At 56.3% G+C, this 113,505-nt stretch carries 110 protein-coding genes (2 of these 110 running past the window's edge); 58 read left to right on the top strand and 52 right to left on the bottom strand.

Annotated elements, in window-relative coordinates; translation table 11 throughout:
• From pepQ to JAO79_RS00780, 4 genes are all read left to right on the top strand, one after another.
• Positions 1–200 carry the 3' end of a Xaa-Pro dipeptidase gene (gene pepQ / locus JAO79_RS00795; protein WP_199005269.1) on the top strand. The gene continues 1,093 nt to the left of window position 1, outside the view, so 200 of the gene's 1,293 nt are visible here — the last part of the coding sequence; its start codon lies off the left edge, out of view; it ends in the stop codon at positions 198–200.
• Between the two features lie 99 nt (positions 201–299).
• Positions 300–506: a bacterioferritin-associated ferredoxin gene (locus JAO79_RS00790; RefSeq protein ID WP_114334876.1), complete on the top strand. Its 207-nt coding sequence runs from the start codon at positions 300–302 to the stop codon at positions 504–506.
• A gap of 151 nt (positions 507–657) precedes the next feature.
• Complete coding sequence (gene bfr, locus JAO79_RS00785; RefSeq protein WP_114334875.1) at positions 658–1,134, top strand: bacterioferritin; 477 nt, start codon at positions 658–660, stop codon at positions 1,132–1,134.
• Positions 1,135–1,143: 9 nt separating this feature from the next.
• Entirely contained in the window at positions 1,144–2,496 is a 1,353-nt protein-coding gene (locus JAO79_RS00780; RefSeq protein ID WP_199005268.1) for a phosphomannomutase, read from the top strand.
• A 132-nt stretch (positions 2,497–2,628) separates the two neighbouring features.
• On the opposite strand, the gene JAO79_RS00775 is transcribed toward JAO79_RS00780, so the two are convergent.
• Together JAO79_RS00775 and JAO79_RS00770 are read right to left on the bottom strand one after the other, a co-directional pair.
• Entirely contained in the window at positions 2,629–3,738 is a 1,110-nt protein-coding gene (locus JAO79_RS00775; RefSeq protein WP_199005267.1) for a phospholipase A, read from the bottom strand.
• Between the two features lie 11 nt (positions 3,739–3,749).
• Positions 3,750–4,088 carry a hypothetical protein gene (locus tag JAO79_RS00770; RefSeq protein ID WP_199005266.1) on the bottom strand — a complete coding sequence of 113 codons (339 nt, stop codon included), beginning with the start codon at positions 4,086–4,088 and terminating at the stop codon, positions 3,750–3,752.
• Positions 4,089–4,294: 206 nt separating this feature from the next.
• On the opposite strand from JAO79_RS00770, the gene JAO79_RS00765 reads away from it, so the two are divergent.
• The gene (locus JAO79_RS00765) at positions 4,295–4,702 is read left to right on the top strand and encodes a c-type cytochrome (RefSeq protein ID WP_199005265.1); all 408 of its coding nucleotides are present in this window, start codon (positions 4,295–4,297) and stop codon (positions 4,700–4,702) included.
• 50 nt (positions 4,703–4,752) lie between these two features.
• Here JAO79_RS00765 and rep read toward each other — a convergent pair whose 3' ends face one another.
• Positions 4,753–6,771 carry a DNA helicase Rep gene (gene rep, locus JAO79_RS00760; RefSeq protein ID WP_199005264.1) on the bottom strand — a complete coding sequence of 673 codons (2,019 nt, stop codon included), beginning with the start codon at positions 6,769–6,771 and terminating at the stop codon, positions 4,753–4,755.
• A gap of 144 nt (positions 6,772–6,915) precedes the next feature.
• On the opposite strand from rep, the gene JAO79_RS00755 reads away from it, so the two are divergent.
• The 4 genes from JAO79_RS00755 to rmf all read left to right on the top strand — a co-directional run bounded on the left by JAO79_RS00755 (position 6,916) and on the right by rmf (position 12,973).
• Positions 6,916–8,649: a putative bifunctional diguanylate cyclase/phosphodiesterase gene (locus JAO79_RS00755; protein WP_199005263.1), complete on the top strand. Its 1,734-nt coding sequence runs from the start codon at positions 6,916–6,918 to the stop codon at positions 8,647–8,649.
• A 49-nt stretch (positions 8,650–8,698) separates the two neighbouring features.
• On the top strand, positions 8,699–11,020 hold the full coding sequence (locus tag JAO79_RS00750) for a Tex family protein (protein WP_199005262.1): 2,322 nt from the start codon (positions 8,699–8,701) through the stop codon (positions 11,018–11,020).
• Between the two features lie 64 nt (positions 11,021–11,084).
• Positions 11,085–12,641: a glutamate--cysteine ligase gene (gshA, locus tag JAO79_RS00745; RefSeq protein ID WP_199005261.1), complete on the top strand. Its 1,557-nt coding sequence runs from the start codon at positions 11,085–11,087 to the stop codon at positions 12,639–12,641.
• Positions 12,642–12,754: 113 nt separating this feature from the next.
• Positions 12,755–12,973 (top strand): ribosome modulation factor, encoded by a 219-nt coding sequence (rmf, locus tag JAO79_RS00740; protein ID WP_199005260.1) that lies wholly within the window; start codon positions 12,755–12,757, stop codon positions 12,971–12,973.
• A 10-nt stretch (positions 12,974–12,983) separates the two neighbouring features.
• Here the strand turns inward: rmf and fliL are convergent, their stop codons facing one another.
• The gene (gene fliL / locus JAO79_RS00735; protein ID WP_227664278.1) at positions 12,984–13,376 is read right to left on the bottom strand and encodes a flagellar basal body-associated protein FliL; all 393 of its coding nucleotides are present in this window, start codon (positions 13,374–13,376) and stop codon (positions 12,984–12,986) included.
• Between the two features lie 128 nt (positions 13,377–13,504).
• On the opposite strand from fliL, the gene JAO79_RS00730 reads away from it, so the two are divergent.
• Together JAO79_RS00730 and rsd are read left to right on the top strand one after the other, a co-directional pair.
• Entirely contained in the window at positions 13,505–14,011 is a 507-nt protein-coding gene (locus tag JAO79_RS00730) for a disulfide bond formation protein B (RefSeq protein ID WP_199005259.1), read from the top strand.
• Positions 14,012–14,120: 109 nt separating this feature from the next.
• Positions 14,121–14,600, top strand: a complete 480-nt coding sequence (gene rsd / locus JAO79_RS00725; RefSeq protein ID WP_199005258.1) for a sigma D regulator — start codon at positions 14,121–14,123, stop codon at positions 14,598–14,600.
• 86 nt (positions 14,601–14,686) lie between these two features.
• On the opposite strand, the gene JAO79_RS00720 is transcribed toward rsd, so the two are convergent.
• The 3 genes from JAO79_RS00720 to JAO79_RS00710 form a co-directional block, all read right to left on the bottom strand.
• A complete protein-coding gene (locus tag JAO79_RS00720) occupies positions 14,687–15,391 on the bottom strand; it encodes an FKBP-type peptidyl-prolyl cis-trans isomerase (RefSeq protein ID WP_199005257.1) in 705 nt (234 codons plus the stop codon).
• 123 nt (positions 15,392–15,514) lie between these two features.
• A complete protein-coding gene (locus tag JAO79_RS00715) occupies positions 15,515–15,901 on the bottom strand; it encodes a DUF4124 domain-containing protein (protein WP_199005256.1) in 387 nt (128 codons plus the stop codon).
• Entirely contained in the window at positions 15,895–16,428 is a 534-nt protein-coding gene (locus JAO79_RS00710) for a TIGR02444 family protein (protein ID WP_227664358.1), read from the bottom strand. Before JAO79_RS00710 ends, JAO79_RS00715 begins: the two co-directional genes overlap by 7 nt.
• Positions 16,429–16,479: 51 nt before the next feature.
• On the opposite strand from JAO79_RS00710, the gene JAO79_RS00705 reads away from it, so the two are divergent.
• The gene (locus JAO79_RS00705; protein WP_199005254.1) at positions 16,480–18,435 is read left to right on the top strand and encodes an ATP-binding cassette domain-containing protein; all 1,956 of its coding nucleotides are present in this window, start codon (positions 16,480–16,482) and stop codon (positions 18,433–18,435) included.
• On the opposite strand, the gene ppx is transcribed toward JAO79_RS00705, so the two are convergent.
• Positions 18,416–19,948, bottom strand: coding sequence for an exopolyphosphatase (gene ppx, locus JAO79_RS00700; protein WP_320158916.1), 1,533 nt, complete (start codon positions 19,946–19,948; stop codon positions 18,416–18,418). The two genes, JAO79_RS00705 and ppx, sit on opposite strands and share 20 nt — an antisense overlap.
• A gap of 272 nt (positions 19,949–20,220) precedes the next feature.
• On the opposite strand from ppx, the gene trxA reads away from it, so the two are divergent.
• A complete protein-coding gene (trxA, locus tag JAO79_RS00695; protein ID WP_014420340.1) occupies positions 20,221–20,547 on the top strand; it encodes a thioredoxin TrxA in 327 nt (108 codons plus the stop codon).
• Between the two features lie 63 nt (positions 20,548–20,610).
• On the opposite strand, the gene JAO79_RS00690 is transcribed toward trxA, so the two are convergent.
• Entirely contained in the window at positions 20,611–21,495 is an 885-nt protein-coding gene (locus JAO79_RS00690) for a helix-turn-helix transcriptional regulator (RefSeq protein WP_199005253.1), read from the bottom strand.
• Between the two features lie 114 nt (positions 21,496–21,609).
• Here JAO79_RS00690 and JAO79_RS00685 point away from each other — a divergent pair, with 114 nt between their 5' ends.
• From JAO79_RS00685 to JAO79_RS00655, 7 genes are all read left to right on the top strand, one after another.
• Positions 21,610–22,308, top strand: coding sequence for an ABC transporter permease (locus JAO79_RS00685; RefSeq protein ID WP_199005252.1), 699 nt, complete (start codon positions 21,610–21,612; stop codon positions 22,306–22,308).
• The gene (locus tag JAO79_RS00680; protein ID WP_199005251.1) at positions 22,305–23,054 is read left to right on the top strand and encodes an ATP-binding cassette domain-containing protein; all 750 of its coding nucleotides are present in this window, start codon (positions 22,305–22,307) and stop codon (positions 23,052–23,054) included. The genes JAO79_RS00685 and JAO79_RS00680 overlap by 4 nt, the downstream gene beginning before the upstream one ends.
• A 42-nt stretch (positions 23,055–23,096) precedes the next feature.
• Positions 23,097–23,903: a substrate-binding domain-containing protein gene (locus JAO79_RS00675; protein ID WP_199005250.1), complete on the top strand. Its 807-nt coding sequence runs from the start codon at positions 23,097–23,099 to the stop codon at positions 23,901–23,903.
• 65 nt (positions 23,904–23,968) lie between these two features.
• On the top strand, positions 23,969–24,838 hold the full coding sequence (gene fdhD, locus JAO79_RS00670; RefSeq protein ID WP_199005249.1) for a formate dehydrogenase accessory sulfurtransferase FdhD: 870 nt from the start codon (positions 23,969–23,971) through the stop codon (positions 24,836–24,838).
• A complete protein-coding gene (gene mobA, locus JAO79_RS00665) occupies positions 24,831–25,418 on the top strand; it encodes a molybdenum cofactor guanylyltransferase MobA (RefSeq protein ID WP_199005248.1) in 588 nt (195 codons plus the stop codon). The genes fdhD and mobA overlap by 8 nt, the downstream gene beginning before the upstream one ends.
• Positions 25,394–25,900 (top strand): molybdopterin-guanine dinucleotide biosynthesis protein B, encoded by a 507-nt coding sequence (mobB, locus tag JAO79_RS00660; protein WP_227664277.1) that lies wholly within the window; start codon positions 25,394–25,396, stop codon positions 25,898–25,900. The genes mobA and mobB overlap by 25 nt, the downstream gene beginning before the upstream one ends.
• A gap of 17 nt (positions 25,901–25,917) precedes the next feature.
• The gene (locus tag JAO79_RS00655) at positions 25,918–27,165 is read left to right on the top strand and encodes a molybdopterin-binding protein (RefSeq protein ID WP_199005247.1); all 1,248 of its coding nucleotides are present in this window, start codon (positions 25,918–25,920) and stop codon (positions 27,163–27,165) included.
• Here JAO79_RS00655 and JAO79_RS00650 read toward each other — a convergent pair whose 3' ends face one another.
• From JAO79_RS00650 to JAO79_RS00635, 4 genes are read right to left on the bottom strand one after another with little or no spacing between them, the layout of a single operon-like run.
• Entirely contained in the window at positions 27,166–27,642 is a 477-nt protein-coding gene (locus JAO79_RS00650; protein ID WP_199005246.1) for a DUF6505 family protein, read from the bottom strand.
• The gene (locus tag JAO79_RS00645) at positions 27,639–28,343 is read right to left on the bottom strand and encodes a biotin/lipoate--protein ligase family protein (protein ID WP_199005245.1); all 705 of its coding nucleotides are present in this window, start codon (positions 28,341–28,343) and stop codon (positions 27,639–27,641) included. The genes JAO79_RS00650 and JAO79_RS00645 overlap by 4 nt, the downstream gene beginning before the upstream one ends.
• Positions 28,340–29,185 (bottom strand): Mrp/NBP35 family ATP-binding protein, encoded by an 846-nt coding sequence (locus tag JAO79_RS00640; RefSeq protein WP_199005244.1) that lies wholly within the window; start codon positions 29,183–29,185, stop codon positions 28,340–28,342. The genes JAO79_RS00645 and JAO79_RS00640 overlap by 4 nt, the downstream gene beginning before the upstream one ends.
• Positions 29,186–29,204: 19 nt before the next feature.
• On the bottom strand, positions 29,205–31,184 hold the full coding sequence (locus JAO79_RS00635) for a 4Fe-4S binding protein (protein WP_199005243.1): 1,980 nt from the start codon (positions 31,182–31,184) through the stop codon (positions 29,205–29,207).
• 141 nt (positions 31,185–31,325) lie between these two features.
• On the opposite strand from JAO79_RS00635, the gene JAO79_RS00630 reads away from it, so the two are divergent.
• From JAO79_RS00630 to JAO79_RS00595, 9 genes are all read left to right on the top strand, one after another.
• Positions 31,326–31,904: a DUF3305 domain-containing protein gene (locus tag JAO79_RS00630; protein ID WP_199005242.1), complete on the top strand. Its 579-nt coding sequence runs from the start codon at positions 31,326–31,328 to the stop codon at positions 31,902–31,904.
• On the top strand, positions 31,904–32,503 hold the full coding sequence (locus JAO79_RS00625; protein ID WP_199005241.1) for a DUF3306 domain-containing protein: 600 nt from the start codon (positions 31,904–31,906) through the stop codon (positions 32,501–32,503). Before JAO79_RS00630 ends, JAO79_RS00625 begins: the two co-directional genes overlap by 1 nt.
• Positions 32,504–32,593: 90 nt before the next feature.
• Positions 32,594–33,205: a molecular chaperone gene (locus tag JAO79_RS00620; RefSeq protein ID WP_199005240.1), complete on the top strand. Its 612-nt coding sequence runs from the start codon at positions 32,594–32,596 to the stop codon at positions 33,203–33,205.
• 40 nt (positions 33,206–33,245) lie between these two features.
• Positions 33,246–33,437, top strand: coding sequence for a twin-arginine translocation signal domain-containing protein (locus tag JAO79_RS00615; RefSeq protein ID WP_199005239.1), 192 nt, complete (start codon positions 33,246–33,248; stop codon positions 33,435–33,437).
• A gap of 86 nt (positions 33,438–33,523) precedes the next feature.
• Positions 33,524–36,409: a molybdopterin-dependent oxidoreductase gene (locus JAO79_RS00610; protein WP_199005238.1), complete on the top strand. Its 2,886-nt coding sequence runs from the start codon at positions 33,524–33,526 to the stop codon at positions 36,407–36,409.
• Between the two features lie 15 nt (positions 36,410–36,424).
• A complete protein-coding gene (gene fdh3B, locus JAO79_RS00605) occupies positions 36,425–37,033 on the top strand; it encodes a formate dehydrogenase FDH3 subunit beta (RefSeq protein WP_133006668.1) in 609 nt (202 codons plus the stop codon).
• An 86-nt stretch (positions 37,034–37,119) separates the two neighbouring features.
• Positions 37,120–38,286 (top strand): formate dehydrogenase subunit gamma, encoded by a 1,167-nt coding sequence (locus tag JAO79_RS00600; RefSeq protein WP_199005237.1) that lies wholly within the window; start codon positions 37,120–37,122, stop codon positions 38,284–38,286.
• Positions 38,283–38,411: a hypothetical protein gene (locus JAO79_RS16350; RefSeq protein WP_265091645.1), complete on the top strand. Its 129-nt coding sequence runs from the start codon at positions 38,283–38,285 to the stop codon at positions 38,409–38,411. Before JAO79_RS00600 ends, JAO79_RS16350 begins: the two co-directional genes overlap by 4 nt.
• Positions 38,404–38,643 (top strand): sulfurtransferase TusA family protein, encoded by a 240-nt coding sequence (locus tag JAO79_RS00595; RefSeq protein ID WP_199005236.1) that lies wholly within the window; start codon positions 38,404–38,406, stop codon positions 38,641–38,643. Before JAO79_RS16350 ends, JAO79_RS00595 begins: the two co-directional genes overlap by 8 nt.
• A gap of 14 nt (positions 38,644–38,657) precedes the next feature.
• Here JAO79_RS00595 and JAO79_RS00590 read toward each other — a convergent pair whose 3' ends face one another.
• The 4 genes from JAO79_RS00590 to moaB are packed head-to-tail and all read right to left on the bottom strand — an operon-like array spanning position 38,658 to position 41,178.
• Positions 38,658–39,107 carry a molybdenum cofactor biosynthesis protein MoaE gene (locus tag JAO79_RS00590; RefSeq protein WP_199005235.1) on the bottom strand — a complete coding sequence of 150 codons (450 nt, stop codon included), beginning with the start codon at positions 39,105–39,107 and terminating at the stop codon, positions 38,658–38,660.
• A gap of 1 nt (position 39,108) precedes the next feature.
• Positions 39,109–39,369 (bottom strand): molybdopterin converting factor subunit 1, encoded by a 261-nt coding sequence (gene moaD / locus JAO79_RS00585; RefSeq protein ID WP_199005234.1) that lies wholly within the window; start codon positions 39,367–39,369, stop codon positions 39,109–39,111.
• Position 39,370: 1 nt separating this feature from the next.
• Positions 39,371–40,582 (bottom strand): gephyrin-like molybdotransferase Glp, encoded by a 1,212-nt coding sequence (gene glp, locus JAO79_RS00580; protein ID WP_199005233.1) that lies wholly within the window; start codon positions 40,580–40,582, stop codon positions 39,371–39,373.
• A 23-nt stretch (positions 40,583–40,605) separates the two neighbouring features.
• Positions 40,606–41,178, bottom strand: a complete 573-nt coding sequence (moaB, locus tag JAO79_RS00575) for a molybdenum cofactor biosynthesis protein B (RefSeq protein ID WP_199005232.1) — start codon at positions 41,176–41,178, stop codon at positions 40,606–40,608.
• A 367-nt stretch (positions 41,179–41,545) separates the two neighbouring features.
• Here moaB and rho point away from each other — a divergent pair, with 367 nt between their 5' ends.
• The 3 genes from rho to JAO79_RS00560 all read left to right on the top strand — a co-directional run bounded on the left by rho (position 41,546) and on the right by JAO79_RS00560 (position 45,516).
• Positions 41,546–42,808 carry a transcription termination factor Rho gene (gene rho / locus JAO79_RS00570; RefSeq protein WP_199005231.1) on the top strand — a complete coding sequence of 421 codons (1,263 nt, stop codon included), beginning with the start codon at positions 41,546–41,548 and terminating at the stop codon, positions 42,806–42,808.
• Between the two features lie 213 nt (positions 42,809–43,021).
• Positions 43,022–44,509 carry a 4-hydroxy-3-polyprenylbenzoate decarboxylase gene (gene ubiD, locus JAO79_RS00565; protein ID WP_199005230.1) on the top strand — a complete coding sequence of 496 codons (1,488 nt, stop codon included), beginning with the start codon at positions 43,022–43,024 and terminating at the stop codon, positions 44,507–44,509.
• 14 nt (positions 44,510–44,523) lie between these two features.
• Complete coding sequence (locus JAO79_RS00560) at positions 44,524–45,516, top strand: 2Fe-2S iron-sulfur cluster-binding protein (protein ID WP_199005229.1); 993 nt, start codon at positions 44,524–44,526, stop codon at positions 45,514–45,516.
• A gap of 4 nt (positions 45,517–45,520) precedes the next feature.
• Here JAO79_RS00560 and JAO79_RS00555 read toward each other — a convergent pair whose 3' ends face one another.
• The 6 genes from JAO79_RS00555 to JAO79_RS00530 form a co-directional block, all read right to left on the bottom strand.
• Entirely contained in the window at positions 45,521–46,762 is a 1,242-nt protein-coding gene (locus JAO79_RS00555) for a heme biosynthesis HemY N-terminal domain-containing protein (RefSeq protein ID WP_199005228.1), read from the bottom strand.
• Positions 46,759–47,847, bottom strand: a complete 1,089-nt coding sequence (locus JAO79_RS00550) for a uroporphyrinogen-III C-methyltransferase (protein WP_199005227.1) — start codon at positions 47,845–47,847, stop codon at positions 46,759–46,761. The genes JAO79_RS00555 and JAO79_RS00550 overlap by 4 nt, the downstream gene beginning before the upstream one ends.
• A gap of 23 nt (positions 47,848–47,870) precedes the next feature.
• The gene (locus tag JAO79_RS00545) at positions 47,871–48,674 is read right to left on the bottom strand and encodes a uroporphyrinogen-III synthase (protein ID WP_199005226.1); all 804 of its coding nucleotides are present in this window, start codon (positions 48,672–48,674) and stop codon (positions 47,871–47,873) included.
• Complete coding sequence (gene hemC / locus JAO79_RS00540; protein WP_199005225.1) at positions 48,655–49,596, bottom strand: hydroxymethylbilane synthase; 942 nt, start codon at positions 49,594–49,596, stop codon at positions 48,655–48,657. Before hemC ends, JAO79_RS00545 begins: the two co-directional genes overlap by 20 nt.
• A gap of 108 nt (positions 49,597–49,704) precedes the next feature.
• The gene (locus JAO79_RS00535) at positions 49,705–50,460 is read right to left on the bottom strand and encodes a LytR/AlgR family response regulator transcription factor (protein WP_199005224.1); all 756 of its coding nucleotides are present in this window, start codon (positions 50,458–50,460) and stop codon (positions 49,705–49,707) included.
• 14 nt (positions 50,461–50,474) lie between these two features.
• Positions 50,475–51,455 carry a sensor histidine kinase gene (locus tag JAO79_RS00530; RefSeq protein WP_199005223.1) on the bottom strand — a complete coding sequence of 327 codons (981 nt, stop codon included), beginning with the start codon at positions 51,453–51,455 and terminating at the stop codon, positions 50,475–50,477.
• 182 nt (positions 51,456–51,637) lie between these two features.
• Between JAO79_RS00530 and argH the strand changes: the two genes are divergently transcribed.
• Positions 51,638–53,044: an argininosuccinate lyase gene (gene argH / locus JAO79_RS00525; RefSeq protein WP_199005222.1), complete on the top strand. Its 1,407-nt coding sequence runs from the start codon at positions 51,638–51,640 to the stop codon at positions 53,042–53,044.
• A 52-nt stretch (positions 53,045–53,096) separates the two neighbouring features.
• On the opposite strand, the gene JAO79_RS00520 is transcribed toward argH, so the two are convergent.
• Positions 53,097–55,541 (bottom strand): EAL domain-containing protein, encoded by a 2,445-nt coding sequence (locus JAO79_RS00520; RefSeq protein ID WP_199005221.1) that lies wholly within the window; start codon positions 55,539–55,541, stop codon positions 53,097–53,099.
• A gap of 218 nt (positions 55,542–55,759) precedes the next feature.
• On the opposite strand from JAO79_RS00520, the gene lptM reads away from it, so the two are divergent.
• From lptM to JAO79_RS00485, 7 genes are all read left to right on the top strand, one after another.
• Positions 55,760–55,948: an LPS translocon maturation chaperone LptM gene (gene lptM, locus JAO79_RS00515; protein ID WP_199005220.1), complete on the top strand. Its 189-nt coding sequence runs from the start codon at positions 55,760–55,762 to the stop codon at positions 55,946–55,948.
• A 32-nt stretch (positions 55,949–55,980) separates the two neighbouring features.
• Positions 55,981–57,231, top strand: coding sequence for a diaminopimelate decarboxylase (gene lysA, locus JAO79_RS00510; RefSeq protein ID WP_199005219.1), 1,251 nt, complete (start codon positions 55,981–55,983; stop codon positions 57,229–57,231).
• Between the two features lie 14 nt (positions 57,232–57,245).
• Positions 57,246–58,160, top strand: a complete 915-nt coding sequence (dapF, locus tag JAO79_RS00505) for a diaminopimelate epimerase (protein WP_265091603.1) — start codon at positions 57,246–57,248, stop codon at positions 58,158–58,160.
• Positions 58,161–58,177: 17 nt separating this feature from the next.
• Positions 58,178–58,933, top strand: coding sequence for a DUF484 family protein (locus tag JAO79_RS00500; RefSeq protein WP_199005218.1), 756 nt, complete (start codon positions 58,178–58,180; stop codon positions 58,931–58,933).
• Positions 58,934–58,956: 23 nt separating this feature from the next.
• Entirely contained in the window at positions 58,957–59,901 is a 945-nt protein-coding gene (gene xerC, locus JAO79_RS00495) for a tyrosine recombinase XerC (protein WP_199006574.1), read from the top strand.
• Between the two features lie 11 nt (positions 59,902–59,912).
• Positions 59,913–61,310 carry a GGDEF domain-containing protein gene (locus JAO79_RS00490; protein WP_199005217.1) on the top strand — a complete coding sequence of 466 codons (1,398 nt, stop codon included), beginning with the start codon at positions 59,913–59,915 and terminating at the stop codon, positions 61,308–61,310.
• A 147-nt stretch (positions 61,311–61,457) separates the two neighbouring features.
• Positions 61,458–64,100 (top strand): ATP-binding protein, encoded by a 2,643-nt coding sequence (locus tag JAO79_RS00485; RefSeq protein ID WP_199006573.1) that lies wholly within the window; start codon positions 61,458–61,460, stop codon positions 64,098–64,100.
• A gap of 5 nt (positions 64,101–64,105) precedes the next feature.
• Here the strand turns inward: JAO79_RS00485 and JAO79_RS00480 are convergent, their stop codons facing one another.
• A complete protein-coding gene (locus tag JAO79_RS00480; protein ID WP_199005216.1) occupies positions 64,106–64,471 on the bottom strand; it encodes a hypothetical protein in 366 nt (121 codons plus the stop codon).
• A gap of 238 nt (positions 64,472–64,709) precedes the next feature.
• Here JAO79_RS00480 and JAO79_RS00475 point away from each other — a divergent pair, with 238 nt between their 5' ends.
• Entirely contained in the window at positions 64,710–65,309 is a 600-nt protein-coding gene (locus JAO79_RS00475; protein WP_199005215.1) for a hypothetical protein, read from the top strand.
• Between the two features lie 28 nt (positions 65,310–65,337).
• Entirely contained in the window at positions 65,338–67,536 is a 2,199-nt protein-coding gene (locus JAO79_RS00470; RefSeq protein ID WP_199005214.1) for a patatin-like phospholipase family protein, read from the top strand.
• On the opposite strand, the gene JAO79_RS00465 is transcribed toward JAO79_RS00470, so the two are convergent.
• The 3 genes from JAO79_RS00465 to JAO79_RS00455 form a co-directional block, all read right to left on the bottom strand.
• Complete coding sequence (locus JAO79_RS00465) at positions 67,530–68,189, bottom strand: GntR family transcriptional regulator (RefSeq protein ID WP_199005213.1); 660 nt, start codon at positions 68,187–68,189, stop codon at positions 67,530–67,532. The genes JAO79_RS00470 and JAO79_RS00465 overlap by 7 nt on opposite strands.
• A 69-nt stretch (positions 68,190–68,258) precedes the next feature.
• Positions 68,259–69,695 (bottom strand): cardiolipin synthase, encoded by a 1,437-nt coding sequence (gene cls, locus JAO79_RS00460; RefSeq protein ID WP_199005212.1) that lies wholly within the window; start codon positions 69,693–69,695, stop codon positions 68,259–68,261.
• Positions 69,692–70,732, bottom strand: a complete 1,041-nt coding sequence (locus JAO79_RS00455) for an AraC family transcriptional regulator (protein WP_199005211.1) — start codon at positions 70,730–70,732, stop codon at positions 69,692–69,694. Before JAO79_RS00455 ends, cls begins: the two co-directional genes overlap by 4 nt.
• Before the next feature lie 386 nt (positions 70,733–71,118).
• Here JAO79_RS00455 and JAO79_RS00450 point away from each other — a divergent pair, with 386 nt between their 5' ends.
• From JAO79_RS00450 to JAO79_RS00440, 3 genes are all read left to right on the top strand, one after another.
• Positions 71,119–71,910, top strand: coding sequence for an alpha/beta fold hydrolase (locus JAO79_RS00450; protein WP_199005210.1), 792 nt, complete (start codon positions 71,119–71,121; stop codon positions 71,908–71,910).
• Between the two features lie 107 nt (positions 71,911–72,017).
• The gene (locus tag JAO79_RS00445) at positions 72,018–73,106 is read left to right on the top strand and encodes an SMP-30/gluconolactonase/LRE family protein (protein WP_199005209.1); all 1,089 of its coding nucleotides are present in this window, start codon (positions 72,018–72,020) and stop codon (positions 73,104–73,106) included.
• 92 nt (positions 73,107–73,198) lie between these two features.
• Positions 73,199–74,179 carry an NADP-dependent oxidoreductase gene (locus tag JAO79_RS00440; protein ID WP_199005208.1) on the top strand — a complete coding sequence of 327 codons (981 nt, stop codon included), beginning with the start codon at positions 73,199–73,201 and terminating at the stop codon, positions 74,177–74,179.
• Between the two features lie 18 nt (positions 74,180–74,197).
• Here the strand turns inward: JAO79_RS00440 and JAO79_RS00435 are convergent, their stop codons facing one another.
• From JAO79_RS00435 to JAO79_RS00425, 3 genes are all read right to left on the bottom strand, one after another.
• The gene (locus JAO79_RS00435; RefSeq protein ID WP_199005207.1) at positions 74,198–76,045 is read right to left on the bottom strand and encodes a cation:proton antiporter; all 1,848 of its coding nucleotides are present in this window, start codon (positions 76,043–76,045) and stop codon (positions 74,198–74,200) included.
• A 21-nt stretch (positions 76,046–76,066) separates the two neighbouring features.
• Complete coding sequence (tcdA, locus tag JAO79_RS00430; protein WP_199005206.1) at positions 76,067–76,873, bottom strand: tRNA cyclic N6-threonylcarbamoyladenosine(37) synthase TcdA; 807 nt, start codon at positions 76,871–76,873, stop codon at positions 76,067–76,069.
• 151 nt (positions 76,874–77,024) lie between these two features.
• Positions 77,025–79,019 carry a hypothetical protein gene (locus JAO79_RS00425; RefSeq protein ID WP_199005205.1) on the bottom strand — a complete coding sequence of 665 codons (1,995 nt, stop codon included), beginning with the start codon at positions 79,017–79,019 and terminating at the stop codon, positions 77,025–77,027.
• A 220-nt stretch (positions 79,020–79,239) separates the two neighbouring features.
• On the opposite strand from JAO79_RS00425, the gene JAO79_RS00420 reads away from it, so the two are divergent.
• A complete protein-coding gene (locus tag JAO79_RS00420; protein ID WP_199005204.1) occupies positions 79,240–79,941 on the top strand; it encodes a LuxR C-terminal-related transcriptional regulator in 702 nt (233 codons plus the stop codon).
• A gap of 193 nt (positions 79,942–80,134) precedes the next feature.
• On the opposite strand, the gene JAO79_RS00415 is transcribed toward JAO79_RS00420, so the two are convergent.
• Positions 80,135–81,910 (bottom strand): acyl-CoA dehydrogenase C-terminal domain-containing protein, encoded by a 1,776-nt coding sequence (locus tag JAO79_RS00415; protein ID WP_199005203.1) that lies wholly within the window; start codon positions 81,908–81,910, stop codon positions 80,135–80,137.
• Between the two features lie 194 nt (positions 81,911–82,104).
• Between JAO79_RS00415 and JAO79_RS00410 the strand changes: the two genes are divergently transcribed.
• Complete coding sequence (locus tag JAO79_RS00410) at positions 82,105–82,842, top strand: SDR family NAD(P)-dependent oxidoreductase (protein WP_199005202.1); 738 nt, start codon at positions 82,105–82,107, stop codon at positions 82,840–82,842.
• Positions 82,843–82,883: 41 nt separating this feature from the next.
• Here the strand turns inward: JAO79_RS00410 and JAO79_RS00405 are convergent, their stop codons facing one another.
• The 3 genes from JAO79_RS00405 to speA form a co-directional block, all read right to left on the bottom strand.
• Positions 82,884–83,516, bottom strand: coding sequence for a ChrR family anti-sigma-E factor (locus tag JAO79_RS00405; protein WP_199005201.1), 633 nt, complete (start codon positions 83,514–83,516; stop codon positions 82,884–82,886).
• Entirely contained in the window at positions 83,513–84,112 is a 600-nt protein-coding gene (locus JAO79_RS00400; RefSeq protein ID WP_199006572.1) for a sigma-70 family RNA polymerase sigma factor, read from the bottom strand. Before JAO79_RS00400 ends, JAO79_RS00405 begins: the two co-directional genes overlap by 4 nt.
• Positions 84,113–84,494: 382 nt before the next feature.
• Positions 84,495–86,405 (bottom strand): biosynthetic arginine decarboxylase, encoded by a 1,911-nt coding sequence (gene speA / locus JAO79_RS00395; protein ID WP_199005200.1) that lies wholly within the window; start codon positions 86,403–86,405, stop codon positions 84,495–84,497.
• A 138-nt stretch (positions 86,406–86,543) separates the two neighbouring features.
• Here speA and speE point away from each other — a divergent pair, with 138 nt between their 5' ends.
• Positions 86,544–87,425 (top strand): polyamine aminopropyltransferase, encoded by an 882-nt coding sequence (gene speE / locus JAO79_RS00390; protein WP_199005199.1) that lies wholly within the window; start codon positions 86,544–86,546, stop codon positions 87,423–87,425.
• A gap of 74 nt (positions 87,426–87,499) precedes the next feature.
• Here the strand turns inward: speE and JAO79_RS00385 are convergent, their stop codons facing one another.
• Together JAO79_RS00385 and glnK are read right to left on the bottom strand one after the other, a co-directional pair.
• Positions 87,500–88,771 carry an ammonium transporter gene (locus JAO79_RS00385; RefSeq protein ID WP_199005198.1) on the bottom strand — a complete coding sequence of 424 codons (1,272 nt, stop codon included), beginning with the start codon at positions 88,769–88,771 and terminating at the stop codon, positions 87,500–87,502.
• Between the two features lie 74 nt (positions 88,772–88,845).
• A complete protein-coding gene (glnK, locus tag JAO79_RS00380; RefSeq protein WP_091997389.1) occupies positions 88,846–89,184 on the bottom strand; it encodes a P-II family nitrogen regulator in 339 nt (112 codons plus the stop codon).
• 369 nt (positions 89,185–89,553) lie between these two features.
• On the opposite strand from glnK, the gene JAO79_RS00375 reads away from it, so the two are divergent.
• The 3 genes from JAO79_RS00375 to trmB all read left to right on the top strand — a co-directional run bounded on the left by JAO79_RS00375 (position 89,554) and on the right by trmB (position 92,200).
• Positions 89,554–89,805, top strand: a complete 252-nt coding sequence (locus tag JAO79_RS00375; RefSeq protein WP_199005197.1) for an accessory factor UbiK family protein — start codon at positions 89,554–89,556, stop codon at positions 89,803–89,805.
• A gap of 62 nt (positions 89,806–89,867) precedes the next feature.
• Positions 89,868–91,403, top strand: a complete 1,536-nt coding sequence (locus tag JAO79_RS00370) for a YifB family Mg chelatase-like AAA ATPase (RefSeq protein WP_199005196.1) — start codon at positions 89,868–89,870, stop codon at positions 91,401–91,403.
• A 71-nt stretch (positions 91,404–91,474) separates the two neighbouring features.
• Positions 91,475–92,200: a tRNA (guanosine(46)-N7)-methyltransferase TrmB gene (trmB, locus tag JAO79_RS00365; protein ID WP_199005195.1), complete on the top strand. Its 726-nt coding sequence runs from the start codon at positions 91,475–91,477 to the stop codon at positions 92,198–92,200.
• Between the two features lie 22 nt (positions 92,201–92,222).
• Here trmB and JAO79_RS00360 read toward each other — a convergent pair whose 3' ends face one another.
• The 10 genes from JAO79_RS00360 to JAO79_RS00315 all read right to left on the bottom strand — a co-directional run bounded on the left by JAO79_RS00360 (position 92,223) and on the right by JAO79_RS00315 (position 101,260).
• Positions 92,223–92,765 (bottom strand): hypothetical protein, encoded by a 543-nt coding sequence (locus JAO79_RS00360; protein ID WP_227664275.1) that lies wholly within the window; start codon positions 92,763–92,765, stop codon positions 92,223–92,225.
• Positions 92,765–93,913 (bottom strand): radical SAM family heme chaperone HemW, encoded by a 1,149-nt coding sequence (gene hemW, locus JAO79_RS00355; protein ID WP_199005194.1) that lies wholly within the window; start codon positions 93,911–93,913, stop codon positions 92,765–92,767. Before hemW ends, JAO79_RS00360 begins: the two co-directional genes overlap by 1 nt.
• Positions 93,914–93,915: 2 nt before the next feature.
• Positions 93,916–94,515 (bottom strand): RdgB/HAM1 family non-canonical purine NTP pyrophosphatase, encoded by a 600-nt coding sequence (gene rdgB, locus JAO79_RS00350; protein WP_199005193.1) that lies wholly within the window; start codon positions 94,513–94,515, stop codon positions 93,916–93,918.
• A gap of 3 nt (positions 94,516–94,518) precedes the next feature.
• Positions 94,519–94,968: a DUF4426 domain-containing protein gene (locus JAO79_RS00345; RefSeq protein ID WP_199005192.1), complete on the bottom strand. Its 450-nt coding sequence runs from the start codon at positions 94,966–94,968 to the stop codon at positions 94,519–94,521.
• Positions 94,968–95,570 (bottom strand): methionine biosynthesis protein MetW, encoded by a 603-nt coding sequence (metW, locus tag JAO79_RS00340; protein ID WP_199005191.1) that lies wholly within the window; start codon positions 95,568–95,570, stop codon positions 94,968–94,970. Before metW ends, JAO79_RS00345 begins: the two co-directional genes overlap by 1 nt.
• Entirely contained in the window at positions 95,567–96,715 is a 1,149-nt protein-coding gene (metX, locus tag JAO79_RS00335) for a homoserine O-succinyltransferase MetX (protein ID WP_199005190.1), read from the bottom strand. The genes metW and metX overlap by 4 nt, the downstream gene beginning before the upstream one ends.
• Positions 96,716–96,854: 139 nt before the next feature.
• On the bottom strand, positions 96,855–98,819 hold the full coding sequence (locus JAO79_RS00330; RefSeq protein WP_199005189.1) for a dynamin family protein: 1,965 nt from the start codon (positions 98,817–98,819) through the stop codon (positions 96,855–96,857).
• A gap of 224 nt (positions 98,820–99,043) precedes the next feature.
• The gene (locus tag JAO79_RS00325) at positions 99,044–99,628 is read right to left on the bottom strand and encodes a YggT family protein (protein ID WP_199005188.1); all 585 of its coding nucleotides are present in this window, start codon (positions 99,626–99,628) and stop codon (positions 99,044–99,046) included.
• Positions 99,629–99,649: 21 nt separating this feature from the next.
• Positions 99,650–100,483 (bottom strand): pyrroline-5-carboxylate reductase, encoded by an 834-nt coding sequence (proC, locus tag JAO79_RS00320; protein WP_199005187.1) that lies wholly within the window; start codon positions 100,481–100,483, stop codon positions 99,650–99,652.
• Between the two features lie 75 nt (positions 100,484–100,558).
• Positions 100,559–101,260, bottom strand: coding sequence for a YggS family pyridoxal phosphate-dependent enzyme (locus tag JAO79_RS00315; RefSeq protein ID WP_199005186.1), 702 nt, complete (start codon positions 101,258–101,260; stop codon positions 100,559–100,561).
• Positions 101,261–101,312: 52 nt separating this feature from the next.
• Between JAO79_RS00315 and JAO79_RS00310 the strand changes: the two genes are divergently transcribed.
• The 3 genes from JAO79_RS00310 (at position 101,313) to JAO79_RS00300 (ending at position 105,113) form a co-directional block, all read left to right on the top strand.
• Positions 101,313–102,347 (top strand): type IV pilus twitching motility protein PilT, encoded by a 1,035-nt coding sequence (locus tag JAO79_RS00310; RefSeq protein WP_199005185.1) that lies wholly within the window; start codon positions 101,313–101,315, stop codon positions 102,345–102,347.
• A 37-nt stretch (positions 102,348–102,384) separates the two neighbouring features.
• Positions 102,385–103,506: a PilT/PilU family type 4a pilus ATPase gene (locus tag JAO79_RS00305; RefSeq protein WP_199005184.1), complete on the top strand. Its 1,122-nt coding sequence runs from the start codon at positions 102,385–102,387 to the stop codon at positions 103,504–103,506.
• A gap of 146 nt (positions 103,507–103,652) precedes the next feature.
• Positions 103,653–105,113 (top strand): OmpP1/FadL family transporter, encoded by a 1,461-nt coding sequence (locus JAO79_RS00300; protein WP_199005183.1) that lies wholly within the window; start codon positions 103,653–103,655, stop codon positions 105,111–105,113.
• A gap of 63 nt (positions 105,114–105,176) precedes the next feature.
• On the opposite strand, the gene polA is transcribed toward JAO79_RS00300, so the two are convergent.
• Positions 105,177–107,900, bottom strand: a complete 2,724-nt coding sequence (gene polA / locus JAO79_RS00295; RefSeq protein ID WP_199005182.1) for a DNA polymerase I — start codon at positions 107,898–107,900, stop codon at positions 105,177–105,179.
• Between the two features lie 104 nt (positions 107,901–108,004).
• Here polA and JAO79_RS00290 point away from each other — a divergent pair, with 104 nt between their 5' ends.
• On the top strand, positions 108,005–108,343 hold the full coding sequence (locus tag JAO79_RS00290) for a DUF2782 domain-containing protein (RefSeq protein ID WP_199006570.1): 339 nt from the start codon (positions 108,005–108,007) through the stop codon (positions 108,341–108,343).
• A 24-nt stretch (positions 108,344–108,367) separates the two neighbouring features.
• Here the strand turns inward: JAO79_RS00290 and JAO79_RS00285 are convergent, their stop codons facing one another.
• Complete coding sequence (locus JAO79_RS00285; RefSeq protein WP_199005181.1) at positions 108,368–108,826, bottom strand: fibronectin type III domain-containing protein; 459 nt, start codon at positions 108,824–108,826, stop codon at positions 108,368–108,370.
• A 267-nt stretch (positions 108,827–109,093) separates the two neighbouring features.
• Between JAO79_RS00285 and JAO79_RS00280 the strand changes: the two genes are divergently transcribed.
• Positions 109,094–109,495, top strand: coding sequence for a hypothetical protein (locus tag JAO79_RS00280; RefSeq protein WP_199005180.1), 402 nt, complete (start codon positions 109,094–109,096; stop codon positions 109,493–109,495).
• 86 nt (positions 109,496–109,581) lie between these two features.
• Here JAO79_RS00280 and JAO79_RS00275 read toward each other — a convergent pair whose 3' ends face one another.
• Together JAO79_RS00275 and pyrE are read right to left on the bottom strand one after the other, a co-directional pair.
• Entirely contained in the window at positions 109,582–110,247 is a 666-nt protein-coding gene (locus JAO79_RS00275) for a DUF4124 domain-containing protein (protein WP_199005179.1), read from the bottom strand.
• Positions 110,248–110,250: 3 nt separating this feature from the next.
• Positions 110,251–110,889 carry an orotate phosphoribosyltransferase gene (gene pyrE / locus JAO79_RS00270; protein WP_199005178.1) on the bottom strand — a complete coding sequence of 213 codons (639 nt, stop codon included), beginning with the start codon at positions 110,887–110,889 and terminating at the stop codon, positions 110,251–110,253.
• Between the two features lie 80 nt (positions 110,890–110,969).
• Between pyrE and JAO79_RS00265 the strand changes: the two genes are divergently transcribed.
• Positions 110,970–111,776: an exodeoxyribonuclease III gene (locus JAO79_RS00265; protein WP_199005177.1), complete on the top strand. Its 807-nt coding sequence runs from the start codon at positions 110,970–110,972 to the stop codon at positions 111,774–111,776.
• 150 nt (positions 111,777–111,926) lie between these two features.
• Here the strand turns inward: JAO79_RS00265 and rph are convergent, their stop codons facing one another.
• Positions 111,927–112,643: a ribonuclease PH gene (gene rph, locus JAO79_RS00260; RefSeq protein ID WP_199005176.1), complete on the bottom strand. Its 717-nt coding sequence runs from the start codon at positions 112,641–112,643 to the stop codon at positions 111,927–111,929.
• Positions 112,644–112,825: 182 nt separating this feature from the next.
• Here rph and JAO79_RS00255 point away from each other — a divergent pair, with 182 nt between their 5' ends.
• Positions 112,826–113,505, top strand: partial view of a YicC/YloC family endoribonuclease gene (locus JAO79_RS00255; RefSeq protein WP_199005175.1) — the 5' portion only. Its footprint extends 187 nt past the window's final position; the window shows 680 of its 867 coding nt (coding positions 1–680); its start codon is at positions 112,826–112,828; its stop codon lies off the right edge, out of view.

Here is a 113,505-nt window from a genome sequence, read left to right as displayed (position 1 = left end):
CGGGCATGGTAGTGACCATTGAGCCGGGACTGTATTTTATCCCGTCACTGCTTGAGCCTCTGCTGGCCGGCCCTCTCGGTATGCATCTGAACCACGAACGAATTGAAGAATTGCAGGGCTGCGGCGGCATCCGCATTGAAGATAACGTGGTGGTGACCGAGGCGGGGAATCGGAACCTGACCCGCGAAGCCGAATCGTAGTTTCGTTTATTGCGCAAAAATAACGCAACCGGGGTTGCAATCGGGGATGTGAATGACAATAATTATCACTAACATTGTTATCGTTAGTGAGATCCTCGTATGTACGTATGCCTTTGCCACGGTGTAACAGACAGAGACATTCGTGAAGCCGCAGAAAATGGCGCTTCTTCCGTTCGCCAGTTGGGCAAAGAACTGGGTGTCGGTACCCAGTGCGGCCGTTGCGCCAGCATGGCCCGCAGCATATTGAAAGAGGCTCGCTCTTCAGACTATCTGGCGATGGCCAACATGCTGGCGACCCCCGCCTGACGGGTTTTTCCCCTCTCCGATTTAGAAAACTGCAATAACACGCTATCCTTGTCTGGTGAAACGCGAGTTCAGTATGAACTCGCAGGACCCGAACCAGCCGCCGGCCATCGTTTTCAGTTTGAAACGGCCACGGCGATCAAGGAGAGCTGCAATGAAAGGTGATAAGAAAGTCATCCAGTACCTGAACAAGGTACTCGCCAACGAACTGACGGCCATCAACCAGTATTTCCTGCATTCTCGCATGTACAAAGACTGGGGCATCACCAAACTCGCCGCCAAAGAATACGAAGAGTCCATCGATGAAATGAAACACGCCGATCAGCTGATCGAGCGCATTTTGTTCCTCGAAGGCCTGCCAAACCTGCAAGACCTGAACAAGCTTCTCATCGGTGAGCATGTGCAGGAAATGATCGAATGTGACCTGAAAATCGAACACATGGCCCACGTGGATCTGAAGGAAGCGATTGCTTACTGCGAGCAGGTGAACGATTACACCACCCGTCAGTTGTTCCGCAGCATTCTCGACAGCGAAGAAGAGCACATCGACTGGTTGGAAACCCAACTGGAGATGATCAAACAGATGGGCATCCAGAACTACATTCAGCTACAGTCATCCGCAGCGGAGTAATTACTTACAATGGATTTGTCTTGCTTTAAGGCTTATGACCTGCGCGGCAGCGTGCCGGACCAACTGAACCCGAACCTGGCCGAGAAAATCGGCCGGGCGTACGTGGAAATTACCGGCGCGAAAAAGGTCATCGTCGGATACGACATCCGCTTGTCCAGCCCGGAAATTGCCGAAGCCCTGAGCTCCGGTCTGATGGCTGCCGGTGCGGACGTGCTCGACATCGGCTTGTGCGGCACTGAGTACGTGTACTTCGCGACCAGCCATTACCGCGCAGACGGCGGCATCATGGTCACCGCGAGTCACAACCCCAAGCACCACAACGGCATGAAAATGGTGGGGCCGGAATCCCGCCCGATCAGTTCAGACAACGGCCTGAGCGACATCCGTGATCGGGTAAAAGAGCCATTCGCGGATGCCCCGGTGCAAGGCAAATACGAAACACTGGAAGTTACCAGTGCCTACATCGATCACCTGCTGGGATACATCGACGCGGCCGCCCTGAAACCGATGAAAATCGTCGTTAACGCCGGCAACGGCGGTGCAGGTCTGGTGATCGACGAACTCGAAAAGCACCTGCCATTCGAATTCATCAAAGTGCACCACCAGCCTGACGGCAACTTCCCGAACGGCGTGCCCAACCCCATCCTCGAAGAAAACCGCGCAGCCACCGCGGAAGCCGTGAAAGCACACGGCGCTGCCATGGGCATCGCCTGGGACGGCGACTACGACCGCTGCTTCTTCTTCGACGAAAACGGCCGCTTCATCGAGGGTTACTACATCGTCGGCCTGCTGGCGGATCAGTTCCTCAGAAAAACCGGCCCCGGTAGCGTCATCCACGACCCAAGACTGGTCTGGAACACCCAGGATCTGGTCGAAGCCGCCGGCGGCAAAGCCATCGAAAGCAAAACCGGCCACGCCTTCATCAAACAGCGCATGCGCGACGAAGACGCGGTATACGGTGGCGAAATGAGCGCCCACCACTACTTCCGCGACTTCGCCTACTGCGACAGCGGCATGATCCCGTGGCTACTGATCGCCGAACGCCTGTGCCAGTCCGGCCAAACCCTGTCGTCCCTCATCGACGCCAGAATCGAAGCCTACCCGGCCAGCGGCGAAATCAACCGCACCATCAACGACCCGGCAAAAGTGATCGCCGCCATCGAAGAGAAATACTCCTTCGGCGCGAAAAACATCAGCTTCGTTGACGGCCTGAGCATCGAATTCGACAACTGGCGCTTCAACCTGCGCATGTCGAACACCGAACCGGTGGTTCGCCTGAACGTAGAATCCAGAGCGGACATCGCCCTGATGGAAGAGAAAACCAAAGAACTGCTAGAAGAAATGGAAAGGCTGAACGCATAACGAAAGGCGTTCAGCACAAAGATCAGGGCCGAGGTATCGGGTGCCCCCTCTAAAACAATCAGGAAAACCACGTTTTCCGTTTTAGAGGGGACACCCGATACCTCGGCCTAACTCCTAAGCTTTAAGAAGTAGTCAGAGCCAATCGTTCAACATAACCCCAATGCCAAACCGCTCAATCCGCACGTTATAGTCAATCAAGCTCTCCCCATACCCGTTGTAATACTGAAAGAACCCCTTCAACGAATCGCCCATAGGAAAGCTATAGCCAAACTCAACCGACGTCCGGTTATCCGACCGCAAATTATTCATCAGCTTCAAAGAAAACGTACGATCCTCCGTCAGCTTATACACCGCGTGATAACTGGCATGCCCCAAAAACCGCTCAATATCCGCATTGTCATCATCACTGCTGCGCTCCGGAAGCCGTAGCCAAGGCTTCACCATAAACAGCCATCGGTTATAACTGTAGGCCGCCGAGCCCACAATACGGTTCCAGCTCCGGGAACGCGGATCCGCCTGACCGTTGGACTGATGGTTCAGCCCCACCGACACCGTGTTCAACGTGCCCGGACCAACGTTCCAATTCAGTTGATGGCGAAAAAACAACTCCGGCTCGTAATTGGTTTCCCGGAATGGTGCCGACTCATCCTGGTTATACACCTGCCATAGCGACTTCTGGGTATAACCAAACCAGAACGTGGTCTTTTCATCGAAAATCCCCGTCAGCAACGGAATCTTAAAGCTGAGCTGGTACTTCGCTTCCTCCCGGGTGAGATCGTAATCGTAAAACGTATTGCCCAACCTGGGGCTGTATGGCGTGTAATTCGGATTTTTCACCCAGGTCAAAGGCAAAATATAATTGGGCTTGTGAGAAACAAAGCTGCCGGTGAAATAGAACAGGCTTTTTTCCGCCTCCAGATAGCTGCTGACCAGCGAATCCATAACGCCGGAATCCGGGTCGTCCTCCAGGGCATTGCCCACGATCTCCTCGCGTTCCTCCTTGTCCACCGCCAACGTATCGGCACGTTGGTTCGCTTGTTCCAAGGCGTCTTCTTTCGCCTCTTCCCGGGCCGCTTTCGGATTGTGTTGAGCATCGTAACAAGCAAGCCGGCGTAAGCCGTCCAGAATGAGCGCGCAGTCCACGCGATCTGCTGCGTCTTTGCTGCTTTCCGCCCAAGCCGGCAATGCCTGACTCAGAGTAGCGGCACACACTGTTAGGGTAAGGCAAAATCGTAACGACATATCGGTTCCTGCTAGCGGGCGTTGAGACTGATCCAAGTGTTGGCGATGCCGTAAACCCAAACGCCCAGCAGCGTGATGGCCAGTAAGGCAAAGATCACCTTGTGGCGATTGCGGCGATCGTCAGTGGCCGACGCGACCCAGCGCAGATACATCAAACCGATAAAGCTCAGAAAAACCCCGAGGCTGGCAACAGCCGGAACGAGCAACCATGCCGGGCTGATCGGGTTGTCGGCGCTGGACTGGGTGCTGAACCAGCCCATCGAAAGCAGGAGAGTCGCCAGACAACTAAATTCCAGAATCAGCAAGGGCTTGCGCCGTTTGTCGGGCTGGTTGGCAGGTATTTGGTTCATATTAAAGCTCACAGATCGTGAAGGGTGGTACAGTAGCGCCTATGGTAACCGGAAAAGCTTACCGTTGGGTTGCGGCCTACCAAACTGTCATTAAATGGGTTGAAATCAGATTCTGGTTCTGCTGTTTGGTTTTTTTGCGGGGGCTCAATCGCTATAATGCCGCTACCGAAATATTATAACGCTCAAATGCGAGGTGCATTGTGAAGATGAAGAGAGTCCTGGCTGTTGGTTTGCTTGGCTTTAGCCTGGCTGCCGGTACTGCACTGGCAAGTGTTGAAGATGAAATTCGTGAGCGCATCAAGCCAGTGGGCGAGCTGTGCCTGCAGGGCGACGAGTGTGGGCAGGCAGTTGCTGCGGCAGCTAGCTCAGGGCCACGTTCTGGCAGTGAAGTTTACGATTCCACCTGCATGGCGTGCCACGCAACAGGTGCTGCTGGTGCGCCGGTCGTCGGTGATGCCGGTGCCTGGGCGCCTCGCATCAATAAGGGCATCGACACGCTGATTGAGCACGCGCTCAACGGGTTCAATGCCATGCCAGCGAAAGGTGGCTGTGCCTCTTGCTCGGATGAAGAAATCACCGCAGCGGTTGAGCACATGGTCGAGTCAAGCCAGTAAGTGTGGCTTGCAATACAACAAAGCCCCGCTAGATGCGGGGCTTTGTTGGTTTAGAGCCCGAGATCTCCGATCAGTGCGCTCAAAGTGGCTTTGCCCTTTTTCTGATTGGCCTCTTTATCCTGATCGCCCAGGCCCTCCCACTTTACATCTTCCTCGGGCAGCTCATCCAGAAAGCGGCTGGGGATGGTCTCAAGCTTCTCGCCGTATTGTTTCCTTGAAGCGGCATACGTCAGCGCCAGGGTTTCCCGCGCTCGGGTGATGCCCACGTACATCAGTCGCCGTTCTTCCTCAATGTTGCCCTCTTCAATGCTGCTCCGGTGCGGCAGAATTTCTTCTTCAAGGCCCATGATGAACACATGCGGAAACTCCAGCCCCTTGGAGGCATGGAGCGTCAGTAGCTGGACCTTGTCACTGTCGTCTTCCTCTTCCCGCTGTTCCATCATGTCGCGCAGAATCAGCTTGGCGATGGCGTCTTCGATGCCCAGCTCATCCGCGGTGCCTTTGCCATCATCGAGCATGCGCTGGATGGATTCCACCAGATACCAGATGTTTTCCATCCGGCGTTCCGCCTGTTTCGGGCTGCCGGAGTGCTGATGCAGCCACTCTTCGTATTCAATGTCGGTAAACAGCTGCTTGATGACCGGAATTGGGTCTTCGGAAAACAGTCGCTCGCAGGTTTTGTCCACCCAGTGGGCGAAGCGGCGCAGGCGATCCAACCCTTTCTCCGTTACGTGAGTTTCTGCGCCCATATCGCTCAACGCTTTGAACAGACTGACGTTGCGAGATCGGGCGTAATGGCTCAGCTGTTCCAGTGTGCGCGGGCCGATTTCCCGGCGAGGCACGTTCACTACGCGCAGAAAGGCCGCATTGTCATCGGGGTTGATCAGCAATCGAAGGTACGACATGGCGTCTTTGATTTCGCTCTTGGAGAAGAACGACTGGCCGCCGGATAGCCGGTACGGAATCTGATAGGCCTGAAGTTTCATTTCCAGCAGGCGGGCCTGATGGTTGCCCCGGTAGAGCACCGCAAAGTCTTGGAAATTAAGACCGTTTTTGAGCTTCTGGTCGAGAATTTCGGTGGCAACCCGCTCTGTTTCGGCATCTTCGCTGCGGCACCGGATGATGCGGATTTCCTCACCGATGGTGTGGTCACTCCACAGGGCTTTCTCGAACACGTGAGGGTTGTTGGCGATAACGGTGTTGGCGCTGCGCAGAATCCGGCCAGTGGAGCGGTAGTTCTGCTCCAGTTTGACGATCTTCAGGCTCGGGAAGTCCTCTTTGAGCTGTACCAGATTCTCGGGGCGTGCCCCCCGCCAGGCATAAATCGACTGGTCGTCGTCGCCTACTACGGTAAAGGCGGCGCGCTCGGCCACCAGTTGTTTGACCAATTCGTACTGGCAAACGTTGGTGTCCTGATATTCGTCCACCAGCAAGTAGCGAATCTTCTTGCGCCATTTGGCCAATACATCCGGAAAATCCCGGAACAGCTGTACCGGCAACAGAATCAGGTCGTCAAAATCAACGGCGTTATAAGCCAGCAGATACTCGTTGTATTGCTTGTAGATAATGGCAATGCGTTGTTCCCGCTCGTCGGCGGCTTTGCTGTAAGCCTCGGCAGGACTGCGCAGTGCGTTTTTCCACGATGAAATGGTCATCTGCACGTCGTTGACTTCATCGCCGGCCTCGGCGCTGCCGCCCCGCATCATCAGGTCTTGCAGCAGGGCTTTGGCATCTTCGGCATCGAAAATCGAAAATCCGGGGTGGTAACCCATATGGCTGTGCTCGTCCCGGATGATGTTCAGTCCCAGGTTGTGGAAGGTCGATACGATCAGACCACGGGCCTTTCCCCGGTCAACGATCTTGCCGACCCGTTCTTTCATTTCCCGGGCGGCCTTGTTGGTAAACGTCAGTGCGGCAATATGGCGGCCCGGAATGCCCAGTTCTTCAATCAGGTGGGCTATTTTTCGGGTAATCACGCTGGTTTTGCCGCTGCCCGCACCGGCCAGCACCAATAGGGGGCCGTCTGCGTAACGAACCGCTTCTCGTTGTCTGGGATTGAGCTTGTTCACAGTATTGAGGCCAAATAAAAGAAACGTGCAGGGGGTGTCACTGTTTTTCTATTCTACACCAGCACGGCGGGATGTACCCTCGGGATCTATAGGCTATGCTAGAAACTACGGACGCTCAGTTAAACGATACATGGATCCCGTGCGATGACCTTTCCACCCGACAACAGGCGCGACCGCCTGCGTCTTCTTGTTTTGACTCCCGAGTACACGGACTTTTTGTGGTATCAATCCATGTTGTCGGAGGATGCGGAATTGGCTCCGGATGCCACCTGGTGCCCGGACCTCATCGAATGTGATGACCTGATATACAACGCCTGTTTTGATGTGATCGTGTGGGATTGTGCATTTCATGCCGGGTGTGAATCTTCCTTCCTCCAGTATTTGACGGTCTCCAGCGGTGATAAACCCGTTCTGGCCCTAAGTGCGGAGGCCAGTGGCGAAAAGGGACCGGCGATGCACGCCGGCGGAGCGGCGGACTATTTGTGCCGCCAGTGCCTTGATGCCTGGGGCTTTCGGCGCGCAGTAAAATGCCTTTGGTATCAGGCACAGCTTTCCGGGTTTTCCCATGGTCAATTGGGCCGGGAGGTGGCGTCCGGTTTTATCAACCGGGATCTGTTTTTTGATCGCTTGCAGCAAGCGCTTCTGCGAGCTGAGCGCACTAAGAGCCGGCTCGCCCTGATGCATCTGAACGTGGACGGTTTCCGCAGCATCAATGAATCCTTCGGGTATCAAAAAAGTGATGAACTGATTGTCCAGTTGGCTGAACGGATTGGCCAAGCGTTGCGGCGGGTCGATTCGCTGGTTCGGATCGGCGGCGACGAACTGGCCATTATTATTGAAAAGGTTGAGGATTCTCTGGACCTCAGCCAGGTCATTCGGAAACTGGTGATGACCGTGCCGGAACCGGTTGTCATCGATGGCCAGAGTATAGTGGTCAGTGCCAGCATGGGCGTGGCGACCTATCCGGAAGCGGGTGACAGCCCGGAGGAATTGATGCGCCGGGCGAATCGCGCCATGTTCGAGGCCAAGCAGGATACCGGCACCAGCTACCGGTTTTACAACCGCGAGCTGCACATTTCAACCGGGCACCAGCTGCGGCTGGAAACGGACTTGCGACACGCGATCCGAGCGCAAGAACTGGAATTGTACTATCAGCCCAGGATTGATCTGGCGACGGGCGAAGTGCGCGGCATGGAATGCTTGCTGCGCTGGAATCACCCGAAGCGCGGTATGATCGGGCCCGATGAATTCATCCCGGTGGCGGAACGAAGTGGTTTGATTGTGCCGATTGGGTACTGGGTGATAGAGCAGGCCTGTCGGCGCTTGCAGGAAAGCGCTGAACTGGGTTTCCCGGGTTTGGTGCTGGCGGTGAACTTGTCATTCCGTCAGTTCCACGATCCGAAAATGACCGAAACCATCTTCCGCATTATTTTCAACGCCAACGTGGATACCAGTTTGCTGGAGCTGGAACTCACCGAAAGCGCCATGATGCACAACCCCGAGTATGCCCAGCGTTGCCTTCGCGAGCTCAATCAATTGGGGGTCAGCTTTGCCCTGGATGATTTCGGTACCGGGTATTCGTCGTTGAGCAACCTGCAGCATCTGCCAATTTCGCTGGTCAAGATTGATAAGTCGTTTATTCAGGATCTTGGGAAGTCGGCGGACGCCGAGCATATTATTCGTGCCATTATTACGCTCGCCCACAGCCTGCACATGAGTGTGGTGGCGGAAGGTGTCGAGACCAAAGAGCAGCTGGAATTTCTCCAGCAACAGCATTGCGACGAGATTCAGGGTTACTATTTCGCACGGCCTATGCCGTGGGATGAGCTTGTTCAATTTTTGACCCGTCGAACCGGTCCGCTTGCCTGTAAGAGTTAGCCGCTGTACCTTTGCGCTTTAATTTCGCAAGCGATATCACAGAGGTTGCATGAACAGTATCTCCCAGCGCATTGCTGAAGAACTTGGAGTACGCGAGCAACAGGTTAACGCCACGGTTGCTATGCTGGACGAAGGAGCCTCGGTTCCGTTTATTGCCCGCTACCGGAAAGAAGTGACCGGCTCGCTGGACGACAGTCAGTTGCGAACTCTGGAAGAGCGCTTGCGCTACCTGCGCGAACTTGAGGATCGCCGCGGTGCGATCCTCAAAAGCATCGACGAACAAGGCAAACTGACCGAAGAGCTGCGGGCCAGCATCAGCGCTGCGGATACCAAAAACCGCCTTGAAGATTTATACCTGCCCTACAAACCCAAACGTCGCACCAAGGCCCAGATCGCTCGGGAGGCAGGGCTGGAGCCTCTGGCGGATGCCCTGTATGACGACCCCAGTCTGGACCCCGAAACCACCGCTTCGGGCTACCTGAATGCGGAAGCCAATATCGACGACACCAAAGCTGCACTGGATGGCGCCCGGTATATCCTGATGGAGCGATTTGCCGAAGATGCGGAACTATTGGGCGCACTGCGCAACTTTGTTTGGCAGGAAGGGCAACTGAAAGTCACCGTGATTGCTGGCAAAGAAACCGAAGGTGCCAAGTTCCGAGACTATTTCGACCACGTTGAGCCGCTCAAAAAGGTTCCGTCACACCGAGCGCTGGCCATTCTACGCGGCCGCAACGAGGGCGTACTGACCTTTTCCATTGTCATGGGCGATGCCGAGGACGACCGCCGCCAGCCGCACCCCGCTGAGCAGCGCATTGCCGCCCATTGGAACATTCGTGACAACGGCCGGGCCGCTGATAAATGGCTGAGCGATGTGGTGCGCTGGACCTGGCGCGTGAAACTCTCCACCCAGATCGAAACCGACCTGATGGCCCAGGTGCGCGAAGCCGCCGAAGCGGAAGCCATCAACGTGTTTGCTGCCAACCTCAAAGATCTGCTGTTGCTGGCACCTGCCGGGCCCCGGCCGACACTGGGCTTGGATCCCGGTCTGCGTACCGGGGTCAAAGTGGCGGTAATCGACGGCACCGGCGAGGTGCTGGATCATGGCGCCATTTTCCCCCATGCACCGCAGAACCAGTGGGATCGCTCCATTGCCCAGCTGGCGGCCTGGTGTCAGAAATTCAAGATTGAACTGGTGGCTATCGGTAACGGTACCGCTTCCCGGGAGACCGAAAAGCTGGTGGCAGACCTGACCAAACGTTACCCGGAACTGAAGCTGGCCCGCATTGTGGTGAACGAATCCGGTGCTTCTATCTATTCGGCATCGGAATTTGCCTCCCGCGAACTGCCGGATCTGGATGTGACCATTCGTGGTGCTGTGTCCATTGCCCGCCGCCTGCAGGATCCGTTGGCAGAATTAGTGAAGATCGAGCCGAAATCCATCGGGGTTGGCCAATACCAGCACGACGTGTCGCAAGTACAGCTGTCCCGTAGCCTGGACGCGGTGGTTGAAGATTGTGTGAACGGCGTTGGCGTGGACTTGAACACAGCCTCTGTGCCTTTGCTGGCGCGCGTGTCAGGCCTAAGCCAGACCATTGCCCAGAATATCGTGGATTTCCGGAGTCAGAACGGAGTCTTTACCAGCCGTAAGCAACTGATGAAAGTCGCCCGTCTGGGTGAACGCACCTTCGAGCAAGCCGCCGGCTTTCTGCGTATTGCCCGGGCCGAAAATCCGCTGGACAGCTCGTCAGTGCATCCGGAAGCCTACGGTGTGGCCGAAGCCATCGCCAAGCGCAACAACCGGAAAGTGGAAAACATCATGGGGGATACCAGCTTCCTCCGCAGCCTGAACCCGCAGGACTACGTCACCGAGCAGTTTGGGTTGCCGACGGTGAAAGACATCATCGCGGAACTGGAAAAGCCGGGCCGGGACCCGCGCCCGGAATTTCGCTTCGCCAGTTTTGAAGAGGGTGTCGAAACCCTGAGCGATCTGAAACCGGGCATGGTGCTTGAGGGCTCGGTGACCAACGTGACCAATTTCGGGGCGTTCGTCGATATCGGAGTGCATCAGGACGGCTTGGTACATATTTCCGCCTTATCTAATACTTTCGTCAAAGACCCCCGCGAGGTGGTTAAAGCGGGTGATATTGTGAAGGTCAAAGTCATGGAAGTGGACATCCCTCGGAAACGGATTGCACTGTCTATGCGCATGGACGACCAACCCGGTGCGGATTCGTCTGCCAGACCGGCCAAAGGCAATGATCGGGCCGGTAAGCGTTCCGGCAGCAAGCCGCAAGGTGGCCAGGGCCAGGGTGCTATGGCTGGCGCGCTGGCTCAGGCTTTGGCTTCAGCGCGAAAAGACGGTCGCTGACCCCTATTCATGATTCAGTAGCGGCCTGCGCAATGAAGCGCACGCCGCCTTACAGGAGCATACGATGGCTGATTCCCGCCACTCCCTGTTTTACCAGTTCTCGGCATCCGACTGGGGCGGCTTCCTCAAAGGCGTCGAAAAAGAAGGCTTGCGGGCCGATGCCAATGGCTTTATCGCCCAAACAGCGCACCCCTCCGCTCTGGGGGCGGCGTTAACGCATCCTCAGATCACCACGGACTACTCGGAAGCGCTGTTGGAACTGATCACTCCGGTGTTCGGTAACACCGAGGACATGCTGTCCTCGCTGCGGGATACTCACCAGTTCGTACAGCAGAATCTCGGGGACGAAGTGTTTTGGGCGGCCAGTATGCCGTGTGAGATCAACGGCAACGAGAGTATTCCGATTGCTGAATACGGTACCTCCAATACCGGCCATCTAAAGCATGTCTATCGCCAGGGGCTCGCTGTGCGATATGGCCGCATCATGCAGAGCATTGCGGGCGCCCATTACAATCTGTCGCTGCCAGACAGCTTCTGGCGCAAGTGGCAGGAGGTAACAGGCAACTCCAGCGCTTTGCAAGATTTCAAATCCGAGCAGTACTTCTGGTTGATTCGCAACTTCCGGCGCCGGAGCTGGTTGTTGATGCTACTGTTTGGTGCCTCACCGGCGCTGGATGCCAGCTTTGTCGCCGGTGTGAAACACGATCTCAAACGCTTCGACGATCGCACCTGGGCCGGGCCACATGCGACGTCGCTAAGGATGGGCGACCTGGGCTATCACAACAACGCCCAAGCATCGCTGAACATCTGTTTTAACGAACTCACCACGTACACCCAGACGCTGGATCAGGCTATTCATACCGACTGGCCCGACTACGAGGCCATCGGTACGCGCCGAGACGGTAAGTTTATCCAGCTCAATACCAGCATTCTGCAGATTGAAAACGAGTACTACAGCGCCGTGCGACCCAAGCGCACCGCCGAGCGCGGGGAAAAACCGATTCAGGCGTTGGATGCCCGAGGTGTGGAATATATTGAAGTCCGCTGTTTGGACCTCGACCCATTTTCTCCCATTGGCATCAACCGCGAACAAGTGGATTTTCTGGATCTGTTTTTGCTGGATTGTTTGCTTTCAGAGTCACCGGTTATCGGCAAAGACGAATGCGACCGGCTGGATGACGGGTATAAAGATGTGGTTGCCCAAGGCCGTTGGCAGGACCTGACTCTTTGCCAGGGCGGAACACGGGTGCCGGTAGGCGCTGCAGCAAACGAACTGTTGGCGCGTTTGCAGCCGCTGGCGGAATTGCTGGACAGCTGGCAGGGCGGCAATACCTACCGCTCGGCCTTGTCAGCCCAGCAAGATAAAATTGAAGGTGAGGACTGGTCTGTGCCGTCGGCACGGGTGATGGAGGCCATGAGTGCTTCCGGGCTTGGCCATCGGGATTGGGTGCTGTCGATGTCGCAGCAACACAAACAGACGCTGACCGAAACGCCGATGAGCCCTGAAACGCAGGCCCGCTTTGAAGCCATGAGCCTTGATTCCAAAGCCGAGCAGGCCGCTATGGAAGCCGCTGATACTCAGCCCTTCTCGGAGTTCCTTGAAGACTATCTGAAATCCTGAGCGATGCTGTGCGTTGCGCCCGAAAAGGGACGTGACGCACAGATTTCTGATCTGAGTTTGCGGCTTTCGTTACCTGCTGTTACGTTGTGTAATATCAAGTAGGGAGGCGGGTTATGGCAAAGGACAGTGGTCTCGGTTGGGATGTCGAAGCGCTCAATAAAGCGTATCGCCAAGGTGCTTTGGCAGGGTCTATGGGAATGGATAAATCCCGGTGCCCCTACCGTGGCGAGGTGGTGATCGCAGCGTGGGAAGCCGGCTGGGACGACGCGCAAGAGGCTGCGGAGGCGCAAAAACAGCAACACAATGACAGCCTGTTCGCACGTATTGCCTGAAGCATGGGCCTCAGCGCTGCACCACAAACTCGGTAAACAGCACGCCGGTAATTTGCTCTCCGGTCTGTTGCTCTTCAAGTACGCCGTTAATTCTCCGGGTTGCTTCTTCCCGCAAAGCCTGTTGTCCCTCCATCGACGACAGCGTGTCCAAATCCGTTTGTTCTCCGAATAGCATCACCAGTTCGTGCCGCAGTCTTGGGTTGTGGGCTTCCACCTCCGGTCGCACCGACTCGCTGGACGCGCGCAGGGTCACGGCCGCTTTCAGGTAGTTGACCTTGTTGCCGGGCTTGCCAACGTGGGTAACGAAAGCAGGCTTCATTTCAATGTAGTCGGTGACGCCTTTTTCCTCGGCAGCGTTTTCTTCTGCTTCCTCGGCCGAAACGGGGCTGTGCCACAAGCTCATCGTACAAATCACCAACAGCAGGCGTAAGAAAAATAGACCGTTAAAGGTCATGTGCTTAGCGTTGTTCATAGGTTACGATTGGGTCCATCGATTAGTTGTATCTGACATCATGATTCCGAGGTGACGTTTTGACAAGCAGACGGGTGTTTGGCTTTGTATTTTTAATCTGTGCTGCGCTGCTGGGCGTGGCGTTTTATATGGAGCATGTCATGGGCATGAAACCTTGCCCGCTTTGCTGGTTGCAACGTTTCGGTTTCATGGGAGCGGGTTTGGTGAGCTTGATTGCGTTTCTGCACGGCCCTGCAGAGCTTGGCCGGCGGGTGTATGGGTTCTTGCTGGCGCTCACCGCCGGGGCAGGCTTGGGTATTGCAGGGCGACAACTGTGGCTGCAGAGCTTGCCGGCCGATCAGGTGCCGGCGTGTGGGCCCTCGGTTGATTACCTGCTGCAGGTGTTACCCTGGTTCGACGTACTTAAAACCGCGCTGCAAGGCACCGGAGACTGCGCCGAGGTGGTGTGGCGCTTCCTTGGTTTGAGCATTCCGGGTTGGACCGCCGTATTCTTTGCGGGATTGGTGCTTTTGGGTCTCGTCATGCTGTTTCGCCCGCGTGCTTCGGAGAAAAAGTTGCAGAACTGAAATAGTTGCGACTCACCTTAGCCTTGGGGTAACTTGAGTAAACGAAAGCGAAGCCACTCGAATAATAAAGCCAGTGAACTGGTTGCTTGATCGAAGGGAGACAGGCGTTATGTTGGAGAATTGTCGGAATGCCAAGGAACGCTGGGGCGGTGTCAGTGAATTGATTGACCGTTGGTTGAAAGAGCGACAGCAACTTCTGGTTCATTACTGCGAGCTGTCCGGCGAGAACGACCGCACCCCTTCAGAAGCCCTGAGTAAAAAATTCATCCGGTTGTGTGAAGTGCTGGTGGATTACGTCTCGGCCGGGCATTTTGAAGTCTATGAGCAGCTGATTCAGGAGGCTCGTGATTTTAACGACGGCGGGGTGGAGCTGGCGGCCAAGGTGTATCCCGAAATCGAAAAAACCACCGAAGTGGCACTGGCGTTCAACGATCAGGTCGATAGCCGTATCCTGACCGAAGAAGACGTGGCAACCCTGTATTCAGAATTGTCCCGGCTGGGGGAAGTACTGGAAAGCCGGTTTGAGATGGAAGATTTCCTGATCGAAAAGTTACACGATGCGCATGCGGAAAAAGTGGCTTCCGCATGATGCCCGCTCTGCGTTAAGCGTGCACCGAACACAAAAAAGCCGGTCCGGAGCTCAGCTCCGGACCGGCTTTTTGATGCTGACCCAATTTATTCGGCTTCCGGGTTAATCTTCAGAAGCTCCACATCAAAAATCAGCGTTTCATTCGGTGCGATGGCTTGGTTGCCGGCAGCGCCGTAGGCCAGGTCGGCAGGGATATACAGCTTGTAGCGAGCGCCTTCGCTCATCAGCTGCAGGCCTTCAATCCAGCCCGGAATCACCTGGCCCACACCAAAGGTTGTCGGCTGGCCGCGCTCGCGTGAGCTGTCAAATACCTCACCGTTGATCAGTTCACCAGTGTAGTGCACTTGTACGCGGTCTGAAGCAGTTGGCTTTTCGCCATTGCCTTCTTCAATCACTTCGTATTGAAGACCGGATTCGGTCGTTTGCACTTCTTCGCGCTCGGCGTTTTCGGCCAGGAAAGCTTCGCCGGCTTCTTTGTTCTTCTGCGCCAGTTCTTCGTACTGTTTTTGCTGCTGGCTTTGCAGTTCTTCCTGATAAGCCATCAGCGCAGTCTGGATTTCTTCCCGGGTCAGGCGTTTGGCCTCTTCGTCACCAGCTTGACCGTGCTCGAAACCTTGAATGAACTGTTGCAGTTGCAGATCTGGCAGATCATTGCTCATGCGCTCGCCCATGACCAGGCCCATGCCGTAGCTGACTTTTTCCGGAGTGGTTTCCAGCGACGGATCAGGCTCGGTGGTTGAACAACCGGCAACAACACCGGCCATGGCTACGGCTAAGAGTGTCTTCTTCATGAATCGTTCCTTTGCACATGGTTCAGGGCTCTTCGGCCCTGTTGAAAATTTAGGGTCAACAACTTAACGGGTTCTGTAAGAGGATGCTACTGAACAAGTGTTAAGGCTGCGTCACGATGATTGTCATGACTCCCTCTTGTAGGCCGGGCTGTTCAATGAGAAGGGCGCGCTGTAGGGCGTCTGCCAATCATCGCCACCACCGGTGCCGGGGACTTTCTTGGAGGGGGATTCACTACGCTCGATTGCCAGGGCGTTCCATTGGCCTTGAGCGGGCGGCTGATCGGCGTAGTGCCAATGCCCATCGGTGTCCTTCCACTTGAAGACTATGTCGGGGCCATTGGTGGGGACCGGAGACGGTACCAGCCCTTCGAATGGCGGCAGGGTTTCCGGGGCTTCCGCGTTGCGCACAGGCTCGGCTACTTTTTCCGGATCGCCGAGGCCGAAAAAGATCAGCAGTAACAGCAGGCCCAGGGCGGGGAACGCTAACCGGATCAGCCATTTCATCAGCATGGCTCGGAGCTCCGTCGAGAGTGCTCAGCCAGAAGTTCGGCAAGCTTGGTGATTTGGGTCATAGACTGCAATTCCCGTGTCGTGAGTGGAGCTGCGGAAAGTAAGTTCTGCACAATAAGAGAGGTGCAGGTTTGCATGCTCGCAACTTCCGGGTTGCGTTCATAAAGCGTTTGCCATGCCAGCGCCAATTCTGTTTGCTCGGCCTGTAACTCCGCTTCGGCAAGCGCACTTCGAAGATCGTGAGTCGGGGCATGGTGCCGCGGGATCGTTTTTCTGGCTGAGCGAATGCGACCGGTTACATGCTCGCGCCACTCTGTTACCGTAGCGTCCTCGATGCCGGTGAACGCTCGCCTGTTTACGCCTAACCAGCCCGCACACAAAATTCGGGTGACGCTCCAGCCTTGGTCCTGAAGCGAGAGGCAAGCCTCGGCAACATGTGGCTTCTGCCAGCAGGCCAGTGCATAACGCCATAGGGGATTGTCCGGTTCCATTGAGGCCGGCAGAGTCAGCGATTCTGTCTGCGTCATGGTCACGGTAGCCCTCTTCCTTGGCTGACATCCATGGATTAAAGTTTCTCTATGTTAACGATAACCGATCTCAGTTTACAACGGGGCGGCGTCTGGTTGCTAGAAAACGTCAGTCTGACGGTTCAGCCAGGCCAGCGTGTCGCCATTGTGGGTGCCAATGGTGCCGGTAAATCCAGCTTGTTTCAGCTCTTATTGGGCCATTTAAGCCCTGAGCAAGGCAGTGTTTCTTTACCGGGCGGGTGCAGGATTGCGCACATGGCGCAGGAAGTGGCGTCTTCATCCCGGTCAGCACGGGATTTCGTGCTCGACGGCGACCTGGAGCTGAGGCGGCTGGAAGCCGAATTGGCCGCCGCAGAAGCTCGGGGCGATGATGACGCCATCGCCCATATCCACGGTGAGCTGGACATTCATGAAGCTTGGTCGGCAACCCGCCGAGCAGAGGCATTGATCCGTGGTTTGGGATTCGCCGACAGCGATGCCGACCGTCCGGTTTCGGCCTTTTCGGGTGGTTGGCGGATACGTCTCAATCTGGCGCAGGCGCTGATGCGCCCGTCGGACCTGTTGCTGCTCGACGAACCGACGAACCACCTGGATCTGGACGCCTGTCTATGGCTGGAAAACTGGCTGCGCAAGTATCAGGGTACGTTGTTGTTCATTTCTCACGACCGGGATTTTATGGACCGGGTTTCTACCCATCTGGTGCACTTCGATCATAAGAAGCTGGAACTCTACACCGGAAACTATTCGTCGTTTGAAATCCAGCGCAGCGAACGGCTGGCCCAGCAGCAGGCCAGTTTCGAGCGGCAGCAAGCGCGAATTGCCGAAATCCAGCGTTTTATCGATCGTTTCAAAGCGAAAGCCACCAAGGCCAAGCAGGCACAAAGCCGGGTCAAATCACTGGAACGCATGGAGCGGATCGCGCCGGCTCACGTGGATTCGCCGTTCAGCTTCGAATTTCCGGTTGCCGATAAGGTGTCGAGCCCGCTGTTGTCGATTCGGAACGGGGCGGCAGGCCATGGCGACACGACGATTCTAAAAGATATCAACCTGTCGTTGTTGCCGGGTTCACGCATTGGTTTGTTAGGCCCTAACGGCGCCGGTAAATCGACCTTTATGGATGCGCTGCGTGGTGAGGGTACCCTGTTGTCGGGTGAACGCTCAGCAGGTGAAAACCTGGCCATCGGTTATTTTGCCCAGCATCAGCTTGAGTCTCTGGACCTTGATGCCAGTCCGTTTCTGCACCTGCAGCGTCTTGATCCGCGGGCCTCGGAGCAGAAGGTGAGAAACTTCCTGGGTGGCTTTGATTTCCACGGCGACGAAGCGCTGAGTTCGATCCGTTCGTTTTCGGGCGGTGAAAAGGCGCGGGTGGCGTTGGCCGTGATTGCCTGGCAGAAACCCAATCTGTTGCTGCTGGATGAGCCCACAAACCATCTGGATCTGGAGATGCGCCAGGCCCTGACCATGGCACTGCAGAACTTTGACGGTGCCATTGTGGTGGTGTCTCACGATCGCCACCTGCTGCGCAATACCGTGGACGAGTTCTGGCTGGTATCGGATGGTGCCGTGAGGGAATACGACGGTGATCTGGAAGACTACGAGCGCTGGCTGGCGGAACGCCGCAAAGACGATGACGAGCCGCCCCAGCGGCAAGTCGTGCAAGAAAAGGCTGGCAATAAAGCCGGTTCGGCCACGTTGAGTGCCGATGAGCGCAAAGCCCGTAAGCGGCAGGAAGCAGAAATCCGCAAGAAGATCAGCCCATGGCGCAAAAAACAGAGCACGTTGGAAGCGCGCATGGAAACACTGCAGGATAGCCTGTCATCGATCGAAGCGTCGTTGTCTGACCCTTCGATTTACGATGACGGCAATAAAGTGCGCTTGAAGGAGTTGTTGGCGGAGCAGGCGGTATGCAAACGCCAACTGGAAGACGCTGAAGCGGAATGGCTGGAGGTGAGTGAAACGGTCGAAAACCTCGAAGAGGAACTGACTCTCAGCTCGGCCGGGTCTTGATAACCAGGGTGAAATTCTGGCGAGCAAGGTAGTCTTGCTCGTCTTGAAGGTCGGCCAGGGTCAAAGGGCGATCGTCCAGCCAGCCCTGAGGAAACTCGACGGTGAGCCTGTCTTCCTCGGCATAGAGCGAAAAATCCGGCGCCGGTTCCAGATTTCGGGAGTGCTGGATTACCACAGCAAGCCGAAGCAAGATGCACAGATACCGAAGCCCGGGTTTGTCTTCTGGTTCCACGTGCTCGAAGACCGTGGGAACCAGCTTGCGACGGTGGCCTCGGACCAGGGTGGCCAGCGCTCTCTGGAATTGCAGGGTGAAGCCCGGTAAATCCGAGTAGTGCAGCAAATAGGCGCCGTGCTTGTGGTATTGCGAGTGCGAAATGGTCAGGCCGATTTCATGTAACCGGCAAGCCCAACGCAAAGCGTCTTCGTCTGCCGGCGTGCGCAGGCCCCAGACATCCGCGACTTGCTCCCAGGCGGCAATTGCTGTGTGCTCTACGGCGGTGCCATGCGCCTGATCGACATGGTAGCGTTCCTGCATGGCCGTAATGGTTCGCTCGCGAACGTCCTCGTGCTGAATTCGCCCCACCAGGTCGTATAACAGGCCTTCCCGAAGCGCTCCGTCAGCGAATTCCATCTCTTGAATGTCCAGCGCACGAAACGCGGCCAGAAGTATCGCAAACCCGGCCGGGAAAATGCTTTGGCGGTCTTCCCGAACGCCAAGATCGGCGAGTTTGTTCACGTTGCCCATGTCCACCAGACGGGTGCGGAGCTCATCCATCGCCGAGCGGGTAATAGTGCCATCGGTGAGCTTCAGCGTTGCCAGAACGTTAGCGATTGCCTTGATGGAGCCAGACGAACCCACGGCACTTTGCCAGCCAATCGCACGGTAACGCCGCCAAATGCTTTGCAGTTCCTGCTCGGCGTGAATGATGGCTTTGTCCATTTGCTTGCGGGTGATCTTGCCATCCGGGAAATACAGATTCCGGAAAGACACGCAGCCCATGTGCATGCTGGCCAGCTCTTGCGGCTCAAAACGCTCGCCGATAATAAATTCGGTGCTGCCACCCCCGATATCGATCACCAGCCTGCGGCCTTCGTCGTCTGACAGCGTGTGCGAAACGCCCAGATAAATCAGCCGGGCCTCTTCCCGGCCGGCGATGACCTCTACCGGATAGCCAAGGACTTCTTCCGCTTTGTCGATAAACTCTTGAGAATTGCGGGCGACACGCAGAGCATTGGTGCCAACTATCTGCACGCCTTCGGGTGGTGTTCCCTGTAATCGTTGTGCAAACCGGCGCAGACATTCGATACCGCGCTGCTGAGCTTCCTGGCTCAGGTAGTTGTGCTCGTCCAGCCCGGCGCCAAGCTGCACTTTTTCACCCATTTTCTCGACAGTACGGATCTCTCCGTGCACCAGACGGGCGACAACCATGTGGAAACTGTTCGACCCCATATCGATGGAAGCCAGCAGTTCCGGGGTAGGGGTGTCGTACTCGGCAATAGATGCGGCCGTCACGGTGATAGGCGTCCTGTGTAGAGTGAACTTGGCTGTACTATAAGGGAAATATCAGCAAAGTGTCAGTAGCCGGATGTGGACAATACTGACACCAATCGAACCGGGGTTGGATACAACTTACTTCACATCCACGCCGCCAATCGCGTAAAGTATTGCCTATCGACTTTCGGGTAGACGGCTTCCGTGAACTCAGGATTAACCGTCTGCTATAGCCAACAGCGACTCCATGGCTGGTATTTTTACAGCCGGGGCGCCTGAATCAGGAATAGGTAATGAGCGGAAATATCGTTAATGTCACCGACGCTTCTTTCGAGCAGGATGTACTGAAATCCGACGTTCCGGTACTGGTAGATTACTGGGCTGAGTGGTGTGGTCCGTGCAAAATGATCGCGCCGGTTCTGGAAGAAATCGCCGACGAATACGAAGGCAAGCTCAAAGTCTGCAAGCTGAACATCGACGAAAACGAGCAGACGCCACCGAAGTTCAACATCCGTGGTATCCCGACCCTGATGCTGTTCAAAAACGGCAACGTGGATGCGACCAAGGTTGGCGCGCTGTCGAAGTCGCAGCTGGCCGCCTTCCTGGACAGCAATCTCTGATTGCTTCCCGATAGGTTCAAAGCCGCCCCGGAGTCCTCTCCTGGGCGGTTTTTTTTGGCCTGATCAAGCGTTATAGACGACCTCCCCAAGCTCACGGATGTCGTAGCCGCCGAGTGCTTCAGCCCGCTGAATAAAACGATCGCTTCGGGTAAATGCCAACAAGCGTTGCAGCGAGGGATCAAAGTAGTGACGCCTGCGCATCGCTAAATCGAAGTGTTCCTCCTGCAAAGGAATAAACGCCAGTCGCTGGCGCCGAGCGGCCGCTTCAATTCCCACTCCGGCATCCGCTTCGCCCTGGCGGATAACCAGCGCGAGATCATCCTCGCTGAGTGACGGGTGTTCGGCCCATGCCAGCTTGCTGGCATCGATGTGGTGACGGGCCAGCAAACTCTGCAGTAAGTGGCTGACACCGGCATCGGGTTGACGATGGGCAAGGCGGATGCCGGGGCGGGCGATATCTTCTAGCCGCGTTATTTGATGAGGGTTTTCGGGCGTTAACAGCAGTCCTTGCTGTCGTTTAGCCCAGCGTATCAGCACCAGATCACGCATGCCGCTCAGTCCCAGGGTGGCGGGCTCATTGTAACGCCGGGTCTCCGCATGCCAGATGTGCATGCCGGCAAGCATCGCGCGACCATCAACCAATCTTTGTACGCCGTCACCGCTGCCCTGACAAAGCAAGGCCAGCTCCGCGCCGCTTTCTTTCACCGCCCACTCCAGAAGCGGGTCCTGGCTACCGGCCAAAACCGGCGGTGTTGGGGCACTGACCGCATCGTCGCCCTCCAGGTGGTTCATCAGCCAGAGATCGATACGCTGGCGCGGAAACAGAAGCTTACCGGTGACCCGCACACAGGGAATAACGCCTTGGCTGACCAGGTCGTAGATTTTGCGCTCCTTCAGGCGCAGATATTCGGCGGCTTCGGTGGTGGTGAGGTACCTGGGAAGGGGCATCATTTCTCCTGTGTCCTGTAAGCATAGAACTGTTTTTTGTTGCATATTTTTCAGAAGGCTGTGCAAAGCGTAGTTTGAAACGCCACGATGCTCAAATAACAAGGAGACGCAGCTTTGGAAGATAATGCGTTCTGTGTGGCACTCTCACTACTGGTCAGTCTCGACGCCGCGTTATTCCAGATCGTGGTGCTTTCGCTGAAGGTGTCCCTCATGGCGGTGTTGATAGCGGCCGTGCTGGGTTTTCCTTTAGGGGCTGCTGTAGCGTTGTGGCGCTTTCCCGGTCGAGGGGGGGTGATCGTGGTGCTTAATGCCCTGATGGGGTTGCCTCCGGTGGTGGCGGGGCTTGTGGTGTATTTGCTCCTCTCGCGCGCCGGACCACTGGGAGAACTCGGCTTTTTGTTTACACCGGGCGCCATGGTGATCGCTCAGGTGGTACTTGTGTTGCCAATACTGGCCGCGTTGTCGCGCCAGAAAATCGAGGAAATGCTCGGAGAATACCGCGAGCAGTTCATTTCCCTCGGCATGTCACGGGCACGAATGATGCCCACCCTACTGTGGGACGCCCGCTTTGCCCTACTAACCGTTCTGCTCGCCGGCTTCGGCCGCGCCAGTGCTGAAGTGGGGGCTGTTATGATGGTCGGTGGCAATATTGATGGGGTGACCCGGGTGATGACCACCGCTATTGTGCTGGAAACGGGCAAAGGCAACCTGCCGTTGGCGCTCGGACTGGGTCTTGTTCTGCTGACGCTGGTAATGCTGATCAATGCCGGTGCCTACCTGGTGGGTGAAGTCACCAAGAGGCGACTGGGATGACTTCGCTGAACGCCTCGTACTTGCCCTCATCCTCCGGCCTGCTGGCGCCGCCCGCCTTGTGTTTTGACGAGGTCGCTTTCAGCCACGAGGGGAAACACTTGCTGGGCCCCTGTTCCTTCACCCTCGACGGCATAGGCCCAACCATGGTGATGGGCCCGAACGGATCGGGTAAGAGTCTGTTGTTACGTTTGGCCCACGGCCTACTGTCGCCGACGCGCGGAAAAATCTGTTGGTCAGGTCAGGAGCTCTGCCCCCGACAAGCGATGGTGTTCCAGCAACCGGTGCTTCTGCGCCGCTCGGCGATCGCCAACCTGATGCACGCTCTGGCGGTGAATCATGTCCCGCGCAGGGAGCGCATGAAGCTGGCCATGGAAGCACTCGATCGATTTGGTCTGGCTGCCTGTGCCAAAGTACCTGCCAGGGTGCTTTCCGGGGGGCAACAGCAGCGCCTGACTTTGGCGCGGGCCTGGCTGCTTTCACCTCAAGTATTATTCCTCGATGAACCAACCTCGGCACTGGATCCGGCAGCAATTAAAGCCGTCGAGGCTGCGGTACTCGAATTTCACCAACAGGGAACGCGTATTGTGATGACCACCCACGATATCCATCAGGCCCGGCGCCTTGCCGGGGATGTGCTGTTTCTCTCCGGCGGAACACTTTGCGAACACACCAGCGCCGACGCTTTTTTTAATCAGCCGGTTTCTCCGAAAGCGCAGGCGTTTGTCGCCGGAGAACTGATCGAGTAGGTATCCGCCAAGAAGCGGTTAATTGTCAAAGGAGAAGACAACATGCGTAAAACCTTCAAGTTAATGCTCGCCGTTGTAGCCGCCATGAGTCTTACGCTCAGCGCCTATGCAGCAGACTACATTACCCTCGCCTCGACAACCTCCACCGAAAATTCAGGCTTGTTCGATGCCGTTCTGCCGAAATTTACCGACGCTACTGGTATCGAGGTACGGGTGGTGGCGGTCGGTACCGGGCAGGCGTTCGAAATAGCGCGCCGGGGTGACGCGGACAGCCTTCTGGTGCACGATACCGCAGGCGAGCAGCGCTTTGTCGAGAACGGCTACGCCAGCGAGCGCGCCGATGTCATGTATAACGACTTTGTGTTGATTGGCCCGGCGTCAGATCCGGCGAATATTCGTACCGCCGAAAATGCCGCTGAGGCATTTTCGGCCATTGCCAAGGCCGAGGCTCCGTTCGCGTCGCGGGGTGATGATAGCGGCACCAATCGCGCTGAATTGCGCCGTTGGGAAAGTGCCGGTGTCGAGCCAGACGGAGACTGGTACCGTGAACTCGGCAGCGGTATGGGGCCAACGCTCAACACCGCAGCGGCCATGGATGCTTATGTGATGTCCGATCGCGCCACGTGGGTGGCTTTCGGAAACCGTCAGAACCTGACCCTGCTCTTTGAGGGCGATAAAGTGCTGTTCAACCAGTACGGCAGTTTGTTGCTTTCCGAGGAGAAACACCCCCACCTGAAGCATGACCTGGCCAAGCAGTGGCATAACTGGCTGCTTTCGGAAGAAGGTCAGCAAGCGATTGCCGACTTTCATGTTGATGGGCAGCAGTTGTTTTTCCCGAATGCCAAATAACTGAATCTCTGGCATGATCGTTACCTATTCCATTCTGTGGCGATCATGAAACGGCTATAACAAAAATGACGATTGAGCCCATACTTCCAGACCCGAAAGACCCCCGTCTGTCTCGTGGCGTAGAGGGCGTTGATGAGAACGGCGAAGGCAAATCCATCAGTGTGATTGAAGAGCGCCCGCTGACCATCTACCTGAACAGTCAGGAGATAGTCACCGCCATGACCATAGGCGATCATCCGGAGTACCTGGCTCTTGGCTTTTTGCTGAACCAAGGCATGCTGAAAGCCTGCGATCAGGTCACCGGGATCGACTTCGACGAAGAGCTTGAAGTTGTTGTGGTGCGCACGGCGGGCGTGACCGATGTCGAAAGCAAACTGGAGAAGAAAACCCGTACCTCCGGCTGCGCTGTAGGGACGGTGTTTGGCGATATGATGGCCGGGCTTGAAGGGTTGTCCTTACCGGATACCCCGGTTCACACCAGCACTTTTTACGATCTTTCCTACCAGATCAACCATACCCCCAGTCTGTACATGGAAACCGGCGCCATTCATGGCACCGCCCTGTGCCATGGGCGCGAGATTCTTGCTTACATGGAAGATGTCGGGCGTCACAATGCTGTCGATAAAATCGCCGGCTGGATGCACCAGAATGGCGTGCCGGCGGACGACAAGGTGCTCTACACCACCGGCCGATTAACGTCTGAAATGGTCATCAAGACGGCTTTGATGGGTATCCCAACGCTGATCAGTCGGTCGGGCTTCACAGCTTGGGGGGTCGATATTGCCCGGCAGGTGGGCCTGACCCTGATCGGCCGCATGCGTGGCAAGAAGTTCACCTGCCTCAGTGGCCAGCATCGGCTGATGTTCGATCAGGATCTATCGCAGGTGCCGGATGAAGACAAAAAACTGCGTCGAAAGGGGGCCAGGGATGACTGAATGCGCGGTGATTCTGGCCGGGGGCCAGGCCAGTCGCATGGGCGGTGGAGACAAAGGGCGGTTGATGCTCCGGGGCCGGTCGTTAATGGACCGGGTTATCGAAAGAATCACCCCGCAGGTTGATGCGGTTGTGCTGAACGCCAATGGCGACCTGAGCCGTTTTGATGATTTAAATTTGCCTGTGGTGGCGGATTCTATCGAGGATTTCCCCGGGCCGTTGGCTGGGGTGCTTGCGGGCATGGATTGGGCCGCTGAGCAAGGTTATGAATGGTTGGTCAGCGTTGCTGCCGATACGCCCTCTTTTCCACGGGATCTGGTGCAGCGGCTGGGTGAGTACGATACGCCGGTGGTTCTGGCGGCCACCCCGGACCCGGAGCGAGGTAGATTGCCCCAGCCGACCTTCGGCCGCTGGCAGGTTGCCCTCCGGCATGATCTCAGAGCCGCCCTGAACGGCGGTGTGCGCAAGATTCGCCAATGGACCCAAACACAGGGTGAGACTCTGGTGGTGTTCAGCGAAGGCGATTTTTTCAATATTAATACGCCAGATGATCTGGCATGGGCGGAGAAACACCTGACGTGAATGTGATCGGTATCGTGGGCTGGAAAGATTCCGGAAAAACAACTCTGGCCAGTGCTTTGATCAGCGAGCTTACCAGCAGGGGGCTGACCGTCAGTTCGATCAAGCACGCTCACCACAAGGTGGATATCGATCAGCCAGGCACCGACAGTTACAGGCACCGGAGTGCAGGCGCTCAGGAAGTTATTCTGGCAGGTGGTCAACGGTTTGCGATCATGCATGAACTACGGGGTGAAAAAGAACCGACACTGGATGAATTATTGGCTCGCCTGGGCCCCTGTGACTGGGTTGTGGTGGAAGGGTTCAAAACCCACTCGCATCGAAAGATCGAAGTGCACCGGCAGGAAGGTTCGCGAACGCCCCTGTATTTGGAGGATTCCAGCATCGTTGCGGTAGCTTCGGACTACGCCGCTGAGTTCTCAGGCCCCGTTTTTGAGCTGGACGACGTATCCGGCATTGCTGACTTTGTTCTGAGTTGCCAATAACAAACCTTGGAAGAGCCATGAAACCGCTCCGAAATGACTGTTTTGCCTTGCCCCCCGGGGTTAACTGGACACCGGTAGAAGAAGCGCTTGAACGTTTACGCGATCGATTGCACCCGGTGGTTGACGTGGAGTGCTCGGTTCCGCTGTCATCGGTGTGCGGCCGGATACTGGCAAGCGATGTTTATGCGCCTCGAGCTCATCCTCCCAGCAGTAATTCCGCGGTCGATGGCTACGCCCTTGCCGGGCCGCTAATCAAAGTGCCGTGCACCCTGCCGCTGGTTGATGGCCGCAGCGCTGCCGGAGAACCCTACTTGGGGCAGGTTCCGAACGATCATGCTATCCGGATTCTGACCGGTGCGGTGATCCCGGCGGGCACCGATACGGTGGTTCTGGAAGAGGATTGCGAGGTCATTGATGGTCAATTGCATTTGCAAGGTACGTTAAAAGCCGGCGCCAACGTGCGGCAGGCGGGCGAAGATATTCATGCTCAGGACAAAATTCTCACAGAAGGTACTCGCCTGACACCGACCGAGATTTCTGTCCTTGCCAGCGTGGGCGTCGAATCGGTTGATGTCTATCAACGGCTTCGGGTGGGTATTTTATCCACAGGCGATGAAGTGAAGCCGGTCGGCTCGGCTGTCAGTGATTGGCAAATCTACGATGCCAACCTTCCGATGCTTAGTGCGCTGGTAGAGCAGCTTGGTTATGAGCTGGTAAATCTTGGCCATGTGCTTGACCGGGCTGAGGATGTTAAAGCGGCTTTGGAACGCGGGGCACAGCAGTGTGATCTGATCCTGACCAGTGGTGGTATATCCGCAGGCGACGAGGATCACGTGTCAAAAACACTGAAAGCCCACGGTGAGATCAGCAACTGGCGGATCGCGATAAAACCGGGTCGCCCCCTTGCGCTGGCCATGTACCAGCAAACGCCAGTGGTGGGTTTGCCGGGCAACCCGGTGGCTGCGTGGGTCTGCGCGCTACGCTTCGGTGCACCGGCTATGGCGCTGCTTGCCGGTAGCGGGTGGTTCGAACCCCAGGCCTATGTCATGCCGGCCAACTTCAGCAAAAACAAGAAACCGGGGCGCAGCGAGATGTTGCGTGCCCGGGTCCGTGATGGCCGGGTAGAAGTCTTCGGTTCTGAAGGTTCGGGCCGAGTCACCGGTCTGGCCTGGTCCGAGGGGTTGGTGGAGCTGGATGAAAGCGCTCAGCAAATAGAGCCGGGCAGCCCGGTACGGTTTATTCCTTACGGCAGCTTCGGACTGTAGTTAGTCCAGACTGCCGTGAACGGCAAAGGCCTCTAGTGACGCTTCTTGCGGAGCCCGGGAGCGGTAAGTTTCTTCAACACCCAGTTCTGTCAGTCGGCGGCTGACCATAAGCAGGGTGTTCTCCTCGAAATCCTCACACATTTCACGCATCTGGTCGATTTCGTCGCAGGCGACGGGATAGGCGGCCTCAAGGTTTGGTGCGCCATAATGCTCGACAAAGGTTTGCGCCAGCGACTTCTTGAGCTGCTCTACCTCGCTGTCAGTGATTTTGCACACACCAACAAAGCTGGCGCGACCGCCAGATTCGATACTGTACCAACCATTACTGAAGGCCTGCCGAGCTTTGCCCGTCAGATCCGTTTCAGTCCAGTTGGAAAACTCGAAGCCCCCCGAGATGGCCCATTCTCCGCTCGGAGCCGGTGATTCAAAGACGTTTTCATCGGATATATCCAGACGTAAGGTTCGGGCGAGTTTCATACGTGCTCCGCGAAGGTAATTAAACTCAAGGTCTCTGTCATGGCACCCTGTCGCAGCAACATTCGGCCTTTATCGTCCAACCCCACAAAGGTGCCGGATTTCGGGTAATCGATGACTTTGCCCAAGGTGTCGCAGCGCGGCCGCCAATCGTTGTGTACGCGCTCAAAACCGCTGTCCATAAAGTAGGTCAGCCATAACAGCGTGTGTTTTGACCAGCTTTCCAGCAATGCCATAGGCGTGATATCAACGCAGCCCTCTTCGGTAAGACAGGTCTGGTTGGGCGTTGCGCCCGGCTCGTTCGGCGATTTTTGGAACGGCACATCGATGCCAATCACCAGCCAGCTCGGGCGGGCCTTGGGGTCGGATGCATCGGTGGCAAAACGCACCTCGCCGCAGAGTGCGCCATTGACCTTGATTCGGTCCGGCCACTGGAAGTGCACAGGGACCTCTGGTGGTGCCAATGCACCCAAGCTTTCAGCAAGGCCTATTTGCGCGACGTAAACGGCCTGGATGGCCTCCTCCAGCGTGGTTTCCGGTGCCAACACCAGTGCGGCGCGTAAATTCTCGCTGGTGTCCGAATAAAAAATGGTGCCGGAGTCGATGCCGGCCATGGCGCGGCTGACCGCTTTGTTGAAGGGATCTGTGTGTGGAGGGACCACTTCTCCCGTCAGGAGTGGGGGAAACAGGGGAGATTCGATCATAGGAGGGCCCGGGCGTAAACGTCAGAAGCGATGACCTCGTCGGCGATGCGCTGGAAGGCTTTCGCTTGCGGGCTCTCCGGTTTGGATACCACGATAGGCACGCCACCGTCCGAGCCGATGCGGATGTCCAGATCGAGCGGAATCTCGCCCAAAAACGCAGCGCCGATTTTTTCGGCTTCGGCCCGGGCGCCGCCGGACCCGAACGGGTGGTGTTCTTTGCCGCAGCCGTCACAGACAAACGAGGCCATGTTTTCAATAATGCCGAACAGCGGCACATCCATGCGATTGAACATATCGATGCCTTTGCGCGCGTCCATTAGCGCAATGTCCTGTGGTGTTGAAACCACGATGGCACCGGCCACAAAAAACTTTTGGCTGAGCGTCATCTGAACGTCCCCCGTGCCGGGCGGAAGGTCCACCAGCAACACATCCAGCCTGCCCCAATCCACCTGGTTCATCATCTGCTCCAGGGCGCCCATCAACATGGGGCCACGCCAGACGATGGCTTCCTCGTCGGAAGCCATCAGGCCCAGCGACATCAGGGTTACGCCATGATTGCGCAGGGGCAGGATGGTGTGTCCGTCCGGGCTGGATGGGCGGCCTGAAACGCCCAGCATACGGGGCTGGCTGGGGCCGTAAACGTCGGCATCCAGCAGCCCGACCTTCAACCCTTTTGATGCCAAAGCCACCGCCAGATTTGACGCAACCGTCGATTTGCCGACACCGCCTTTGCCCGAGGAAATGGCGATGATGCGGCTGACGCCTTTCGGGTTTTTGTCTTGAGGCCTGGGCGCGTCTGTGCCAATCAGATTGGGCTTTCCGACTTCGGTGTATTCAACCATGCTTTACCCTGTTTAATTATTAACTGTCTAGGTAGTCATCACTGGTGCGAACCCGAGGGCGGTTGCCCCCTGCCATCGGTGCCTGATCGCTATGGAACTGGGCTTTAACACGGCAGTTATCACACATTCTGATGAGTTGAACGTTGTCAGAGTTCTTGTACATCCAGTGCTGGTTTTCCAGCTTTTCGATTATCCGGTTGATGGTGCTGGCGACCCCAAACGGAGTGCCGCACTGGATGCATTCGTAGGGCTCCTCACCATGAAGTGGCCGGGGGCTGAGGGCCTCCTTGGACAGATCCAGTTGCGGGATCAAAGTGATGGCGGTCTCCGGGCAGGTGCTGTCGCAGACTCCGCATTGCACACACGCGTTTTCGGTGAACTGAACTTCAGGCCTGTCCGGGTGGTCGCCAAGCGCGCCGGTAGGACACAGCGACACACAGGCCAGGCAAAGTGTGCATTTATCGGAATCAATGTTGATCGCGCCGTAGGGTGCGCCTGCGGGCAGCGGGATAGGTGCTTCGATCTTATCTGCCATCGCGGCAACTGTTACTCGTGTGATATCTCGACGGCCGCCGACCAGCAAGACCGGCTCACTCACTCTGCCGGCGTTGTCGCCCGGGTTGCAAAGCTCGTTCGGTTCGATAACGCGAACCCGGCTCGGTGCGTTGTGTGTTCCTTTCAGCATGGCCTGAGCCAGTTCAACTTCGGCCGCCACGGCCCGACGATCTGTTTCGTTATCGGCCAGAATCAGCACTTCGGCATAGCCTGCTCCGAAAGCGGCCATGATTTCGGCGTGGCCAATCCGGTCTGTATGTTCCAGCCCCATCGGAATTAAGTCATCGGCCAGGCCATGGTCGTATCTGGCGAGATAAGCAATGGCCTCGGTACCTGCGCTGAGGGAGTGGAATAGCAGGCGCGGGGATTCCTGGGTTTGCTCGCGATACACCTTGGCCATGACGTCCAGCGCCTTGGTCAACGCTTCGAACGGGGTTTCCGTCATATTGATGGCAGAGGTCGGACAAACCGCTGCACAAGAGCCGCAGCCTGCGCAGATATCCGAATCGATCTGAACGTGATCGCCAGCTGAGAAGATGGCTTCGGTGGGGCACACGTCTAAACATCGGGTGCAACCGGGTTTTTTGGCCCGGGAGTGCGCGCACAGGGATTCTTCCAGCCTGAAATACACGGTTTTTTCGAATTCACCAACACGATCCCGAGCTGTCAGCGCAATGCGTTCCAGCTCTCCTGCCTTGTTCGGATCGGCCCAGAAATAACCGTTGCGCTTCTGATGACTGGGAAAGGCAGGGGCACCTCCGCGCAGGTCGATCAGCACATCGCATTCGCTTCGGGCGCTGGCTTTTACTTCGCCGTAACCCGGTTCGCCCCGGCCGGCCGGGTGCAGCATTTGCAACCCGGAAAATTCCAGCTGGAAGTTGCCTAGTGCGCCATAAGCCGATGCGAGCTGGCCTTTCGCTACATCGTACGCGGCGGAAGGTAGCTGGACAGGCCCGGCATCATTGACGATACACGTGACTCCCAGCTCGTCTTTCACCAGTTCAGCCATCCTGAGCGCCTGCTCGGACGGGCCGATAATGCAACATACACCGCTGGAGTGAATGGTTTTCGCAGGGGCGATCGGGGGCGCTAGCTGGGCGGCGGCAACCAGAGCCGCCTGTTTCGCAGCCAGCCGCTCGGGCTTGGCATCGGGCGAACTCCAGCCCGCCCGGTCCCTGATGTCAATGGTGTTGAGTGGCGCCGCGTGTTGAGTTTCGGCATAAATGTCTTCCGCGAGGCGCTCAAATAAAGCAGCCTGCTGACCGCAGGCGATGAGCACTTCGTTGTTCGCTGCGAGGTGTTCCGCGGCAATGCCTAACTCGTTGCCACACAGTTGATTTACTTCGACCACCTGTTCGGCGCCTGCGGCCGCTTGCAGCAGCTTCGGGTCGAACCGCTGACTCTTGTCGCAGGAGCATAACACTAGGGTTTTATGTGCCGTCATCAGGAATCCAGCCCGTTTCGTTGTTGTTATCTGTATGCGAATTGGCTTTACTTCATGAGCATGCCACAGCCATTTAGATTTGGACAATTGGTTAAGTGTCGGATCCCTACTAAAGTCAGTTAATAACAAAAGAGAAGGGTCATGAGCAGTCGAACAGAGCAGTGGAGACGCGAGTTGCAAGTCGGCGCCGTGGTTCGCCGCTCGCCCGGTGTAACGCGCTGGGCGCGTGAAATCTGGAAGCCGGTCGCCATCATCCCGGGGGCACCGCAGGCGTTCTGGAAAGAGCTGGTTCATGACGGCGAGGTGGTTGATTACCACGCGGGCACTGTAACCATGGAACTGTACCGTGCCGATGTCGAGGGGTATCTGGTGTCGCTCAACATGGAGATTCCCTCCGTTTGGGTGATCATGGATAAAGACCCGAGCAGCCAGTCTCCTTCGGGATGGGTGGTCAGCGCCGTAACCGCCAGCGCCCATGAGGCACTGGATTCTCTGGATAGTGGCGAGAGCCTTGTCGAGGCGGTGCCGGTTCCGGAGTCTCTGGCGGCGTGGATCAAAGAGTTTATCGACATGCATTACATCGAAGAACCGTTCAAAAAACGCCGCCGCGACGAGGTCCGGGTGGATGGCATCGAAGATGCGAAAGGCGACCCGCGTATTCGCCAGGAAAGCGACGTTTATCGAGCGCCCGCCAACATGAAGAAACCGAGGTTGCAGTGATGGCAGAGTCACGCTTACAGCGGTGGTCACGCCTAAAAAAGCAAGCCGACCGGAATTCCGAGCTGTCTGCGGCCGAAGAACCCTCGCCGGAGGCAGTAGCTGCTCCGGAGGAACAGGAGTTGGCCCGCAACGAGGCGTTGTCGGAGCTGGAAATCCTCGAAAAATACGGTTTGCCTGATCCGGACAACATCGAGCTGGGCACCGATGTGACCGGGTTTATGCGCAAAGAAATCCCGGACTTCCTTCGCCGAAAAGCGCTGCGATCGCTTTGGCGATCCAATCCGGTGCTGGCGGTACTGGATGGGCTTAACGACTATGACGAGGACTTCACCGCCGCAGGCCCCACCGTCAAAGGTGCACAGACGCTGTATAAGGTAGGGCAGGGGCTGATTGATAGATCGAAAAAGCTGGATGAACAAGCAGAGACACCCGCACCGACTCCGGATGTGGTTCAGCCTGAGACCAAGACAGAGCCGCTGAAGCTCAAGGCTGAGGCGGAAGCAGCCCCCGCCCCGGAAAAACCGGGCGCGGAACCCGAAGCCGCGGCGCCTGAACCCGACATCGCGCAACAGTATCGTCCCCGAATGCGTTTCGAGTAAGCGTTCGAGGGCGAAGTTGCGTTGGTGTTGGATCAGGGCTATAAGGATGGGTAGTACATAATTCAAACAATAAACGCTAAGGAACGACTCTTGGTTAGCACAGCTGAGGTTCAATGCCCTCGTTCTATCAGTGATGAAGATAGAGCGAGGGCGCAAATATATCAGTTGCTGGGCACCTTGCTCGGCAGCCCGCCTTCAAGCGAGTTGCTTGAAGGGCTAGCCTTGTTGCAAGGCGATGACACCCCTTTGGGTTCAGCATCCAGACAGCTGGCCGCGCTTGCGGAACGCACCTTACCTTTTGATGCCACACGCGAGTACAACAATTTGTTCGTTGGGCTTGGCCGCGGCGAACTGTTGCCCTACGCCAGCTATTACCTGACCGGTTTTTTGAACGAGAAACCCCTTGCCGAACTGCGAACCGACCTGATGGCCCGAGGCATCAGAGCTCGTAGTGACATCAAAGAACCGGAAGATCACATCGGCACGCTTTGCGAAATCATGGCAGGCATCATTACTGGTGATTTTCCGTGCGACAGCGATCTGGCTTCCCAAAAAAACTTCTTCGATGCGCATCTGGCAAAGTGGGCCGGATTGTTTTTTACCGATTTGGAAGAAGCGCAAGGCGCCATCTTCTACGCGCCGGTGGGTTCGCTTGGGCGAGCTTTTATGGCCGTTGAAGCAGACGCCTTCGCCATACAGTAACCGGAGCCTGCACGGTTCCTTAACCCATGGGGAGGGGCCTATGGATAGCCCGAAACGTGAAAACAGTCGTCGCCGTTTCCTGAAACTGGCCGCCACTGCAGCTCCGGCAGCCGTGGCGATGGCGGTTTCACCCAACGCCGCAGCTGAGGTCGTCAAGAACGACGCGCCGAAAAGCCGCGGCCTGCGCGACACAGAGCACACTCGCAAGTATTTCGAATCGGCTCGCTTTTAAGGATGTGTGATTCATTCAAGATTGCGTGATGCTCTTGGGTGATAACGCCTCCGGATAAAGAGAATAAGAAGAGAGAGGTAAGAGACATGTTGCGGAAGAAGACCAACGGGGTTGCGAAAGGCCCCCGTGCAGGATCTCTACTTTCATCTCTCGCTGCCAAGACGTTGGACCGCCGCCAGTTTCTGGCGGCCTCTGGCGTTGCAGTGGGGGGCATGGCGGCTTTATCGCTGACATCGGGGCGGGTTGAAGCTGCGGATCCTTCGACCGAAGGCGGGCAAATCGTTCGCAGAAAATCCGTGTGTACTCACTGTTCGGTGGGATGTACCGTCGAGGCGGAAGTCCAGAATGGTACCTGGATTGGGCAAGAGCCGGGTTGGGACAGCCCTTTCAATATGGGCGCCCACTGTGCCAAAGGTGCTTCGGTGCGTGAACATGCGCATGGCGAGCGTCGCCTCAAGTCCCCCATGAAAATGGTTGATGGCCAATGGCAGAAGATCTCCTGGGATCAGGCGATCAACGAAATTGGCGACAAAATGCTACAAATCCGCGACGAGAGCGGGCCGGACTCGGTCTATTGGCTGGGCAGCGCAAAGTTCAACAATGAACAAGCCTATCTGTTCCGGAAATTTGCTGCCTACTGGGGCACGAACAACGTTGATCACCAGGCCCGGATCTGTCACTCAACCACGGTAGCCGGCGTAGCCAACACCTGGGGCTACGGGGCTATGACCAACTCCTACAACGATATTCACAACTCCAAAGCGATTTTCCTGATCGGGGGCAACCCTGCCGAAGCCCATCCGGTCTCGCTTCTGCACATTCTGAAAGCCAAGGAAGAAAACAATGCGCCGCTCATTGTGTGTGATCCACGCTTCACGCGCACAGCGGCTCACGCGGATGAGTTTGTCCGTTTCCGGCCGGGTACGGACGTTGCGCTGGTGTGGGGCATTCTGTGGCACATCTTTGATAACAAATGGGAAGACAAAGAGTTCATCCGCACCCGGGTTTGGGGTATGGACGAGATTCGTGAAGAGGTCAAACGCTGGAATCCGGAAGAAGTCGAGCGTGTCACCGGTGCGCCGGGGGCCCAGCTTGAACGTGTCGCCCGTACCCTAGCCAACAACCGACCGGGCACCGTGATCTGGTGTATGGGCGGTACTCAGCACACTAACGGCAACAATAATACCCGAGCCTACTGCATCTTGCAGTTGGCGTTGGGCAACATGGGGACGCCAGGCGGCGGCACTAACATCTTTCGGGGTCACGATAACGTGCAGGGCGCTACCGACCTTGGGGTGCTGGCCGACACTCTGCCGGGGTATTACGGCCTGAGTGCAGGCGCTTGGGCACATTGGGCGCGGGTCTGGGAGGAAGAGCCGGACTGGCTGAAGGGCCGGTTTGCCGTCTGGGACAAGAATGGCAAATCCAAAGCCATGATGAACGAGAAGGGGATTCCGGTGTCCCGCTGGATCGACGGGGTTCTGGAGGCTAAGGAAAACCTCGACCAGCCTGATAACACCCGGGCGATGGTGCTATGGGGCCACGCGCCCAACTCCCAAACTCGTATGCTGGAAATGAAGGAAGCGATGGAGAAGCTGGATCTGCTGGTAGTGGTGGATCCTTTCCCGACCGTTTCCGCGGTGCTGCACGATCGTAAAGACGGTGCCTATTTACTGCCAACGACTACCCAGTTCGAGACCAGTGGTTCGGTAACCGCATCGAACCGATCGCTGCAGTGGCGTGAAAAAGTGGTTGAACCACTGTTTGACTCAAAGGTTGACCACGAAATCATGAAGCTGTTTGCCGACAAGTTCGGCTTTACCGATCGCATGTTCCGCAATATCGCGATCGAAGGTGACGAACCGGTGATTGAAGACATAACCCGGGAATTCAACCGCGGTATGTGGACCATTGGCTACACCGGCCAATCGCCGGAGCGCCTGAAAAAGCACATGAAGTATCAGCACCACTTCGACAAAACCACCCTTCGTGCTAAGGGTGGCCCTTGCGACGGGGATATCTATGGCATGCCCTGGCCTTGCTGGGGTACGGCGGAGATGAATCACCCGGGTACACCGAATCTGTACGATATGTCGTTGCCGGTGTCCAAGGGTGGCTTGACCTTCCGAGCCCGGTTCGGTGTCGAGCGCAACGGTGAAAACCTGTTGGCCGAAGGTGTTTACTCGAAAAACTCGGACATCAAGGACGGTTACCCCGAGTTCACCATGCAGATGCTGATGGATCTGGGCTGGGACGGGGATCTTACCGCTGAAGAGCGTGCCTCAATAGACGCCGTGGCAGGCCCCAAAACCAATTGGAAAACTGACCTGTCCGGCGGTATCCAGCGTGTTGCGATCAAGCACGAGTGTGCGCCCTTCGGTAACGCCAAAGCGCGGACTGTGGTCTGGAACTTCCCTGATCCCGTGCCGCGTCATCGCGAGCCGCTTTATACGACGCGCCGTGATCTGGTTAAAGATTACCCGACCTACGAAGACAAAACGTTCTGGCGCGTGCCGACTTTGTATGAATCGATACAGAAGAAGGATTTCAGTAAGGACTTCCCGATCATTCTGACTTCTGGCCGTCTGGTCGAATACGAAGGTGGGGGTGACGAAACACGCTCGAACCCCTGGCTGGCTGAGTTGCAGCAAGAAATGTTCATTGAGGTGAATACGCGGGATGCGAACAACCTGAATATTCGTGATGGCAAGGATGTCTGGGTAACCGGGCCGGAAGGCGGGCGCATTAAAGTCAAAGCGTTGGTTACCGAGCGAGTGGGTGAGGGCGTAGCCTTTATGCCGTTCCACTTCGGTGGGCACCTGGAGGGCAAATCGCTGCGGGATAAATACCCGAAAGGCGCTGACCCCTATGTTCTGGGTGAATCTACAAACGTTGTTCAAACATACGGGTACGACTCGGTCACGCAGATGCAAGAGACCAAAGCGACCCTGTGTTCGATCATGCCGGCATAGCAGGAGGTGTAGACCATGGCACTTGAAGGACAAGCACGCGCAAAATTCCTTTGCGACGCCGAACGCTGCATCGAATGTAATGCCTGCGTGACGGCCTGTAAGAACGAGCACGAAGTCCCTTGGGGCATCAACCGTCGGCGGGTAGTCACCATCGACGATGGCAAACCGGGCGAGCGCTCGATCTCGGTTGCTTGCATGCACTGTTCAGACGCGCCGTGTATGGCCGTTTGTCCGGTGGATTGCTTCTACCAGACCGAAGACGGCATCGTCTTGCACTCCAAAGACCTGTGTATTGGTTGCGGGTATTGTTTCTACGCATGCCCCTTTGGCGCCCCTCAGTTCCCGCAAGCGGGTAACTTCGGTAGCCGGGGCAAGATGGACAAATGCACGTTCTGTGCAGGTGGTCCGGAAGAGGATCATTCCGCGGCCGAGTTCTCCAAATACGGGCGTAACCGCATCGCCGAGGGGAAGTTGCCTCTGTGTGCGGAAATGTGTTCGACCAAAGCTTTGCTGGCCGGTGATGGCAACGAAGTGGCGGACATCTATCGCCAGCGTGTGGTGAGCCGGGGATTCGGTTCGGGCGCTTGGGGATGGGGCACAGCCTACGAGAGAAAGGGTGCATAAGTTGGCTTGAGTGTTCCGGGGGCCTCTGGGCCCCGGAACCGATTGAGGCAATGCATGCTTCTTGTTGATTCCGTTGGAGTGCTCTCATGAAAGCAAAACTAATGGCGGCCGCTCTCTTTATGCTGGCCGCCCTGTTGTTCAGCCCTGCGTGGGCCGAAACTGCGGTGGACCGGACAGCGACCGGGGGTGCGCAAACCCTGGAAGACATCATGGCTCGCCAGCAGCAGCTGAAAGTTGATCCGTCTTTCCGGTCTGAAAATCTGGGCGACCCTGCCAACGCTGCGCCTATCACCGAGCAATTAGGTACACGGGGTGGGGTGTCACTTTCAGACACATATCGATCCATTCGCTATAACGAGTTTGATGCCAGCACACAGATGCGAGGCCCGGCGGCTGATGTTCTGATTCAGGACGGAGGCATGCCATGGCTTGAGTTACGAGAGGGGCCGATCATCACCTATGGTGGCGGCGCGATTCTGGCGTTTATCGCGTTGCTAGTGGTGTTTTACCTCGTTCGCGGCAAAATCCGCATCGAGGGTGGCCCGTCCGGGGTGACGATCCAGCGCTTTAAAGCCATCGAACGGTTTGGGCATTGGTTGTTGGCAGGTTCGTTTATTGTGCTAGGGCTGACCGGGCTCATCACGCTGATGGGGCGAAGCTTCCTGATCCCGGTTTTCGGGGCCGAAGCTTTTGCCACTTTGGCCGCCGGTTCCAAGTGGATACACAACAACATTTCCTGGGCTTTTATGCTCGGTCTGGTCATGACCTTCGTTATGTGGGTGGCGCATAACATTCCCGATAAGCTGGATTGGCAGTGGCTCAAGGCCGGTGGCGGTATTTTCAGCAAATCCCACCCTTCAGCCAAGAAGTTCAACGCCGGGCAAAAGATCGTTTTCTGGACCGTGATGGTGTTGGGTTTTTCGGTCTCGCTATCTGGCTTGTCGCTGCTGTTCCCGTTCCAGATGCCGATGTTTTCCGATACATTCGGCGTCATAAACAGCATCTTTGGAACCGAGCTTGATACGGCCCTGACTCCGCATGAAGAAATGCAGTATGCCAACATCTGGCACTCAATCGTGGCGTTCGTCATGATGCTGGCCATTATCGCTCACATCTATATCGGCACCGTGGGTATGGAAGGCGCCTATGATGCGATGGGTAATGGCCAGGTGGATGTGGAATGGGCGCGTCAGCACCACGATCTGTGGGTGGCCGAGGTGGAGGCTAAACAAGGCAAAGGAGACGTTCCGTGAAAGTGATGATGGCGGCATTTGCTGCGGCCTTGCTGATCGCTTTCGCTGCTCCGTTATTGCTGGGCCAGTTCGGATGGTCGTCAGCGGAGCAGGAAAGCAGCGCAACGAGTGTGCGCCTTGACTGAGCAAGCTGAAGCCTATCGAATCGATGCGATCGGTTTGGTGTGCCCACTCCCCATTTTGCGCTTTAAAAAGCGCATTCAGGGGTTGCCCAGCGGCACGTTGGTTGAGTTCCTGGCTGATGACCCAACCAGTCGCCGGGATTTGCAGGCACTGTGCGATATGGCTGGCCACAGGTTGGAGTGGGTTCAGGAAGAGGGCGACGGGGTTCTGCGTTACGGCGTTTATCTGGCGTAATCAGATCCCTGGCGCTATTTGCGCCAGGCCTCCCCTCGGGCAACATCCGACGCTTTCTGCTCTACCCAATGTTCTCCCGATTCAGACAGCTCCTTTTTCCAAAACGGTGCAGACGTTTTCAGCGCGTCCATAATAAACTCGCAAGCGGCAAAGGCATCGGCCCGGTGTGCACTGCACACGCCGACAAATACAATCTGGTCTTGCAGTCGTAGCTTGCCAACCCGATGAATAACCCGAGCCTGACGCACGTCCCACCGTCGCGAAGCCTCGTCGATCAAGTCCGCAATGACTTGCTCCGTCATGCCCGGATAGTGCTCCAGAAACAGGCCGGAAACGCCCTGAGTGTCGCCAGAGTCTCGAACCAGTCCCGTAAAGGTCGCAATCGCCCCGGTACCGGTTCCGCTTTCCCGAAGCGCCGCATATTCGGTGCCGGCATCAAAATCGTCCGTCTGAATGCTGATCATATTAACCCCCGGTTACCGGTGGAAAGAAAGCAACTTCATCGCCTGCCTTCACCGTGGCATTGGACTTTGCCATCGCCTGATTGATGGCAATCATTACGGGTTGGTCGCCTTGTAATTGCGCCCAGGGGCCTCCTTGGCTAGCCAGCTCTGCCAACAAATCCCCGGCGGTCTGATATTTGTTTGCCGGTAGAGTGAGTTGCTCCGTACCCAGTTCCTCACGGAGACGCGCAAAAAAACGGACGGTAATGGTCTGGTCAGTCATATCAGCTCAGTAACTCAGTGAATGGGAAGTAGGTGATCAGGCTGCCTTCGGCAACGGTGCTCTGTTCCGGTATGACTGCCAAGCCGTCGGCCCAGCAGGCCGAGCTCAATACACCAGAGCTCTGGTTCGGGTACGCGCTGATCTGAGTCTGGCCGTTCACCGATTCCAGGCGCGCGCGAACAAACTCACGGCGCACGGAAGACGAGGTGATGTTAAAGGCCGCCGGCAGTTTCTGACCGGCTGGGTGAATACGCGAACGCCCCTGGCAGGTGCGAATGTAGGGCATGGCGACCATTAGAAAAGTCACCAGTACCGAGGCCGGATTGCCGGGCAGACCGAACACCGGTGTTCCTTTGATGGAACCAAATGCCAGAGGCTTGCCGGGTTTGATCGCCAAGCGCCACAGCGACAGCTCGCCGGATGCCTCCAATACCGCCCGAACGTGGTCCTCCTCCCCTACGGAAACGCCTCCGCTGGTGATGATCAGGTCGGCCTGTGTCGCGGCGCGCTCAAGTGTTTCCCGGGTCTCGGTGCGGGTGTCGCGCAGCGTGTCACACAGCACGACATCGCAGCCGGCCTCCGCCAACAGAGCGAGCAGCGTGAAACGGTTGGTGTTATAGATCTGGCCGGGCCCTAAAGGCTTGCCCGGATCGACCAGCTCATTGCCGGTGGACAGAATGGCGACCCGCAACTTTTTCACCAGCGTCACTTCCGCTAAACCTAACGATGCCAACAGCCCCATTTCCTGAGCCCGGATTTTCGTGCCTTTGCCCAGTGCCAGGCTACCTTTGGCGAGATCCTGGCCGCGCCGACGGATATTTCGATCAGCTTTTACATCGCCATCTATCACAATGCCGTTGTCGGTTACCTCAACCCGCTCCTGCATGATGACCGTATCCGCCCCTGCGGGGATTTCCGAACCGGTAAAAATGCGGGCAGCGGTTCCGGGTTCCAGCGGCTTTGGAGCCGAGCCTGCGGGAATCCTGTCGGAGACAAAGAGTGCCTGGCTAGGAACGTAGTCCTCGGCCCGCAAGGCATAGCCATCTACCGAGCTGTTGTCGGCTGGGGGAACATCGGCCGGAGCCTGGTAATCCTGGGCCAGTATCCGGCCAAAGCTTTCGGTGAGCGGCAGGCACTCGGTTTCGGTCATCGCCGGAGCCATGCTCAGCAGGTGGGCAAGGGCTTCTTCGAGTGGCGTGAGCTGGGCTGTCATTGTGCGAGTCTCCGGAGCCAGAACTAACGTGTTGCGCGATTTCCAATCACTTCTTGAAGGCGTTCCACCGCCCGCTGAGGCTTACGCCGAACCAGAGCCGAAAAATTGCAAGGGCTGTGGCGGTTGTCGAGTTGCGTGCTCAGAATGCCATTCCAGCCGGTGCGACATGCGCCCGTGGAGCCGGGTAGACAGAAAATGACCGTATGGTTGGCGAGGCCGGCAAAGGCCCGGGACTGAATGGTGGAACTGCCAATTTCCGAAGCCGACAGGCGCCGGAACTCTTCGCCAAACCCTTCAATCGACTTGTCTAAAAGCGGGATAACCGCTTCTGGTGTGCTGTCCCGTTCGCTGAAACCGGTACCACCTGTAATGACAATGGCATGGATGTCCGGATCTGCAATCCAGGAGGACATCGCGGCACGTATCAGATAAACATCGTCAGGCAGAATGCGTCGTGACATCAGCTGATGACCGGCCGCCACCGCACTGTCTTCGAGAAACTGACCGGAAGCATCTTCGTCAAAGCCGCGAGTATCGGAAACGGTAAGAATCGCTATATTAAGAGGGGTGAATTCGTTCGTGGGCTCAGTACTCATGGAAAGCGCTCCGAAAATCACAGAGGAAGTATTGTCTCTCAGTATCTCTTTCAATCGCGGGCATTGGAAGGGAGTAACATAGCAGAGAGGGCTTTCCGAGCTTGTGCACTGGTATTTTGGGCGAAAGTTGGCGTTAATTTGTTCAGTGCACTTGACAGATCCGGTCAAGGTGGTCGATTATGCTGACTGCCCGGCGAACAGTTGTTCCCACTCTACTGGCACAAGCAATAATATCCGGCTTCCCTCTGCACCGGATGCTCCATCTGCCAGCACCTTGTTTCAATATATATTTATGATCAACGCGTTCAGGGGCATCCCTGCAATTTCAACCGTCGTTTACTTCCATTCCTGAAAAATCCTACAAATTATGAATCTTACTGAACTCAAGCAGAAATCTGTGCCCGAATTGCTCGAAATCGCGCAAGAAATGGGCCTCGACAACCTCGCCCGTTCGCGCAAACAAGACGTCATCTTCAGCATCCTGAAGAAGCACGCCAAGAGCGGCGAAGATATATACGGTGATGGGGTGCTGGAGATTCTGCAGGATGGCTTCGGCTTTCTACGTTCTGCCGACGCGTCCTACCTGGCCGGCCCTGACGATATCTACGTTTCGCCGAGCCAGATCCGTCGTTTTAACCTGCGTACGGGTGACACGGTTGCGGGTAAGATCCGCCCACCAAAAGACGGCGAGCGTTACTTTGCTCTGCTGAAGGTGAGCGAGATCAACTTTGACAAGCCCGATAACGCTCGCAGCAAGATTTTGTTTGAAAACCTGACGCCGTTGTTCCCGGACGAGCGTTTGGTGCTGGAAGTAGGTAACGGCAGTACAGAAGATCTTTCCTCCCGGGTACTCGACCTGGTGTCGCCGATCGGTAAAGGTCAGCGTGGCCTGATCGTATCGCCACCCAAGGCCGGTAAAACACTGTTGATGCAGGGCATCGCCCAATCCATCGTTCGGAACAATCCAGAATGCCACCTGATGGTGCTGCTGATTGACGAACGCCCGGAAGAAGTGACCGAAATGCAGCGCACCGTGCGCGGTGAAGTGATTGCCTCCACCTTTGACGAGCCGCCGGCCCGTCACGTTCAGGTAGCCGAAATGGTGATCGAAAAAGCCAAGCGTTTGGTTGAGCACAAAAAAGACGTGGTTATCCTGCTGGATTCCATGACCCGACTGGCTCGTGCCTACAACACCGTGATCCCATCATCCGGTAAGGTATTGACCGGTGGTGTGGACGCGCACGCGCTGGAAAAGCCGAAGCGCTTCTTTGGTGCCGCCCGTAACGTCGAAGAGGGTGGCAGTTTGACGATTCTGTCGACCGCGCTGGTTGATACTGGCTCCAAGATGGATGAAGTCATCTACGAGGAGTTTAAAGGTACCGGTAATATGGAAGTCCACCTGGACCGTAAGATTGCCGAGAAACGCGTTTACCCGGCCATCAACGTGCGTCGCTCCGGCACTCGCCGTGAAGATCTGTTGATGTCTGAATCAGAAATCCAGCGTATCTGGATTCTGCGCAAGTTGCTGCACTCCATGGATGACGACACCGCATCTCTGGAGTTCCTGCTGGATAAACTGCGGGACACCAAAACCAACGACGAATTCTTCCAGTCTATGAAGCGTCGTTGAGTTTGAACTTCGGAGTCGGGCGAGCACCGCTGATGGGCGGAGCTCTGGCCTAACGTTCGAAGAACCAAGCCGGGCGAGGGGACCAAAACATTCAGGAAAACCACGTTTTCCGTTTTGGCCCCCTCGCCCGGCTTGGTTCCAACTCCCCAGTCCAAACACTGACTTTGGCCGACTGCTCCGCGAAGGCGCAGCAGGCCGAAAGCGGAGCATCCAATGAAATACAACGACCTGAGAGACTTCATTGCCCAGCTGGAAAAACTGGGAGAGCTAAAGCGCATCCGCGTAGAAGTTGACCCCCATCTGGAAATGACCGAAATCTGCGACCGCACCCTGCGGGCAGGTGGTCCGGCGTTGTTGTTTGAAAATCCCAAAGGCTATGACATGCCCGTGTTGGCCAACTTGTTCGGTACGCCGAAACGGGTTGCGTTGGGTATGGGGCAGGAAGATGTCACCGCATTGCGAGAAGTCGGTAAACTGCTGGCGTTTCTGAAAGAGCCGGATCCCCCCAAAGGTTTCAAAGACGCGCTGGAAAAACTGCCCATCTTCAAGCAGGTCATGCGCATGAGCCCGAAAGTGCTGCGCTCGGCACCTTGCCAGGAAGTGGTGATTGAAAAGGATCAGGTTGATCTGTACCAGATTCCGGTACAGCACTGTTGGCCCGGGGATGCGGGGCCGCTGGTGACCTGGCCTCTGGTGATTACCCGTGGTCCCAATAAGGAACGCCAGAATCTCGGCATTTACCGGCAGCAGGTGATTGGCCGTAACCGGTTGATCATGCGTTGGCTCAGCCACCGCGGGGGCGCTCTGGATTATCAGGAATTCCGCAAAGCAAACCCCGATAAGCCGTACCCGGTTGCCGTGGCACTCGGTGCCGACCCGGCCACTATTCTCGGAGCTGTGACGCCGGTTCCGGACAGCTTGTCCGAATACGCCTTTGCCGGCCTGTTACGCGGTTCCCGTACCGAACTGGTGAACGCCGGGCTCAGCGATCTGCAGGTACCGGCCAGTGCCGAGATCGTGCTGGAGGGCTTCATCTATCCCGACGATACCGCGCCAGAAGGGCCGTTTGGTGATCACACCGGTTATTACAACGAAGTGGATGAGTTCCCGGTGTTTACCGTTGAACGCATCACCCACCGTAGAGACCCGATCTACCACAGTACCTACACAGGCCGTCCGCCCGACGAACCTGCCGTGTTGGGTGTGGCGCTGAACGAAGTGTTCATTCCGATTCTGCAAAAGCAGTTCCCGGAAATTGTGGATTTCTATCTTCCGCCGGAAGGTTGCTCCTACCGACTGGCCATTGTCACCATGAAGAAACAGTACCCCGGCCATGCCAAGCGCGTGATGATGGGGGTATGGTCGTTCTTGCGCCAGTTCATGTACACCAAGTTCGTGATCGTGACCGACGACGATGTGAATGCCCGCAATTGGGAAGACGTTATCTGGGCCATGACTACCCGGATGGACCCGACCCGGGACACCACGTTGGTGGACAACACGCCCATCGATTACCTGGATTTTGCCTCGCCGGTGTCGGGGCTCGGCTCCAAAATGGGGTTGGATGCGACCAACAAATGGCCCGGTGAAACCGATCGGGAATGGGGTGAGGCCATCACCATGACCGACGAGGTCAAGCAGCGGGTGGACGACATCTGGGATAGCCTCGGGATTGAAATTCCGGAAAACTCCCCAAAATGAAGGGGTAGAGAGCCTTGCATCGCATTCACTTGTGCCCTGCAGATCTGAACTACCCCGTAAGCAGCACCAACGATCTGCTTTCCGCCGCCGCAGAAGCCGGCATTCAAGCGCCGGCGGCATGCCGTAATGGCGTTTGTGAAATTTGCGAAGCCCGTTTGATTAGCGGACAAGCGCTGAACACCCGCAATCAGCAACTCATTTTAACCGGAGAGCGCCTGATGATGTGTCGGACGCAGGCCCTCTCCGATATTGAATTGGAGATACCCGCCGTTATGGCAACAGCAAATCATCAGCCCCGAATATATCAAGCCAAGGTGGTGGACGTGAGCTCCATCAACCACGACGTATATCGGGTAGAGTTGAAGTTGCCCCGGCGCCGGGATGTGAACTTTCATGCCGGTCAGTATTTATCGGTTAATCTGCCGGACGCTGATCCCTGTTATTTCTCTATTGCCAGCAGTCCTGCGGAAGACAACATCGTTTTGCACATTCAGGCCACGCCGGAATGGGTGTCGGCGCAGAAGGTCATTGATGCGCTGACTTCAGGAGAAGATGTTTCAGTGCAATTGCCGCATGGTAAGGCTTGTTTGGCGGCAGCGCCGGATAAGCCGCTGGTCCTGGTCGCTGCGGGCACCGGTTTTGCACAGATGAAAAGCCTGGTGGAGTACCTGCAGGGTACGAACTTCAGCCATAGCATCAAGTTGTTCTGGGGCGTGCGGAAACACGAGGACATGTACCTGCGTTCGCTGGCCCAGCGCTGGCACGACGAGTCGGATGCTTTCACCTTCCTGCCAGTGGTCGGCGATGACGAAGACAACGATTGGGGTGGCCACCACGACCAGTTAGTACGTGCGGTGCTTGCGACGGGTATCGACTGGGGCAAGGTAGAAGTCCATGCCAGTGGCTCGCCAACCATGGTGTACACACTGATGGACGCCTTGGTCGAGGCTGGGCTTTCCGAGCAGGATTTTTATTCGGACGTGCTGGAGTATGCCCCAAGGGCCTGATTTCTCAGGCCTTGGGCATGGGTAGTTCAGGCAGGGCGGTGTCTGATTCAAACTCCTGCATGATCATCTTAACGCTGCTTTCTTCCTCACCCATGTGGGCATTCAGCCGGCTCAATTCAGCCAGGGTTTCACGGTCCCGCTTCAACTTGAGACTCGCGGTAAAATACTCCCGGGCTTTGCCCCAAAGCTGATTGCGAAGGCTCAGGCGCCCGAGAGCCAGTAAGAGCTGAGGGTTGTTGGGGCGATCCTTGTACCATTGCTCTGCGGTGAGCAGCTGCACTTCCGGGTCGCTCCCTTCCAGGCGCCCGTAGAGGTTGATCAGTTCGTCGCTCCAATGGTTGCGAAGCACCTTGCGCAGCAGGGTTTCGGCCTGTTCTTCATCGCCCAGACGAGCGAGCAAGCGCGCATAGTCATGAATGGTGTGTTCGTCCCGGCGCACGAAACGGGGCAGTTCATCCCACAAGCGGGTGAGAGGCTCCAGCGAGGCCTCCCGATCACTCTCCCGCTTGCGTTCACAATCTTCCGCGGCCCGCTCCAGCAAATTCTTCCAGACTTCTCGTTCCAGATCGTCCAGTTCACGTTCGGTGAGCACGCTGCGCTTACGCAATTCTGGCACGAGTTTGGACAGCTCTTTCCAGTCTTCCAACCGCAGATAGGTGGTTTTCAGCAGCTTTAACACGAACGGATGGTGGGGCGCTTCTTTGCGCAGGCGCAACAGTGTCGCCAGCGCCTGTTCCAAACGGTTGCCGGCAAGCTGCAATTGGGCCTGAGTGATGCCAACGGCAAGACTGGAGCCTGGGGTACTTTCAAACGCCAGTCGCAACAACTCGTCGGCACCCTCGTGATCGCCGGTTTCCGCGGCGGCCTGGGCCGCCGCCAGATAATTAATCAGTGGGGTGTCGGCATGGCTGGCAGCGCTCGAGAGCAGCTTGCGGGCTCTGGGCCAGTTGCCCTCGGCCAAAGCCAGCAAACCATTGGTGGTGCGACGTCGAGCCCGGCGTTCGTGTCCCCGGCTAACCCAGGTTGCCATCAAACTGGTGCCTTTGCGGAAGCGCTTGATGGCGTTGATCACCAGCAGGCTTACAACCACCAACAGCACGATCAGCGCTAATCCGACCCAGAAATTGGTTTCGATCAGGTAGTTGCCTAAGCTGATGCGGATGTAACCTAAGTCATAGGCCAAGCCTAGCGATAGACCGGTTCCGATCAGTAATGCGCCCAGAATAATCAGCAGCAGGACAATCATGAATCTTTACCCTCGCTGTCCGATGCCAGTCGGCCTGCCAGGCGCTCTTTGAGCAACCCGAGTGATTGGCTGACATCCGGCAACTTGGGGTCTACATGCTTGTCCGCCAGTTCTGTAAGCAGATCGGACAAGCCTTGAATGGCCGGGTTGCTCGAGTCGTACCATTCAGTAACGGTGCGACGGGCTTTGTCTAAAGCGCGCTCGTACAGCGCCTGATTGCCTCGAAGTACGGCCATTTCGGCTTCTTCGAGCATCAATTGCAGGTTCAGGCGAGCCCAGGCGCTTTGATCGGGAGACATCAGCGGCTTGACCGTTTCGTCCAGCCTTCGCACCACGACCACGTCTTTCAGCGTGCTCAGGAAGCGATTCCAGCCTCGGGTAAACATGTTGCTGCCATCTTCCGGAGCGTTGGTGTCTTCGCTCATGTTGAAGCCCGGTGCCTGATCGTGAATCAGTGCCTGGGTCGTCAGATCGTTTACGCTGGCGATGGCCGCTTCGAGCTTCAGGTACAAGCCGGTGCGGTCTACGCCCTCAATACTTTTCAGCGCCAGAATTTCTTTGGCCAGTTGTTCGCGCACCGGGTAAACGCCGATATCATCGGATTCCGCTAAGACTTCGTCGGCCGATTCCAGTGCAGAGAGAGCGCCACGAATGTCTTTTTCAATCATCAGGCGTTGGTTGCCCACGCGCAGCAGATATTCCGCTTCCGCCAGCAGCCAGTCGGTGCGTGTGCGGTTGCCGGCTTCTAGCAGTTCCCGGGCGTTATGGTCGATTTGCCGCTGCTGGGTTGCGATCAATTCACGTTGTTCGGCCAGCTTGCTTTCGAGTGCTTGAATGCGCTGGCTTTGCTCGCTCCCGCGACTTCCGTACAGATTCTCGAGTTGCTCGGTGTCTTGTTTCAGATCCTGAAGCAGCTGCAGACCGTTGTTCTGCCGGTTCCATTGCTGCCAGTTCCAGAGGGCAAGCAAAATCACAAGAATCAGGGCAACGATGGCGATGATCCAGACAGGCCAAAGGCGCGGTTTTTGGGTGTTGGTTTCTTCAACCGGGGCGGGCAATTGGTTCGTTGTCTCAGTCACGGGCATCCTTACACGGTTATCCGTTGTTGTTAGCTTCTCGCTGCAAGCGTTGAGGCGACGCTGGTTACCAGATTTTGATCGTCCAAACCGTTCGGAACGATCAGGTTTCGGAATCCGGCGTTCTCGGCTTGCCGAGCTACTCGTTCGGCCGGAACCACCACTAGCGTCCGATGCAAACTGCTGTGGTGGTCAGGCGCAAGTGCATTGAGATTGTTCAGGGTTTCTCCCGAAAGCGCAATGATGACTTCAGGCCGGAAGCTGCCGAAAATCTCGTCTACCTGTTCAGGAGGATAGTACGGCTGAGCCCGTCGGTACAGTGGCAGAACAGAGACTTTCGCACCTCGCTGTTCCAGAGTCTGGCGAATCAGCTCCCGGCCTTGCTCACCTCGCGCTAACAAGACCTTGTCGCCGGCCAGATTTTGCAGAGAGGGAAGCTCCAGCAACGCTTCGCTGGTCCAGCCTTGCTTGGGCTGGCGGGCTTTCAGACCATGGCGGGCAAACACCGAAGAGGTACCCGAGCCCACGCCGTACCATTGCAGGCCCAGCGGAATCTGGGGCCACCAGTTGTCAATGTGATCGAGTAACAGGTTAGCCGCAAAGGGACTGACGGCAATGACATGGCTGAAGTTGTCCAGTTCCTGCAGCAGTGTGCGCTGTTCAGGTGTCTCGGGTAGCGGCTCCCGAACCAGCAACGGCATGGTTCGACAATCCGCACCGGCGGCTCGAAAAGCCTCGGCCAGTCGCGAGGCTTCCGGTTCCGGCCGGCAAATCAGGATACGGCGGCCGGCCAGTTCGTAGAGGCACTGCCGACGATCAGGTTGGGGTGTGGCCATACACTTCAGCCAAAATTTTGTCGGCTCCCATGCCTAACAGCTGTTCAGCCAGCTCCCGGCCCAGACGTTCGCCCTCGGCTCTTGGTGCCCGGCCTTCAACACGAAGGATTCGCGTGCCATCTACAGAGCCCACCAGGCCGCGCAACCACAGCGTGTCATCGTCTTCCAGCAGCGCATAAGCCGCGATGGGTACCTGGCAACCGCCTTCCAGGCGACGGTTCATGGCGCGTTCCGCTTTGACGCGGTCTGCAGAATCGGCGTGGTTCAGCGGGTCAAGCAACTCGCGAAGTTCGTTGTCGCTCAGGCGGCATTCAATGCCGAGAGCACCCTGACCGACCGCGGGCAGGCAGAAGGTATCGGGCAGGCAGTAACGGATGCGGTCACTAAACCCGAGGCGCTTCAAACCGGAGCTGGCCAGAATGATGGCGTCGTAGTCGCCGGCATCCAGCTTTGCCAAACGGGTGTTAACGTTGCCGCGAAGCATTTTGATTTCGAGATCCGGGCGATTGGCACGAATCTGCGCTTCCCGTCGCAGGCTCGAGGTTCCGACCACGGCGCCAGCAGGCAGTTCGTCGATATTGGCGTAGTGGTTGCTGATGAATGCATCGGTGGGATCTTCACGCTCGCAAATGGCGACCAGGCCAAGACCTTCGGGAAACTCCATCGGTACGTCTTTCATGGAGTGCACGGCCAGGTCAGCACGGCCGTCCAGCATAGCTTCTTCCAGTTCTTTGACAAACAGGCCTTTACCACCAACTTTCGCCAATGGTACATCAAGGATTATGTCGCCTTGAGTTTTGATTTTGATCAGTTCGACGGTGATATGGCTGTGAAGCCTTTCCAGTTCGGACTTGATGAATTCTGCCTGCCACAATGCCAGGGCACTGCTGCGGGTTGCGATGCGAAGAATACGTTTGGACATTGCACTCACTGTCGTAGAGAAAAATGTAGTTACAAGGTTACCTTGAGAGATTGGAAAAGTCCCGTAAGGTGCCGGTATCTACCTCCTTTGGGTATGACCAGCACGCCGTCAGGGGGAGGGTTGGTGCTCCTGCAGCCACTGGCGTACCGAACTGGCGTGCCGGCGGCTGACGGCGAGCCGTTTGCTCAAGCCTCGCAGTTCCAGCTCGTTCTGGCCATCGTCGGTTCGTCGCAGGGCCTGAACATAACGTGTACCCACCAGCGTGTGCCGATGGATGCGGAGCAACTGTTCGGGGTAAGACTGCTCCAGCTCTTTGAGGGTGTAGTCACACACGGTTTCACCGCGGCTGTGGTGAAGCGTGACGTACTTCTGGTCAGCCTCGCAGTAATAAATATCCGTCAACTCGATGAGTTCGGTGCCGCGATGGGTGCGAACAGCAATCTGTTCGCCGGTTGTTTCCGGTTCACGGTTTAACGCCTGAAGCTGCACCCGGTTTACTTTTCCCGCCCGGGCCAGCGCGTCTGCCAGAGCCTCGCGCCGCACAGGTTTTAGCAGGTAGGCGACGGCGTGTACCTCAAAGGCCTGTATGGCGTAATGGTCATAGGCAGTGCAGAAAATGATGGCGGGCGGGTTGTTCAATTGGCTCAGTTTTTCGGCGGTCTGCATACCGTCCAGCCCCGGCATGCGAATGTCCAGCAAAACAATGTCAGGCTCAAGCTCGGCGACCTTGTGCAGGGTATCGTTACCGTCGGCGGCTTCGCCGCATACCTGATAGCCATCCTGGGCCTCGAGTAATCGCGTTATGCGCTGGCGGGCAAGCGGTTCGTCGTCAGCGATGAGAATACGTTGTGGTGCTGTACTCATGGTGACCTTGTTTTTTATCGTTGGCTTTGATGATTGGCCGTCCGGCGCGGTAAGCGCAGGGTGACGGTGTAGGTATCGTTCTGTTGACTCTGCTTGAGTATGGCAGGTGCGCCAAACAGAGCTTGCAGACGGGCCCGGGTGTTGGCCAGGGCAACGCGATTGCCTTGATGCTGTTGTTGCTCGGCATCCGGCTTCGGGTTTTGTACCATCACGTACACGAAATTACCCTTTGCGTAGGCCTCGATACGCACCCGGCCCCCGGTGGATCGCGGTTGAATGCCGTGGTAAATGGCGTTCTCTACCAGCGGTTGCAGCGTCAGCGGGGGAATGGCCTGGTGTTCGAGCCCGGTTGGTATCTGCCATTCAAGGGTGAGTCTGTCGCCTAAACGCAATTCCTCAATCGCCAGATAGCGCTTGCACAGCTCGAGTTCGCGTTTCAGCGGCACCAATTGATCGTCGGTACGAAGGCTGGCGCGAAACAGTTCTGACAAATCCAGCACCGCCTCTTCGGCCCGCTCCGGGTTGCTCGCGATCAGGCTGGCGATGGTGTTCATGCTATTGAACAGAAAATGGGGCTGAATTCTGGCCTGTAAGGATGTCAGCCTTGCCTGCATTTCGGCCTCGGTTTGCTGTTGCCATTGGTATTGCAGGTAAAAATACCGAAGCACCACGAGCGAAATCAGCAGTGCCAGCAGCAGTTTCTTGGCAATGCTCTGCCACGGCGAGAGTGCATGCTCCGGGTGCAGGACACGGTCGGCGAACAGGCTGAACAAAAGTACGTCGAGCAGCACAATAGTGACGATGACAAGCGTTGCGTGAGCAACGCTCCGACGGGCCAGCCAGGGCCGGAGCAGGCAGATCAGTGCGGCACTGGTAAGCGTGGTCCATTGCACGAACAGTGACAACAAGCCGAAATAGTTCCAGTCGATCCAGCTGCGGTCAGCTTGCACGATGGCAAGTACCAGCACCATCAGCTCGCTGGTGACCAGCAGCATGAACACCGCTCGAACCCGGCATAAGTCGGGCACGAAAAAATTGAGGCTGCTGGATGCTCGTGAGGCGTTGCTCGGTTTCAGGGAAGTCTCCTTAACCCGGGTCGGAATGTTATACTGCCCAAAATTTCATGTACCCACGGCCGGCGTGATGATAGCCGGGCTATCAGCAGGAAAGATAGACCATGACGGATCAGAAAAAACCTGACCAGACCACATCCTCCGAAAAACCCTGGGGCGGCCGCTTCAGTGAGCCGACGGATGCCTTCGTCGAGCGCTTCACGGCGTCGGTGGGTTTTGATCAGCGCCTGTATCACCATGATATTACCGGCTCCATTGCCCACGCCACCATGCTGGCGAAAGTGGGTGTACTGACCGACGCCGAGCGTGACCAGATTATTGAGGGCTTGAAAGGCGTTAAAGAAGACATCGAGGCAGGTCGGTTTGAGTGGTCTGTAAGCCTTGAAGATGTGCACATGAACATCGAAGCCAAGCTGACCGAACGCATTGGTATTACCGGCAAGAAGCTGCACACAGGCCGCAGCCGGAACGATCAGGTAGCCACCGATATCCGCCTGTATCTGCGTGATGAAATCGATGTGATTGCCGAAGAGCTGACGCGTTTGCGATCTGGCCTGCTGGATCTGGCGGAGCGTGAAGCGGCTACCATCATGCCGGGTTTTACGCACCTCCAAACCGCCCAGCCGGTGACTTTCGGCCACCATCTTCTGGCCTGGTATGAAATGTTGGTTCGGGATGCCGAGCGACTGCAGGATTGCCGCAAGCGAGTGAACGTCATGCCTTTGGGTGCGGCTGCGCTGGCGGGTACCACCTACCCGATCGACCGCAACATGACCGCCGAACTGCTGGGCTTTGATCGCGCTTCCGAAAACTCGCTGGATTCCGTCAGTGACCGGGATTTCGCCATTGAGTTCTGCAGCTTTGCATCTTTGCTGATGACCCATCTGTCCCGTTTCAGCGAAGAGTTGGTACTGTGGACCTCGGCTCAGTTCGATTTTATCGATCTTCCTGACCGCTTCTGCACCGGTTCTTCGATCATGCCCCAGAAAAAGAACCCGGACGTACCGGAACTGGTGCGTGGCAAGACTGGCCGGGTAAACGGCCATCTGATCAGCCTGTTGACCCTGATGAAGAGCCAGCCGTTGGCGTACAACAAGGACAACCAGGAAGACAAAGAGCCTCTGTTCGATACCGTGGACACGGTTAAAGGTTGCCTGAAGGCCTACGCTGACATGATTCCGGCGATCAAGGCAAAAGCGGACAACATGCGCGTGGCGGCGAAGCGTGGCTTCTCAACCGCGACGGATCTGGCGGACTACCTGGTCAAGAAAGGTGTGCCGTTCCGCGATGCGCACGAGATTGTGGGTAAGTCTGTAGCGTTTGGCGTTGCCGAAAACCGGGATCTGTCCGAAATGACTCTGGAAGAACTGCAGCAGTTCTCTGACGTGATCGGCGAAGACGTGTTCGATGTGCTGACGCTGGACGGCTCTGTGCAGGCTCGTGACCATTTGGGTGGTACCGCGCCGAATCAGGTACTGGCCGCCGTTGCCCGGGCCCGCGCTGCGCTCTGATTCCATGTGGTGTACGATGGGATGCCGGCACCGCTGAGTTGCCGGCATTCCCTTACCCGCCAATTCGCCCGGTGCTTAAATCCACCACCGCAGGCGTCAGGTCTTCCAGTGGTTGAGGTCGTGCCAGCCGGAAGCCCTGCCCGAAATGAATGCCCAGCGAGCGCACTTTTCGAAGCGTTTCATCGTTTTCAATAAACGTCGCAACGGTTTCTTTGCCGGTTGTTTCGGCGATCTGGTGCAGGGCATCCACCATAATCTGTTGCACCGGATCACTTTCCAGCTGATGCATAACCCGCTTGTCGAGTTTGATGATATCAACCGGCAAATTGGCGGCCAGACTGTAACTTTCCACTGAGGCTCCGGCACCTTCCAAGGCCACCCGGCAACCGATTTGATGCAGTGAATCGCAAAGAACCGCCACTTCGTCGGGGTAGCGGGTCGCGTGGGATTCACGAATCTCCAGACAAAAACAACTGGCCGCAAAGGGCGTTGTGGCCACAGCCTGTTCCATAAAGTCGGTAAATGTGTCGTCCAGAACCGAAGCCAGAGACAGGTTAAACCCGCAGTATTTGAGCCGCGGCACCAGTAAGCGGTGCTGGCTCAGCCAGGCCAGAGTTTGCCGGATAACTTGCCGGTCCAGCATTTTGGCGAGATCGTAACGTTCGGCTACGGGCAGAAAATGTTCCGGCCTGAGAAGGTCGTTGTCCGGACCGGCCGGAATACGGCAGAGTATTTCGACGTGGTCGCCCCAAGTTACGCTGGCAACCGGTTTCAAAGCCTGGAATTCCAGCACCAGCGACTCGTTATCCAGTGCCTGGCGCAGCTGCTGCAATCGCCGCTCGCTGCCGCTGTCGCTGTCCGTTTCTGTGGGTAAAGCGTGCGCGGTGTGGATCCGGTCGCGACCAGATGTTTTTGCGGTGTGGCATAAATCGGCGGCTTGGCTCAGGAGTAGGTCGGGTTGTTCCGGGGCCTCTTTGTCAATCACGAGCAGGCCCCCGCTGACGGTCGTCTGAAGAACGCTTCCCTGCCACTCAAACTGAAACTGGGCGATTTGCTCCCGGACTTCGTCGGCGATGCGCCGGGCCCGGGATTCCGGGCAGTTCTCGATAAACAGGGCGAAGGTGTCGCCGCCCAGACGCGCGAGGGCATCGCGTTTTCGCACGCGCAAGTTCAGTGTGCTGGCCAGCTCGCGCAGGTATCGGTCACAGGTGCCGGTGTCAGCGACTTTGCTGAAACTGTCAAAATCGTCAATGTCGAGAAACAGCAGGCTATCGACCATCTGACGTTTGTGACGATGGCTGATGGCGCGTTCCAGATGAACGCTGAAAGCGCGGCGGTTCATCAGGCCCGTGATAGGATCATGGCGCATGCGATGGTCACCACTACTGTGGTGTAGAACCCGACTGCTGATGTCTCGGCCGATCCGCACGGCACCGACCACTTCGCCGTTATCGTTGCGGATTCGTTGAAAGTGAAGCTCGAATAACGAGGACGGCGCGCCATCACCGAACAAGGGCATTTCGGCGATAAAATGGTCCCGTTCGAACGCTTTCTGCCACAAGCTTTCCATCAGGCGGCGTTCGTTGGGAAAGTCTTTCAGGAGCGTTTTGAGGTTGTCGCCCGGCTGGGGTTCTAAATCGAAGGCCATTCGGAATTGCTGCGCCCAAACGTCATTGAAATGCAGCAAATTGAAGTGAGTGTCGATGGCTACCGCCAGGTCAGGCGTTGCGCTTGCCATGGCTTCGAGCAAGCGTTGAGCTTGTTGTTTTTGTTCGTCGTGATGCATGGCAGAGCTGTGGTTGACCAGTACCCCGCCGATTCGGTTCACGCGGCCGCCGCTTTTGAGCGCCCGGCCGGACAGAGTGGCGCGTACCGGTCGTTGCCGACTGGTGAGGATCGGCAACTCGACACTGAACGCTTGCCCGGAGCGTATGCACCGGCGAATCAACGCGCGTATCCGGTTCTGGTGGGACTGGCAGTAGAACAACGCCTGTTCCGGCGACAGGACGGCCCCCACGCGCAGGTCTAGCAACCGGTACATGGCTTCAGACCAGAACACGTCATTGGACGCCACGTCGAGTTCCCAAAAACCAAAACTGGCACTGCGTTCAGCGAGTGCGAGCAAGCGGCCGTCCACCTTTTTGCTGCTTATCTGTGTAATGGAGGCGCGGGTTTCAGGGTTGCTTGGCAGCGATTCAAGGCGAAGGCCCAGTGATGCGGTAAAAAAGAAGCCCTCTTTGTGCTTGAACGTTACCAGAACGGTTTGACCGTCGGCCAACCGGTGACGGTGCGCCGGCGCGAACGGGTCGTCCTGGCGAGAGGCCAGAATGTGCTGTACCGACAGGCGTGAAAGTTCACTGGCGTCGTATCCGAACATGGCTTCCGCGTGCCTGTCGGCATGAGTAATGCGGCCGTCAACGTCTACCCGAAGCAGCGTTGGATGGATGGCAGGCCCGGTGGGGTCGGGTCGATAGCGTTGGATCAGGAACTCTTTCAAAGCACAGATGCCTCACGATGATCTGCCGGTACCGGTATCCGGCCGGAACCGAGTGTTGTTGTGGTTGTTTGCCCGAATGACTCCGAACTGTTCATCATACTGTCTATCGAGATGAAAAAAACCTTTCGCTCAGGGTGTTGCAGGGATAAGGCACTGACCTCGCGGTACAGGACGGGACTCGGGTATACTTCGTCTATTATTCACGCAAGGGTAAACGTATGCAGACGAAGAAATCGCTTCGGTTGGGCTATGTGACATCGTGTCTGCTGGTCATTTTCGCTGTGAGCGGCTGTGGGCAAAAGGGCCCCCTGTACCGGGACGCGCCGGTGGCAATAGACGCTGTTGAGGCTGAATCGGAGCGTGCTGAAACCGCTGATGACCGCGATAACGAGCCGATGGCGCGCTGACGTTTACCTTCCCTAACGAGTTCAGGAAAAGAATGGATCATTTCAATTACCGTGATGGCGAGCTTTACGCCGAAGATCTTCCGGTTGCCCGAATTGCCGAGCAGCATGGCACTCCGGCTTACGTATATTCACGCGCGACTCTGGAGCGCCACTACCGGGCCTACGACGATGCTCTGAGCAATCGCCCCCATCTGGTGTGCTACGCCGTAAAAGCCAACAGCAATCTGGCCGTGCTGAACGTTCTGGCCCGGCTTGGTGCCGGTTTCGATATCGTTTCGGCCGGAGAGCTGGAACGGGTCATTCGGGCCGGTGGCGACACCAGCAAGGTTGTATTTTCTGGTGTTGGCAAACAAGAGTGGGAAATGAAACGGGCACTGGAAGCCGGTGTGCGTTGCTTTAATGTTGAGTCTGATACCGAACTGGATCGCTTGAACGCGGTGGCCGGTGAGCTGGGTGTGAAAGCGCCGGTGTCCTTGCGGGTGAACCCGGATGTGGATGCTGGTACGCATCCGTACATTTCGACCGGTCTGAAAGAAAACAAGTTCGGTATCGATATCGCCGAAGCGCCTCAGGTCTACGCGCGTGCAGCGACTTTGCCAAATCTGGATATCAAAGGGGTGGATTGCCACATTGGTTCTCAGCTGACCACCGTGTCTCCGTTTCTGGATGCGCTGGATCGTGTGTTGGCGCTGGTTGACACGCTGGCCGAGCAGGGCATCAACATTCGTCACCTCGATATGGGGGGTGGACTGGGTGTGACTTACGATCAGGAAACGCCTCCGGAGCCTTCCGAATACGTGAAAGCCTTGTCTGAGCGCATGGGAGATCGCGAGCTGGAGCTCATTCTGGAGCCTGGCCGTTCGATTGCCGCCAACGCCGGCATTCTGGTGACCAAGGTGGAATTCCTCAAGTGCACCGAGCATCGCAACTTTGCCATTATCGATGCCGCCATGAACGATCTGATTCGCCCGGCACTATACAGCGCGTGGCAGGCCATTGTGCCGGTCAAACCCCATAACGAGGGTGAAGAAAAGATCTGGGATCTGGTCGGCCCTGTTTGCGAAACCGGTGATTTTCTGGGTAAAGATCGTGCGCTGACTCTGAAGGCGAATGATTTGCTGGCGGTTCGCTCAGCCGGAGCCTATGGTTTTGTGATGGCTTCCAACTACAACACCCGCAACCGTCCGCCAGAGCTGATGGTTGATGGTGATCAGGTGCATGTGGTTCGCCGCCGGGAGACGCTGGATGAACAGCTGGCCCCGGAAAGTTGCTTGCCGGAATGAGCGGGGAGCCGGATATGACGCAGCAAAGGCGGGGTCAGGGCCCGTTGCTACGGTTCACCAAAATGCACGGGTTGGGCAACGATTTCATGGTGGTGGATGCCATCAGCCAGCAGTTCCGATTGCGCCCGGAGATGATTCGCGAATTAGCCAACCGGAATTTTGGTATTGGTTTCGACCAGTTGTTGGTGGTTGAGCCGCCGGGTTTGCCGGACGTTGATTTCCGTTACCGGATTTTTAATGCGGATGGCTCGGAAGTGGAGCAGTGTGGCAACGGTGCGCGCTGCTTCGCCCGGTTTGTGCGGGATCAGCGCTTGACCAACAAGCGCGTGATTCGGGTGCAGACAGCGAAAGGCATCATCGAGCTGAGGATCAGTAAAGACGGTCAGGTGCTGGTGAATATGGGCGTGCCGGAGTTGAATCCGCCGGCAATTCCGTTTGCCGCCAATTGCCAGAAAACTGTCTATACCGTTGACGTGGAGGATCAGACGCTGGAGCTTTCAGCGGTGTCCATGGGTAATCCTCATGGGGTTCTGGTGGTTGAGGATGTTGATACCGCGCCGGTATCCAGCTTGGGGCCTTTGCTGGAAAAGCATCCGCGTTTCCCGGCCCGGGCCAATATTGGCTTTCTGCAAATTATCGATCGCGGTCACGCCCGTTTAAGGGTGTTTGAGCGTGGTTCGGGTGAAACGTTGGCCTGTGGCAGTGGCGCCTGTGCTGCGGTGGTGGCGGGCCGTTTGCGCGGTTTGCTGGATGAACGGGTAAAAGTAGAACTGAGAGGTGGCCCTCTGGTGATCGAATGGCAGGGTGAAGGGACCCCTGTTATGATGGAAGGCCCTGCCACAACAGTCTTCGACGGCCAGTTGCGGCTGCCGGGCGACACACCGCCCCGCCGACGGAAAAGCTCAAGAACGCATAAAAACAGGGCCTGACGGTTCAGGAGAATGTGATGACAGAACAAACGGCCCGCCAGAAGGCCGGCGAACTTACCCCCGAGCAGGTGGCGGATTATCTTCGCGCCCATCCTGATTTTTTTCTCGACCAGGACGAACTGCTGCGCAGTTTAACTTTGCCTCATGCCAGTGGCCGCGCAATTTCGTTGGTTGAGCGTCAGGTTCATTTGTTCCGGGAGCAACGGGACACCCTGCGCAGCGAGATGATGGAGCTGGTCTCGATTGCCCGTCATAACGACCGCTTGTTCGAAAAGAGCAAACGCTTGCTGATGCAGGTGATCGAAGCAAAAAACCTGCAAGACATGGCATCGGCCATTGATGACAGTATTCGCGGCGACTTTGGCCTGGATGCTGCGACCATTCTGTTGTTCGGTGATGCCAGCAAGTTGGGCCAGTCCCACGGCGCCTTACACATTGTGGGCAAGTCTCAGGCCGAGCAGCGCCTGGGCGCACTATTGGATGGTGATCGGGCTGTGTGTGGCCAGTTCCGCGAAAGTGAACGGGCCTTTTTGTTCCCGGATCGTGACGAGCCAATCGCCTCGGTGGCTCTGGTACCGCTTCGTTATGAAGGATTGGTGGGTGTTTTTGCGGTCGGTAGTTGCGAGCCGGGGTATTTTGATCAAAGCATGGGGTCGCTGTTTTTGAGCTACATCAGCGATACGCTAAGCCGCCTGCTGCCCCCTGTTTTGAAACGTCATGGTACGGATGCCGCAAAAGTCGCCGAATTAACGGTGGAGAGTGGTCAAGGGTGACCGACGCCAGCTCCGACGGCCAGATGCCAGAGGCGCTTTCAGCGCCACTGGCAGATTTCCTGAATCACTTATCCTCTGAAAAACGCCATTCTCCCCGCACCTGCGAACATTATCTCCGAGATTTGCAACGCTTGGGAGCCTGGCTGCCCACGGTTGGAATCGAGCGGTGGTCACGGCTGACCAGTCACGATGTGCGCCGATACGTCGCCAACCTGAGCAAAGCAGGGCTTGGCGGGCGAAGCATCGCACGTCACCTGTCTTCTATTCGTCGGTTTTATCAATTCCTGCTGCGGGAAGGGATCGCACACGACAATCCGGCTCTGGATATTCGTGCACCTAAAAGTGGCCGCCGCCTGCCAAAAGTGGCCGATGTGGATCAGCTCAACCAGTTGCTGGATGTAAACCCTGACGATCCGCTTGAAGTGCGTGATTTGGCCATGTTTGAACTGATGTACTCATCCGGCCTGCGGTTGTCCGAGCTGGCCGGTCTTAACCTGGACGCTGTCGATCTGGCTGGCGGGGAGGTCCGGGTTTTGGGTAAGGGCAGTAAAGAACGGCTGCTACCGGTGGGAGCCAAAGCCGCCGCAGCGATTCGCCGCTGGCTGAAATGTCGCGCGCAGTTTGTGGCTGGCAGTGAGCCTGCTATGTTTGTAAGTCAACGGGGTAATCGCTTGAGCCTGCGCAGTATTCAAGCGCGTTTGGCGCGCTGGGGTTCGGTTCAGGGAGCAGACCAGAGACTGCACCCCCATATGCTTCGCCACTCGTTTGCAAGTCACATGCTGGAATCGAGTGGCGATTTACGGGCGGTGCAAGAACTGTTGGGGCATGCGGACATTGCGACAACTCAGGTCTATACTCACTTGGACTTTCAACATCTTGCGCGGGTTTATGATCAAAGCCATCCCCGGGCTCGTCGGAGAGCGGCTGCAAAAGCAGCGGGCTCTGACAAGGAATCGGCCGGCAACTAACGGAGCATTGCATGACATCGGAGCAATCCTGGAAGAAAAAATATCAGCAATTGTTAAAGGAAGCTGAGCAACAGGACCGTCAATGTCGGGAGCAGCGTGAGCTGCTTGAGCGAATGCTGGTACGAACCACTGTGGCTTCCGAGGGCCAGCGCCCGGAGCTGGATCACTTGTTGAGTCGGTTGCGGGCAGAGTTGCGGCGAAAAACCCTTGATGCAGAAGCCTGGTGTCGCCTGCAGGAGCAGATCGATCGCCAGATCGCATTATTGGATGCCGGGCCCAAATCCGCCACGAACGAAACCACGGCTCGCGAGCCGGATGCGACAACAGCCGGCGATGAAGGTATCGATATCGCGGATCGGGATCACCGCCTCCTCATCGCCCGGAGAGTGGGGCAATTGCTCAATCAGGTTCTGGTACAGGTGACGCTAGAGCCCGAGGCCGAAATACAAGCCAAAGAACTTCAGCAGACTCTGTTGAGCAGCATAGATTGGAGTACGTTGCGGACAAGCCTGGAGTCGGTATCAGAGCTTTTGATCAAAGCCATCACCCGTAATCAACGCGAACTCGAAGCTTTTCTGAGCCGGCTCAACAGCCGCTTGGAAACCTTGCGCGAGCATTTTGCCCTGCAATCTGAATCCAACTCCTCACGAAAGGACGATCGGGCCACTCTTGATCATGAAATTCGTCAGGAGATTGAGTTGGTCAGCGAGGATATCCAGTACAGCCAGGATTTAAACACGCTGAAGCAATCGGTGGGGCAGCGCCTCGACCAGATTGCCAATGCCTTGACCCGGTTCAAAGATAAAGAAACGGAGCGCGAACGCTTGCTGGCCGAGCAGCTTGAATCCATGCATCAGAAAATGGCGGCGATGGAAGCCAGCTCCGAGCAGATGCGAGCGCAGATTCGTCGGGAGCGCGCCCGCGCTATGACGGATATGCTGACCCAGCTTCCTAATCGCGAGGCGTGGCAAGAACGGCTGCATTTCGAGTTCAGCCGCTGGCGGCGCTATCAACACCCTCTGACCGTCGCTGTTCTGGATATTGATCTGTTTAAGCGGATCAACGATACCTACGGCCATAAAGCCGGTGACCGTGTGTTGCAATTGGTTGCGAGAGAGCTTCAGGGGCGACTTCGAACCACCGACTTCATCGCTCGAATTGGTGGAGAAGAGTTTGCGTTGTTGTTGCCCGAAACCCGGATGGACGAAGCGGTTTCGGTCATGAATAAACTCCGGGGTTTTGTGGAAAAGTTACCATTTCATTTTGGCGGAAATCCGGTCAGCATTACGTTTTCTTCGGGCCTGGCGCAGTTTGTGACCGGTGACAATCAGGACAAGGCCTTTGAACGAGCAGACAGAGCTCTCTATCGGGCCAAGGCAACGGGCCGTAACCGAGTTGTTGCTCATTGAAGATTCGCTTTTGTGGCACCGTGAGGGTATGTAGTGACGCTTTTTTTTCAGCTTGTGTTGTTTCTGTTGGTAAGTGTTTCGACCGCAGCGGCGCAAGCTGATCCGCCACAAGAATCCCCCTCTCCGGTACTGGGCCTTGAAGATCTGATGTGGCTCGGAGAGCTCGACACTCTTCGAGTGGGTGTCCGGCAAACACAGATGCCGCTGATTTTCGAAAGCGGGAGTGGTCAGCTGGTCGGTTTGCTGGCGGATTATCTGGAGCTGCTGTCGAAGAAGCTCGATCTCCCGGTTGAACCCTTCATGCTGGATGAGCAGGATCAAGCTGCTGATCTTGTGCTCACCACCCGTGTTCCGGGCGCGCCTGTGATTCCGGGCCTGCGCCACACCACGCCGATCATGAGCCTCACCTACGGCGTTTTCGTGAATGCCGGCGATGCCGGTTTTCGCACATTGGCCGATCTGGAGTCGGCCAATGTGGCCATCATCGGCGACGATCCCAATCAATTTCCTCTGCTTGACCCGGTCAATAACTTCACCCCCGTTCCGGTGGATAATCTGGGCGAAGCCATCAGTCAGGTGCTGGCCGGTAACGCCGATGCGTTTTTGGCACCGGTGCCGGTGGTGTCCGATTATCTGGAATCGACACTGGTGAACGGAATCGGGTTGGCGGTGCTGCTGGACAATCGGCCTGTGGATATCGTGCTGCAGGTGCCAACGGATGAGCGTCAATTATTTCGGGTGGCCGATCGCGCGGTTGTCTCGATTAGCCATAACGAACATCGGGAGATTCGACAAGCCTGGTTGCAAGGCGATGTACCGATGTTGGAAGGTCGCGGCGTAGCGCTGACGGCGGCTGAGAAATCCTGGCTTGATAAACATCCGGGGCTTAAAGTCGGATTGCGCAGGGATTGGCCTCCTTTCGAGTTTCAGCAGGACGGGCGGCCGGCGGGGTTGGTTGCTGATCTGGTTGGCCGGTTGGAAGAGAATCTGGGGGTACGTTTCACCAAGAAGGTCATGGCAACCCGTGCTTCCGCCGAGGATGAACTGAAGGCCGGCACCGTTGATATTTTGCCCGGATTGTCCCGAACGCCCCGCACGGAGCAGGAATACCTGTTTACCCGCGCCTACGTCACCGTGCCTATCGCCCTGGCGATCCGCGACAGCGGCCGTTTTATCGGCGATTTGCGGGAACTGCGAGACGAGAAAGTTGGCGTGGTGAATCGTCAGGCCAGTCATGATTACTTGCTGATTAACCACCCGGACCTTGATCTCTACCCGCAGAACACGGTAGCTGACGGTTTGCTTGCGTTGTCGAACGGTGATCTTGACGTGATGGTTACCCATATTCCTGCGGTCAGCTACACGGTGGCGCGACTGGGATTAACGAATCTCAGGATCACCAGTATCACTCCTTACCAGTACGATTTGCGTCTGGCGGTGCGCAAGAGCAATCCCGAGTTGCACCGGATTCTGAACAAGGCCTTGGGCAGTCTGCCCGAATCCGAGGGTGAGGCCGTTTACAATCGCTGGATTCATCTCGATATCGAACAGGAAACCGATTACACGGTGGTACGGCGTATCATTCTGATCGCCATTGTCGTGGTACTGATCTTTCTGTACTGGAACCGAAAATTATCACTGGAAGTTGATGAACGTATTCGCTCAGAAAACGCGTTGCGGCGAAGTGAAGACGAGCTGCGGGCCGCGAAACTGGAAGCTGAGCGATTGGCTCGGGAAGCGGAACTGGCCAATCGCGCGAAAAGCGAATTCCTTGCCAACATGTCCCATGAAATACGAACACCGATGAACGCGGTGATTGGCTACAGCGACCTGCTTTTTAACTCGGTGACCGACCCGCAGCAGAGAAATTATCTGAACGCCATTCGCGCCGGCAGCCGCAGCCTGCTGATGCTAATCAACGACATTTTGGACTTGTCGCGAATTGAAGCGGGCAAAATGCGACTGGACTTTGCGCCGGTCTCTGTGCGCCGATTGCTCAGCGACGTTCGTCATATCTTTGATCTGCGGGCCACGGAGCAGGGTATTGCTCTGGAAGTCAGTGTGGGTGCGGGGCTGCCGGCGGCGATGATGCTTGATGAAACCCGGCTGCGGCAGGTGTTGTTTAATCTGGTGGGCAATGCCATCAAGTTTACCCATGAAGGCGAGGTGACCGTAAGAGTGGTTGCCGAACTTCTGGAAGAACCGGAAGCCAGCGAGAGTGATGCTCGCTACTACCGAATGGTGGTGACCGTAACGGACACCGGCATCGGAATTGCGCCGGATCAACAAGTTCGTATTTTTGATGCGTTCGAGCAGCACGAAGGACAAAGTTCACGGCGCTACGGCGGCACGGGTCTGGGCCTTGCCATCAGTCGCAAACTGGTGGAGATGATGGGCGGCGAGCTGACCCTCGAAAGTGAGGCAGGCGTCGGTTCGACCTTTACGATTGTGTTGCCTCGGGTTGAAGCCACCGGGGAAGAAGCTGATGACGACGGAGCGCCGGAAGAGTCGGAGCGTTTGTTGGCGCAGACCATGAGCATGCAGGAGCGCGGCTGGCTCCGGGAAAGCTTGGCAAGAGACTTTGGCAATGAGTGGCAAGACGTTCGCGAGAGTGGCGACCCGGAGCAGATGAAAGAATTCGCGTTGAGAATTATTGAGTGGGGGCAGCGCCACCGTTCGCTGTCAGTTACCCGTTACGGTGAAAAGTTGTTGGCCGATGTGGAGGCGTTCAATCTGGATGCGGTGAATACGGCTCTTGAGGCATTTCCCCGCATACTGGGGCAAAACTGAGACGCTTACAGGCAGTCGAACTGGGATTGCCGGTCAAAGGCCACCGACACCATGTCGTAGCCGGACTCTGAAAGTGACTGCATCAGCTGCTGATCCCTGAACAGGGTCATGCATACCTTATGCACCTTGGCCTGCAGTTGCTGGGCAGATGGCATGGAGCCTTTGAAGCGAAAATCCACAACCAGGTATTTGCGGTCAACATCCGCGCTGGCGGGTATGTCTTCGCGTTCAACGCTTTCATAGCCTATGTAAGACGCTTCCGTGTTTGGAAACACCTGCTGCATGAGAACGTCGAGATTTCCTGCTTGTGCATGTGGGCTTGCCGCGCTCGCCAGCAGCGCCCCGGTCAGGGCAAGGATTCGAATTCGCATAGGCGTTTCTCGTCAGACAATAAAAGCAATACCGTAACCAATTGTAAGTTTTGGTTACAATGAATTATTGCAGAGAGTGCCGGTTTTTGCTGTATAAAGCATTGGGATTTTTCAATTGTTTGCAATGCTGACACAATCCGGACTTGCTGGCTGCGCATTACGCTGAGCTTGTCTCCAGCCGGAGTGTTTTCAGCTATGATAAAACGAGCATCCTGAAAAGATCGAATGAGGTAACGTCATGTTCCAGCTCGTCTTCAAGGGCGAATGTACGTCAGGCACGGATCTGAGTACCGCCCGCGCTAACGCCAAGGCGTTGTTCAAGGCCAGTGTTGAACAACTTGACCGCATGTTCAGTGGTCAGGCGGTAGTAATCCGAAACAAGCTGGATCAGGAGCAAGCCGAGAAATACCAGGCGGTCCTCAAGAAGCACGGCATGGTGGTTTATGTGCAGCCGATGGCTGCGGCTGGCGGGCAATCAACCGCACCCGCCCGTCAAACCGAACCGACCCCAAATCCGCAGCCTGCCACTGCGGCCCAGGAAGGCGCTCCGGCCCCGAAAGCTGAACCCGGTAAAACGCCGGAGGTAGAACCCGGTGACCGCTTGCCGGTTGCTGGAGAGAAAGTGGACGAGATTCTGGCAGGCTCCGGCCTTAGCCTGGACCCGGTGGGTGTCACGCTTGCGGAGCATCAGGAGGTTGAAGCTCCGATGTTTGAGCATCTGGACGAGTGGAGTCTGGCACCTCCGGGGGCGGATCTCGGGGTTGAGCGGGAAACACCTCCGCCTATCGTTCCGGATACCTCTCACATATCGTTGGTTGACGATGACAAATCCAATTAATCCGCACTGAGTTATTTTGGCCTTTCTATTGAGACTTCCTGTCCTGATTGCAGTCGTTGTGGCGTTTGCGGCGCTGCCCGCTCTGGTTGCGGCCCAGGAAACCCGCCCGAAAGTGGGGCTGGTGCTGAGCGGCGGCGGAGCCAAAGGTATGGCGCATGTAGGCGTGCTGCGGGTTCTGGAAGAAATAAAGGTACCGGTGGATATGGTTGTCGGTACCAGCGCCGGCTCTGCGGTTGCTGCTTTGTACGCATCCGGCATGTCGGTGCACGAAATCGAACAACGTTTTATCGATCTGGACTGGCTGTCCAGTTTCAGAGATGACCCCGGCCGCGCTTACAAGCCGGTGCGCCGAAAGCAGTCGGACTGGCGCTTGCCGATCACGCCGGGCATTGGTGTAGATGCCGAAGGTGTTCATGTTGGCGGTGGGTTGGTCACGGGCCAGAATCTGGGCCTGATTCTGAACGAGCTCACCCGTAACGCTGCCCTGGTTGACGACTTTGACCAACTTCCCATCCCGTTCCGCGCAATTGCAACGGATCTGGAAACCGGTGTTGAAGTGGTTATTGATAGCGGCAACCTGGCCGAAGCCATTCGCGCCAGCATGAGTATTCCCGGCATCTACGCACCGGTTGAGCGGGGTGGCCGTTTATTGGTGGATGGCGGGATAGCCAACAATTTGCCCGTCAGTGTGGCCCGCGACATGGGGGCCGACATTATCATTGCGGTAGACATCACGGACCCGTTGCTGAAGACCGATGACATCAAGGAGGCGTTTTCGGTTGTTGGCCAGCTCACAACCCTCCTGACCCGCCGAAACACCGAAGAGCAGCTCGCCTTGATCACCGACAAAGACATACTCATCCGGCCCCGGCTGGAAGGTTATGGCTCCGCCGATTTTTATGACGGCCCGGTGTTGTTTGAACTGGGGGCGACGGCCGCGCGCGAACACGCAGTAGAGCTCAATCGTCTGGCGGTGCCTGCCAAGCAATGGCAGGCTTTTCGCGCCGGCCTGGAGCAACGTTCCGCATCTTATGGCCACGTAGCGCGAATCGAGTTTAATGCCGGGCGCAGATTGTCGACGGATTTTCTCAAAGAGCGCATCCGTCAGAAACCGGGCGAGCCTTTGGATATTGAACAGCTCGAATCTGACCTCAAGCGTATTTACGGGTTGGGGTATTACGAAACCGTGTCCTGGTCTTTACGACCCTCGAAAAGAGGGCCGGTTCTGGATATCAAGGCGAGAGAAAAGCGCTGGGGGCCTAACTATTTGTCTTTTGGCCTGAATTACGAAGATAACTTTGATGGCGACACTCGCTTTAACCTGGCGTCCGGGCTTCGAATGACCGAGCTCAATAGCCTGGGGGCCGAGTGGCACACTGGTGTGCAGCTGGGTACTGAGCCGTGGGTGCGTACCCAGTGGTATCAGCCGCTGGATTTTGGTTACGAACGGTTTGCGGTGATTGGCCTGGAGCACCAGCGGGACGAATACAGTGTGTACGACGATGGCACCCGAATTTCCCAGATAGATGTCACCCTGAGCCAAGCGGATCTCGCCATTGGTATGGAGTTGGGCGGCGATGGCGAAATCCGGATTGGTTATGTTCGGGGTTCTGCAAAGGTAGACGACGAAGTAGGCCAAAAAGTTGCGCCGTCGGGCCGAATTAATCAGGGTTATGTGAACGTGCAGCTGGTGCATGATTCGCTCAGCGACGCCTTTTACCCCAAATCGGGGGGCTTTGCCGGCATACGAGCTCGTTTTGAGCGTAATGACTTCGGGTCTGACCGAAACTTCGATTCCCTCACTGGCATGCTGCTGGGAACCACCAGCTGGCAACGCTTCAACGTCACCGGCCTGTTGTTCACGGAACAGGTGATCAGCGGCGAGTCAGGGATCGAGAACGCCGCGCGTCTCGGTGGGTTCAGACGGCTATCGGCCTATGCGGCCGGAGAACTAAGTGGCAACGACGCCGCTCTGGCTGCGGCCTATGCCCGAAGGGAATTCGGTGGCCCGTTCATGCCTTGGTTCGCGGGTGTCGGATTTGAAACGGGTAACACCTGGGACCAGATCGACGATGCGCGTTGGGATAATCTGGTGCGTTCGTGGAGTGTATTTGCCGGTGTCGATACGTTTGTCGGGCCGGTCCAGTTCTCGGTTGCTTACAACAACGAAGACGACTGGACCGCCTACATGAATATTGGTTTCTCGTTTACCCAGTTGTTCTACTGAGCTAAAGCGGTCAGTACTTGCTGGCATTGCTGCAGGGCATAGCGATGCAGAATATCCTCAAGGGCCTTCTCGTCACGGGCTTTGATTGCTTGAATGGACTGCTCCATATGGGCGAGATTGTCTTCGATCACCTGTTTGCCGCCATGGCGAAACGCCACAAAAGCACACCGTTTGGCTGACGGCCACAAATCGTCGATGGCAGACTCAATGAAATAGTTATTCGCGTACGCCAACGATGCTTGCGTGTACTCAATACCCAGTTCCAAAAACGCTAACAAGTCGTTTTCTTCGTAACACCGCTGCATCTTGTCGCGCAGTGACTCCAGCCGTTCCATATCTTCTGGCTGCCACTGTCGCACCAGTTTCTTCCCGGTATGGCTTAGGTACAACTCCATCGTTTCGTACAAGCTGTGCACGAAGTGTTCATCCAGTGTGGTTACGAACGCGCCTTTGCGCGGTACGTTTTTCACCAGATGCCGCTTTTCGAGCAGGAGCAAGCCTTCGCGCACCGAGCCCAGACTGACGTTGAGTTCTTTGGCCATGGCGCTTTCGTAAATCCGTTCACCCGAACGCAGTTGCCCGAAAGCAATCAGATTCTCAACGTGGCGGGCGACTTGTTCGGTCAGAGTTTGTTTTGGCTTGAATGCGTTCATGTACGTTCTGTGGCTACTTCGAAAGTGGGCAGGGGCTCATGTTCGCATAAGCCCCAACTGAGAACCAGTTCAAAGCAATGGCGCGAGGAGGCGAACCGTTCGGCACCACAGGCGAAACAGCAGGGACCGGTCTTCATAATCACTTTCGGTCATGAGGCGGCAGTGTTTCAGGTCGTCTTCCAGCATCGCTTCCACTTCCCCAATAAACTGCGGGCTGGTGTTAATGGCCATGATTTCAAAGTTCAGGCGCATGGAGCGGTTGTCGAGATTGGCGGTGCCAATCGATGCATATCGGTCGTCCACCAGCACCACCTTCTGGTGCATAAAGCCGGGTTGGTAGCGATAGATACCGATGCCGGCCTGACGGGCTTGGATGAGGTACGAATACGCGGCAACCCGGATGAGCAGGCTGTCGGACTTCTCCGGAATCAAAATCCGCACATCCACCCCACGCAGGGCAGCCAATTGCAGCGCATTGATGACCTGTACGTCGGGTACGAAGTAAGGCGAGGCAATCCAGATGCGGGTTCGGGCGTTGTTAATGCTGTTCAGGAAGAACAAAGCACAGGTTTCCCAGGTATCCGCAGGACCGGTTGGCAGTACCAGCACTTTGTCCTCGCCCGGGCAGTTAAAGCTCGGGCACCATTCCAGATCGGGTTTGGTGTCGCTGGCCCAGTTCCAGTCTTCCAGCCATGCCAGCTGCAAGCCGGTCACGGCCGGACCTTCGATTCGGCAATGGGTGTCGCGCCACGGTTCCTGATCCATCGCGGTGCCAAGGTACTCGTCCCCGAGATTGATGCCGCCCACGAAACCGGTGACGCCGTCACACACCAGCAGCTTACGGTGATTGCGGAAATTGATCTGAAAGCGGCGCCGGCGAATGTTGCCTTTACCGAAGGACGCCACTCTGGCGCCGGCATTCGCCAACTCTTTGAGCCAGCGGCGAGACAGTGACAGGCTGCCAATGTCGTCATAAAGCAGCCACACCTCGACACCTTCGGCCAGTTTGCGTTCCAGAATCGTCTTGATGCGCTGGCCAACGCGATCGGAGCGAACGATGTAAAACTCCAGCAGAATATAGTGTTCGGCGTCTTCCATGGCCTGAAAAAGAGCATCGAAGGTAGCCTCGCCATCCTTTAGCAACGTGACCTTGTTGTTGCTGGTAAAGGGTTGGCGGCTTAGCTTGCTCAGGACTTGCAGCTCGTCAGCGAAGTGCTGTTGGTTCGGATCCGGAATCGAGGTGGTCTGGCATTCAAATTCCTCGAGCAGGCCACTGAGTGCCTTGTTGCCGGAGCGCCGAGCCTTTACATAGCCGCCAAAACGATAACGGCCAAACAACACGAACAGCGGTACGGTTACATAGGGCAAGGCAATCAATGTGGTGATCCACGCGATGGCGCCCTGTGTCGTGCGGTACGTCAGCAGAATGCGATAGATGCAGGCCAGGGCAGCCAGGTAGAGCAGCCCAAGCGGAATCGCCAGTAAAGTGAAGGAGTCTTCAGTCATGGTGGGCTGTCCTTGTGTTCGGATCGAAATTGCGCGGGTGCAACGCCGGTCCAACGTTTAAAAGCTCGGCTGAAGGCACTAAGTTCCGAAAAACCAAGCAGAAAAGCAATCTCACCTAAGGCGTATTGATCGTTGGCGACGTATCGGAGCGCTTTATCACGGCGGACCTGCTCCACCAGATCCTGAAAGCTCAATCCCTCTTTTTTTAACCGTCGATAGAGAGTTTGTCGGCTCATATGGCATTGCCGGGCCAAGGTGTCGGCGTCAATCTTGTCGGTTGCCATCTGCCGGGAGATCAATCTTCGCACTTTGCGGCTGAAAGAGCGTCGGGTTTGCAGCCTGGCCAGTACCGCATTGACCTGTTTCAAGACCGCGGAATAGACATAGGGATTGCTTTGGGGAATGGGGTGGTCCAGATGCTCGCATGAGAACGCGACCCGGGTAACACCGCAGCCGAAGACAACGGGACCGCCGAACAATGATTGATATTCCTGGGCATAAGAGGGTTCTGGATGAGCGATTTCGACCCAATCCGCGGTGAGACCCTTATGGATGAAATGGCGAGTCCGACAGATAGCGGCGGCAAGTGTTCGATCCATGTCGAGGCGCGAGTAATAAGCCGTATTGTCGGGTTGCCAGGTCAGGATCGCTTGCTTCGGCGTTTGCTCGAAACTGAGGGTGACCGACTCGTTAATCAGCCGATACAGTCGAACGTACTGGATCACCGCCTCGCCCAGGGTGTCACAGTTAAAAAAGACGTGCCCCACCAGCCCCATGCGCTCGGGTTCGATCACCTGACCTGCGTGCAGGCCCACGCCGGGATCACCGGTCAGCTGTTCTGCCAGCTCCCAAAGGCGGTAATGAGTAGTGGCGGGAATACGAAGATCCGGATCGTTCAGTGTGCCAAGCTGCAGGCCGGTCTCACGCTCTATCTCGTCTGGATCCAGAAGCCCTCGGGTCTCCAGATAATGCACCAGCGCGAGTGTGCTGGAGGCCGCAACCTGCGGGATATCGTCGTTGTCCGGACGGTCGGTCATGCCAGTACCCGAAATCAGTCGAAGTGTGAAAAGTGTTACGAAATGTCAAGCGAATGGCACGGTACGTCAACGGCCTTTCACAATTAAGACGATAGCATGGGAGGCATCAGGTTGAAGTAACCGAAAGGTCATAGTGGAGGTGTTGTATGGAACAGGAAATCTTTGTACCCCATAGCCAAAGTGAACGCGAAAACGTTATGGCTCTGGCGGAGTACCTTGGCGGAATTTACTACTGCTAAGTTTTCAGACGTACGGACGACATGGTTATAGCCGGGCTACGTGCCCGGCTTTTTTGTGGCTGGTCACCTGAGAAATTTGTTCTTGCCCCGATATCTGGCGATGGTAGTGTAGTTGGCTACATTCTCTGAGCCGGAGGCTGCCCCACTATGAGTGTTGAACTGAATCACCGGATATCCGGACAAGGCGAACCCTTGATCCTGCTGCACGGACTGTTTGGTTCGCTGGAAAATCTGGGTGGCGTGGCCCGCCGCCTGCAAGATGACTGGCAAATCCATAGCCTGGATCAACGGAACCACGGCAGCTCTCCTCACACGGATGAAATGACCTATCCGCTGATGGCGTCGGATGTGGTGGCCTACATGGACGCTAACGGCATCGATAAGGCCCACCTGTTGGGCCACTCCATGGGGGGGAAGGTCGCCATGCAAGTGGCATTGCACTACCCCGAGCGGGTGCAGACAACCATCGTTGCGGACATTGCTCCGGTCACCTATCCGCCCCGGCACGATGCCATTCTCGAAGGCCTGAAAAACCTGGATTTGCGGGGCGTGAAATCCCGGAGTGAGGCAGACAGCCGCTTGGCCGAGTATGTTGAGATACCGGGCGTTCGCCAGTTTCTGCTGAAAAATCTGGAGCGCATTCCCAAAGAAGAAAACACCGACGACGAACGCCTGTTCCGCTGGCGTTTGAATCTCCCGGTCATTGACGCCAGTTACAGCAACCTTGCTGCCGCCCCGGAAGGCAATGGTCCGCATGATGGCAAGGTTCTGTTTATCAAAGGGGCGGATTCCGCCTACATTCAGACCAAACATCAAGACACCATCCAGCGTCTGTTCCCTAATGCCGAGCTGAAGATCATCGAGGGTACCGGGCATTGGCTGCATGCAGAGAAAGCGGATACCTTCGCTAACTTGTGTCGGGAGTTTCTGGCTCAGTGACCGCTGGTCGTCCTGATTGGCCTGCGATGATTGCTTAGGTTGTGTAATCTATCTGCTCTCCGAGTCGTTAGAGGAAAAACAATGATAAAAACCTGCGGTGGTCCGTCATGAGATGGTTGTTGATAGGCTCGTTGATCCTGTTCCTGGTGTGTGGTGGTTTTTTGCTGGCTCCGTCCCCTGTGGATAGCAAAGCCTGGGAGGCACCCAAGCCGCCGCCGATGACCGGTGTCTATGCCCCGAATGAACTTTTGCGCCAGGCCGATTTGCTGGCGCTGGGGCAGGTGTATGGTCCGGAAGATACGACGCTAGGTACCGACGGTGTGCTCTATGCCGGCACCCAGGATGGCAAAATCATTCGCGTTCATCCCGACGGCAAGGTAGATACCTGGTTGGAAACCGGTGGTCGGCCATTGGGTATGGTGATGGATGAACAAGGCAACCTGTTGGTGGCGGATTCCGGAAAAGGCCTGTTGTCGATAACACCGGATGGTGATATCACGGTCCTCACCCGGGAAGCCGCTGGCACGCCGTTCCGTTTTACGGACGATGTGATCATTGCCCCGGATGGTCGCATTTATTTTACCGACGCCAGCTCTCGTTTCGGTCAGTCGGACTATCTCTTGGATTTGCTGGAAATGCGCCCTCATGGCCGCCTGCTTCGGTACAATCCGAAAACCCACAAGACGGAAGTGCTGGTGGCGAATTTGCATTTCCCCAATGGTGTTGCGGTTTCGCCGGAAGGTGATTATGTATTGGTCAACGAAACCTGGAAGTACCGCATTCTCAAGCATTGGATAGCGGGGCCCAAGGCTGGCCGAACGGAAGTGTTTGCGGATAATCTGCCAGGGTTTCCGGACAACCTCGCCGTTGACCACGCAGGGCGTTACTGGGTGGCTTTCCCATCGCTCCGTAACCCGCAAATCGACGCAATGCACACAAGGCCCTGGCTTAAGAACCTGGTGGCTAAGCTGCCGGACAGCGCCAAGCCGAAACCGGAAGAGTATGGCTTTGTGGTGGCGTTTGATACCACGGGTAAGCCGCTTGTGAGTCTGCACGATACCAAGGGTCAGCATTTGCAGGAAATTACCTCGGTCAATCCCCATCAAGGGAATTTGTATTTTGGCTCGCTGCACAACGACCGCATCGGAAAACTGTCGTTACAAGCCATCCCGGATATCGGGGCTGGCCATGAATGATCTGAAAACGCGCCGATTCGAAATTCTGCTAGGCTGAACGTGAGCAGGATTGCTTTAACTGGCACCTGAGACCAACCTGTCTGGAGACACCCATGGCCCCCACTGAACTGCCGGAAGCCGAGACAATGCGCCAAGTGGTCTACGACCGATTTGGCGACAGCGATGTGTTGCAGGTGGTTGACGCGCCGATTCCGGAACCGGGCGAGGGCGAGGTGCTGATTCGTGTTCACGGCGCCGGCCTCAATCCCATTGATTGGAAAACCCGTTTGGGCATGGGCTTTGTTGCCACCCAAATTGAAAACGACCTGCCCTGGGTGCCGGGCTACGATGTCGCCGGAGAAGTCGTGGCCGTCGCCGACGATGTCACTACCCTGGCTCAGGGTGATCGGGTGATGGGCATGATTGGTTTCCCGGTGGCGGGCGGAGCCTACGCGCAGTTTGCCGTTGCTCGCGCGGACGAGTTGGCGATTGTCCCGGAGGAATTGGACCTGGTCACAGCTGCAGGCGTGCCTTTGGCGGCACTTACAGCGTGGCAGGGATTGTTTGAATTTGCCCGCTTGGAACCCAACCAAAAGGTGCTGGTACACGCCGGGGCCGGGGGCGTTGGCCACTTTGCCGTGCAGTTTGCGTTGGCGCGGGATGCTCACGTGATTGCTACGGCATCTGCCGGTAATCGCGATTTCCTGGCGGAATTCGGCGTTCACGAAGTCATTGACTACAAAACCATGGACGTTGCCAATGAATGCTTTGGGTTGGACGTGGTGCTGGATCTGGTCGGTGGTGAGGCGGGCAAGCGCTCCCTGCATACCTTGGGAGCCGCCGGGGTCTTGGTGACCATACCCACCGTGACCGCCGATGAGGTTGTCAGCGCAGCGGAAGTGATGGGGGTTCGGGCCCACGGAATGCGTGTGCGCCCTGATGTCTTTCATCTGGAAGAAATTGCCGAGCTGATTGAAGACGGCGACGTGCGCGTGCACATTGACAAGGTGTTCGCAATGGAGCAAGTGCGCGAAGCCCATGACCTTCTGGCAGAAGGCCATGTACGGGGTAAGCTCGTCCTGGACTGTCGCTAGTCTGCAAGGGGCTGGGGATCAATCCTCAGCCTTGTCCTCTGAACCCTGGTTGCCATTGGTGTCCCGCTCTTTTTGAGGCTGCGGGGGCACAAGACTGATCAGAACCCAATCGTCTTCGGGTTCCAGTGACTCCATGTCCTTCACCGGATGAATGTGCTCCTTACTGTCGATGATAAACAGTACCAGAGCCTGCTGCTGGTATTGCTCCAGGAACTGCTGGTAGCTGAACTCTTCGCTTAGCTGGGTGGTTTTGACGTTGTAGCCCTGACTGACCAGGCTGGCCAGCTTGGCATAGCTCACGCCGTCAAAAATCCCACGGGTCCGCTGCACTTTCCCCGCCGTTTGCAGGCGCGCTTTTTGATCCTGATCGCCCTCGGTCAAGCCAAATACGGAAGTGTCGCCGAACCAGTCCATGAAATGGTACGTGGCCAGACTGTTCATCTGTTTGTAGGGCGACAGAATCAGTAGGTTACCAATACCCGTCAGATCCATATGAGTGGCCGCGTGTTCCGACGCCGGATTGCCGAAGTATACCGGCAGATTTTCCATCCTCGATTGCCGAACGTTCTCCCAGTTGGTGTCTGAGAGCATAATCGGTACGTCGTGCTTCTTCAGGGCCTGTCCAATCAGTCGGGCAATGGGGTTAGCCCCCAGAATCAGAAAGCCGTGAGCGGGTGGTTCCTTAACGCCCAGCAGCTTGGCAATCGGTCGGGCCGTCAGGCTTTGCAGGGTAACCGTGGTAATGATCAACATGAACACCAGCGGCACTAACGTTCCCGCGCCGTCATAGCCAAGTCGTTCAAGCTGGAAAGCGAACAGGGCAGAGACCGCGGCGGCGACAATACCCCGCGGCGCAATCCAGCTCAGATAAAGCTTTTCGCGCAGGTTCAGCGAGGTGCCTATGGCGGAGAGGAAAATGCTGATCGGGCGGGCGATGAACATCAGGCAAGCCAGCACGGCTACCAGCCCCCAACCCAGATCCAGAATGGCGGAAAACTCGACCCGGGCGGCCAGAATGATAAACAGCGCCGAAATCAGCAGAACGCTCAGGGATTCCTTGAACTCCAGAATGCTGTCAATCGGCACCCGCTTCATGTTGGCCATCCAGATGCCCATCACGGTGACCGTCAGCAGGCCGGATTCGTGAGCCATTTGATTGGAGATGGCGTAAACGCCGAGCATGAACGTGAGCGTGCCGGCATTGTGCAGGTACTGAGGTAGCCAGTGTTTTCTGAGGGCCTGACCATTCAGATAACCGGCAATGGCGCCGATGATAAAGCCGACCACCAGTGTCTTGCCGAAAATATACAGTGAGTGACCGAAGACGTTGCCCTGACCCCAGGAAACGATACCTTCAAAAACCAGAACCGCCAGCAGCGCGCCCACGGGATCAATGATGATACCTTCCCAGCGCAGAATGTTGGACAGCTTTGCGGTCGGCCTAACCGCCCGAAGCAGGGGCGCAATGACTGTCGGGCCTGTGACCACGGAAATGGCACCAAACAGGAGCGCAACTTCCCACGAAACCTCCAGAATCCAGCGCGCTGCCAAGGTTCCGATGGCACAGGTGACAATCGAGCCCACGGGTACGAGGTTTCGTACCATCTTGCCGTGGCCTTTGATCTCGTCGTAGCGGAGTGTCAGGCTACCTTCAAACAGAATGATGGCGACCGCCAGTGAGATGACAGGGAACAGCAGATCACCAAAGACTTCCTCGGGCTGAAGGAAGCCCAATACCGGCCCGGCAATAATGCCCCCTGCCAGCAGAAACAGAATGGCAGGCATGCGAACGCGCCACGCAATCCATTGGCAAAGCAGAGAGCTGATACCGATACCGGCAAGAATCAGAGCAGTACTAGCGGCCATAAGGGCTTCCGGTTGAAAAGTTTATAAGTTGGCTCGACGAGCCATTCGGTTCAAGAGCCGGGACGCAGCAAAAAAACCGAAGCTTGCGGTTACAGGGCTGGCAGCACCAAAGCCTGATGCGCAATCGAGTCGAACAGGGCCTTCCGTTGCGGGTTTCTGGTGGCATACCTCGCCATCGGGAGCCGGGTAGGTCAGCTGTTCCAACGAGTATACGGCTTCGATGCCAAAACGGCGCTTCGGATTTCGAGAAAAATTATATTCACGTCGCAGCAGATTGCGAACTTTTGCCAGCAATGGGTCCTGGGTGGTTTTGCTGAGATCCGCCACCTGGATTTGGGTGGGGTCCATCTGGCCACCCGCTCCTCCGGCCACCACCACCGGTATCTTGCGGCGATGGCAGTGCGCAATAAGGCTGGCTTTGGCTTTCACACTGTCGATAGCGTCCACCACACCGGTGACTTCATCAGTGATCAGTTCCTGCACGTTTTTGGTGGTCAGAAAACCGAAATGAACACGAATATCCGCATGCGGGTTGATTGCGCGCAAACGTTCCGCCATGGCGTCGGTCTTGGTTTGGCCGTATTGACCTTGCAAGGCATGCAGCTGGCGGTTGGTATTAGACACACAAATGTCATCCATATCGATCAGCGTGAGGGTGCCAATACCGCTGCGAGCCAACGATTCGGCAGCCCAGGAGCCGACGCCGCCCAGACCAACCACAACGATGTGGGCCTGACTGAACGCACTCAGAGCTTTTCGGCCATAGAGTCGTTCAATGCCGCCAAAGCGAAAGCTGTAATCGTCAGGCAGGGGGGATGAAGAGTTCATTGAGGGCTCGTGCTGTTTGGTTGAACGTATGGGCGGTTATAAGGGGCAGATTGTAACGCAGGGGGTGTGGCAGGGGCTATTCGGTGTGAAAAACGAAAACGGCGAACCTAAACAAGATTCGCCGTTTTGTTTGCTTGCAGTGAGGAGATGGCTATTTTTGGGTTACATCCACCAACACTGCCAATCCAAGTTCGTTGTAGTCTACGGCATCCTTTTCAAGATAGCCGGTTGTGAAGACTCCGAAACTGGCGTCGGCGTTGAAGAAACCTTCGAATTTGGTTGCGCCACCGTCAGTGTCGGGAACGGATATGGTTGTGCCTCCATTGCTGTCAATCTCGATGTTGAAAGCAAGATCGGACTCTTGGTGAACCGTTGCTTCAATGTTGTCGCCAAGGCCCTGTTCTTTGCGGATCTCAGAGAAGTTGCCGCTTACTTTACCGGCGCTATTGCTGTCCATTGTGAGGAATGTGTTGAACTGGCTGGCAAACAATGCGATAGATGATGTCGCTCCGCCCTCGAGATGAGCGCTCGCCATCAGCAGTCGATATTTCTTTCCGCTGACGGTGGGGGTCGAGTCACCTAACTTAACGAGCATGGTCTTGTCGAACTCTGCGAAACCAGCCGTATTGTCTCCGGCACTTTCCGAGAAATCGACATACCCGGCATCTTCGCTGACAAAGCCTATTGCGCCACCTTCAGGGCCATCCGTGATTGTGCCATCAGCCGCCACCGTTAACGTGAAGGATTCTGAGGGCGTGGGCTGGTCGCCGTAGGAGGCGGCGCCACTGCTGTTCACGATGATTTCACGCTCCGTGCCTGCGCTAACGGTGCCGTTGAAGCCAGTTGAAAACGTAACCGTATTGTTGGCGCTGAATAGTTCGATGCTCCCGGAACTGAGCCTGGAGCCAAAGTAGACCCGCCCGTAGTCGCCCGTCATCGCTGTGTCCGAAAGATTGGCGGGTTTTCGAGCAAATACTTCAAGTGTGCGGAATACCTCATCGCCGTGCTTGTCGTCAGGGTCGATAGCGTCGTAAGTGCCATCGTTATCAGAATCGATGGTGCCGTAGCGAACGCCGGCTTCGTGGGTGAGGCCGAAGAACAGGCCTGTATCAGCGACTTGCTGGAAAACATAGGTCATGGCAGGAAAGCGCCAGCCGTAAGGCTCGTCCCCTTCAATATCTTCTTCAAATTCACCTTGTACGGCCAGAATCCCTAGAGTATTGAATGACCCATCAAATGTTTCCTGGCTATTGCCGTCGTCGAGCTCGGTGTTATAGTCAATCGAGCTGTTTTCTATAGCGGTTCCTGAAAGGTTGGCCCAGGCGCTGTCCTCCGACAAATAGGTCATGTTGACGGTGCCTGTGCCGCCGTTAGCGAACGTAAAATCACCCAGCCACATATCATGGGCAAAGGTACCGTTGCTCCCATCGTCATTGTCATGCAGTGCGAAAGCAAAGGCCGCGTTGTTGTAGTCACCAACGATGCTGCTGACATCGGCGCCGTTAGCGGAAACCGAGGCGACTTCGGTTTCAACGAACGCACCGACTTCTTGTTCAAGCACATCAAACATTTGTTCCAGATTTGCGCCAGCCGTGAGGTCGAACTCCTCAACTTTGCCGTTTAATTTGACTACGTCAGTAACAACGAGTTGATCCAAGTCTGCCCCGGATTCGATGAATTTGCGCAGAACGAATTCGGAAACCGGCGAAATATCGACATTTTTCTCGACGACTTGGGCTCTGAGCTGATGATTCGCACCGGTTATGCGAACGATCAGGTTGCCGGCCAAACTGACTCCGGTAGGCAAAGTCAGTGTGTAATCTCCTGTTATAGAGGTGCTGGTTTTGGCAAGCACATCGCCGACTTGGTTGCCGTCATCATCAACGCGAATGAGTTCTACGTCAGCCCCCTTGATAGGTTCAAGCCCGGTAATCGCTGCAGCAGCTTCCGGAACAATAAATGAGAAAGCGATCTCTAGTGCGCCGGGTTGGTTGAGCTTGGCGACTGTTCCGCTAGGTGCAGATGCTTTGCCTGATACAGTTTCCCCACTAGCGCTGTCGCCACTGCTGCCGCTATTACTACAGCCAGTGACTGCGAACACGCTGGCGATGGCTGAGGCTAGTGCCAGTTTTTTAACGTTGTGCATAAAGATCTCTCCAAGAAATAGGCATCCGTACGGGTGATATCGGCCGGAGCAGCATCACTATCCGACCTATCATTTATAGGCAACGTTCTTGGTATAGACGCACCCCACATGGGTAGGGAAAGACGATAGATTGTATGTGAAGTGTAATGATGGGTTTTTTGTATAAATACAAAGTATGGGCTAGCTTATGTAGCAAGGGATGACGTAAGTTGAGGGCCGGATGGACAGGGAGCAGTGCGGTTCAGAGAAAGATTTAATTGAGCTGATTGGCTTGATTTACGACGCAATCTCAAACGATGTCGGCTTTTACCCGTTTCTGGCGTCATTAGGCCAGTCTATGGGGCTCGGTGGTGGGTTTATCGTGATAAAAAGCCGAGTGAACACGGTGCCAACCACATCTTGGGTTTTCAATCTTTCGGCGTCTGTCGCGGCTTACTACAGCGATTTTCTGACCCGAGACAATAGCTCAGGGAGCCGCTGGCAGACCAGTCCGGGGGTGAGTGAAATTGTTGTCGCTGTGTCGGCGATAGAGCTTGATACTGTCTGTTTTTTTGGTGTGCAGTGCAAGAAAGGACAGGAGTATTTGTTCGAGCATGAGCTTCGTATGTTGGAAACCATGCTCCCTCATATTGAACGGGCTATCGCGATTTATTGCAGGCTAAATGGATACCGCGCACCGGCTGAGATCAGTTCAGATCGGCTGGGAGAAACGTTTCGATTCACTCCGGCTGAAACACAGATTGCTGAGCAGCTTGTAGCCGGAAAAGGCCTTGCGGAGATTGCGAAAAACTCTGGTCGGTCGCGCGAAACCGTGAAATATCATCTTCGCAACTTGTTCAGAAAAACCCGTACAAATAGGCAGTTAGAGTTGGTGTCGTTGCTCGTCCGTTATGATTCCATTACGTCCCGTGATGGCGAGTAACACGCAAAAAAAAACCACGCAAAAGCGTGGTTAAAAGAAGATACCTAACTCGTGTGAAGTCAGGCTGGACTAGTTCAGAGACACTAATCAACGTAGCCAGTATTATCCTTCTGGCCTGCGTGTAGAAGGTCACAAGCAGTCAATGGTCGGTCATTTTCGGACGCCAATGTTGGTTTGATCGGCATATTGCCGTTTAAGCCAACCAATGATGATCGTCGAACGCCATCATGCTCTCCTTGCCGGACTCGATGTCTTTGAGCAGCCAATCGATTTCCGGCATCAATTTCTCAAAATAATAACGGGCCGATACCTGTTTGCTTTCCAGCAGCGCGCGATTGCCTTCGCCCGCCTCCAGTTGACGGCCGGCAACGTCGGCCATGCGTGACCAGAGGTAGCCGATGACCGTCAGGGCCATAACCCGCAGGTAAGGTGTGGCAGCGGCGCCTGCTTGCTCAGGGTCGCTCGGGGCGTTCTGCGCCAGCCAGACTGTGGCGCGCTCCAGGTGTTTGATAGCGGACTTGAGCTCATCCCGGTACGGGGCTTCCTGGTTATCCTTGAGGTAGTCCGATAACAGCGCAAACAGAGTCCGAACCAGCTGACCACCTTTTAAGGACAGTTTTCGACCCACCAGATCCATTGCCTGGATACCGTTGGTGCCTTCGTATATCCGGGCGATGCGGCCATCGCGCACCAGTTGTTCAAGTGGCCAGTCCTGGGTAAACCCGGAACCACCGAGCACTTGCTGGCCCCAGTTCGCGTTGGTGTAGCCTTCGTCGGTCAGGAACGCTTTCACCACGGGAGTCAGCAGCTGTACAAGGTCATCGGCCTTTTCTCGGGTTTCGGCATCGTCGTGAGCGACGGACAGATCCAGCTGGTGGCCGGTAAACAAGGCTAAGGCGCGCATGCCTTCGTTCAGAACCTTCTGGCGCATCAGCATGCGGCGCACGTCAGGGTGCACGATGATCGGATCTGCCGCGCCGTCCGGGTTCTTAGCGCCACTCAAAGACCGGCTTTGCAGGCGTTCTTTGGCGAAGGCGAGGCTTTCCTGGTAGGCCATCTCAGCCAGACCCAGGCCCTGCATACCTACCATCAGGCGGGCTTCGTTCATCATGGTGAACATGGCGCTCATGCCTTTGTTGGGCTCACCCACCAGCCAGCCTTTTGCGCCTTCAAAGTTCATGACACAGGTGGCAGAACCTTTGATGCCCATTTTGTGCTCGAGCCCGCCGCAGAACGCCGGGTTGCGCTCGCCAGATTCGGGCAGCACTTTCGGCACCAAGAACAAAGAAATGCCTTTGGTGGTGTCGGGTGCACCGGGCAGTTTGGCCAGCACCAGATGCACAATGTTATCAACCAGATCGTGCTCACCGCCGGTGATCCAGATTTTTGTGCCTTCGATGGCGTAGCTGCCGTCTTCGTTGGGCGTGGCTTTGGTGCGAATCAGGCCCAGGTCGGTGCCACACTGGGGTTCGGTCAGACACATGGTGCCTGTCCATTCACCGCTAATCAGCTTTTCCAGATAGGTGTTTTTCAACGCGTCGGAGCCGTGGGCATACAGCGCACTGATAGCACCATGAGTCAGCCCGGGATACATGCCAAGGGACAGATTTGTAGAACACATCATTTCGTCAACGACGAACTTCAGCGTGTGCGGCAAACCCTGGCCGCCGAATTCGATGGGGGCATCCAGTGCCGTCCAGCCGCCTTCCACGAATGTCTGGTAGGCCTGTTTGAAACCGTCTGGCGTTTTGACCGTTTTAGCTTCCGGGTCGTAGCTGCAGCCTTGGCGGTCGCCTGTCTGATTGGTTGGCTGAATGACTTCGCTCGCCAGTTTGCCGGCTTCTTCAATGACGGCGGAGATCAGGTCAGGTGTAGCATCAGCGTACTTTTCCAGTTCGTGCAGTTTGTCAGCTCCCAAAACATCGAACAGCAAGAAGCGAAGGTCATTCGCAGGCGCCTGGTATTGCATGGACACTCTCCTGTAAAAATGAAATCGGCACGGATAGCGGTGGCTATTGTGCTTAATGGTTCGTAAGCGCAAATAATCCGTGTGCAGAGTCATACGTGCGTTTGAAAACATTGGCTCACTGGCAAGCAACCTGATGTGGGTTTGTTTGCGTACTACTCTGAAACCGAGACAACGTTTATTCAGGAGACAGCACGATGACCGTCATCATTGCCGGGGTTTCCGGTGCCATTGGCGGTGCGCTTGCAGAACGGTATCTGGCCGAGCAGCCGAGCGAACCGTTGATAGGATTGGCCCGAAAGGTTGAGAACGTGAGCGGCCGGGTGCGGGAGCATCCTGCTGTGCACTTGGTCGAGTGGCAGGCCGAGCATCCGCTGGATCTGGTCTCGCATCCTGAAGTCCGGAGCTTATTGGCATCCGCTCAAGGCGACCTATCATTAATCTATGCCGCCGGCTGGTTGCACGATGACACCGCCTCCCCGGAAAAACGGGTAGAGGATATTCAGCCCGATACGATGTTGCAGGCGTATCAAGTGAATTGTGTGGGGTTTGCCCTACTGGTTCAGGCGCTTTCGCCCTGGTTTAAAGGTAAGCGATTGAGCCGAGTGGCTGCTGTGTCTGCCAAGGTAGGTTCAATACAGGATAACCGGCTCGGGGGGTGGTACGCCTATCGATGCTCGAAAGCGGCCTTAAACATGTTGGCAAAGAACCTCTCGGTTGAATTGCCCCGAAAATACGCCCCCGTGGCGTGCGTTGCGTTGCACCCCGGCACCACCCATTCTGCATTGAGCGAGCCTTTCAGCCAGTCTCTGGCCAAACTCACCGTCCATGAACCAGGCGCAACAGCGGACAATCTGTTCAACGTTCTTGCAAATTTGACGGAGGAGGACAATGGACGATTTATCAACTGGGACGGGCGGGACTTGCCTTGGTAAAAGACCCCGCAGGCGCACGCGCACCTGCAGGGTAAAGGGCATCAGGTGATGAATGGGTTGAGTAAGCGACCGAAAGGGCCGGTGAGTTTCAGCGGCGCACTGAGAATGGACAGTGTGATGCAGTCTTCATGGCCAAGGGCAACGGGTTTGTGCACGTCTTGATCGGTCAACACGACAAAGTCCCACTGATTGAAAACGCCTTTGGCGTCTGAGAAAGCGCCTTGCAGTACAAGGGTGGTTTCGGTGCCGCGATGGGTATGGGCTGGCGCCTTGCCACCGGCGGCCAGTTTCTGCAGTATGACGCGCTCTTCCTGGTCAGGGAACCGATCGCTGATGTCGACAACGCTGACGCTTGGCAGCTGCCGCTTCCAGGGCAGATCGTTGAGGTCGTCGCCGAGCAATTTCTGAAGCGGGCTCAGTCGAGGTGCGTCGTTCTGCAAAGGGGCCGGCGCCTCGTCGATGCGCGCCAGCAGTTGCTCGAAGCTGGTTTCCGACACGGTCACGTCAGGTTGCTGCTCCATCATCACGGCGCCGAGACTGTTCAGGGTATCGACCCGACTCCGGCAATGGACGCACTTTTCCAGATGCAGACGGATGCACAGCGCGTGGGGCTCACTCAGGGCGCCAGCGCTGTAATCCATCAGGCTCAGACTGTCTGGATGATGTCGTGTCATAGGTTTTCGTCCTGCAAAATCACTTTCAGTTTGTTCAGCGCCAGGCGCACCCGGCTTTTGACCGTTCCCAGAGGCAGATCAAGTTCATCGGCAACCATTTGATGGGATTTGTGCTCCATGTAGACCTTGGCAATCACCGTTACCTGGTCTTGAGGCAGCAGGCTAAGTGAATCACGAATGCGCCGTTCAGATGTGAGCCGGTGTAGCGATGAGACCGGTTCGTCATCGTGTTCGCCCGGAATCTGCCAGAGATCTTCCGTTTCGACGGCCATCTCGGCGCTTCTGCGTTGAACCTTCCTCAACATGTCGATGCGCTGGTTACGAGCAATGGTGAAAATCCAGGTGGATGCCGCAGCCTTGCGCCAGTCGTACAGGCTGGAACGTCTCCAGATTGCGATGAATACTTCCTGCACCAGCTCTTCGGCGTGGCTGGCGATGCCATTGGAGATAGCGTAATACTTGATGCGTGGTGCAAAGTGCTCGAATAGCTCGTGGTAGGCCGCTTTGTCCTGATGTTTACCTACGCGTTCCAACAAGGCTCCCCATGGGTCCTTGCGGCCCTCGCCCTGCGCAGGTGGCTGTTCCAGTGTTGGCACTGGATGCTCCTTGATCGTGTCGTGATTGTGTTTGGCTACTGTCATGATTCTATGCACTCACCACTTTTTTGTCAGTGACTGTTTTACGCAGGGGGGCTGGGATCGGATTGCTGGATCAAATAAATTTTCCGGGCGGGCTGATGGAGGTCAGTGCCTTGTGAATGTTCCCCGTTTCCAGGGTGGTGACCGATACACCGTATTGTACGGGGACATGAATTGCTTCGATGCAGGTGTGAATCAATTGCGGTTCAGCTGAGCACTGATGAAATCGCTGAACATCTGGGTTACAGCGACCCGTCTAATTTTAGCCGGGCCATCCGTAAGAGGGGGAGATCTCGCTGTCGGTATGGCGCAGTTTGCACATCGATCACCCTGCCTGAGCCTATTCTTCCAGGTAGGTATACCCCTCAAGGCCCGAGGCCAGCTCAGCCAGAAGCTGTTGTTGAAGCTCCGGGTCAAGGTTGCTTGCTTTAAACTTGCGTTGATACGCCTCGACAATACTGGCTGGCTCGAAGTTTACATAGCGTAAGACCTTGGCCACGCTGTCTCCGGTGATCGGTTCACCGATCACGTACTCCCCCTGTTCGTTCAGGCGAACATCGACGGAATGAGTGTCACCAAACAGATTGTGCATATCGCCCAAGATTTCCTGATAAGCACCGGTCATGAAGAAACCGATTAACAAGGGCTCTTCCGGGTTGTGCTCGGGCAGGGGGAGGGTGGTTTCTATACCTTGGCCATCTACGTAGTGATCAATTCGGCCATCCGAATCACAGGTTATATCCTGCACCACGGCGCGCCGGTTCAGCGGCCGGTTCAACCCATTGATCGGCATGACCGGGAAAATCTGATCAATGCCCCAAACGTCCGGTAGTGATTGAAACAAGGAAAAGTTCACGAACAGTTTTTCGGCCAGTTTCTCGTTCAGTTCATCGATGATTTCCCGATGCGCACGGTTGGCAGCATCAAGCTGGCCCCGAATCAAACGGCAGCAGCGCGTATATAACGTCTCGGCCTGAGCGCGTTCACTCAACGACATCAACCCGTGGGCGAACTGGGCGTGGGCGTCGGTCATGGCATGCAGTACGTCATGGTAAATTTCCGCCAGCGATCGCGGGCACTGGTCATCCTGCAAGCTGCGCAGATCTCGCCACAGATCCTGCAGCGGGGCCGGAGAGGTGGCCGAGGGCTCGGAGGCTTCGCGGTGCAGCGGGGCTTCCCGGTCGATGACGTTGGTGATCAGCACGGAATGATGCGCGGTCAGGGCCCGGCCGGATTCACTGATCAGATCCGGGTGGGGTAGGCCGAGGCGGTCGCACTCCGCTTGCAGAACGTGCACCACGTTGTAGGCGTATTCGAAGACGGTGTAGTTCATTGAGCAACTGCTGCGGGAGCGGGTGCCTTCGTAATCGACGCCCAGCCCGCCGCCAATGTCCACGGTGCCTATGGGGGCACCAAGATGACGCAATTCACTGTAGAACCGAGCGCATTCTTTCAGGCCGGTTTGAATGTCGCGGATATTGGCAATCTGCGATCCGAGATGGAAGTGCAGCAGCTGCAAGGTATGCAGTGCGCCGGCCTGTTTCAGGGTTTCGACAACGTCGAGTACCTGGCTGGCAGACAATCCGAATTTTGATTTCTCGCCGCCGGTGTTCTGCCAGTTACCTTTGCCAATGGTGGCCAGACGGGCCCGCACGCCGATCAAAGGGGATACTTCGAGCTTCTTGGCTTCTTCCAGAATCAGCGGCAGCTCGGACTGTTTCTCAACAACGATAAACACCTTATGGCCCAGTTTCTGGCCGATGAGAGCCAGCCGGATGTACTCGCGGTCTTTATAGCCGTTGCACACGATCACCGAGCCAGCTTTACGGGCTAGGGAAAGCACCGCCAGCAGTTCCGGCTTGCTGCCCGCTTCCAGGCCAATCTGGTTGTTTGAGGCGGCGGGCTCGGCGGCTACCAGCTCTTCGACCACCCTCCGCTGTTGGTTTACCTTGATCGGGTAAACCGCCGTGTAGCGGCCTTGGTAGGCTTGTTCGTGGGTGACTTTATTGAAGGCACCGCAAAGTTTGTTCACCCGGTCGTGCAGGATATCGGTGAATCGGACCAGTACCGGGAGGGCCAGACCGGCGTCGGTCAGCGAACGGGTCAGTCGGGGCAGGTTAATGTGAGCCTCGCTTCGGCCCCGGTCCGGACAGATCTCCACTTCGCCCTCGGTATTGACGGAAATATAGCCGTCGCTCCAATGCGCAATGTTGTAAACCTTGTGTGCAGGTGATGCGGTAGATTCTGCCATTGTTGCTATCCTGTCAGGAAACCCGAATCGGCGGGAAAACCGTTGAAGGCTGCATTGTAGGAGCTGACTGCTGCCCCTACAATACGCCTCTTTCAAGATGTCCGGGCGTGGTGCAGCGGCATACAGTTGGAGAGTGATATGACAGCATTGAATGAGGGCTGGTTTACCGAGATATTTCAGGATCAGGGCACAGCCTTTTCCTTGCAGGTAAAAGCCAAACTGCACGAGGAACAGACACCGTTCCAAAAGCTGGAAATCTACGAAACCGAGACGTTTGGCAATTTGATGGTGCTGGACGGCTGCGTGATGCTGACCACTCGGGACAACTTTCTGTACCACGAGATGATGACGCACCCGGCGCTGTTCACCCACAAAGATCCGAAGAAGGTTGTGATTGTCGGTGGTGGTGACTGTGGCACGTTGAAAGAAGTCTTGAAACACCCGGGGGTAGAAGAAGCCTGGCAGGTGGAAATTGACGAGCGGGTGACCCGCATGTCGGAAAAGTATTTCCCGGAACTGTGCGAAGCCAATAGCGACCCCCGAGCCAACTTCTTCTTCGGTGATGGCGTGAAGTGGATGCGCGAGGTGGAGCCAAACAGCATCGATTTGCTGATCATCGACAGCACCGATCCGGTTGGGCCGGCGGAGGGGCTGTTTGCTCTGGATTTCTACCGCGATGCGATGCTTGCGCTGAAAGAAGGCGGCATTGTGGTGCAGCAGAGCGAGTCACCTTTGCTGCATACCGACTCGATCATCAAAGACATTCATACCGATATGCGTAAAGCCGGCTTTGGCCATGTGCAAACCTTGCCGTTTCCGCAGCCGGTTTACCCGACAGGCTGGTGGAGCTGCACCATGGGCAGCAAGGACAACCCGCTCAAGTATTTCCGCGAAGAAGACGTGAATGACCGGCCGTTTGTCACCCGGTATTACAACGCGGGTATCCACCACGGAGCCTTGGCCATGCCGCAATTCATGATTGATGCGCTGGAAGATCAGGTGCGGCCGGAAGAGGGCTGACAACGTCCAGACTAGCGTGCATTGAACCCAGAAAGGGCGCCCGAGGGCGCCCTTTCTGGGTTCTGAGGCAGCAATTACTGCTTGCTGCTGCCGAACTCGGGGTAGGCTTCCAGGCCACATTCTGCAATGTCGACGCCTTCGTATTCTTCTTCGGCGCTGACTCGAATGCCCATTACGGCTTTCAGAATGCTCCAGACGATCAGGCTGGCGATAAACACCCAGACGAAGATGGTCAGGGCACCGATCAACTGGCCGCTGAAGGTTACGTCGGCGTTGGTGAAAGGCACCAGCATCAGGCCAAGGAAACCACACACACCGTGAGCAGAGATGGCACCAACCGGGTCATCAATGCGCAGTTTATCGAGAGCAACGATGCTCAGTACCACCAGGCCACCGCCCAGAGCGCCCCAGAGGGTAGCTGTCAAAGCACTGGGTGTTGACGGTTCGGCAGTAATCACTACCAGGCCGGCAATGGCACCGTTCAACAGCATGGTCAGGTCAGCTTTGCCGAACATCAGGCGGGCAACAGCCAAGGCGGTAATCGCACCACCCGCTGCGGCGGCGTTAGTGTTCAGAAAGACCATGGCGACGGAGTTCGCGCTGGCGATGTCGCCAAGCTTAAGTACAGAGCCACCATTAAAGCCGAACCAGCCCATCCACAGAATCAAGGTTCCCAGTGCTGCCAGAGGCATGTTGGCACCTGGAATCGCGCGGATTTCGCCGTTAGGACCGTATTTGCCTTTACGGGCACCCAGCAACAACACGCCAGCCAAAGCAGCGGCCGCGCCGGCCATGTGTACGATGCCTGAACCGGCAAAGTCACTGAAGCCCAGGTCGCCCAGGTTGTACAGGCCAAATACGTCTTTACCGCCCCACGTCCAGGCACCTTCCAGTGGGTAGATGACACCGGTCATGACCGCTGCAAAGGCAAGGAAGGCCCAAAGCTTCATGCGCTCGGCTACGGCACCGGACACGATCGACATGGCAGTGGCCACGAAAACCACCTGGAAGAAAAAGTCGGACGCACCGGAGTAAATGGAGCCGCCTTCAAAGCCGTCTTCACGGGCGGCAAAGTCACCCAGTACGGCGTCTACATCGACTTCGGCGATGCCGGAGAGGAACAAGTTGCCGCCATACATGATGGCGTAGCCGCAGACCATATACATGGTGCTGGCAATCGCAAACAATGCGACGTTCTTGGTGAGAATTTCAGTGGTGTTTTTGGAGCGCACCAGACCGGCTTCGAGCATGGCGAAACCGGCCGCCATCCACATGACTAATGCGCCGCAAATAACAAAATAAAAGGTATCTATAGCATACTGCAGGTGAAAGATATTACTTTCCATAGGACGCCCTCCGCACAAGGCTCGTCAGATATTTAATGTTTTTGCGTTGGCTGGACCCGGGTATCAGGCCGGCATCAAACCGCCTCTTCGCCGGTCTCGCCGGTCCGGATTCGGATCGCTTGCTGAAGTTCGGTCACGAAAATTTTGCCGTCGCCGATCTTGCCGGTGTTGGCCGCCTTGGTGATGGATTCAATCACCTGATCCAGCAGGTTATCGCCAATGGCGATTTCAACTTTTACCTTTGGCAGGAAGTCCACCACGTATTCCGCTCCGCGGTAGAGCTCGGTGTGGCCTTTCTGGCGACCGAAGCCTTTAACTTCCGTTACGGTTACGCCTTGAACGCCTATTTCGGATAGTGCCTCACGGACATCATCCAATTTGAAAGGCTTAATGATCGCTGTCACAAGTTTCATTGCTTTCTCCTTGGTAAAGCCATCTCAACTTTGTAAGTGGTTGAGTTCGGGATGCTGCCACCTCGCACATCAATTGTGCGGATCGTGTACAAGGTTTAGCATCAGGTATGCCAACGCAAAAAATTATAATAAAAACATTGAGTTGCTTTTTATGTGTTCCCAAATGATGCAGATGGCTGCACCAAATCGGGGCGCCGCGCCCCAATCTGACTCAGGGTTGAACCGACAGAGGGCAAGGCGTGAAGCCTATTATACGGCCCAGCGGGTACAGTATGGCAGGGGCAGCGGTGTGATACACTCTCGGCTATCGCAGTATTCGACGGGCAATTGTCCAGACCGAACGAAAAGATCGACGCCACGAGGTAAAACATGAAAGGCCCCCAAGATTTCTTTGCCCAGCTACAAGGCCAGTTTGGCCAGTTTGTTCCGGATATGGCGCGGGCTGCCCGGGAAGATTTTGAAACTCAGGCCAGAGCGACCGTGATGTCTGTGCTGTCGAAACTGGAGCTGGTGACCCGTGAAGAATTTGAAAGCCAGCAAGCGGTATTGATGAAAACGCGTGAGAAAGTCGAAGCCTTGGAAAAGCGGGTTGCCGAGCTGGAGCAAAAAGCCCAGTCGTGATTTGCTTGTGAAGCGGGCGCAGGACGCGCCCGCGCAATACCAGTCCACCATGGAAGGTGATCATGTTAGCGATTGTCCATTCGCGCGCCAGCATTGGCGTGTCAGCCCCTGAAGTTACCGTCGAAGTGCACTTGTCGGGCGGTTTGCCGGCACTTTCTATTGTAGGCTTGCCGGAAACCGGTGTCCGTGAAAGCAAAGACCGTGTTCGTAGCGCGCTGCTCAATGCCGGCTTCGAATTCCCTGCCCGCCGCATCACCATCAATCTTGCCCCTGCCGATTTACCGAAAGAAGGTGGTCGCTTTGATCTGCCTATTGCGCTAGGAATTTTGGCCGCATCGGGGCAGATTCCGCCCGACAGCCTCAAAGCCCTGGAGTTCATGGGTGAACTCTCGCTGGATGGAGCCTTACGGCCATTAAAAGGCGTGTTGCCTGCGGTGCTGGCGGCCCGAGAAGCCGGACGTTCCCTTCTGATACCACAAGCCAATGCAGACGAAGCCGCACTCGCAAGCCAGGGGGATGTGTTGGCTGCAAGCCACATTTTAACGGTGTGTGAGCATCTGAATGGGCGAGCGAAATTGGTACCCGTACCAAAACCGCCAGCGGATGCTCGCCTCGCTGCGGGGGCGGAAGCTGCAGCCGATCTTGCCGATGTCCGGGGGCAGCAGGTGCCGCGGCGGGCCTTGGAAGTCGCCGCGGCCGGCGGTCACAATTTGCTGTTTTTTGGCCCTCCGGGCACGGGTAAAAGCATGTTGGCCAGTCGTCTTCCGGGTATTTTACCGGCCCTGGACGATGCTTCGGCGATGGAAGTCGCCAGTGTGCACTCGGTGGCGGGACAGCCGCTGCAGTCCGGGGGGTGGCGTCAGCCGCCGTTCCGGTCGCCCCATCACACCGCATCAGCCGTGGCTCTGGTTGGTGGCGGAAGTAGCCCGCGGCCGGGTGAAATCTCTTTGGCGCACCGCGGCGTACTTTTCCTCGATGAGCTGCCAGAGTTCGAGCGGCGTGTACTGGAAGTGCTCCGTGAACCCATGGAAACCGGAGAAATCGCCATTAGCCGAGCCGCTCGGCAGGTCACCTTCCCTGCCAGGTTTCAGGTGGTGGCGGCAATGAACCCGTGCCCATGCGGCTACAGCGGCCACCCGAATATCGAATGCCAGTGTACCCCCAGTCAAGTCATGCGGTATCGATCCAAAATATCCGGCCCCTTGCTGGATCGGTTTGATCTGCACGTTGAAGTGCCGGTTCAGGCGGGGGAAGTGCTGCTTCGTCATGGAGAAACCGGCGAGAGCAGTGCCAGTGTCCGAGCGCGGGTACTGGACGCCAGAAACCTTCAGCGCAAGCGGGGCTGTTTGAATGCTTCTCTCGCGGGCAAAGCGCTGGATCAGGCATGCCGCATCGATGCCGCCAGCGAAAAGCTGTTGGCCCATGCCATGGAGCGATTGGGGTTATCGGCCAGAGCCCTGCACCGTATATTGCGGGTGGCACGCACATTGGCGGATCTGGACGGGCAGGCAACTGTGTCCAAACCCCACTTGATAGAAGCGCTGGGTTACCGACAATTGGATCGGCAACAAGATCAGGGCGCTTTGGTGTCCGCCTGATGCCCTGGACTCTGTTAAACTGTCCGGTAAATTTCAGCAATCAGATCCGCAGTGGCGGTTGAGGACAACAAATGGCCGACCAGAACGACTCGCAAGATTCCAAAGGTGAAAATCCGATTACCACTCGCCGCGGTATCCGCAGCTTTGTGTTACGCCAGGGCCGGATGACCGAAGGCCAGAAAAAAGCCTTCGAGCGCAATTGGCCGAAATACGGGCTGACCCGGGAAGACGGTGTGATCGATCCCCGGGAAGTGTTTGGTCGTGACAGTATGCTGAATCTGGAAATCGGTTTCGGCATGGGCCGGTCACTGGCTGACATGGCCGAGGCCGCGCCAGAGCAGGATTTCATCGGCGTGGAAGTGCATTTGCCCGGTGTGGGCGCGTTGCTCAAAGAAGTGGATGACCGCGGTTTAGAAAACGTGCGGGTGTATAACATTGATGCCAACGACGTGATCGATTTGTGCCTGCCGGATGCCTCTCTGGATCGGGTTATGGTGTTTTTCCCTGATCCCTGGCACAAAAAGAGGCACCATAAGCGCCGTTTGGTGCAGCCGGAATTCGTGCAGCGCATACGCCATAAATTGCGTGTTGGCGGAGTTCTGCATTTGGCAACCGATTGGGAAAACTACGCCGAGCACATGCTGGAAGTGATGGACGCGTCGCAAGGGTTTGCCAACGCGCAGGAGCAAGGCGGTTTTTCACCGCGCCCTGACGACCGTCCGATTACCAAGTTTGAGCAGCGTGGCGAGAAGTTGGGCCACGGGGTTTGGGACTTGCTTTACCACCGCACCAACTAAGCCGCTGTCTGAAGCCCCGGCGCTACGAAGCCGGGGTTAGGGGTTGCCGCCGGGCCGCTCGAAGAATGATCAGCCCCGCCAATCCGAGCAATAACCCGGTGAACTTGACCAGCGCAAAGATGCTGGCCGCCATGCTCAGGCTGTTATCGGGGGGATTGAAGTTGTTGAGCAGGGCAAGGTTCTCAAGGACGTCGCTGGTACCGGCCACTATAAACAGCAGCCGCACCCACTTGGCGACGATGCGTTCGCGTACGCCGGGGCGGTCCACCGAAAACCTGCGGGTAAGCTGCAGCAACAGGGTCACGTAAGCTGCGATGAACGCGAAGTCCAGCCATAGCGAAGCCCGGGCCCAGGTCGTATTGTCGGGCTGCCAGCTGGCGAGTATGGCTTGAGCGTGCTGAGCGGTGCCCGCCAGTTGGAAGCTGATGATCCCTTGCGGTGCACTAGCGGTTTTCAGCGGCTGGTTCATCACCAGCAGTGCAAGGAATAATGCTGCACTGAGTGCCAGCGAAACCGCCAAGGCCATTCCGAGGGGCCGCTTTGGGTGATGCCGGGTTTGGTCCATCAGAGAAACTGCTCCAACAAGCTGTTGAGATACCGCTGGCCTTGCTCGGTGGTTTGTATCCGACCCGGAACCAGCAGATGTTGCTTCCGCAACTGCTCAAGTTGTACCGCAACCGGACTCAGGGGTAAACCTGTACGTTCGGTGAACAGATCTTCGCCAACACCGTGTTTGAGCCGCAGAGCATTCATCATGAATTCCAGCGGCCGTTCCTTCAGTTCAATGTCTTCACTGCCCGCGGTGCGTGATCCAATCCGGTTCAGATAGGCCTCCGGCTGACGGGTTTTCCAGTATCGAAGAATCCGGCCATCACCGAGGCTGACTTTGCCATGCCCACCAGCCCCTAATGCCAGATAATCGCCAAATTGCCAGTAATTCAGGTTGTGGCGACTTTCGAGATTCGGCCGGCTCCAGGCTGACACTTCATAATCGTCGAAGTTATGGGCGCGAAGATACTCCGCCCCCTGCCGGTAGATCTCCCAAAGCCGGTCATCGTCTGGCAAATCCGGCGGCCGGGAGAAAAACTCGGTGTTGGGCTCAATGGTCAGCTGATACCAGGATAGGTGCGTGGGTTGGTGATCCAGTGCCTGGCGCAGATCATCCAGGGCTTGTTCCGGTGTCTGATCTGGCAGACCGTGCATCAAATCTATGTTGAAGTTGCTGAACCCGGCCGCTTTCGCGGTCTCGATCGCGCGGTGGGCTGCTGTAGCGTCGTGGATGCGGCCAAGTGTTTTCAGGTGTGCCGGATGAAAGCTTTGCACGCCAATGGAAAGGCGGTTAATGCCAGCCTGGCGGAAACCTTCGTAACGGCCTTCTTCCAGGGTGCCAGGGTTGGCTTCGAGGGTGATTTCCGCGTCGGGCGCGAAGCTCAGGCGCTGGCGAAGTCCTTCGAACAAGCGCTGATAGAACCCGCTGGACATGAGCGATGGTGTCCCACCGCCAATGAATACGCTTTCGATCGGGCGCCCGCGCACGAAACTTAAATCCTGCTCTAAATCTTCCAGCAAGGCGGTCAGATAAGCATCTTCCGGAATGTCGCCGCGAACCGCGTGAGAGTTGAAGTCGCAATACGGGCACTTGCGCACGCACCAAGGCACGTGGATATACAGCGATAGCGGCGGGCAGACCGGAACAGCAGAGGCAGAGGGCACGTTTAATCGGTGCTCTTGAGCTGGTCTCGCAGGTTCGCCAGAGCGCGCCCGCGATGGCTGATTCGGCCTTTTTGTTCACGGGTCAGTTCGGCTGCACTGCAATGGTGTTCCGGTGCGTAGAACACCGGATCATAGCCAAAACCGCCGTCACCCGCAGGCTCTTGCAGAATCCGCCCCGGCCAGCGGCCATGGCAAATAATCGGAGTGGGATCATCCGCATGGCGCAGATAAACCAGCACGCAATGGAACTGGGCGCTGCGTTCCTGCTCGGGCACGTCCTTCAGTGCCGCTAACAACGCGGCTACATTGTCTGCATCCGTTGCTTCGGCGCCGGCATAGCGTGCAGAGCGCACCCCTGGTTGGCCGCCAAGGGCATCGACCGCTAAGCCACTGTCGTCTGCCAGAGCTGGCAAACCGGTTTCGCGAGCGGCGTGCCGGGCTTTCAAAATGGCGTTTTCAACAAAGGTAACGGCCGGTTCTTCTGCTTCTCCGACGCCCAGTTCGCCTTGAGCAATCGGCGTTAACCCCAAGGGCCCGAGCAGATCGGTCAGTTCGGCAATTTTGCCTTTGTTGTTACTGGCAATAACGAGTTTTTGAGACATGGTTCAGTCGTTAAACAATGCGTGGGCGAAGCGTACCTTCAGGTCTTGCGGGTGGCCTGTTGGTCGTGCGGTGATGTTGAAGGTCATTAATTCGGCCGGGCGATATTGGTATTGGGCAATGAAGTAAACCGCATCGCCTTCCTGAATCCTCCGGAACGCCAGAAACCTGACCTGTTGAATGTCATTGGCAACCTGGCCTTCAACCTGACCGCCTACCGGTTGAGGCTGGCCGTGCTCGTTATCGGTCATGATAGAGATGTTCACCACGCCGATGCTTTTGCTGCGCTGCAGGTTGTTGGCTTTGGCGACGTCCGGGGTCAGCATGGTGCTGGGAAAAACGCTCCAGTGGATTTGGTAATCACCGAAGTTTTTTTCGCCGCCGTGGCTTTGACTTGCCATCAACAGCAACCCAAAGGTTAACGCTACCAAGTGGGTGACAGAACGAATGGTCATCAGGTGTTCTCCCGTGTGATTCGGTAAATCGCAATCTCGCCCAGCAGGTTCGGCCACGCACGGGCCAGCCAGCTGTTCTGATGTTGGCCGTCTACAACTCGGCGGCTTTTGATCTTTATCCCTTTCTGCCGGCACAAGGCTTCAAAATCCTTGAAGGTGCACAGGCGGATGTTAGGGGTGTTGTACCATTTATACGGCAAAGCGTCTGATTCGGGCATACGGCCGCTCAGAGCCAAGCCCCAGCGCAGGCGCCAGTGGGCAAAGTTGGGGAAGGTGACGATGCCTTCACGGCCAAGCCGCAGCATTTCATCGATCACTTTGTCGGGCCGGCGAACAGCTTGTAGGGCCTGGGTCATCAGCACAATATCGAACATGCCGTCGCGAAAGTTATCCAGACCCTGAGTGTCCAGGTTCTGTTCGATCACCGACACCCCTTTGCCCATGCACGTAGTGATGTGGTCCGGGTTGATCTCCAGGCCGAAGCCGGTGGCGTTGCGTTCTTGCTGTAAGTAATGCAACAGGGTGCCATCACCACAACCGAGGTCGAGCACGTGGTGGCCGGGCTCAACCCACTGTTGAATAATTTCAAGATCGGCCCTCATGCGCCCACCTCCCGAGCTACCCGGTCCATGTACGCAGTGAACGCGTTGGTGTATCGGGGGGTCGGGATCAGGAACGCATCGTGGCCCCAGGGCGCATCGATTTCGGCGTAGCTGACTTTTTTGCGAGCGGAAATCATGGCATTCACCATTTCTTCAGAGCGGGCAGGGGAGAAACGCCAGTCGGTGCTGAAGGACAGAACCAGGTATTCGCACCGGGCAGGTGCCAGCGCTTTCGACAGGTCGCCGCCAAATTCGTAGGCCGGGTCGAAATAATCCAGAGCCCGGGTCATCAGCAGGTACGTGTTCGCGTCGAAAGTTTCGGAGAAGCGTTCGCCCTGATAACGCAGATAGCTTTCAACCTGAAACTCGGCGTCGTATCCGAATTTGAACGCTTCCTCCCGGAGTTCACGGCCAAACTTCTCGCCCATGGCGGCATCCGACAGATAGGTGATGTGCCCGACCATGCGGGCCAGCATCAGGCCACGCCGCGGTAAAGTGCTGGCTTCGTCATACCGGCCCTCATGGAATTCGGTGTCTGAGGTGATGGCCTGACGCGCCACTTCGTTAAAGGCAATATTCTGCGCCGTTAACCGGGGCGTGGAGGCGATGATCACCGCGTGCCGCAAGCGATCAGGATAATCCAGGCTCCACTGCAGCGCCTGCATACCGCCGAGCGAACCGCCAACCACTGCGGCCCACTGCTGGATGCCGAGACGGTCGGCCAGACGAGCCTGGCTCTTTACCCAGTCGGCAACGGTGATGACCGGAAAGTCCGGGCCGTAAAGCTTGCCCGTGGCCGGGTTGATTGAGTTGGGGCCGCTGCTGCCGTGGCAACCACCGAGGTTGTTCAGGCAAACCACAAAAAAGCGGTTGGTGTCGATGGGTTTGCCCGGGCCAATGCAGCTGTCCCACCATCCGGGTTTTCTATCGTCGTAGGAATGATAACCCGCGGCGTGGTGGTGACCGCTAAGGGCATGGCAAATAAGAACCGCGTTGCTGGCTTCGGCATTTAAGGTGCCGTAGGTTTCCACAACCAGATCATAACTGTCCAAAGACTGGCCGCAGGCCAATTCGATGGGGGTGTCGAAATGAAGGGTTTGCGGGCTAACGAGGCCCACGGAATCCGTAGGCAGGGAGTCGGGCATGAGCGTGTTGATATCCTGATCCAGTCCACTTGAGTCAGGCCATAGCCTGAGGTGGCGCAGAAGCTGGCGCCGATAGGGCAGTTTAAAGGCGGGGGGTGGTTGCTGCAACCGGCATGTGGCGGTGGCAGCAACCCGTAGGTCAGGCAGAACCGAAAATATTGACGACTTTCTGTTGAAGCAAAGTCGGGGCGGGCTTGCGAATATGGCGCACCATGTTGTCGGCCAGCTCCAGTTGTTTGCGCAGATCGGCGATGGAATGCTGCAGACGCTCTCGCTCGGCGCGGCTGTCGCGGTCGTTTCGTACCAGGTCCCGAAGTCTGCTGATTTGATGCTCCAGCAACTGCTTTTGTTCCATCGAGTACTGGATAATGGGCAGCAGCGCCTCGCGGGGCCAGCGCTCAATGTCGGACCTGGCCCTGCCGTGCAGGGTCCGGGCTTCGCTGACCATCACATTGAAAAAACGGCGAATCAGTAACGACTGCTCGGACATCAGGTTCTTGGGGCTGATACGGAAACGACGTGCTTTTTTGCGCAACTCCCGGATGGCAATCACATGACGCCCGGCTCTCAATGGAATGGGTTCCAGGTGACGGGAGCGCGAATCTTCGTTGTAACGCCGATAAATCGACGCCACCATTTTCTCCGCCAACTGGCCTTCGGTGAGCAGGTTGCTCAGATCAATTTCCAGCAATTCGAAAAAGTGATCCATGGCGCGAACCATGCCGGCCGTGGACCAGCTTTTCACCATAATCTCGCGCACTTTGTCGGCGTGGGCTTCAAAGCGTTTTTCGCTGACCAGGTTGTTCAGGATCTCGCCTTGCGAATCCATAAGGCGGCGCGATGAGCGCAGAGTGATCAGTTTTTTATAGTAGAAGTCATAGTCTTTCTGAGCCCCTTCTGCGAGCCGGGCCAGGGCCGGTTTGTCCAGTGCAGGGCCAGTGCAGGCCGCATGCTCTTCTTCCAGTGAATTGAGCCGGTACTGCATTGCAGCCTGGCTGTTTTGCAGCATGCCCAGCAAGTCACTAATGAGGTGCTGAGTAATCAGCTGTTCCTTGTGAGTCAGGATGCGCTGGACAATCAGCTTTTCCAGTAACCCAAGATTCGAGCGACCAAACAGTTCGGGATCGTTGCGCACGCGTGCCAGCAAGCCCTGTTTGGCAGAGAGAGGGAGGACATCGCGTTGCTTCATGCCGAGGTGGTCGGCGGTGTAGGTACGCACGCGCTCAATGGAATCATTCGTATGGTTGTCGCCTTGAATGTCGTCCCAGAGCACATCGATTTTGTTCAGCACGGCAAAGCGGCCGGCGCGATGGTCGGCGTGGTCGGTGTTGATGTGCTCTTTCCAGATTGCCATGTCGCTGGCGGTGACGCCAGTGTCGGCACCCAGCACAAAAATCACCGCATGCGCACGTGGCAGCATGCTCATGGTCAGTTCGGGTTCTGACCCCAGCGCATTCAGCCCCGGGGTGTCGAGAATACGCAAGCCGCGCTCGAACAGAGGATGGCGAATGCTGATCTGCGCATTGCGCCAGGCGGGTACCAGTACGTTGCCCGAAACCCGGGGGTCGGCTTCCAGCATGTCTTCATCAAATCCGAGTTTACGGGCATCGCCGATCGAGACGCTTTTCACCCGGGCAACTTCGGATAGCACTTCGCGCATGACCTTCGGGTTATCTTCAGCCAGTTCGTGCCGAATCCAGTTTTCAGGGCGCTTGCGTTGTTGCTGCAAGGATAGCTCGCCGGTGCGGGTTTCAATCGGAAGCAGCATGAGATAGCTCTCGTTGCTGGTCCGGTCGAAGAACAGCTCGGTGGGGCACATGGTGGTGCGGCCTGCTTCAGAAGGCAGCATCCGCTGGCCGTAACTGGCAAAAAACAGCGCGTTAATCAGTTCGGTTTTACCACGGGAATATTCGCCGACGAATGCGATGGTAAGCTCATCTTCAATCAGAAGCTCCAAGCCGTGCCGGATGCGGGTGCTGATGTCTTCTGAAAACAGGTTGTTGTCCTGCAGCCACAACCGGTATCGGCCAATCTGGCGAATCAGATTTTTCTTCCAGTCGTGGTAGGCTTCCACCTGCTGCGACAGTGTTCCCTGCTGGCTCATGAAGTAATCCTTTAGCGCGACGTTCGGGAGTTGGATGGTCCCAAATTAAATGTCGACAATCATAGCCTGATTATCCATTCTTAATACGGCATCGTTTAACAGATAAGGGTCGTTGGCATGAAATGACAAAAGAAAAAAGCCGGCGTATCAATGAGTTGATAGGCCGGCCTTGAGATGTTTAATGTTTTGGTATTATGTAACGATATGTATATTTGTGAGGCGGGTTACATTCCGGCACCGAGAAAGCCCATTCCTGCCGCGATTTTCATGTGATTAAGCACCACGTCCAGCACGTTCAGTATCAGGAACACGATAATCGGCGACAAATCGAGACCACCCATGGATGGCATGATGTTCCGGACCGGGCGCATGACCGGCTCGGTGATCTGAGCCACCAGTTGGATGGCCGGGTGCCCACTTTGGGGCGCAATCCAACTCACCACCACCACTGCGATGACCGACCAGAAGTAAATTTTCACGATCAGGCTAAGAACATTCAGCGTGCCCCACACCAGCAAGGTGAGCGGGTTGAGTGCGGGCACGCCTGCGTTGTAAATCAGCAGCATCAAAAAGAAGGTGATTGATTGGATCAGGACAGCCAGCACCAGTGCGGCACCATCAATGCCGCCCCAGCCCGGGATGATTCTGCGCAGCGGCCGTAACGGCGGGTTCGTTGCTTTTACGACGAACTGGGAAATCGGGTTGTAAAAATCGGCCCGCGCCAGTTGCAGAAGAAATCTAAGCAGCACCACCGACATATAAAAGGTGGATGCAATCATCAGAATGGTAATCAGAATGTCTGCCAGCATGAAGCTGTGTCTCCGTAACGGTTACTGTTTGTCGGCCAGTTCTTTGGACATTTCTTCCGAACGAGTGAAGGCGGCGTCGTACGCTTTCTTCACAAGATCACGCAGGCCACCGTCTTCGAATGTATTGATTGCCCGCTCGGTGGTGCCGCCCGGGGACATCACATTACGTTTCAGTTGAGCGGGCTCATGCTCGCTGCGTGCTGCCATTTCGGCGGCCCCTGCCATAGTCTGGATGGCCAGCTTTCTGGCGGTAGCCGGTTCAATTCCGGCATCCGTTGCAGCGCTTTCCAATGCTTCCAGCATCAGGAAAAAATAGGCCGGCCCGCTGCCCGAAAGGGCTGTGACGCCGTGAATCAGATTCTCGTCCTCTACCCAGAGCGCAGTGCCGATGCTTTCGAAAACCGTTTGTACCATGGTTTTTTGTTCGTCCGACACTTTGTTGTTAGCGAACAGACCGGCGGCGCCTTTGCCTACGAGTGACGGTGTGTTCGGCATCACACGAACCAGCGGCAGTCCGCCGCCCAGCCATTGGTCAATGGTGTCGGCGGTCAGGCCGGCAGCAATGGAGACAATCAGTGGCCGGGTATTCTGCACCACCGGTGCAATGTCGCGGCAGACATCGGCCATAACCTGGGGCTTTACCGCGAGAACGACGATGTCGGCTTGCTCCACACAGTAGCGATTGTTCGTGCTGACGCTCACGCCAAACTGGTTTCGAACAGCTTGCAAGTGGCTGTCATCGGGTGCGCTAACCCACATATTGTTGGCGTCGAAGTGGTTATCCAGCATGCCCCCAATAATAGCGCTGGCCATATTGCCGGCGCCGATAAACGAGATGACGGGTGATTTGCTCAAGGTGCGCTCCAAGTGCTTACTCAGTAAATGGTATGTTCCTGATGATAACAGGAACGCATGGATTCAGCTTAGGCACTATTTGGCCAGGCGAGCTCCAAACAGGGCCGAGCCAACCCGAACCCAGGTGGCGCCTTCTTCGATAGCCGGCTCCAGGTCGCTCGACATGCCCATCGACAACGTGTCGAGTTGCCGGGCACCGGATAAGCTTTGGTCGAGTTGGGCCAGTGCGTTTGCCAGTTTCCGGAAACTGTTTTTCAGATCGGCCTCGCTTTGGTTTGGGTCCGGGATGGCCATCAGTCCTCTCAGGGTCAGGTTGGGTAGTTCGCTGACAGCTGTGGCCAGTTTCGGTAGTTCGCTCAACGAGCAGCCGGATTTGCTCTCTTCATCGTTTACATTCACTTGCAGGCAGATGTTCAGTGGGCCGAGGGCCTTTGGGCGCTGTTCGCTGAGCCGGCGGGCAATTTTCAGGCGATCCACGCTGTGCACCCACGCGAAAGACTCAGCGATCTGCCGGGTTTTGTTGGACTGGATCGGGCCAATGAAATGCCATTCCAGAGCGTCCAGATCTTTAAGGGCCTCGATCTTGTCCAGCGCTTCCTGCAGGTAGTTTTCGCCGAATGCCGTTTGGCCAACCTCGGCGGCGGCACGAATGTCTTCCGGCGGCCGAGTTTTGCTAACTGCCAACAACCGCACACTGTCGGGCTTACGGCCGGCCTGCTCTGTTGCTTTTTGTATGCGTCGGGTTACGCTTCTGATGTTGTCTGCTATGCTGCTCATAGTGTGAGTTTGCCGCGTCTGTATTAAAAGAAAAAGCCTTCCGAGGATCCCTATGGATATTACTGAACTGCTTGCCTTTTCGGCCAAACAAGGTGCGTCGGATTTGCACCTGTCAGCAGGCCTTCCCCCCATGATTCGTGTCGATGGCGATGTGCGCCGGATCAACCTGCCTCCGATGGAGCACAAAGAGGTGCACGGGTTGATTTACGACATCATGAACGACAAGCAGCGCAAGGACTACGAAGAATTTCTGGAAACCGACTTCTCGTTCGAAGTTCCGGGGGTTGCTCGTTTTCGTGTGAACGCTTTTAACCAGAACCGTGGTGCCGGTGCCGTGTTCCGGACCATCCCCTCGAAAGTACTGACCATGGAAGATTTGGGCATGGGTCAGGTTTTCAAGGACATCGCTTCCGTGCCTCGTGGCCTGGTGTTGGTAACCGGGCCAACCGGTTCCGGTAAATCGACCACGTTGGCAGCGATGATGGACTACATCAACGATACCCGCTACGAGCACGTTCTGACCATTGAAGATCCGATCGAATTTGTTCACGAGTCGAAAAAGTGCCTCGTGAACCAGCGGGAAGTTCACAGGGATACACTTGGCTTTAACGAAGCCCTTCGCTCTGCCTTGCGGGAAGACCCTGACATCATTCTGGTGGGCGAGCTTCGAGACCTTGAAACCATTCGCCTGGCACTGACTGCGGCAGAAACCGGCCACCTGGTGTTCGGCACCCTGCACACCACTTCGGCTGCCAAAACCATCGACCGGGTGGTAGACGTATTCCCGGCCGAAGAGAAATCCATGGTTCGGTCGATGTTGTCCGAGTCGTTGCAGGCGGTTATCTCCCAGACCCTGATGAAGAAAATGGGCGGTGGCCGAATTGCGGCACACGAAATCATGATCGGTACCCCGGCCATTCGGAACCTGATTCGTGAGGACAAGATTGCGCAGATGTACTCGTCGATTCAGACCGGTGGCTCGATTGGCATGCAAACGCTGGATCAGTGTCTGGAAGGCTTGCTCAGGAAGGGGCTGATTTCCCGTGAAGATGCCCGGATGAAGGCGAAGATTCCGGATAATTTTTAAGTGTTGGCAATGATGTTGAAACCAATAGGTACGAAAAATGGAATTTGAAAAGCTGTTGCGGCTCATGGTGGAAAAAGGCGGTTCGGATCTTTTTATCACCGCGGGGGTTCCACCGAGCATGAAAGTGAACGGTAAGGTGTTACCGGTCACAAAAAATGCGTTGACGCCGGAACAGACCCGGGAGCTTGTCTATGGCGCAATGAATGACAAGCAACGCGCCGAGTTTGACGAAAGCCATGAGTGTAACTTTGCCATCAGTGCCCGGGGCATCGGCCGGTTCCGTGTCAGTGCGTTTTTTCAGCGCAATTTGTGCGGCATGGTATTGCGGCGCATTGAGGTGAAGATTCCGCAAATTGATGAGCTTTCATTGCCGGAAGTGATTAAGGACCTGGCTATGACCAAGCGAGGCCTGATCATGTTTGTGGGTGCGACCGGCACCGGTAAGTCCACCTCGTTGGCCGCCATGCTGGGGCATCGCAACCGGAACAGTCGGGGCCACATCATCTCTATTGAAGACCCGATCGAGTTTATTCATCAACACCAGGGCTGCATCGTCACCCAGCGTGAGGTGGGCATTGATACCGAGAGCTTTGAAGTCGCGCTGAAAAATACGCTGCGGCAGGCGCCCGATGTCATTCTCATTGGTGAGGTGCGTACCCGCCAGACCATGGAGTACTCGGTGCAGTTCGCCGAAACCGGTCACCTGTGTTTGGCAACGCTGCACGCGAACAATGCGAACCAGGCTCTGGACCGGATTATCCAGTTCTTTCCGCCCGAACAGCACAACCAGATCTGGATGGATTTGTCGCTCAACCTGAAAGCCATCGTGGCGCAGCAGCTGGTGCCAACGCCAGACGGCAAAGGTCGGAAAGCGGTTATTGAAGTGTTGATCAACACGCCTTTGGTGGCCGACATGATCCGAAAAGGTGAGGTGCACAAGCTGAAAGAGTTGATGTCGAAATCTAACGAAAGCGGCATGCAGACCTTCGATCAGGCGCTTTATAAGCTTTATTCGGAAGGCTCGATCACGTATGAAGATGCGTTGGCACACGCGGATTCGGCCAACGATCTGCGCTTGATGATCAAGCTGGGCAGTGACGCCAAGGGCGCTGACAGCTTGTCTTCCTCGGTTGATAAACTGACTATTCAGGACGACTAGATTTGTTGTGCAAAAAGCCCCCGATTGGGGGCTTTTTGCGTTTTGGGCGCAGCAGAAATAAATTAGCTTTGCAAATAGGTAGTTATGGCATTTGAGGCCAGAACCCACTGCTGCGTATACTCCGCGCGAACTAATAAGGAGACACCATGGACAAGAATACCAACGTACTCGTGAAAGCCATTCGTATGGCCACTTTGGCTGCTGTTGCTGCCCCTGCAACCGTTATGGCTGGTGGTTTTTCATTGAACGAGCAAAGCGCTAGCCAGATGGGTGTCGCCAACGCCGGCGCCGCCGCTAACCCTGAAAACGCGACCACTGTTTTCTTCAACCCGGCCGGTATGAGCCAGCTGTCTGGCACCAACATTTCTTTTGGTGCGGCGGTTTTGGATATTGATGCGGAAGCGAAGAGTGCCGAAGCACGCCGGAATGTTCCAGGTGTTGACGTACCGGTAAATGGTAACCGTGGCGGTGATATTGCGGACTTGGCCGTGCTGCCTAACTTCTATTTAACCCATGAAGTTAACGAGTCCATCGACGTTGGTTTTGGTATTCATGCTCCTTATGGGCTTGCGGCCGATTATGACGATAATTTTGAAGGTCGTTACTTTGCCGATAAGACTGAACTGAAAGCTATTGCATTCACTCCGTCCCTGTCTGTGAACAATGGTAAAGGTCTGTCCATGGGCGTTGGGCTGAACATCATGTATGCCGAGGGGCGCCTGACTAAGTTCCAAGATGTGGCCGGTCAAGTTTATCCTGCTGCCTTTGATGCCGGCATGGCGAATGGTCTTACTCCTCAGCAGGCAGATGCGGTGGCTAAGCAGCAAGTAGCTGGAATGCAAGATCCATATGCAGATATTGAGGGTGATGATGTTGGCGTTACTTTCCGGGTTGGCTTTCTTTATGAGCTGGACGAGCGCACGCAATTTGGCCTGAGTGCTCAGACGGGTACGGAATTAAAGCTAAAGGGTGATGCTGAAATTAGCAATTTACCTGATCCTGGAAACCCGGGTGCGACGAGAACTCTTACGGAAAAAGTTGAAGTTCCTCTGGCGATTCCCGAGGCGATCACATTCGGTGTTCGTCACCACCTGACTGATGATGTAACCCTTCTAGCGGGCGCAACATACGCGCGTTGGGGCCGGTTTGAAGAACTTGATATCTATAGCAGGGAAGGTGGCAAAGGAAAAATATCGGCTAATGTTGGCGACCCGATTACTCATATCACCGAAAAGTGGAAAAATACTTGGCAGGTGAATGTGGGTGGTATCTGGCAAGCAACGCCAGAGTGGGCCTTTAAAGCCGGTTATGCTTGGGATGAATCTCCTGTGGACCAGTACCTGACTGCCCGTATCCCGTCCAGTGATCGTCATTGGCTGACACTAGGTACACAATGGAAAGATGCACAAAGTGGCTGGGCTGTCGACGTGGCGGTAGGAACTCTGTTGTTTAAAGATGATCCTAAGTTCACTGAGCGTAACTACCAGCACAGTAACCCTGGTCAGGTCGCTGAGCTCGCGCCAGGAGTTGAAGACCCAAGCTACTACACAGCTGAATACGAACTCAGCGCCTGGAGCGCTGCGATCGAGGTCAGCAAAGCGTTCTAATACGTCGCTTAGCTAACCGCAATAAAAAACGCCCGGTTGAGGAGACTCACCGGGCGTTTTGCGTTAGTGGGCTTGATCCCAGTTGTCACCGACACCGGCTTCCACCAGCAGCGGAACGTCGAGCTTGGCGGCGGCAGACATGCGCTGTACCAGGCCCTCTCGAACTTTCTCCACAGCGGCTTCACGCACTTCGATGATCAGTTCGTCGTGTACCTGCATGGTCATCACGGCATCGTCAGCGTGGTTTTCATACAGCCACTGGTCCACATCAATCATTGCGCGTTTGATGATGTCGGCGGCCGTGCCTTGCATCGGTGCGTTGATGGCGGTGCGCTCGGCCGCCTGTTGCAGCTGTTTGTTCCGGGCGTTGATCTCTGGCAGGTACAGGCGGCGGCCGTACAGGGTTTCCACATAGCCGTCTTCGTGAGCTTGTTTGCGGATGTTGTCCATGTAACGCAGTACGCCCGGATAGCGCTCGAAATAACGGTCGATGTATTCCTGAGCCACTTTCCGCTCTACCCCCAGCTGGCGGGCCAACCCAAAGGCGGACATGCCGTAGATCAGGCCGAAGTTGATGGCCTTGGCGCTGCGACGCTGGTCGGAAGACACTTCAATCAGGCTTACACCGAACACTTCCGCGGCGGTCGCCTTGTGGATATCTTCGCCGTGCTCGAACGCCTTCAGCAGGCCTTTGTCGCCAGACAGGTGCGCCATGATGCGCAGTTCAATCTGGGAGTAGTCCGCAGCCAATAATTTATGGCCTTCCGGCGCGATGAACGCCTGACGAATCCGGCGGCCTTCCTGGGTTCGAATGGGGATATTCTGCAGGTTCGGTTCTGAGGATGATAGCCGCCCTGTAGCCGTCACCGCCTGATGGTACGAGGTATGCACCCGGCCAGTTCGGTGATGGATCAGCTCGGGCAAGGTGTCGGTGTAAGTAGACTTGAGCTTGCTCAGGCTGCGGTGTTCTACAATCAGCCGGGGCAGTTCATGCTCATGGGCAAGTTCCTGTAGCACGGGCTCTGCGGTGGAAGGCGCGCCTTTTGGTGTTTTCTTGACGACCCGGAGCCCCAGTTTGTCATACAGAATCGCTTGCAGCTGTTTGGGGGAACCCAGGTTGAAGGCTTCGCCAGCCACCTCGTGAGCTTCTTTCTCAAGCTCGGCCATGCGCTCGGCCAATTCCTGGCTGTGCTGTCTTAACGTGCTGGCGCTGATGAGCGTGCCGCGTTGTTCCATGCGCGATAACACGGGTACCAGCGGCAGGTCGATGTCCCGGTAGACGGATTCGAGTTTGCCGGTTTCTTTGAGTTTGGGGTTTAAAACGTGGTGCAGACGGAGAGTGATGTCTGCGTCTTCGGCGGCGTAAGGGCCGGCTTTTTCAAGATCGATCTGGTTGAACGTCAGCTGCTTCGCGCCTTTGCCTGCGATGGACTCAAAACTGACGGTGTCTTCGTCCAGATAAGCTTTGGCGAGGCTGTCCATGTCGTGGCGAGTAGCTACAGAGTTTAGCACGTAAGACTTCACCATTGTGTCGTCGCCGATGCCATCAAGGTGAATGCCGTGATTCGCCAGCACGTTTTTATCGTACTTCAGGTTCTGGCCGATTTTCGCCTGCTTGGGGTTCTCCAGAAGCGGTTTAAGCTGGGCCAGTACATCTTCCCTATCCAGCTGTTTGGGCGCGCCCATGTAGTCGTGGCCAACCGGTACGTATGCCGCCTCACCCGGTTCGATGGCGAAGGAGACACCGACGATTTCGGCATCCATATAGCGCAAGCTGGTGGTTTCGGTGTCGAAGGCAAAGGCATCCGCAGCTTTCAGGCGTTTTACCCATTCATCGAACGCAGCTTGCTCGGTGATGACCGTATACGTTCTTTCGATGGCTTGCTTCGGTTCGGAGGCTTCTGCAGCTACCGGCGTGTCGCTGTCACGGTTTTCAAGCTCGGAAATCCAGCCGCGGAATTCGTATTCTTTAAACAGTTCCAGCAGCGCATCGTCGTTCTGTTCGCGGTCTTTCAAATCTTCCAGACCAAATTCCAGATCCACATCCAGCCGGATGGTCGCCAGCTCACGGCTCAGGGGCAGGGTGTCGATTGCTTCGCGCAGGTATTCGCCGATCTTGCCTTTGATCTCGCTGGCGTGCTCGATCAGGTTGTCCAGATCGTTGTAGGCCTGCAGCCATTTCACCGCCGTTTTCGGGCCGCACTTGTTCACGCCCGGAATGTTGTCCACTTTGTCGCCGACCAGCGCAAGATAATCGATGATCTGCTCTGGCGTTACGCCGAATTTCTCGATCACGCCGTCTCGATCCATGGCGGTTTCGGTCATGGTGTTGATCAGGGTGACGTGGTCACTCACCAGTTGCGCCATGTCTTTATCGCCGGTAGACACCACCACATCGATGCCTTTACGGGTGGCTTCATTGGCCAGCGTGCCAATCACATCGTCGGCCTCGACACCGGGCACAATCAGGAGCGGAAGGCCCATCGCCTTTACAATCTCGTGGATGGGCTCAATCTGCATGGCCAGGTCTTCCGGCATCGGCGGGCGGTTGGCCTTGTACTCTTCGTACATCTCGTGACGGAAGGTTTTCCCCTTGGCATCAAACACAACCACTACCTTGGATTCAGGGAAGTCCTGGTCCAGTCGGCGTAGCATGCTGACCACGCCTTTAATAGCACCGGTGGGGTGGTTCTTGCTGGTAGTCAGTGGCGGGAGCGCGTGGTAGGCACGGAACAAATAGGACGAACCGTCTACCAGAACCACGGGGGGAGTCTTTTTCTCTGTCATGTCGATGCAAATCCGGATTCTGATTGAAGCGTGGGTTGGCTTGTGCAACTCTAAAGGTAAGTGCAATTCAAAGCCTGGATGATGAGTCAGAGGGTACCATGAAAATGAAGCGAATCGCCTGTTCCGCCCTGTTGTTGGGCTGTTTCTCTGTGCCGCTGATGGCTCAGGACGAAGGGGCTTTGGATGCGACGCCGGTGGAAACACCGAAAGAGCCGCTGGTGATCACCGACTACCAGCCGCCGGCGGGTGGTACCGAGATTGTGATTCGCCCGGGTGATGGTGAAGTCTTCTACGAATACCGGGTGAACGGGCAGCTAATGGAGATCAAAGTGGTGCCCGAAGTCGGGCCGGAATATTATCTGGTACCTGCCGATGGCGGTGGTTGGGTGCAGGATACAGATTCGGACCTCCTTGTCCCCAGCTGGGTGCTGTTTCGCTGGTAACGATTCCTTTCTTGTACACGCCGCTTAAATCAGGTTGACTTCGACCGACGCTGAGCGGCGGCTTTCCAGGCCATCAACATCGACGGTGGTGATGGCAAACTCGTAGGCACCGGGGGGCATGGCTCCTAACGGGTATTTCGTTGTGCTGGCGTCTTTCACCGAAATCACTTCGAATCGATCTTTGTGCTTCATACGGTAGTAGATTTTGTATTCTGCAATTTGCCCCAGAGCCAGCGAGGAGCCGTCTTCGCGGGTCAGTGGCGCATTCCAGACCAGCGTCTTAGGCTGCGATGTGTTGTCGGCGCCTTGATTCTCGAATGACTGCTTTGCCCCAGGGTCTATGGCTTGGTAAGCAGTTTCGGTCTGTGTGCCGGAACTTTCGCCTCCGTCCTGGCAGCCCGTGAGAATCAAGGCAGCTAACAGTAGTGTCAGCGTGGAGGTAACACGCACAGGTGCGCGCAGTGTGGTTGGCAATAATTTCATGAGTCACTCGCATACGGGGTCTGTTAGGAATGCCCCTTTGATCGGTTTGTATGGAGCCTGAATACAACAGGGAGACGGGCCAGAAAAACAGCTGAGGATTATGCCTGTGGTTAAGAAGTGATCAAGTGACAATTTAGTAAAGGCCGTGTAATCACTTTTAGTATGATCATTCTAATTTTTATCCGTATCTTGAGACATGAAATCTACTCAAGGCCACCGGGGTTACCGGTTTCCGGGCCGAAAGAGACCAACTCAAGGAGAGTTATTATGGGCAAACTTAAATCTTACCAAGAGCAGCTTCAGGACATCGTTGAAAAGGGCATCACTGCCGCTGAAGAGCAGCAGAAGAAGCTGGCAGCCAAGCCTTTCGACTACGCTGAGAAGCTGGAAGCCGAAGTTCGCGAATACACCGTTCAGACTCTGCGTGAGCGTTACAACGGTTACTCCGACACTTTGTTCAACCAGCTGCGTAGCCTGAACACCCGTTTCGGCGATTTCGCTGCCGAGTTGGTTGCCAAGCTGGAAAAAGAAGCAGCTGAAGGCGCCGACGCTGTAGCAGAAGCTGCTGAAGACGTTGCTGAAGCTGCTGAAGAAGCGAAGAAGTCTGTTGCCAGCAAGAAGCCGGCAAAGAAGACTGCTGCTAAGAAGAAAACCGCTGCTTCTGCCTAATCATTTAGGTTGTTGCAGTAGTGAAAAAGGCGCTCCACGTGAGCGCCTTTTTTGTGCTTTCTGGCCTGCCGGAATGCAAGCGAGTGTTACTCGGAACTGGTGGTTTCTGCTTCCGCATCGGTCAGAGGCAGGGTGCGCTCTGAACCGGTGATTTCTTCAAGCCGTTCGATGTCGGATAGAAAGCGTTTGGCAACCGTATCAATTTCCAGCCGCTGAGCTGCAATTTCTCGCTCGATATCGCGAACCTGACCTTCCAGGCGGTAGATTTTTTTCAGTGTCGCGTCTGGCACCTTTTGCCCCGCTCTTTCCATCTCGGCCGCCCGACGTTGTTCGTTGTCGAGTTGGCTGGTCAACACGGAAATGTTGCCGCGCTTCAAAGCAATCAGGCCTTCCAGTTCCTGCACTTTTCGATGCATGGCCCGAACAGCCTGATCAGGATGACTGAAGCGTTTGAGCAGCAGGCGATCCTTTTCGAGTTGCGCGGCTTGCTGTTTTTTACGCTCTTCGGCGGCTGCACGGGCTGCGAGTTCTTCAGCAGAAGGGGCCGGAGCGATGGTTTCGATCACTCGACCGTTATTGCTGATGATCTCGTAGCCGCGTTTAGTGGCTGACTGTGGAATGGTGTTACTGATGACCAGTCGGCCATTTTCATCGGTGTAACGATACATGCCCGCTTGCACGGCTGCTGTGGATAGCAGTCCCGCGGAAAGGAGAACGGCAAGAACCGGGGCTTTGGTGAAGCGGTGTTGCATGTATCAGACTCCGTAGCGGTCCCGATAGCTGGCTACGTTTTCGGCGTGGCCGGAAAAGTCGGGGTTAGACTTTAAGTAGTCTAGTACTTGTTCCAGACGAATGATGCTAACCACGGGTATGCCGAATTCCTGTTCGACTTCCTGAATGGCCGAGAGCTCGCCATTGCCCTTTTCCTGGCGATCCAGCGCGATCAGCACTCCGGCAGGTTCTGCCCCGGCGGCCCGAATGATGTCGATGGATTCCCGAATGGCGGTGCCAGCGGTGATGACATCGTCCACAATCAATACGTTACCTTGTAGTGGTGCGCCAACAATATTGCCACCTTCTCCGTGATCTTTCTTCTCTTTACGGTTAAAGGCAAAGGGTTTGCTGTTACCGTCTGTAGCAAGGGCCATTGCGGTGACGGTGGCCAACGGAATGCCCTTATAGGCGGGTCCGAAAATGATGTCATAATCCAATCCGCTTCGCTCAATCGCGGCGGCGTAGGCCTTGCTCAACTGCAACAGGTCGTCTCCGGTGTTGAACAGTCCGGCGTTGAAGAAATACGGGCTGGTGCGTCCGGATTTGAGAGTGAATTCTCCAAAACGAAGAACATTTCGCTGGATGGCAAACTCGATAAAATTTTTCTGATAGTCGTGCATGGCAAGGCTTCTGGCGGGGTTTGACTTTAAATAAGGCGTAAAACCGGTATCATACACAGAAACCGAATCAGGGAACACGTATGCGCGTAGTATCCATTAGCGTCAACGGTCTGGAGCAGGCTGTTGAGAAAGGCTTTTTTGACTGGCTGGCAGAGCAGGACGCCGATGTGGTGTGTGTTCAGGACCACCGCATGCGTGCCTATGAAGTCGAAGACAAAAATCTCATTCCCGAGGGTTATGAGGCTTACTTTATTGATGGTGAGCTGAACGAGCACGGCGGGGTGGGTATTTATACCCGTCATTTCCCCAAGGCGATTATGTACGGCTTTGCCAATGAGCAGGCCGATCGTGAAGGTCGGTTTATTCAGGCCGATTTCGATAAGGTTTCTGTGGCTTGCGTGCTGGCGCCTTGCGCGCTGGGGCGTGAGGAAGAGCTTATCGGCGATGATGATCTGACGGTTCTGGATCACAAAGACGAGTTTCTCGACGCGTTCGGTGTGCATATGCAGAAGACGCTGCGCAAGCGCCGTCAGTTTATTTTCTGTGCGAACTTGCAGTCTGCTCATCATGTGACGGATGCCAGCCCGCTTTATCACAAGACGGATTTTTCCGGGTTTTTGCCCCATGAGCGGGCCTGGTTGGATCGTTTGTTTGATGAAATGGGCTGTATTGATGCATTCCGCGAGATCAACAAGCAGAGCAATCAGTTTACCTGGTGGCCGGAGCAGACCGAGGGTTCTCGCAAGAAGGCGGGGATTCGGGTGGATTACCAGTTGCTGACACCGGGGATCCGCAAGACCATCAGTGATGGTTGGATTGATGGTGGTACGCGTTTTTCGGACCACGCTCCGGTGGTGATGGATTACGATATTGAGATTGGTTTTTGAGCTAACCGATCTCGCTTCGGGGGAGGGCGCCGTTTCGGTAAGCCTTCCCCAGAACCGCTACGAGCACATCCATGTGCGCTTCTCTCCGGCCATCCATGGCCTACGAAATTCTGGGGAAGGCTTACCGAAACGCCGCCCCAGACTTCTGATTTAGCCTTCCAGTGCTTCTTTCTGAATTTCAAACAGCTGGTTGATAGCCGTGCGTGCCAAGCCAAGCATGCTGTCCAGTTCTTTCTGCTCGAAAGGCGCGCCTTCCGCAGTGCCCTGAATTTCGATGAAGCCGCCTTTGTCGGTCATGATGACGTTCATGTCGGTTTCGGCTTCTGAGTCTTCCGGGTAGTCCAGGTCGGCAACCGGTGTGCCTTTGTAAACACCCACAGAGATTGCCGCGATCATCTGCTTCAGCGGGGATTTTTTCAGGCGCTTGGTTTCTACCAGGTGGTTCAGGGCATCGACCAGTGCTACGCAGCCGCCGGTGATGGCAGCGGTGCGGGTGCCGCCGTCGGCCTGGATCACGTCGCAGTCGATGGTGATGGTGTGTTCGCCCAGGGCTTGCATGTCTACTGCGGCGCGCAGGCTGCGGCCGATCAGTCGCTGGATTTCTACGGTGCGGCCACCTTGTTTGCCGCGGGCGGCTTCGCGGCCCATGCGGCTGCCGGTGGAGCGGGGTAGCATGCCGTATTCGGCGGTGATCCAGCCTTTGCCTTCGCCGCGCAGGAAGGGCGGTACTTTGTTTTCCACAGAGGCGGTGCAGATGACTTTGGTGTCTCCGAACTCAACCAGCACAGATCCTTCGGCGTGGCGGGTGTAGTTGCGGGTGATCCGGACGTCTCTGGGTTGCTCGGGCGTTCTGCCGCTTGGTCGCATAGTGTGTCCTGTTGTTTCAAGATGAATGTCCGGCGCTGGGCCGGTCGGTGTTTTGAAAGGGCGGTGAGTATAGCACGGAGGGCGCCGGGGTCGGGTGCGTGGTGTCCGCTATTGGTCTGGCTCGCCGCTCGCGGCACTTGCCTGTTACACTCGAATGATCATCGATTGGTATTGGAGCCTTTATGATTCGCAGCATGACTGCTTTTGCCCGTAAGGATGCCCGTGGTGACTGGGGCACGCTCACGTGTGAGATTCGCACGGTGAATCACCGTTACCTGGAGCCTTCGTTCCGGTTGCCAGAGGCATTTCGTGAGCTGGAGAACCGGTTTCGTGAGGAATTGCGTAAGGGATTGAAGCGGGGCAAGGTGGATGTCTCGATGCGCCTGCAATCGACCGAAAACGAGGTGCAGAGCTTCGAGATTAATGACGAGATCGCCAGTGCGGTGAACGAGGCGGCAAATCATATTAATCGAATGCTGGATAACCCCGCCCACATCAGCGCGCTGGATATTCTGCGCTGGCCCGGGGTGATGTCGTTGCCGGAGCAGGATTACAGCGCCGCTCAAACTGCGGCAGCTGAGTTGTTTGCCGAGACGGTGGCTGAGCTGGTGAGTGTTCGCGAGCGCGAAGGTGAGCGGTTGCGGCCGTTGTTTGAGGATCGATTGGCCACTATCAGCGAACTTGTAGCCGAGGTGCGTGAGCGTATGCCGGAATTACTGGCGGCTCAGGAGCAAACGCTGCGGGATCGCTTTGAAAAAGCCAAGGTTGAGCTGGAGCCGGAGCGGGTTGCTCAGGAGATGGTGATGCTGGCCCAGAAGAGTGATGTGGCAGAAGAGCTGGATCGGCTGGATGCCCACGTCAG

The organism is Marinobacter litoralis (assembly GCF_016427555.1).
GTDB classification, from domain to species: domain Bacteria; phylum Pseudomonadota; class Gammaproteobacteria; order Pseudomonadales; family Oleiphilaceae; genus Marinobacter; species Marinobacter litoralis_A.
Note: the sequence above shows the minus strand (reverse complement) of the source record. Positions and strands in the feature narration are given on the sequence as shown.

Coding starts and splice junctions, on each gene's coding strand:
- JAO79_RS00715 (WP_199005256.1), bottom strand. CDS start 15,901: ATGCTGATGAAATGGCTGATCCGGTTAGCGTTCCCCGCCCTGGGCCTG.
- JAO79_RS00310 (WP_199005185.1), top strand. CDS start 101,313: ATGGATATTACTGAACTGCTTGCCTTTTCGGCCAAACAAGGTGCGTCG.
- JAO79_RS00385 (WP_199005198.1), bottom strand. CDS start 88,771: ATGGAAAGTAATATCTTTCACCTGCAGTATGCTATAGATACCTTTTAT.
- JAO79_RS00635 (WP_199005243.1), bottom strand. CDS start 31,184: ATGACGGCACATAAAACCCTAGTGTTATGCTCCTGCGACAAGAGTCAG.
- JAO79_RS00325 (WP_199005188.1), bottom strand. CDS start 99,628: ATGCTGGCAGACATTCTGATTACCATTCTGATGATTGCATCCACCTTT.
- speA (WP_199005200.1), bottom strand. CDS start 86,405: ATGGCAGAATCTACCGCATCACCTGCACACAAGGTTTACAACATTGCG.
- JAO79_RS00370 (WP_199005196.1), top strand. CDS start 89,868: ATGTTAGCGATTGTCCATTCGCGCGCCAGCATTGGCGTGTCAGCCCCT.
- hemC (WP_199005225.1), bottom strand. CDS start 49,596: ATGTCCAAACGTATTCTTCGCATCGCAACCCGCAGCAGTGCCCTGGCA.
- argH (WP_199005222.1), top strand. CDS start 51,638: ATGACGGATCAGAAAAAACCTGACCAGACCACATCCTCCGAAAAACCC.
- JAO79_RS00500 (WP_199005218.1), top strand. CDS start 58,178: ATGACAGAACAAACGGCCCGCCAGAAGGCCGGCGAACTTACCCCCGAG.
- JAO79_RS00530 (WP_199005223.1), bottom strand. CDS start 51,455: ATGCTGCTGGTCACCAGCGAGCTGATGGTGCTGGTACTTGCCATCGTG.
- JAO79_RS00610 (WP_199005238.1), top strand. CDS start 33,524: ATGTTGCGGAAGAAGACCAACGGGGTTGCGAAAGGCCCCCGTGCAGGA.
- JAO79_RS00490 (WP_199005217.1), top strand. CDS start 59,913: ATGACATCGGAGCAATCCTGGAAGAAAAAATATCAGCAATTGTTAAAG.
- glp (WP_199005233.1), bottom strand. CDS start 40,582: ATGACAGCCCAGCTCACGCCACTCGAAGAAGCCCTTGCCCACCTGCTG.
- JAO79_RS00315 (WP_199005186.1), bottom strand. CDS start 101,260: ATGAGCAGCATAGCAGACAACATCAGAAGCGTAACCCGACGCATACAA.
- JAO79_RS00790 (WP_114334876.1), top strand. CDS start 300: ATGTACGTATGCCTTTGCCACGGTGTAACAGACAGAGACATTCGTGAA.
- JAO79_RS00630 (WP_199005242.1), top strand. CDS start 31,326: ATGAGCAGTCGAACAGAGCAGTGGAGACGCGAGTTGCAAGTCGGCGCC.
- JAO79_RS00475 (WP_199005215.1), top strand. CDS start 64,710: ATGTTCCAGCTCGTCTTCAAGGGCGAATGTACGTCAGGCACGGATCTG.
- JAO79_RS00545 (WP_199005226.1), bottom strand. CDS start 48,674: ATGGCCACACCCCAACCTGATCGTCGGCAGTGCCTCTACGAACTGGCC.
- JAO79_RS00750 (WP_199005262.1), top strand. CDS start 8,699: ATGAACAGTATCTCCCAGCGCATTGCTGAAGAACTTGGAGTACGCGAG.
- JAO79_RS00775 (WP_199005267.1), bottom strand. CDS start 3,738: ATGTCGTTACGATTTTGCCTTACCCTAACAGTGTGTGCCGCTACTCTG.
- JAO79_RS00780 (WP_199005268.1), top strand. CDS start 1,144: ATGGATTTGTCTTGCTTTAAGGCTTATGACCTGCGCGGCAGCGTGCCG.
- JAO79_RS00360 (WP_227664275.1), bottom strand. CDS start 92,765: ATGGACCAAACCCGGCATCACCCAAAGCGGCCCCTCGGAATGGCCTTG.
- metX (WP_199005190.1), bottom strand. CDS start 96,715: ATGCCCGACTCCCTGCCTACGGATTCCGTGGGCCTCGTTAGCCCGCAA.
- JAO79_RS00765 (WP_199005265.1), top strand. CDS start 4,295: ATGAAGAGAGTCCTGGCTGTTGGTTTGCTTGGCTTTAGCCTGGCTGCC.
- mobA (WP_199005248.1), top strand. CDS start 24,831: ATGACTGAATGCGCGGTGATTCTGGCCGGGGGCCAGGCCAGTCGCATG.
- JAO79_RS00720 (WP_199005257.1), bottom strand. CDS start 15,391: ATGAAGAAGACACTCTTAGCCGTAGCCATGGCCGGTGTTGTTGCCGGT.
- JAO79_RS00705 (WP_199005254.1), top strand. CDS start 16,480: ATGTTAACGATAACCGATCTCAGTTTACAACGGGGCGGCGTCTGGTTG.
- fdhD (WP_199005249.1), top strand. CDS start 23,969: ATGACGATTGAGCCCATACTTCCAGACCCGAAAGACCCCCGTCTGTCT.
- JAO79_RS00640 (WP_199005244.1), bottom strand. CDS start 29,185: ATGGTTGAATACACCGAAGTCGGAAAGCCCAATCTGATTGGCACAGAC.
- JAO79_RS00330 (WP_199005189.1), bottom strand. CDS start 98,819: ATGAGCCAGCAGGGAACACTGTCGCAGCAGGTGGAAGCCTACCACGAC.
- JAO79_RS00375 (WP_199005197.1), top strand. CDS start 89,554: ATGAAAGGCCCCCAAGATTTCTTTGCCCAGCTACAAGGCCAGTTTGGC.
- JAO79_RS00555 (WP_199005228.1), bottom strand. CDS start 46,762: ATGATTGTCCTGCTGCTGATTATTCTGGGCGCATTACTGATCGGAACC.
- polA (WP_199005182.1), bottom strand. CDS start 107,900: ATGACAGAGAAAAAGACTCCCCCCGTGGTTCTGGTAGACGGTTCGTCC.
- JAO79_RS00405 (WP_199005201.1), bottom strand. CDS start 83,516: ATGACACGACATCATCCAGACAGTCTGAGCCTGATGGATTACAGCGCT.
- JAO79_RS00710 (WP_227664358.1), bottom strand. CDS start 16,428: ATGACGCAGACAGAATCGCTGACTCTGCCGGCCTCAATGGAACCGGAC.
- moaD (WP_199005234.1), bottom strand. CDS start 39,369: ATGACTGACCAGACCATTACCGTCCGTTTTTTTGCGCGTCTCCGTGAG.
- JAO79_RS00615 (WP_199005239.1), top strand. CDS start 33,246: ATGGATAGCCCGAAACGTGAAAACAGTCGTCGCCGTTTCCTGAAACTG.
- JAO79_RS00425 (WP_199005205.1), bottom strand. CDS start 79,019: ATGCACAACGTTAAAAAACTGGCACTAGCCTCAGCCATCGCCAGCGTG.
- lysA (WP_199005219.1), top strand. CDS start 55,981: ATGGATCATTTCAATTACCGTGATGGCGAGCTTTACGCCGAAGATCTT.
- JAO79_RS00770 (WP_199005266.1), bottom strand. CDS start 4,088: ATGAACCAAATACCTGCCAACCAGCCCGACAAACGGCGCAAGCCCTTG.
- JAO79_RS00265 (WP_199005177.1), top strand. CDS start 110,970: ATGCGCGTAGTATCCATTAGCGTCAACGGTCTGGAGCAGGCTGTTGAG.
- dapF (WP_265091603.1), top strand. CDS start 57,246: ATGACGCAGCAAAGGCGGGGTCAGGGCCCGTTGCTACGGTTCACCAAA.
- rho (WP_199005231.1), top strand. CDS start 41,546: ATGAATCTTACTGAACTCAAGCAGAAATCTGTGCCCGAATTGCTCGAA.
- JAO79_RS00590 (WP_199005235.1), bottom strand. CDS start 39,107: ATGATCAGCATTCAGACGGACGATTTTGATGCCGGCACCGAATATGCG.
- JAO79_RS00690 (WP_199005253.1), bottom strand. CDS start 21,495: ATGCCCCTTCCCAGGTACCTCACCACCACCGAAGCCGCCGAATATCTG.
- xerC (WP_199006574.1), top strand. CDS start 58,957: ATGCCAGAGGCGCTTTCAGCGCCACTGGCAGATTTCCTGAATCACTTA.
- JAO79_RS00625 (WP_199005241.1), top strand. CDS start 31,904: ATGGCAGAGTCACGCTTACAGCGGTGGTCACGCCTAAAAAAGCAAGCC.
- JAO79_RS00680 (WP_199005251.1), top strand. CDS start 22,305: ATGACTTCGCTGAACGCCTCGTACTTGCCCTCATCCTCCGGCCTGCTG.
- JAO79_RS00465 (WP_199005213.1), bottom strand. CDS start 68,189: ATGAACGCATTCAAGCCAAAACAAACTCTGACCGAACAAGTCGCCCGC.
- rmf (WP_199005260.1), top strand. CDS start 12,755: ATGGCAAAGGACAGTGGTCTCGGTTGGGATGTCGAAGCGCTCAATAAA.
- JAO79_RS00275 (WP_199005179.1), bottom strand. CDS start 110,247: ATGCAACACCGCTTCACCAAAGCCCCGGTTCTTGCCGTTCTCCTTTCC.
- cls (WP_199005212.1), bottom strand. CDS start 69,695: ATGACTGAAGACTCCTTCACTTTACTGGCGATTCCGCTTGGGCTGCTC.
- fdh3B (WP_133006668.1), top strand. CDS start 36,425: ATGGCACTTGAAGGACAAGCACGCGCAAAATTCCTTTGCGACGCCGAA.
- metW (WP_199005191.1), bottom strand. CDS start 95,570: ATGAGGGCCGATCTTGAAATTATTCAACAGTGGGTTGAGCCCGGCCAC.
- JAO79_RS00450 (WP_199005210.1), top strand. CDS start 71,119: ATGAGTGTTGAACTGAATCACCGGATATCCGGACAAGGCGAACCCTTG.
- JAO79_RS00755 (WP_199005263.1), top strand. CDS start 6,916: ATGACCTTTCCACCCGACAACAGGCGCGACCGCCTGCGTCTTCTTGTT.
- rdgB (WP_199005193.1), bottom strand. CDS start 94,515: ATGTCTCAAAAACTCGTTATTGCCAGTAACAACAAAGGCAAAATTGCC.
- JAO79_RS00550 (WP_199005227.1), bottom strand. CDS start 47,847: ATGCCCGTGACTGAGACAACGAACCAATTGCCCGCCCCGGTTGAAGAA.
- fliL (WP_227664278.1), bottom strand. CDS start 13,376: ATGAGCTTGTGGCACAGCCCCGTTTCGGCCGAGGAAGCAGAAGAAAAC.
- JAO79_RS00285 (WP_199005181.1), bottom strand. CDS start 108,826: ATGAAATTATTGCCAACCACACTGCGCGCACCTGTGCGTGTTACCTCC.
- JAO79_RS00300 (WP_199005183.1), top strand. CDS start 103,653: ATGGACAAGAATACCAACGTACTCGTGAAAGCCATTCGTATGGCCACT.
- JAO79_RS00650 (WP_199005246.1), bottom strand. CDS start 27,642: ATGAAACTCGCCCGAACCTTACGTCTGGATATATCCGATGAAAACGTC.
- mobB (WP_227664277.1), top strand. CDS start 25,394: ATGGGCGGAGAAACACCTGACGTGAATGTGATCGGTATCGTGGGCTGG.
- JAO79_RS00290 (WP_199006570.1), top strand. CDS start 108,005: ATGAAGCGAATCGCCTGTTCCGCCCTGTTGTTGGGCTGTTTCTCTGTG.
- JAO79_RS00480 (WP_199005216.1), bottom strand. CDS start 64,471: ATGCGAATTCGAATCCTTGCCCTGACCGGGGCGCTGCTGGCGAGCGCG.
- JAO79_RS00455 (WP_199005211.1), bottom strand. CDS start 70,732: ATGACCGACCGTCCGGACAACGACGATATCCCGCAGGTTGCGGCCTCC.
- JAO79_RS00675 (WP_199005250.1), top strand. CDS start 23,097: ATGCGTAAAACCTTCAAGTTAATGCTCGCCGTTGTAGCCGCCATGAGT.
- trmB (WP_199005195.1), top strand. CDS start 91,475: ATGGCCGACCAGAACGACTCGCAAGATTCCAAAGGTGAAAATCCGATT.
- speE (WP_199005199.1), top strand. CDS start 86,544: ATGACAGCATTGAATGAGGGCTGGTTTACCGAGATATTTCAGGATCAG.
- bfr (WP_114334875.1), top strand. CDS start 658: ATGAAAGGTGATAAGAAAGTCATCCAGTACCTGAACAAGGTACTCGCC.
- trxA (WP_014420340.1), top strand. CDS start 20,221: ATGAGCGGAAATATCGTTAATGTCACCGACGCTTCTTTCGAGCAGGAT.
- rsd (WP_199005258.1), top strand. CDS start 14,121: ATGTTGGAGAATTGTCGGAATGCCAAGGAACGCTGGGGCGGTGTCAGT.
- JAO79_RS00445 (WP_199005209.1), top strand. CDS start 72,018: ATGAGATGGTTGTTGATAGGCTCGTTGATCCTGTTCCTGGTGTGTGGT.
- tcdA (WP_199005206.1), bottom strand. CDS start 76,873: ATGAACTCTTCATCCCCCCTGCCTGACGATTACAGCTTTCGCTTTGGC.
- JAO79_RS00600 (WP_199005237.1), top strand. CDS start 37,120: ATGAAAGCAAAACTAATGGCGGCCGCTCTCTTTATGCTGGCCGCCCTG.
- JAO79_RS00345 (WP_199005192.1), bottom strand. CDS start 94,968: ATGACCATTCGTTCTGTCACCCACTTGGTAGCGTTAACCTTTGGGTTG.
- rph (WP_199005176.1), bottom strand. CDS start 112,643: ATGCGACCAAGCGGCAGAACGCCCGAGCAACCCAGAGACGTCCGGATC.
- JAO79_RS00535 (WP_199005224.1), bottom strand. CDS start 50,460: ATGAGTACAGCACCACAACGTATTCTCATCGCTGACGACGAACCGCTT.
- JAO79_RS00280 (WP_199005180.1), top strand. CDS start 109,094: ATGGGCAAACTTAAATCTTACCAAGAGCAGCTTCAGGACATCGTTGAA.
- JAO79_RS00410 (WP_199005202.1), top strand. CDS start 82,105: ATGACCGTCATCATTGCCGGGGTTTCCGGTGCCATTGGCGGTGCGCTT.
- JAO79_RS00420 (WP_199005204.1), top strand. CDS start 79,240: ATGGACAGGGAGCAGTGCGGTTCAGAGAAAGATTTAATTGAGCTGATT.
- lptM (WP_199005220.1), top strand. CDS start 55,760: ATGCAGACGAAGAAATCGCTTCGGTTGGGCTATGTGACATCGTGTCTG.
- JAO79_RS00440 (WP_199005208.1), top strand. CDS start 73,199: ATGGCCCCCACTGAACTGCCGGAAGCCGAGACAATGCGCCAAGTGGTC.
- glnK (WP_091997389.1), bottom strand. CDS start 89,184: ATGAAACTTGTGACAGCGATCATTAAGCCTTTCAAATTGGATGATGTC.
- JAO79_RS00655 (WP_199005247.1), top strand. CDS start 25,918: ATGAAACCGCTCCGAAATGACTGTTTTGCCTTGCCCCCCGGGGTTAAC.
- JAO79_RS00485 (WP_199006573.1), top strand. CDS start 61,458: ATGTGGCTCGGAGAGCTCGACACTCTTCGAGTGGGTGTCCGGCAAACA.
- moaB (WP_199005232.1), bottom strand. CDS start 41,178: ATGAGTACTGAGCCCACGAACGAATTCACCCCTCTTAATATAGCGATT.
- JAO79_RS00645 (WP_199005245.1), bottom strand. CDS start 28,343: ATGATCGAATCTCCCCTGTTTCCCCCACTCCTGACGGGAGAAGTGGTC.
- JAO79_RS00305 (WP_199005184.1), top strand. CDS start 102,385: ATGGAATTTGAAAAGCTGTTGCGGCTCATGGTGGAAAAAGGCGGTTCG.
- pyrE (WP_199005178.1), bottom strand. CDS start 110,889: ATGCACGACTATCAGAAAAATTTTATCGAGTTTGCCATCCAGCGAAAT.
- JAO79_RS00435 (WP_199005207.1), bottom strand. CDS start 76,045: ATGGCCGCTAGTACTGCTCTGATTCTTGCCGGTATCGGTATCAGCTCT.
- JAO79_RS00415 (WP_199005203.1), bottom strand. CDS start 81,910: ATGCAATACCAGGCGCCTGCGAATGACCTTCGCTTCTTGCTGTTCGAT.
- ubiD (WP_199005230.1), top strand. CDS start 43,022: ATGAAATACAACGACCTGAGAGACTTCATTGCCCAGCTGGAAAAACTG.
- gshA (WP_199005261.1), top strand. CDS start 11,085: ATGGCTGATTCCCGCCACTCCCTGTTTTACCAGTTCTCGGCATCCGAC.